93 protein-coding genes and 1 tRNA gene (2 of these 94 running past the window's edge) are annotated in these 115,343 nt (G+C 58.2%); 47 read left to right on the top strand and 47 right to left on the bottom strand.

The window, feature by feature from the left end; translation table 11 throughout:
* Nucleotides 1-286, top strand: partial view of an adenine deaminase gene (gene ade, locus Pan181_RS08820; RefSeq protein WP_145246475.1) — the end only. 1,349 nt of this gene lie to the left of the window's left edge; only the last 286 of its 1,635 coding nucleotides appear in the window; its start codon lies beyond the left edge, outside the window; the stop codon is at nucleotides 284-286.
* Nucleotides 287-314: 28 nt separating this feature from the next.
* Nucleotides 315-1,352 (top strand): serine/threonine protein kinase, encoded by a 1,038-nt coding sequence (locus Pan181_RS08815; protein WP_145246474.1) that lies wholly within the window; start codon nucleotides 315-317, stop codon nucleotides 1,350-1,352.
* Nucleotides 1,353-1,364: 12 nt separating this feature from the next.
* Here the strand turns inward: Pan181_RS08815 and Pan181_RS08810 are convergent, their stop codons facing one another.
* Complete coding sequence (locus Pan181_RS08810; protein WP_231943792.1) at nucleotides 1,365-2,444, bottom strand: 3-isopropylmalate dehydrogenase; 1,080 nt, start codon at nucleotides 2,442-2,444, stop codon at nucleotides 1,365-1,367.
* 247 nt (nucleotides 2,445-2,691) lie between these two features.
* Here Pan181_RS08810 and Pan181_RS08805 point away from each other — a divergent pair, with 247 nt between their 5' ends.
* Complete coding sequence (locus tag Pan181_RS08805) at nucleotides 2,692-3,399, top strand: hypothetical protein (RefSeq protein WP_145246472.1); 708 nt, start codon at nucleotides 2,692-2,694, stop codon at nucleotides 3,397-3,399.
* Nucleotides 3,400-3,425: 26 nt separating this feature from the next.
* Here Pan181_RS08805 and Pan181_RS08800 read toward each other — a convergent pair whose 3' ends face one another.
* Complete coding sequence (locus tag Pan181_RS08800) at nucleotides 3,426-5,150, bottom strand: alpha-L-fucosidase (protein ID WP_145246471.1); 1,725 nt, start codon at nucleotides 5,148-5,150, stop codon at nucleotides 3,426-3,428.
* 203 nt (nucleotides 5,151-5,353) lie between these two features.
* Here Pan181_RS08800 and Pan181_RS08795 point away from each other — a divergent pair, with 203 nt between their 5' ends.
* Nucleotides 5,354-6,226: a nitrilase-related carbon-nitrogen hydrolase gene (locus Pan181_RS08795; RefSeq protein ID WP_145246470.1), complete on the top strand. Its 873-nt coding sequence runs from the start codon at nucleotides 5,354-5,356 to the stop codon at nucleotides 6,224-6,226.
* An 87-nt stretch (nucleotides 6,227-6,313) separates the two neighbouring features.
* On the opposite strand, the gene Pan181_RS08790 is transcribed toward Pan181_RS08795, so the two are convergent.
* Together Pan181_RS08790 and Pan181_RS08785 are read right to left on the bottom strand one after the other, a co-directional pair.
* Nucleotides 6,314-7,144 carry an ABC transporter permease gene (locus tag Pan181_RS08790; protein WP_145246469.1) on the bottom strand — a complete coding sequence of 277 codons (831 nt, stop codon included), beginning with the start codon at nucleotides 7,142-7,144 and terminating at the stop codon, nucleotides 6,314-6,316.
* 33 nt (nucleotides 7,145-7,177) lie between these two features.
* Nucleotides 7,178-8,194 (bottom strand): ABC transporter ATP-binding protein, encoded by a 1,017-nt coding sequence (locus tag Pan181_RS08785; RefSeq protein ID WP_145246468.1) that lies wholly within the window; start codon nucleotides 8,192-8,194, stop codon nucleotides 7,178-7,180.
* A 125-nt stretch (nucleotides 8,195-8,319) separates the two neighbouring features.
* Between Pan181_RS08785 and Pan181_RS08780 the strand changes: the two genes are divergently transcribed.
* Together Pan181_RS08780 and Pan181_RS08775 are read left to right on the top strand one after the other, a co-directional pair.
* Complete coding sequence (locus tag Pan181_RS08780; protein ID WP_145246467.1) at nucleotides 8,320-9,129, top strand: rhomboid family intramembrane serine protease; 810 nt, start codon at nucleotides 8,320-8,322, stop codon at nucleotides 9,127-9,129.
* Nucleotides 9,130-9,459: 330 nt separating this feature from the next.
* The gene (locus tag Pan181_RS08775; protein WP_145244898.1) at nucleotides 9,460-10,401 is read left to right on the top strand and encodes an IS5 family transposase; all 942 of its coding nucleotides are present in this window, start codon (nucleotides 9,460-9,462) and stop codon (nucleotides 10,399-10,401) included.
* Nucleotides 10,402-12,067: 1,666 nt separating this feature from the next.
* On the opposite strand, the gene Pan181_RS08770 is transcribed toward Pan181_RS08775, so the two are convergent.
* Together Pan181_RS08770 and secA are read right to left on the bottom strand one after the other, a co-directional pair.
* Nucleotides 12,068-13,393: a 3-deoxy-D-manno-octulosonic acid transferase gene (locus Pan181_RS08770; RefSeq protein ID WP_145246466.1), complete on the bottom strand. Its 1,326-nt coding sequence runs from the start codon at nucleotides 13,391-13,393 to the stop codon at nucleotides 12,068-12,070.
* 125 nt (nucleotides 13,394-13,518) lie between these two features.
* Nucleotides 13,519-17,199: a preprotein translocase subunit SecA gene (gene secA / locus Pan181_RS08765; protein ID WP_145246465.1), complete on the bottom strand. Its 3,681-nt coding sequence runs from the start codon at nucleotides 17,197-17,199 to the stop codon at nucleotides 13,519-13,521.
* 265 nt (nucleotides 17,200-17,464) lie between these two features.
* Between secA and Pan181_RS08760 the strand changes: the two genes are divergently transcribed.
* Nucleotides 17,465-18,262 carry an MBL fold metallo-hydrolase gene (locus Pan181_RS08760; RefSeq protein WP_231943791.1) on the top strand — a complete coding sequence of 266 codons (798 nt, stop codon included), beginning with the start codon at nucleotides 17,465-17,467 and terminating at the stop codon, nucleotides 18,260-18,262.
* 71 nt (nucleotides 18,263-18,333) lie between these two features.
* Here the strand turns inward: Pan181_RS08760 and Pan181_RS08755 are convergent, their stop codons facing one another.
* On the bottom strand, nucleotides 18,334-20,397 hold the full coding sequence (locus tag Pan181_RS08755) for a carboxy terminal-processing peptidase (RefSeq protein WP_145246464.1): 2,064 nt from the start codon (nucleotides 20,395-20,397) through the stop codon (nucleotides 18,334-18,336).
* 516 nt (nucleotides 20,398-20,913) lie between these two features.
* Between Pan181_RS08755 and Pan181_RS08750 the strand changes: the two genes are divergently transcribed.
* The 3 genes from Pan181_RS08750 to Pan181_RS08740 all read left to right on the top strand — a co-directional run bounded on the left by Pan181_RS08750 (nucleotide 20,914) and on the right by Pan181_RS08740 (nucleotide 23,613).
* Nucleotides 20,914-21,411 (top strand): hypothetical protein, encoded by a 498-nt coding sequence (locus tag Pan181_RS08750; protein ID WP_145246463.1) that lies wholly within the window; start codon nucleotides 20,914-20,916, stop codon nucleotides 21,409-21,411.
* Nucleotides 21,412-21,476: 65 nt separating this feature from the next.
* Entirely contained in the window at nucleotides 21,477-21,968 is a 492-nt protein-coding gene (locus tag Pan181_RS08745) for a hypothetical protein (RefSeq protein ID WP_145246462.1), read from the top strand.
* A 91-nt stretch (nucleotides 21,969-22,059) separates the two neighbouring features.
* On the top strand, nucleotides 22,060-23,613 hold the full coding sequence (locus tag Pan181_RS08740; RefSeq protein WP_145246461.1) for a sulfatase family protein: 1,554 nt from the start codon (nucleotides 22,060-22,062) through the stop codon (nucleotides 23,611-23,613).
* A 48-nt stretch (nucleotides 23,614-23,661) separates the two neighbouring features.
* On the opposite strand, the gene Pan181_RS08735 is transcribed toward Pan181_RS08740, so the two are convergent.
* On the bottom strand, nucleotides 23,662-25,332 hold the full coding sequence (locus Pan181_RS08735) for a SpoIIE family protein phosphatase (protein ID WP_145246460.1): 1,671 nt from the start codon (nucleotides 25,330-25,332) through the stop codon (nucleotides 23,662-23,664).
* A gap of 166 nt (nucleotides 25,333-25,498) precedes the next feature.
* On the bottom strand, nucleotides 25,499-26,500 hold the full coding sequence (locus Pan181_RS08730; protein WP_145246459.1) for an alpha/beta hydrolase family protein: 1,002 nt from the start codon (nucleotides 26,498-26,500) through the stop codon (nucleotides 25,499-25,501).
* A gap of 191 nt (nucleotides 26,501-26,691) precedes the next feature.
* On the opposite strand from Pan181_RS08730, the gene Pan181_RS08725 reads away from it, so the two are divergent.
* The 5 genes from Pan181_RS08725 to Pan181_RS08705 all read left to right on the top strand — a co-directional run bounded on the left by Pan181_RS08725 (nucleotide 26,692) and on the right by Pan181_RS08705 (nucleotide 31,065).
* Nucleotides 26,692-26,763 (top strand) — tRNA-Gln (locus Pan181_RS08725).
* 327 nt (nucleotides 26,764-27,090) lie between these two features.
* On the top strand, nucleotides 27,091-28,470 hold the full coding sequence (locus tag Pan181_RS08720; protein ID WP_145246458.1) for a hypothetical protein: 1,380 nt from the start codon (nucleotides 27,091-27,093) through the stop codon (nucleotides 28,468-28,470).
* A 168-nt stretch (nucleotides 28,471-28,638) separates the two neighbouring features.
* Nucleotides 28,639-29,022, top strand: coding sequence for a hypothetical protein (locus Pan181_RS08715; RefSeq protein WP_145246457.1), 384 nt, complete (start codon nucleotides 28,639-28,641; stop codon nucleotides 29,020-29,022).
* A gap of 75 nt (nucleotides 29,023-29,097) precedes the next feature.
* Entirely contained in the window at nucleotides 29,098-29,733 is a 636-nt protein-coding gene (locus Pan181_RS08710; RefSeq protein ID WP_197529062.1) for a recombinase family protein, read from the top strand.
* A gap of 390 nt (nucleotides 29,734-30,123) precedes the next feature.
* On the top strand, nucleotides 30,124-31,065 hold the full coding sequence (locus Pan181_RS08705) for an IS5 family transposase (RefSeq protein WP_145244898.1): 942 nt from the start codon (nucleotides 30,124-30,126) through the stop codon (nucleotides 31,063-31,065).
* On the opposite strand, the gene Pan181_RS08700 is transcribed toward Pan181_RS08705, so the two are convergent.
* The 7 genes from Pan181_RS08700 to hisD form a co-directional block, all read right to left on the bottom strand.
* Nucleotides 31,066-31,668, bottom strand: a complete 603-nt coding sequence (locus tag Pan181_RS08700; RefSeq protein ID WP_197529061.1) for an Hpt domain-containing protein — start codon at nucleotides 31,666-31,668, stop codon at nucleotides 31,066-31,068.
* 12 nt (nucleotides 31,669-31,680) lie between these two features.
* Complete coding sequence (locus Pan181_RS08695) at nucleotides 31,681-32,046, bottom strand: response regulator (protein WP_145246454.1); 366 nt, start codon at nucleotides 32,044-32,046, stop codon at nucleotides 31,681-31,683.
* A 46-nt stretch (nucleotides 32,047-32,092) separates the two neighbouring features.
* Nucleotides 32,093-32,335 (bottom strand): hypothetical protein, encoded by a 243-nt coding sequence (locus Pan181_RS08690; RefSeq protein ID WP_197529060.1) that lies wholly within the window; start codon nucleotides 32,333-32,335, stop codon nucleotides 32,093-32,095.
* Nucleotides 32,336-32,966: 631 nt separating this feature from the next.
* Nucleotides 32,967-33,332 (bottom strand): response regulator, encoded by a 366-nt coding sequence (locus Pan181_RS08685; RefSeq protein WP_231943790.1) that lies wholly within the window; start codon nucleotides 33,330-33,332, stop codon nucleotides 32,967-32,969.
* Nucleotides 33,333-33,334: 2 nt separating this feature from the next.
* Complete coding sequence (locus Pan181_RS08680; RefSeq protein WP_145246451.1) at nucleotides 33,335-33,859, bottom strand: chemotaxis protein CheX; 525 nt, start codon at nucleotides 33,857-33,859, stop codon at nucleotides 33,335-33,337.
* Between the two features lie 212 nt (nucleotides 33,860-34,071).
* Nucleotides 34,072-34,878 (bottom strand): hypothetical protein, encoded by an 807-nt coding sequence (locus tag Pan181_RS08675; protein ID WP_145246450.1) that lies wholly within the window; start codon nucleotides 34,876-34,878, stop codon nucleotides 34,072-34,074.
* A 113-nt stretch (nucleotides 34,879-34,991) separates the two neighbouring features.
* Nucleotides 34,992-36,353 (bottom strand): histidinol dehydrogenase, encoded by a 1,362-nt coding sequence (gene hisD / locus Pan181_RS08670; protein WP_145246449.1) that lies wholly within the window; start codon nucleotides 36,351-36,353, stop codon nucleotides 34,992-34,994.
* A gap of 166 nt (nucleotides 36,354-36,519) precedes the next feature.
* On the opposite strand from hisD, the gene Pan181_RS08665 reads away from it, so the two are divergent.
* The 10 genes from Pan181_RS08665 (at nucleotide 36,520) to Pan181_RS08620 (ending at nucleotide 51,636) form a co-directional block, all read left to right on the top strand.
* A complete protein-coding gene (locus Pan181_RS08665) occupies nucleotides 36,520-37,566 on the top strand; it encodes a threonine aldolase family protein (protein WP_145246448.1) in 1,047 nt (348 codons plus the stop codon).
* Between the two features lie 3 nt (nucleotides 37,567-37,569).
* Complete coding sequence (locus tag Pan181_RS08660; RefSeq protein ID WP_197529059.1) at nucleotides 37,570-38,895, top strand: hypothetical protein; 1,326 nt, start codon at nucleotides 37,570-37,572, stop codon at nucleotides 38,893-38,895.
* Nucleotides 38,896-39,135: 240 nt separating this feature from the next.
* Nucleotides 39,136-40,062, top strand: a complete 927-nt coding sequence (locus Pan181_RS08655) for a sugar phosphate isomerase/epimerase family protein (RefSeq protein WP_145246446.1) — start codon at nucleotides 39,136-39,138, stop codon at nucleotides 40,060-40,062.
* Between the two features lie 51 nt (nucleotides 40,063-40,113).
* On the top strand, nucleotides 40,114-41,439 hold the full coding sequence (locus tag Pan181_RS08650) for a Gfo/Idh/MocA family protein (RefSeq protein ID WP_145246445.1): 1,326 nt from the start codon (nucleotides 40,114-40,116) through the stop codon (nucleotides 41,437-41,439).
* Between the two features lie 9 nt (nucleotides 41,440-41,448).
* On the top strand, nucleotides 41,449-42,597 hold the full coding sequence (locus Pan181_RS08645; protein ID WP_145246444.1) for a formylglycine-generating enzyme family protein: 1,149 nt from the start codon (nucleotides 41,449-41,451) through the stop codon (nucleotides 42,595-42,597).
* Between the two features lie 4 nt (nucleotides 42,598-42,601).
* Entirely contained in the window at nucleotides 42,602-44,596 is a 1,995-nt protein-coding gene (gene nagB, locus Pan181_RS08640; protein WP_231943789.1) for a glucosamine-6-phosphate deaminase, read from the top strand.
* 1,322 nt (nucleotides 44,597-45,918) lie between these two features.
* The gene (locus Pan181_RS08635) at nucleotides 45,919-47,133 is read left to right on the top strand and encodes a GIY-YIG nuclease family protein (protein WP_197529058.1); all 1,215 of its coding nucleotides are present in this window, start codon (nucleotides 45,919-45,921) and stop codon (nucleotides 47,131-47,133) included.
* Nucleotides 47,134-47,276: 143 nt separating this feature from the next.
* The gene (locus Pan181_RS08630; protein WP_197529057.1) at nucleotides 47,277-49,145 is read left to right on the top strand and encodes a glycerophosphodiester phosphodiesterase; all 1,869 of its coding nucleotides are present in this window, start codon (nucleotides 47,277-47,279) and stop codon (nucleotides 49,143-49,145) included.
* A 133-nt stretch (nucleotides 49,146-49,278) separates the two neighbouring features.
* Nucleotides 49,279-50,631, top strand: a complete 1,353-nt coding sequence (locus Pan181_RS08625) for an alpha-L-fucosidase (protein ID WP_197529056.1) — start codon at nucleotides 49,279-49,281, stop codon at nucleotides 50,629-50,631.
* Between the two features lie 63 nt (nucleotides 50,632-50,694).
* Complete coding sequence (locus tag Pan181_RS08620) at nucleotides 50,695-51,636, top strand: IS5 family transposase (protein WP_145244898.1); 942 nt, start codon at nucleotides 50,695-50,697, stop codon at nucleotides 51,634-51,636.
* Between the two features lie 124 nt (nucleotides 51,637-51,760).
* Here the strand turns inward: Pan181_RS08620 and Pan181_RS08615 are convergent, their stop codons facing one another.
* Nucleotides 51,761-53,878: a PEP-CTERM sorting domain-containing protein gene (locus Pan181_RS08615; protein WP_145246440.1), complete on the bottom strand. Its 2,118-nt coding sequence runs from the start codon at nucleotides 53,876-53,878 to the stop codon at nucleotides 51,761-51,763.
* Nucleotides 53,879-54,052: 174 nt separating this feature from the next.
* Between Pan181_RS08615 and Pan181_RS08610 the strand changes: the two genes are divergently transcribed.
* A complete protein-coding gene (locus Pan181_RS08610) occupies nucleotides 54,053-55,204 on the top strand; it encodes a hypothetical protein (RefSeq protein ID WP_145246439.1) in 1,152 nt (383 codons plus the stop codon).
* Between the two features lie 26 nt (nucleotides 55,205-55,230).
* On the opposite strand, the gene Pan181_RS08605 is transcribed toward Pan181_RS08610, so the two are convergent.
* Both Pan181_RS08605 and Pan181_RS08600 read right to left on the bottom strand, forming a co-directional pair.
* Nucleotides 55,231-55,743, bottom strand: coding sequence for a hypothetical protein (locus tag Pan181_RS08605; RefSeq protein ID WP_145246438.1), 513 nt, complete (start codon nucleotides 55,741-55,743; stop codon nucleotides 55,231-55,233).
* A 22-nt stretch (nucleotides 55,744-55,765) separates the two neighbouring features.
* A complete protein-coding gene (locus tag Pan181_RS08600) occupies nucleotides 55,766-56,041 on the bottom strand; it encodes a hypothetical protein (RefSeq protein ID WP_197529055.1) in 276 nt (91 codons plus the stop codon).
* Nucleotides 56,042-56,347: 306 nt separating this feature from the next.
* Here Pan181_RS08600 and Pan181_RS08595 point away from each other — a divergent pair, with 306 nt between their 5' ends.
* On the top strand, nucleotides 56,348-56,869 hold the full coding sequence (locus tag Pan181_RS08595) for a hypothetical protein (RefSeq protein ID WP_145246437.1): 522 nt from the start codon (nucleotides 56,348-56,350) through the stop codon (nucleotides 56,867-56,869).
* 100 nt (nucleotides 56,870-56,969) lie between these two features.
* The gene (tsaE, locus tag Pan181_RS08590) at nucleotides 56,970-57,419 is read left to right on the top strand and encodes a tRNA (adenosine(37)-N6)-threonylcarbamoyltransferase complex ATPase subunit type 1 TsaE (RefSeq protein WP_145246436.1); all 450 of its coding nucleotides are present in this window, start codon (nucleotides 56,970-56,972) and stop codon (nucleotides 57,417-57,419) included.
* Nucleotides 57,420-57,424: 5 nt separating this feature from the next.
* On the opposite strand, the gene hslU is transcribed toward tsaE, so the two are convergent.
* The 3 genes from hslU to Pan181_RS08575 all read right to left on the bottom strand — a co-directional run bounded on the left by hslU (nucleotide 57,425) and on the right by Pan181_RS08575 (nucleotide 59,573).
* A complete protein-coding gene (hslU, locus tag Pan181_RS08585) occupies nucleotides 57,425-58,768 on the bottom strand; it encodes an ATP-dependent protease ATPase subunit HslU (protein WP_145246435.1) in 1,344 nt (447 codons plus the stop codon).
* Entirely contained in the window at nucleotides 58,765-59,298 is a 534-nt protein-coding gene (hslV, locus tag Pan181_RS08580) for an ATP-dependent protease subunit HslV (RefSeq protein ID WP_145246434.1), read from the bottom strand. The genes hslU and hslV overlap by 4 nt, the downstream gene beginning before the upstream one ends.
* A gap of 83 nt (nucleotides 59,299-59,381) precedes the next feature.
* Complete coding sequence (locus Pan181_RS08575; RefSeq protein WP_145246433.1) at nucleotides 59,382-59,573, bottom strand: hypothetical protein; 192 nt, start codon at nucleotides 59,571-59,573, stop codon at nucleotides 59,382-59,384.
* 77 nt (nucleotides 59,574-59,650) lie between these two features.
* On the opposite strand from Pan181_RS08575, the gene Pan181_RS08570 reads away from it, so the two are divergent.
* Nucleotides 59,651-60,277, top strand: coding sequence for an isochorismatase family protein (locus tag Pan181_RS08570; protein WP_197529053.1), 627 nt, complete (start codon nucleotides 59,651-59,653; stop codon nucleotides 60,275-60,277).
* A 216-nt stretch (nucleotides 60,278-60,493) separates the two neighbouring features.
* On the top strand, nucleotides 60,494-60,712 hold the full coding sequence (locus Pan181_RS08565) for a carbon storage regulator (RefSeq protein ID WP_197529052.1): 219 nt from the start codon (nucleotides 60,494-60,496) through the stop codon (nucleotides 60,710-60,712).
* Between the two features lie 54 nt (nucleotides 60,713-60,766).
* Here the strand turns inward: Pan181_RS08565 and Pan181_RS08560 are convergent, their stop codons facing one another.
* The 3 genes from Pan181_RS08560 to Pan181_RS08550 all read right to left on the bottom strand — a co-directional run bounded on the left by Pan181_RS08560 (nucleotide 60,767) and on the right by Pan181_RS08550 (nucleotide 63,263).
* Nucleotides 60,767-61,678, bottom strand: coding sequence for a cell division protein FtsQ/DivIB (locus Pan181_RS08560; protein ID WP_145246431.1), 912 nt, complete (start codon nucleotides 61,676-61,678; stop codon nucleotides 60,767-60,769).
* 78 nt (nucleotides 61,679-61,756) lie between these two features.
* Nucleotides 61,757-62,635, bottom strand: coding sequence for a UDP-N-acetylmuramate dehydrogenase (murB, locus tag Pan181_RS08555; protein ID WP_145246430.1), 879 nt, complete (start codon nucleotides 62,633-62,635; stop codon nucleotides 61,757-61,759).
* A gap of 109 nt (nucleotides 62,636-62,744) precedes the next feature.
* Nucleotides 62,745-63,263, bottom strand: a complete 519-nt coding sequence (locus tag Pan181_RS08550; RefSeq protein ID WP_145246429.1) for a tRNA (cytidine(34)-2'-O)-methyltransferase — start codon at nucleotides 63,261-63,263, stop codon at nucleotides 62,745-62,747.
* A gap of 163 nt (nucleotides 63,264-63,426) precedes the next feature.
* Between Pan181_RS08550 and Pan181_RS08545 the strand changes: the two genes are divergently transcribed.
* The 4 genes from Pan181_RS08545 (at nucleotide 63,427) to Pan181_RS08530 (ending at nucleotide 67,863) form a co-directional block, all read left to right on the top strand.
* The gene (locus Pan181_RS08545) at nucleotides 63,427-64,500 is read left to right on the top strand and encodes a Gfo/Idh/MocA family protein (RefSeq protein WP_145246428.1); all 1,074 of its coding nucleotides are present in this window, start codon (nucleotides 63,427-63,429) and stop codon (nucleotides 64,498-64,500) included.
* A 1,082-nt stretch (nucleotides 64,501-65,582) separates the two neighbouring features.
* A complete protein-coding gene (locus Pan181_RS08540) occupies nucleotides 65,583-66,521 on the top strand; it encodes a lysophospholipid acyltransferase family protein (RefSeq protein ID WP_145246427.1) in 939 nt (312 codons plus the stop codon).
* 18 nt (nucleotides 66,522-66,539) lie between these two features.
* Nucleotides 66,540-66,857 (top strand): Rieske (2Fe-2S) protein, encoded by a 318-nt coding sequence (locus Pan181_RS08535; protein ID WP_145246426.1) that lies wholly within the window; start codon nucleotides 66,540-66,542, stop codon nucleotides 66,855-66,857.
* 40 nt (nucleotides 66,858-66,897) lie between these two features.
* A complete protein-coding gene (locus Pan181_RS08530; protein ID WP_145246425.1) occupies nucleotides 66,898-67,863 on the top strand; it encodes a GNAT family N-acetyltransferase in 966 nt (321 codons plus the stop codon).
* A 55-nt stretch (nucleotides 67,864-67,918) separates the two neighbouring features.
* On the opposite strand, the gene Pan181_RS08525 is transcribed toward Pan181_RS08530, so the two are convergent.
* Entirely contained in the window at nucleotides 67,919-68,191 is a 273-nt protein-coding gene (locus Pan181_RS08525; protein ID WP_231943788.1) for a DNA-directed RNA polymerase subunit alpha C-terminal domain-containing protein, read from the bottom strand.
* A gap of 320 nt (nucleotides 68,192-68,511) precedes the next feature.
* Between Pan181_RS08525 and Pan181_RS08520 the strand changes: the two genes are divergently transcribed.
* Both Pan181_RS08520 and Pan181_RS08515 read left to right on the top strand, forming a co-directional pair.
* Entirely contained in the window at nucleotides 68,512-70,815 is a 2,304-nt protein-coding gene (locus Pan181_RS08520) for an ATP-dependent helicase (RefSeq protein ID WP_145246423.1), read from the top strand.
* A 90-nt stretch (nucleotides 70,816-70,905) separates the two neighbouring features.
* Entirely contained in the window at nucleotides 70,906-72,042 is a 1,137-nt protein-coding gene (locus Pan181_RS08515; RefSeq protein ID WP_145246422.1) for a DNA adenine methylase, read from the top strand.
* A 27-nt stretch (nucleotides 72,043-72,069) separates the two neighbouring features.
* Here the strand turns inward: Pan181_RS08515 and msrB are convergent, their stop codons facing one another.
* The gene (msrB, locus tag Pan181_RS08510; protein WP_145246421.1) at nucleotides 72,070-72,486 is read right to left on the bottom strand and encodes a peptide-methionine (R)-S-oxide reductase MsrB; all 417 of its coding nucleotides are present in this window, start codon (nucleotides 72,484-72,486) and stop codon (nucleotides 72,070-72,072) included.
* Nucleotides 72,487-72,590: 104 nt separating this feature from the next.
* Here msrB and Pan181_RS08505 point away from each other — a divergent pair, with 104 nt between their 5' ends.
* From Pan181_RS08505 to Pan181_RS08485, 5 genes are all read left to right on the top strand, one after another.
* On the top strand, nucleotides 72,591-73,811 hold the full coding sequence (locus tag Pan181_RS08505; protein WP_145246420.1) for an SAM-dependent methyltransferase: 1,221 nt from the start codon (nucleotides 72,591-72,593) through the stop codon (nucleotides 73,809-73,811).
* 33 nt (nucleotides 73,812-73,844) lie between these two features.
* Nucleotides 73,845-75,218 carry a hypothetical protein gene (locus Pan181_RS08500; protein ID WP_145246419.1) on the top strand — a complete coding sequence of 458 codons (1,374 nt, stop codon included), beginning with the start codon at nucleotides 73,845-73,847 and terminating at the stop codon, nucleotides 75,216-75,218.
* On the top strand, nucleotides 75,215-75,658 hold the full coding sequence (locus Pan181_RS08495) for a hypothetical protein (protein ID WP_145246418.1): 444 nt from the start codon (nucleotides 75,215-75,217) through the stop codon (nucleotides 75,656-75,658). Before Pan181_RS08500 ends, Pan181_RS08495 begins: the two co-directional genes overlap by 4 nt.
* A 4-nt stretch (nucleotides 75,659-75,662) precedes the next feature.
* Nucleotides 75,663-76,337: a P-loop NTPase family protein gene (locus tag Pan181_RS08490; RefSeq protein ID WP_197529051.1), complete on the top strand. Its 675-nt coding sequence runs from the start codon at nucleotides 75,663-75,665 to the stop codon at nucleotides 76,335-76,337.
* A gap of 338 nt (nucleotides 76,338-76,675) precedes the next feature.
* Entirely contained in the window at nucleotides 76,676-77,452 is a 777-nt protein-coding gene (locus Pan181_RS08485; RefSeq protein WP_145246416.1) for a hypothetical protein, read from the top strand.
* A 73-nt stretch (nucleotides 77,453-77,525) separates the two neighbouring features.
* Here the strand turns inward: Pan181_RS08485 and ispG are convergent, their stop codons facing one another.
* Genes ispG through Pan181_RS08470 form a run of 3 tightly spaced genes read right to left on the bottom strand, consistent with a single transcriptional unit; the run spans nucleotide 77,526 to nucleotide 81,343 of the window.
* Nucleotides 77,526-78,671, bottom strand: coding sequence for a (E)-4-hydroxy-3-methylbut-2-enyl-diphosphate synthase (ispG, locus tag Pan181_RS08480; protein ID WP_145246415.1), 1,146 nt, complete (start codon nucleotides 78,669-78,671; stop codon nucleotides 77,526-77,528).
* Between the two features lie 44 nt (nucleotides 78,672-78,715).
* A complete protein-coding gene (locus tag Pan181_RS08475; protein WP_145246414.1) occupies nucleotides 78,716-79,429 on the bottom strand; it encodes a YggS family pyridoxal phosphate-dependent enzyme in 714 nt (237 codons plus the stop codon).
* A gap of 9 nt (nucleotides 79,430-79,438) precedes the next feature.
* Nucleotides 79,439-81,343, bottom strand: a complete 1,905-nt coding sequence (locus tag Pan181_RS08470) for a hypothetical protein (RefSeq protein WP_145246413.1) — start codon at nucleotides 81,341-81,343, stop codon at nucleotides 79,439-79,441.
* A 132-nt stretch (nucleotides 81,344-81,475) separates the two neighbouring features.
* Between Pan181_RS08470 and Pan181_RS08465 the strand changes: the two genes are divergently transcribed.
* Both Pan181_RS08465 and Pan181_RS08460 read left to right on the top strand, forming a co-directional pair.
* On the top strand, nucleotides 81,476-82,564 hold the full coding sequence (locus Pan181_RS08465; protein ID WP_145246412.1) for a YdjY domain-containing protein: 1,089 nt from the start codon (nucleotides 81,476-81,478) through the stop codon (nucleotides 82,562-82,564).
* Nucleotides 82,565-82,591: 27 nt separating this feature from the next.
* Complete coding sequence (locus Pan181_RS08460) at nucleotides 82,592-83,935, top strand: PQQ-binding-like beta-propeller repeat protein (RefSeq protein WP_197529050.1); 1,344 nt, start codon at nucleotides 82,592-82,594, stop codon at nucleotides 83,933-83,935.
* A 6-nt stretch (nucleotides 83,936-83,941) separates the two neighbouring features.
* Here the strand turns inward: Pan181_RS08460 and Pan181_RS08455 are convergent, their stop codons facing one another.
* Both Pan181_RS08455 and Pan181_RS08450 read right to left on the bottom strand, forming a co-directional pair.
* Nucleotides 83,942-84,973: a DUF6268 family outer membrane beta-barrel protein gene (locus tag Pan181_RS08455; RefSeq protein ID WP_197529049.1), complete on the bottom strand. Its 1,032-nt coding sequence runs from the start codon at nucleotides 84,971-84,973 to the stop codon at nucleotides 83,942-83,944.
* A 69-nt stretch (nucleotides 84,974-85,042) separates the two neighbouring features.
* Nucleotides 85,043-86,323 (bottom strand): hypothetical protein, encoded by a 1,281-nt coding sequence (locus Pan181_RS08450; protein WP_231943787.1) that lies wholly within the window; start codon nucleotides 86,321-86,323, stop codon nucleotides 85,043-85,045.
* A 174-nt stretch (nucleotides 86,324-86,497) separates the two neighbouring features.
* On the opposite strand from Pan181_RS08450, the gene Pan181_RS08445 reads away from it, so the two are divergent.
* Both Pan181_RS08445 and Pan181_RS08440 read left to right on the top strand, forming a co-directional pair.
* Entirely contained in the window at nucleotides 86,498-87,367 is an 870-nt protein-coding gene (locus Pan181_RS08445; protein WP_145246409.1) for a hypothetical protein, read from the top strand.
* 129 nt (nucleotides 87,368-87,496) lie between these two features.
* Complete coding sequence (locus Pan181_RS08440) at nucleotides 87,497-89,152, top strand: GxGYxYP domain-containing protein (protein ID WP_231943786.1); 1,656 nt, start codon at nucleotides 87,497-87,499, stop codon at nucleotides 89,150-89,152.
* Nucleotides 89,153-89,161: 9 nt separating this feature from the next.
* On the opposite strand, the gene Pan181_RS08435 is transcribed toward Pan181_RS08440, so the two are convergent.
* The 11 genes from Pan181_RS08435 to Pan181_RS08385 all read right to left on the bottom strand — a co-directional run bounded on the left by Pan181_RS08435 (nucleotide 89,162) and on the right by Pan181_RS08385 (nucleotide 105,547).
* Entirely contained in the window at nucleotides 89,162-90,337 is a 1,176-nt protein-coding gene (locus Pan181_RS08435; RefSeq protein ID WP_145246407.1) for a PEP-CTERM sorting domain-containing protein, read from the bottom strand.
* A 39-nt stretch (nucleotides 90,338-90,376) separates the two neighbouring features.
* Entirely contained in the window at nucleotides 90,377-91,744 is a 1,368-nt protein-coding gene (locus Pan181_RS08430; protein ID WP_197529048.1) for a hypothetical protein, read from the bottom strand.
* 455 nt (nucleotides 91,745-92,199) lie between these two features.
* Nucleotides 92,200-93,081: a succinate--CoA ligase subunit alpha gene (sucD, locus tag Pan181_RS08425; protein ID WP_145246405.1), complete on the bottom strand. Its 882-nt coding sequence runs from the start codon at nucleotides 93,079-93,081 to the stop codon at nucleotides 92,200-92,202.
* Between the two features lie 138 nt (nucleotides 93,082-93,219).
* Nucleotides 93,220-94,410, bottom strand: a complete 1,191-nt coding sequence (gene sucC, locus Pan181_RS08420; protein ID WP_145246404.1) for an ADP-forming succinate--CoA ligase subunit beta — start codon at nucleotides 94,408-94,410, stop codon at nucleotides 93,220-93,222.
* 142 nt (nucleotides 94,411-94,552) lie between these two features.
* Nucleotides 94,553-98,488, bottom strand: a complete 3,936-nt coding sequence (locus Pan181_RS08415; RefSeq protein ID WP_197529047.1) for an FtsK/SpoIIIE domain-containing protein — start codon at nucleotides 98,486-98,488, stop codon at nucleotides 94,553-94,555.
* A 105-nt stretch (nucleotides 98,489-98,593) separates the two neighbouring features.
* The gene (locus Pan181_RS08410; RefSeq protein WP_145246402.1) at nucleotides 98,594-98,818 is read right to left on the bottom strand and encodes a hypothetical protein; all 225 of its coding nucleotides are present in this window, start codon (nucleotides 98,816-98,818) and stop codon (nucleotides 98,594-98,596) included.
* Between the two features lie 18 nt (nucleotides 98,819-98,836).
* Entirely contained in the window at nucleotides 98,837-99,445 is a 609-nt protein-coding gene (locus Pan181_RS08405) for a hypothetical protein (protein ID WP_145246401.1), read from the bottom strand.
* A 56-nt stretch (nucleotides 99,446-99,501) separates the two neighbouring features.
* Complete coding sequence (locus Pan181_RS08400) at nucleotides 99,502-99,987, bottom strand: YfcE family phosphodiesterase (protein WP_145246400.1); 486 nt, start codon at nucleotides 99,985-99,987, stop codon at nucleotides 99,502-99,504.
* 57 nt (nucleotides 99,988-100,044) lie between these two features.
* A complete protein-coding gene (locus Pan181_RS08395) occupies nucleotides 100,045-100,317 on the bottom strand; it encodes a WXG100 family type VII secretion target (protein WP_145246399.1) in 273 nt (90 codons plus the stop codon).
* Nucleotides 100,318-100,437: 120 nt separating this feature from the next.
* Nucleotides 100,438-103,848, bottom strand: coding sequence for an aminotransferase class I/II-fold pyridoxal phosphate-dependent enzyme (locus Pan181_RS08390; RefSeq protein ID WP_197529046.1), 3,411 nt, complete (start codon nucleotides 103,846-103,848; stop codon nucleotides 100,438-100,440).
* A 337-nt stretch (nucleotides 103,849-104,185) separates the two neighbouring features.
* Nucleotides 104,186-105,547 carry a BBP7 family outer membrane beta-barrel protein gene (locus tag Pan181_RS08385; RefSeq protein WP_197529045.1) on the bottom strand — a complete coding sequence of 454 codons (1,362 nt, stop codon included), beginning with the start codon at nucleotides 105,545-105,547 and terminating at the stop codon, nucleotides 104,186-104,188.
* Between the two features lie 397 nt (nucleotides 105,548-105,944).
* Here Pan181_RS08385 and Pan181_RS08380 point away from each other — a divergent pair, with 397 nt between their 5' ends.
* Nucleotides 105,945-106,904 (top strand): hypothetical protein, encoded by a 960-nt coding sequence (locus Pan181_RS08380; RefSeq protein ID WP_145246396.1) that lies wholly within the window; start codon nucleotides 105,945-105,947, stop codon nucleotides 106,902-106,904.
* Nucleotides 106,905-106,954: 50 nt separating this feature from the next.
* On the opposite strand, the gene Pan181_RS08375 is transcribed toward Pan181_RS08380, so the two are convergent.
* Entirely contained in the window at nucleotides 106,955-107,464 is a 510-nt protein-coding gene (locus tag Pan181_RS08375; protein WP_145246395.1) for a hypothetical protein, read from the bottom strand.
* Between the two features lie 108 nt (nucleotides 107,465-107,572).
* Complete coding sequence (gene eno / locus Pan181_RS08370; protein ID WP_145246394.1) at nucleotides 107,573-108,856, bottom strand: phosphopyruvate hydratase; 1,284 nt, start codon at nucleotides 108,854-108,856, stop codon at nucleotides 107,573-107,575.
* Between the two features lie 861 nt (nucleotides 108,857-109,717).
* Here eno and Pan181_RS08365 point away from each other — a divergent pair.
* Nucleotides 109,718-112,453 (top strand): redoxin domain-containing protein, encoded by a 2,736-nt coding sequence (locus Pan181_RS08365; protein WP_197529044.1) that lies wholly within the window; start codon nucleotides 109,718-109,720, stop codon nucleotides 112,451-112,453.
* Nucleotides 112,454-112,871: 418 nt separating this feature from the next.
* On the opposite strand, the gene Pan181_RS08360 is transcribed toward Pan181_RS08365, so the two are convergent.
* Nucleotides 112,872-113,243 carry a hypothetical protein gene (locus tag Pan181_RS08360; protein ID WP_145246392.1) on the bottom strand — a complete coding sequence of 124 codons (372 nt, stop codon included), beginning with the start codon at nucleotides 113,241-113,243 and terminating at the stop codon, nucleotides 112,872-112,874.
* 11 nt (nucleotides 113,244-113,254) lie between these two features.
* Nucleotides 113,255-115,343 carry the 3' portion of an elongation factor G gene (locus Pan181_RS08355; protein WP_145246391.1) on the bottom strand. It continues 2 nt past the right edge of the window, so 2,089 of the gene's 2,091 nt are visible here — the last part of the coding sequence; only part of the start codon is in view: it crosses the right edge, with 1 base visible at nucleotide 115,343; its stop codon occupies nucleotides 113,255-113,257.

Raw genomic sequence — 115,343 nt, 5'->3', positions numbered from 1 at the left:
TCTGGTGATGGAAAGCCATGGTGGCCTCAGCGCCGCGTCGGTGGAACAAGGCATCGCCGAAGTACTGCCGCTGCCAGTCGCAGGGTTAATGGCAACCGGCACTTGCGCCGAAGTAGGAGAAGCATACGCGACGCTCGACAAAACCGTGAAGCAGTGGGGCTCTCCGCTACGCGCACCTTACATGACGCTCAGCTTCATGGGACTGCTGGTGATCCCCGAGCTGAAACTGAGCGACTTGGGATTATTCGATGGAGGGCAATTCCAATTTGTCGATGCTTTCAAATGATTTAGGCTTCCTCCGTGGGTGATGAGACATGAGTACGTTTCAAGAGGTGATCGGAGAGTACAAAGTAGTAAAAGAGTTGGGCAGCGGAGCATCGGGCGCTGCCTACCAAGCAGAGCACCTGGAATCTGGCGAGCAAGTAGCCATCAAAGTGATGCACGACCGTCTGGCTTCGGATCCCAACATTCAGAATCGGTTTGTTCGCGAAGTTTCGGTGCTTCAGAAGCTCGACCATCCCAATATCGTTCGCCACATCGATTGCGGACTGGATGATGGTCGGCTCTACCTGGTCATGGAGTGGGTCGACTACGGCACACTCGATACGGTGCTACGTCGGCGACAACAGATTGGATGGCGCGAGACCGTGGAATGCGTCTTGCAGATTTGCGCTGGGCTGCAGCATGCTCATGAGCGAGGCATCATTCATCGCGATCTGAAGCCGGCCAACTTGTTCTTGTCGACCGCGGGGCATGTAAAAGTCGGCGACTTCGGCCTGGCTCGCGACGCCGAACTGCATCGGCTGACCATGGAAGGCAATACCGTGGGATCGTGCCGCTACATGGCTCCTGAGCAAATCCGCGGCGCGGACAAGTTGACCAGCGCCTGCGATCTGTATGCGGTTGGCTGCTTGATGTATCGCATGCTGGAGGGGCGCGTCCCGTTTGATGGGGAAACCATTATCCAGGTGTTTGAAAACCACCTATACAAAGAGATCCCCAAGCTCTCTCCCAACTCCGACCGCCCAGCGGCCTTGGATACACTGGTCGAGCGATTGTTGGCCAAGCATCCAGCCGACCGCCCTGGCAAAGCCGACGAAGTTGCCGAAGCCTTGCAGGCGATACTAGATGGCAATCCAGTGCGCACCGAGTTCACGGCCGTTACGCCTGAACCTCAGGCCGAAGGCGACCCACCAGCCACGGCTGACAATAGCGGACCACCCAACCTGACCGAACGACTGATGTCGGGCGAGCCAGGCGGTGAGGTTCGCCAGGCAAACTGGGGCCTGCTGTTGGCCATTGTCGGAGCCATCGGCCTGATTGCCCTCATCGCCTGGTTGGCGAATCGCTAAACCGCGGACGGCTTACAGCGCGTCGGCGACCATTTTGCCAATTTCGTCGGTTCCATAGCCCGAACGGTCGAGGCTCTTGCCAGCGAACTTGGGGGTCACCGCTTTGACAGCTGCGCCGATGCGTTCGCCGCAAGCGATGGCGGCCTTGTCGCCTTTGATCCGCCCCGTTTCGCGGAGCAAGAGCCCCAGCGAGTCGATCGTGGCAATTGGGTTCGCCAGATTTTGGCCAGCGATGTCGGGCGCGGAACCGTGAACCGGCTCGAACATGCTGGGCGCGGTTCCGTCGGGGTTCAGGTTGCCGCTTGAAGCGATGCCCATCCCGCCCGCGATAGCGGCACCCAGGTCGGTGATGATATCGCCAAACATGTTGGGTACCACGATCACATCGTACAACTCAGGCTTGGCAACCATGTACATGCAGCAAGCATCGACGTGGTGATAATCGGTGGTGACTTCCGGGTAGTCCTCGGCCACCGCTTTGAAGGTGCGGAACCAGGTATCGCCAGCAAAGGTAAGCACGTTGGTCTTGTGCACCAAAGTCAGCTGCTTGCGCTCGCGGGTCTTCGCCAACTCGAACGCGTAGCGAATGCAACGTTCGGCACCGAATCGCGTAGCGACCATCGTTTGATTGCTGACTTCTTGCGCGGTGCCTTTGCGAACGAAACCGCCGACACCGCAGTACAGGTCCTCGGTGTTTTCGCGGACACAGACAAAGTTGATGTGCTCCGAGGTCTTATCCTTGAGCGGAGTATCGATGCCAGGATAAAGCGTTACCGGGCGGAGGTTGATGTATTGGTCGAGCTCAAACCGCAGCTTGAGCAGAATGCCCTTCTCGATCACCCCGCCAGCCAGACGCGGATCGTTCGGCAAACCGCCGACAGCACCGAGAAAAATAGCGTCGTACTTCTTCAGTTCGGCGATGTCGTCGTCGTCGAGCACATGGCCTGTTTCCAGGAAGTGAGCCGCAGAGAAAGGAAAATCGGTCACTTCATACTGGAATCCATCCCCAGGAGCCGCCGTGTTCAGCACTTGCATGGCTGCGGAAATCACTTCGGGACCGATACCATCGCCAGCGATCGTGGCAATTCGCATGGGAGTACTCATGATAGGGGCAATTCCTCGGATTCAATGCGTTAAAGGGTGACTTCGTAGTGTAACAATCCAACACCGCGATTGGCAGGCCCGCGGGGCCGACGCGACTGCGAAAAGCCGGCAAACATACTGTTAAGCCGTATCGAGCCGCGTTACACTGCTGGGCAGCAGAAGCCCCGGGCGGATTGCCCGAAGCCTGCCTCGCGGATCTTTAGCCGTTCACTCGTCTTAGTAGGTGTGTATTGCCATGAAAATTGGACCTTCGCTAATCGGATCCATCGTCGGAGCTGTGGTGGGGGTCGCTGCACAAATTGGAGTGGAAAGCACAACCGGCCACGAAGCCATGTGGTTTGCGATCGTCATCGGAGTGCTCACGGGACTAGGTGCACGAGCACTGGCGGGCGACGGACTCCAAAGGGCTAGTTACCTGCGGGCCGGCGTGGTGGCCATCGTGGCCTTCGTCGCCATCCTGGGTGGCAGCTACGCGGCCACGGAAATCTCGCGCCGCAAGAGCCTCGACGACTACGCTTCGGCTTCCTCCCAAGTCAGCAAGCCTGCAGCAACGGCAAGCACCGAGCCCGAAGGGCCTGCGGAGCCCTCCGACGAGCCGACGGCGGAAGAGCCCACGGAAGAGAGCAGCGAGCCCGAAGTAGTGGAACCTGCCGACTCGGAACCTGCAAGCGACACTCCAGCCACCTCGGAGTCGACTGATAACTCTCCCGAACCGGTTACCGAGGAGCCGCAGCAGCCCTCTGAAGAAACCGCCGAGACTCCAGAACCAACTAGCAGCGAGCGATCGCACACAGGTTCGCCGCTTTCGATTGAGGACATCGACGGTGTCGACGTGGTGAACTTTCCGCAGCAGGTGTCGACCTGGCGGGTGCTGTTTGTCGGCCTGGGTGTGTTCCTGGCCTACGAACTCGCCCGCGGTGGCAGCAATCGGCAACATGGCTAACTGCTGCCACCTTCGGCGATTGAAACCTACTCGGCGAGAGTCAGCGTGACGCCCCGCAAGTTGATCGGCCGCCAGCCTGCTTTCACTGGCTGCAGCTCGAATACACACTCGCCTGCCTTGGCTACTTCAATCGTCCCCCAGTCTTGGGACTCGAACTCCTGGTAGCTGCCGGTCGACTGGACCGCGACGCTCGCCTTGGCCGCACCGATGCTGGCAGTCAACTTGCTGGTCGAAGGAGCCGCAACAGTCGCTTGCAACTGGTAACGTCCCGCTGGCAGATCAAGGTACCAAGCCACTTTGTCCTGCGACTCGGTCCAGAACCCCAGGCTGGTCTTCCCATCGATTTGCTCCTGCTGCACGCTGCCCTCGCCATGAGCATCGGCGGCCGTGAGCTGCACTTTGCCATCGGCACCAGGGACGATCCGCTCGATGATTTCGGTAGGAGTTCCCTCGATGTCGAGTTGCAAGACAGTATCGATCTTATCCAAGGCACTTCCGGTGAGTTGCACGACGACGCCGGCTTCGCTGGCGGATACCTGGTAGGTTTTGCTCGGGTCGGCCAACGCGCGGCACGCCCCTACGTGAGCGACTTCCACCGGGACAACCAGCTTGCCATCGGCAGGCCAGTCGAACACGTGCAAGTACAACCGATTCGGTTTGCTAGTGATGCGTCCCCAGACCGGAATCCGGCAAGGGCTAGCGGTGGTTCCATAAATCGAGTCGCCATTCACGTCCATCCACTTGCCGATTTCGTGCAGCCGATCGATCGACGCTTGCGGAATCTCTCCCTCGGAGGTCGGGCCGACGTTCAACAGATAGTTGCCACCTTTCGAAACGATATCGACCAGATTGTGCAGCAGCGTTTCGGTGCTCTTCCAATTGTGGTCGTAGCTCTTGAAACCCCAGGTGCCGTTCATGGTCATGCAGGTTTCCCAATCGCGATCCTTGTACCCGGTGGCTGGAATGTGCTGTTCGGGAGTCTCGGTATCGCCACGGAATCCGCCGCCGAGCCGATTGTTGGTGATGATCTGCGGATGGTCAGCGAGCAAGGCATTGAGCGGAGCGGCCCGCTCGGCCGACATCCACACCGGCGTATCCCACCAGAGAATATCGGGTTGGAACTTCGTAAGGATCTCCTCGGTCTGGGGAACCGCAACCGTCTTCAGGTATTCGTCGAAGTCCCCCTTCGAGGCATCGTCCCACGAGTCTCCTTCGCCATACCCAGCCTTGGCACCGCCGGGATGGGTCCAATCCTGCGCCTGCGAGTAATAGAGCCCGAACTTGAGTCCTTCGCCACGCACGGCTTGGGCCAGCGGCTTTAAAAGGTCCTTGCCATATGGCGACGCATCGGCGATGTCCCAGTCGGTCACGGCCGAATCATACAACGCAAAACCATCGTGATGCTTCGAAGTGATCACCACGTACCGCATGCCAGCGTCCTTGGCCAGCTTGGCCCACGCTTCGGGCTCGTACTTCACCGGATTGAAATCCTGAGCGTACCCACGATACTCGGCCACGGGGATTTCGGCTTGTCGCATGATCCATTCGCCGATGCCGCCGATTTGCTTTTCGTGATAGGTTCCTGCTGGAACCGAGTAAACACCCCAGTGGATGAACATGCCGAACTTCGCTTCGCGCCACCACTCCATACGAGCATCGCGCTCGGCTGGTGTTTCGGCCATCGCGGCCAGCGGGCTGAAGCAAATCGTGAGCCCAGCGAAGTAAGTGAGAAACAGACACCTGAGAGACATAACGTAGTCCTTTGAAATAGAGAACAACGAACAAGCTAACCGGATTCTACTGCTGGGGATTTCCGAATGCCACCATACGCGGGTGCTGGAGCGTGCGTGTACCCCCCCATGAGTCTGGGGCCTGCGGATAGGAAGCGAGCCCCGATTGCGGTAGGATATAGTGCTTACAAACCCCTTTCAGGCGACAGCAGAGGATCCTCCCCATGGCCCGTCCCGTCCGTGGTGCCTTGATTCAGGCCACGCTTTGCGAACCCACCACCTCGCCGATCGAGAAGATCAAGCAGGCGATGGTCGACAAGCATGTTGAACTCATCCGCCAGGCTGCCGAACAAGGGGTGCAGATCACCTGCCTGCAGGAGCTTTTCTACGGTCCGTACTTTGCTGCTGAACAGGAGATTCGCTGGTACGACCTCACCGAGCGCATGCCCGATGGGCCGACCACCAAACTCATGCAAGAGCTGGCCAAGAAGCACGAAATGGTGCTCGTGGTCCCCATGTACGAGGAAGACCTCACTGGTCTGTACTACAACACTACCGCGGTGATCGACGCAACCGGCGAGTTCCTTGGCAAGTTCCGCAAGGTCCATCTGCCGCACCTGCACCCTGGGTTCTGGGAGAAGTTCTACTTCAAACCAGGCAACCTGGGTTACCCGGTGTTCGACACGCGGGTCGGCAAGGTCGGCGTCTATACGTGCTACGATCGCCACTTCCCCGAAGGGGCCCGCTGCCTGGGACTCGCAGGAGCCGAGATCGTGTTCAACCCCTCGGCAACCGTCGCTGGGCTGAGCGAGTACCTTTGGAAGCTCGAGCAACCAGCTCATGCAGTCGCGAACCAGTACTTCGTCGGCGCGGTCAACCGGCCAGGCTGGGAAGAGCCATGGCGCATCGGCGAGTTCTTCGGCGAGAGTTACTTCTGCGATCCACGCGGCCAGTTTGTTGCGAAGAGCGAGAAGCGAACCGAAGACGACATCGTGATCGCCGACATGGACTTCGACATGATTCGCGAAGTGCGAAACACCTGGCAGTTCTTCCGCGATCGCCGACCCGAGACCTACGGGGCGATTACCGAACTGTAAAGCGGAAGTTCGTTTCGTTGCTAGCCATGTCCTCCTTTTTAGAGAGGGTCTTGGTAGTTAGTTTTCGTACAACGAATCGTCGGCACGCTAACCGCCGAAACCGCTGTAGCGTTTGAAGCCTCGCAGCATCGCGACTCGACACACCACGATGAAGAATACCACCCAGGCGGCTTGCGCCATCAGGCCGTACGTGAGGTCGGTCCCTTCGATCTTTCCGAGGAACACTGCTGCGGGGAAGTAGGCCAGGTACTGCAGCGGCTGGTAATGCGCCACTGGTTGCAACCACCCTGGCAGGAACGCGTTCAGGAAGTCGAGCGGGAACATGTGTCCCGAAAAGAAGAAGTTAAACAGCATGTAGACAAACAACAGCGAGCTAACTTCGAGGAACCAGAAGCCAATCATGCCGATCGCTGCTTCGAGAAAGAAGCCCAGCATAAACGCCATGACCAGCGACAGCACAAACGCAGCAATCACGCCCGGATCCGGCCAGCCAGCGACGAAGTAGTCGCGACACAAGAAGAACACCAGCGCGAACGGGCCAACGGCCACCGCGTAGTACACCACCTTGTGAGCGATGCGGGCCAGCAGCAAGAAACCTATCAGGTCGATCGGCTGGATCAGGTACTTCTTGATCTCGCCTTCGCGAATCTGCCGCGCGATCCCCGAAGCCAGCCCGGGCATGCTCGAGAACGCCCGGCCAATCATCGTCAGCAGGTAATACGCGATCATGTCGTTGCGTGAGAACCCGCGTATGCCTTCCTCGTCGATCGAGGCAAACACCGCGGTCCACAGGAACACCTGCGTCACGATCGGCAGAAATCGCATGAGCGTACCGAGGGCGAAGTCGCCTCGATACACGAGTCGCTCCTCCACGCAAATGCGAAGTATCGTCCACCAGGTTGCAACGCGGGAATACATAGGGCAAGCAGTGCCAGGTTACAAAATGCGAAATCAGGAACCGCTCGCGACGGCTTCCTCTTGCTCGGCGCGTTGACTCGACTGCGTAAACAAGTCGGCAATCACTTCCTCGAGCGGTGGATCTTCCACGCTTACGTCTTCCAGCGAGTAGTCCGCAAGCACGCTCGAGAGCACTCGCGAAATGTTGCTTCGCTCCACCCGCAGCTTCACCTTGGGGGGAACCATCTCGATCACGTCGCCAAAGCGGTCGAGATCGCCTGGCACCTGATCGTCGATAAATTGCAGCGTCACGATCTTGTGCGAGCTGAAGCTATCGATCACGCCGGCCAGCGAACCGTCGTACATGATCTGGCCCTTGGCGATAATCACCACCCGCTTGCAGAGCGCGGCCACGTCCTTCATGTAGTGACTGGTCAGCAAGATCGTGATCTTCCGAACTTCCTGATAGTGCTTGAGGAACTTCTGAATGTTGTGCTGGGCGATCACGTCGAGGCCGATGGTCGGCTCGTCGAGGAACAGCACCTCGGGCGAGTGCAGCAGCGCGGCGATCAGTTCCATCTTCATCCGCTCGCCGAGCGACAGTTCGCGGACAGGCTGGTGCAGCAACTGCTCCACCGACAACAGATCGGTCAGCTCGGCCAGCGTGCGGTCGAACTCCGTCGGCTCGATGCGGTAAATCTGCTGGTGCAACCGGAACGACTCCGCGGCCGGCAGGTCCCACCAGAGCTGATTTTTCTGCCCCATCACCAAGGCAAACCGCCGGCGATACTCGTTTGTCCGCTCCCAAGGCACGAAGCCCATCACCTTGGCCTCGCCCGCGGTGGGGCTGATGACCCCCGAAAGCAGCTTGAGCGTGGTGGTCTTCCCAGCCCCATTGGGACCTAAAAAAGCGACAAATTCGCCTTCTTCGACCTTGAGATCGATGCCTTTAACCGCGTGCACGTCGCGATATTCACGGTGAAAAAGGCCAGTGAGCGAGGCCCACAGACCTTCCCGCTTCTGGTAGATTCGGTAGGACTTCTTCAGCCCGCGTATTTCAATGACGGCCATGGCGTACGATTATAGTCTCGGTCTGTGGAAGCGGGTAGAGCGACGGGCGTCCGTCTTTCGAACCCGCGGGTTTCCGGTTAGGCTGAATGAACTCGCCGCCCTCGCAGGATAGTTGTAATTGCCTCATGAAGTTGCTCGACTGGCTAGAAAAACGGTTTTCGCGGTTCGCGATCCCTAACCTCACCCTGCTGCTCATCATCGGGCAAGCAGTCGTCTTCCTGGCATCTTTGTCAGCGGGCGAAGATTCGGCGCTGCTCAAAAACACCGCGCTGATCCCCAGCAAAGTGCTGGCCGGCGAGTACTGGCGGATCTTTACGTTCCTCCTCCATCCGTTCGACCGCAATCCGATTTTTGTGCTGTTTTCCTGGTACATCTTCTACCTGATGGGCACCGCCCTCGAGTCGATCTGGGGGGCCTTTCGGTTCAATCTGTTCATTCTCGTCGGTTTCGTTGCCTCGGTAGCGGCCTCGTTCCTCACGCCCGACGCGCCTGCGACGAACTCCTACCTTTACGGAACGGTATTTCTGGCGTTTGCTCGCTTTTTCCCCGATTTTGTCATCCACCTGTTTTTTCTGATTCCGATTAAAATCCGCTGGTTGGCTTTCTTTGCCTGGATCGGGTACGCGCTCCAATTTGCGTTCGGAAGTCCAGCCGAGCAATGGATGGTCCTGGCGTCGATTGCTAATTACATTCTGTTCTTCTGGCGCGACCACCTGAACAAAGCCCGCGATCACCGACGACGCATCAGCTTCGCCACGAAGGTGGCCAAGACCAAAAGTCTGGTCCACACCTGCGCAGTCTGCGGACGATCGAGCGACAAAGAGCCCCGCACGCAGTTTCGCTACTGCTCGAAGTGCGCCGGGCAAAAGTGCTACTGCCCCGACCACATTCGCGACCATGAACACATCGTCGACGAAACCTCCACGTCGGAGTAGCGAGTCGCGATAGATTCCCAATTTACCCACCGATGGGAAAATTGAATCTCCGCCCACGCTACAAAACCAGTGGTTTTCGCGCCCGAATAGATTCCCATTCCCAAAAACGCATCGAGTGGGAATCTATTATCAAGCTGCGCACTTATCGCAAGTCGTTTATCTGTATAGATTTACATCAACACCTCCGCGATAGTTACCCAAAATAGATTCCCACCCATGGGAAAGTATTTCGGATGGGAGTTAGGAAAGGCCTTGTTGAACAATTAGTCACAAACCTCCGTAAAAACTAACGTGGAATGGAACCACGTACCTTTTTTACGGAGATCGAACATGGCTACGAAAGAAAAACGAACCTACAAAGTCACGAACTGGAAGGAGTATAACAAGTCGCTCATCGAGCGTGGAAACATCACTATTTGGTTTAGCGACGAGGCGTTGGAGAACTGGGAACATCCTAACGACCAGACAAAAGTCGGTCGCCCTTTTGTCTTCAGCGATACGGCGATCGAGTGCTTGCTGACGATTCGCGAACTGCTGAAACTTCCCTATCGGCAGACTGAGGGATTCGGCCGCTCGCTGGTGGCGATGTTGGGCGTCGAGGCAGCGATTCCCAATTATTCTTCGCTCGCCAAGCGAGCCAGCAAGCTGAATGTTTCGCTCGATATCGCTAACAAGAGGGGCGACATCGATATCGTGGTGGATAGCACCGGCATGAAAGTGTTTGGCGAGGGCGAATGGAAGATGCGGACGCATGGCAAGTCGAAGCGGCGGACATGGCGGAAGCTGCATTTGTCGGTGAATCCTGACACCCGCGAGATTGTGGCGGAGATTTTGACCGAGAACAGTTGCCACGATGCCGATGCGGTTCCCGAAATGCTGGAGCAGGTGGAGCAGCCCGTAAAAAAGTTTCACGGCGACGGTAGTTACGACAAGTGGAAGGTTTATGAAGGGCTGGAATCCGAAGGCATTGAGCCGGTGATTCCGCCGCAGCACAACGCCAAGATCAAACAACATGGCAACTCTGCGGAGGAGCCTTTGCCCCGGGACGAGGCAATTCGTCAGATTCGACGCAAGGGGCGTAGGAGTTGGAAAGAGGAAGTGGGCTATCATCGTAGAAGCTTGGCGGAAACGACCATGTACCGAGTGAAACAAAGCTTTGGGAGCCATCTCAAAAACCGAGTATTCGAAAACCAACAAACGGAAGCCCGCTTGCGCTGTAAAATCATCAATCAATTCACCCAACTCGGGCTTCCACAGTTCGAGTGGAGTTAGTCAACAAGGCCGTTAGGAAACAGGATTCGGGAGTCAGGGGAGTTTTGGGATTTATGATTTCTGAATGATGATTTCTGATTTGCGAATGTCATCTTGAAGGAGCTTCCAGCGACTGAAAGATCCAGCCTACCGCTTACAGCTTAAAGCCTACAGCTTTAGTACACGCGCAGCAGAAAACGCCCACGCAACCGAAATCGGGCTCGGAGAGCCCTCCTGCAGCACGCTTGCGTGGTAGATGGTTTCAGTGGATTTCATGTTCACTCGGTTACATCTCTCCATCCTCCAACAACGGACTACTGACCACAAACAAAGGACCACGACTACCTGTCCATTAGATCACCACCGGTGGCCAATTCCCAGCGAAAACTGGAAAGAATCTAAGTACCAAATTCACCCTCCGCTGGCGGAGGGTCGGGCTATCAGGCCCGGGGAGGTGGGAAGCGGAGGACGCTTTCCGACGAGTGGCCACTCCGCAAAAACGCCCCCCAAGAACAACATCCAACGCTCGGCATCTTACCCAGAGCTTGTACAACACAGCGGCCCCCCTCGCCCCGAAGGGGCAACCACAGGCCAGCCCGGGGCATCGCCGGGAAGTGGAACACCAACCACCACCAGAGCCCAGGCCCTCCCCGGACCTGATAGTCCGCCCCTCCCGGAGGGAGGGTGAAAACAAGAGCGACCGTAAACATTCTCACGCAGAGGCGCAGAGCAAGCGGAGCAACTGGGTAGCACCGACAGCTGGGCGCACTACGCATTGCCACTTCGCAAAAACGCACCACGCCCAGTTGTCGGTGGGCGAAGCCCAGGAGGTCGAGAGCCTACCCCATCCGTGAAAGTCCGTGTTCAGCCGTGGCGAACAATCCACTGGACACCCTCACACGGAGAAGCGGTCCTATTCAAAGACTGCGGGTGCTTGATCCCTAACGACGATCCCCTGCCCTTCCCGCCTCTCCGAATTGGGCACTTTACGGATCGGTGTGGCTTTGCGAGCCACATGCTGCTTAGGCCTGACAGTTATATCGTTCAGCGATTCTTCGCTCCTGGGGAGTCTACGGCTCAGAGTACTGCTACTCTTTTGCAGCGGTTTCTAGCTCGGATTTTTTTGCCCCTTACGGGCTTGGCAACATCGTGTTGCCTACCAGCTACGATCCTGACCCCGGCAGTCATCAAGAACGCGATTGCGAGACAAGCTAACAAATCGACAGCTACGATTTTCCATTCTATAACTATTGGTGAAGCTAACGTAGCTTCCTTGCTACCTATACCGTGAATGCGTTCCATGGCCGACAGCTCCCTTGGCCCATCGAGCCAAGAAGAGCATTGGCGGGTGTGGAATAATGGCCAACCTCGTTCGACGCTCCATTGCCCGTAACCAGTGTGGTGAGGAACTGAGTTGAGCCACAGCAAGACGCTGAAGACCAAAGTGAAAACCATGCAGCTTGTTAGTGAAAAGCGAAACATGCGTCTATTTCTTCACAGGCCTACAGAGGCATCCACATGGGAGAGTATATGCGCCATGTTCAGCTTCTCTAGGATCAGAAATTAGATTACCACCAAAATCCGAATCCGTTGCGCAGTTCTTTCCTGGCTTATGGCTCCACCATCCGTGAAAATCCGTGTTTATCTGTGGCTAGAAAGAAATCCCAGCACGCCAACTCGAAGTTCGTTAAGCGGCCGCGTGGGTTGTTTGCGGAGCAGCAGGCAGTAGCGTGAGCAGCAGCTCGACCGTGCGGGCGGTGGCTCCTAGTTGGGTAGCGATAAACTGTCGGGCGCGGTCGCCGAGTTCGGTGCGGTACGCCGGGTCGGCCAGGCAGCGTTCGACAAACGCTTGCAGCGCGGCTTCGTCGGCCACGACCTCCGCCCCGTCGGCGTGAAGCAGCGCGGCAACGATGTCGCGGAAGTTCCAGGTGTTTGGGCCGAACGAGGTCGCGACTCCGTAGGCGGCTGGCTCGATCATGTTCTGCCCGCCGCGGTCGCCAAACGAACCACCCACGAAACCGATATCGGCCCGGCCCCACCAGCCGCCGAGTTCGCCGATGGTATCGACGAGCAAGATCGAGTTATCGCCATCGGCCAGCGTTCCCTCTTCGAGCGTGCTGCGTCGCTGCCAGGCGTAGGGCGACTCGGCAAGCAGCTCGGCGACTTCGTCGAAGCGTTCCGGATGCCGTGGAACGAGGACCACCCGCAGTTGAGGGTACTGCGAGTGAAGTTTGCCGAACAGGCGGATCGCCATCGCTTCCTCCGGCGCTTGCGTGCTGCCGGCGAGGAACACCAGATGCTCGTCGGTGAAGCCCGCCAGCTGGCTGAGGGACTTCGTCCGCGGGTTGTCGCGGTTCGTAGCGGCTCCGTCGTACTTGAGCGATCCGGTGCTGAGAATGGTTTGCGGATTGGTGGCCAGCTGCGTGAATCGGTCGGCGGTTGTCTGGTCCTGCGCGGCAATCACATCGATCTGCGAAAGCACTCGCCCCACGAGCCAGCGGAGTCGCCGATAGCCGCGGTAGCTATTGTCGCTAAGGCGGCCATTGATGATGGCTACGCCCGCGCCATGGCGTTTGGCCGCGGCAATCAAGTTGGGCCAGAGCTCGAGTTCGGCCAGCACCAGCAGGTCGGGCCGCACTCGCTCCACCGCCCGGCGAACTGCCCAGGTGAAATCGAGCGGGCAGTAAAACACCGTATGCTCGTTGCCATACTTGCGAAGGGCCAGATCGTATCCGGTTTTGGTAGTGGTGCTGATCACCACCAGCAAATCAGGCCGCCGACTGGCAAGTTCCCGCAGGGTAGTCGCGAGCAGATTCACCTCGCCGACACTCACCGCATGCACCCACACGCAGGGGCCCTCGCCGGTTCGCCGAGGGACCTGGCCGAGGAGTTTTGCTCCCCACCCTTCGCGGTACTTCCCTTTGCGAACCGCTACCCATGCTATCATTGGCGCGCAGAGCAGCAGCACCAGCAGATAAGCGAAGTTCAGCGTCCAAGCGATCAGCCGATTCATCGTGGGAATCCTTTCCCGCAGCCCTACAAATAGATTCAGTACTGCTGCTTATACAGAAGCGAGTCCGAACTGGCTACCCAATTCACTATCGCCGCATGCAGTTGGGGCAGGAATTGCCGCGCACGTTAGTCTTTCCTCATGCAGCACTGCTTATACTTTTTGCCACTGCCGCAGGGACACGGAGCGTTGCGGCCAACGCGTTCGGTGCGATTGCGAATCGGGGTGAGCTTCTGCTCCGCACCACCAGAGGCTTCGATGGCTGCTTGCTGCTGCTCGCCGATGTTGGTTTTGGGAGCTTCTTCGTGGATGGCGTTGGTCTCTTTCCAAGTGCTTTGCACGAACCGCTCGTCGAGCTGTTCCATCTTGAACACCAGGTCGGTGACGTAGGCTCCTACGGAGTCCCACATCTGCTCGAACATCCGCATGCCTTCCCGCTTGTACTCCACCTTGGGATCGACCTGAGCGTATCCCCGCAAGCCGACGCTGGAACGCAAATGGTCCATCGCCAGCAGGTGTTCTTTCCAGGCGGTGTCGAGAATCTGCAGCAACAGTTCCCGCTCCATCCGACGCATCTCGGGGCGGAACTTATCTTCCACCACGCGTGAGACACGACGCAGTGCTTCGTCGCGATTGAGTTGCGCAAGCTCTTCGGCCGTGATATCCGAACCACACGAAGTCTGCAGCCAAGTGGTGAAGTCATCGAGCTTGCCATTGCCGCCGGTCACCAACCCAAGGTGCAGGTTCGCACCGTCGTTGCCAGCGAACAAGGTTTCGACTCGCTCGCGAGCTTCGTCGGCAAGCTGGTTCGCCTTGGCGGCTGAGTCTTTGCTGCAGGCGAACAGCACTTGCTTGATTTCGTCGCGTTGCTTGTTCTTGAGATCTTCGACCGACAACGAGGCGCTAAACCGCTTCTGCGCCCAGGCCACGAGGTCTTCGCGTCCCAAACCAGCAGCCCCGGCCGCTGGCCCGGTGAACCGGTAAAGACCGGCCATTACCGGGTACTCCGACTCGCGTTGATCGTACGCTTCCTGAGCCTGTTCGTGGGCGGTTTGGATCAGCTGCTCGTTCGACATCTTGGCCGCTTCTTCCAGCGTGATATCGATGCTGAACTTATCGGTCAACCAACTGCAGGCGGTCTTCACCGAGTAATCGGGATCGAGGTAGCGTTCGCAGGACGAAAGGTCGATCTTGTCGATCGCCTCGTGCGCCCGCTTGATTAGGTGCTCGGCCACGTCGTCGCGGCCGACTTTTTTCAGCTCGCGCTCGTTGTAGTTGAAGCCCCACCGGGCGTTGGCCCACTTGGCCAGCGCGTTCCAGTTCCATTCGTCGGGCACTTCTTCCGGCAGGTTCTCTTCGATGGCGTCGAACACCTGCGACTCGGCCATGCGTTGGGCTTCGTCGCGGGCGACTCGCTGAGCTTCTTCGTACGACAGCTTGCGATAGTCGCGTGCATCGAGCTGCACGCCGAGCAGATTCGAAGCCGCGGCAGCAAACGAATCGACCCCGTAATGCGGATCGAGAAAGACCGACAAATAGTGATCGATCTGGTCGCGAATCATGTCGGTGATCAGGTCGCGACAGTTTACCCCATCGAGAATCTGCTGGCGGAAACTGTAGACGCGTTTCCGCTGCTCGTCCATCACTTCGTCGTATTCGAGCAGGTTCTTACGAATCTCGAAGTTCGACTCTTCGCGTTTCTTCTGAGCCCCTTCGATTCGGCGGCTCACCATCTTGCTTTCGATGGCTTCGCCTTCTTGCATGCCGAGTCGGGTGAGCATGTTCTTCACCCACTCGCCAGCGAAGATTCGCATCAGGTCGTCTTCGAGCGACAAGTAGAAGCGGCTCGAACCGGGATCGCCCTGGCGACCGCAACGACCGCGTAACTGCAAGTCGATACGGCGGGCTTCGTGGCGTTCGGTACCGACGATGTGCAAACCGCCGATCTGGCGAACGATCTTGCCTTGCTCGGACATGCCGAACTTCTCGTCGTATTGCTTGGTCAGGCTGTCCCACTCTTCCTGCGGCACGTCCAACCGGCTGTCGTATTTCTGCTGCAACTCGGCCCAGGCCATGTTCTCAGGATTACCGCCGAGGATGATGTCGGTACCACGACCGGCCATGTTGGTCGCGATGGTCACCGCTCCCATCCGCCCCGCTTGAGAAACAATCTCGGCCTCGCGTTTGTGCTGCTTCGCGTTGAGCACTTCGTGCTTGATACCGCGGCCATTGAGCAGGTTGCTGAGCTTCTCGCTCTTCTCGATCGACACGGTACCAACCAGAATTGGGCGGCCCTTCTTTTGCACCTCGGCTATCTTGTCGCGAGGGATTTTCTCTTTCTTCTTGGTATCGTCGGCCATGAACAATACGTGCCCGTCGTGCTCTTCGAGCACCTCGCCGCGGATGATCTCGCCGCTCTTGAGCTGAACCTGATCGTACTTGATCAGCCCTTCGATCTCTTCGGCGATCGCTTCGTACTTTTCGCGCTCAGTACGATAAATGACGTCGGGATGGCTGATCCGCTGCAGCGGCTTGTTGGTGGGGACGCCGATGACGTCGAGTTGGTAGATCTTCCAGAACTCGCCCGCTTCGGTCAAAGCGGTACCGGTCATGCCGGAGAGCTTGTCGTACAGTTTAAAGAAGTTTTGCAGGGTGATGGTCGCGAGGGTTTGGTTCTCTTCCTTGATCTGCACCCCTTCCTTTGCCTCGACCGCTTGGTGCAAACCATCGCTCCACTGACGACCTTCCATCAGACGACCAGTGAACTCGTCGACAATCACGATCTTGCCGTCTTGGATCACGTAGTTGACGTCTCTTTTGTACAGATAGTGAGCCTTCAGCGAGTTGTCGATCAAGTGCGGCCACTGCATGTTGCCAGCGGTGTAGAAGCTTTCGACGCCGGCCAGCTTCTCAGCCTCGCGAACACCTTCGTCGGTCAGGCTGACCGTGTGCTCTTTTTCTTTGACCTCGAAGTGCTTGTCCTTCTTCAGCCCGCGAGCAACCTTGTCGGCCCGCAGATACTTGGTGATGTCGTCTTCGGCGGGGCCGGAGATAATCAGCGGCGTACGGGCTTCGTCAATCAGGATGTTGTCGACTTCGTCGATGATCGCGTAGGTCAAATGGCCTTGCGCCTGCTGATCGCGCTTGGCGAAGCGATCGTCGTCGCGGGCGGCCCGACGCATGTTATCGCGAAGATAATCGAAGCCGAACTCGTTGTTCGTACCGTAGGTGATGTCGCAGGAATAGGCTTCCTGACGCGCGCTGGCATCCATCCCGGAGTAGATGGCCCCCACTTTGAGGCCCAGGTTGGTGAAGACGGGTCCCATCCACTCCATATCGCGGCGGGCCAGGTAGTCGTTCACGGTAATCACGTGCACGTTGCCACCCAAGGCGTTCAGGTAAGCCGACAACGTTGCGACCAGCGTTTTACCTTCACCAGTGACCATTTCGGCAATGTTGCCGCCGTGCAGAATCATGCCGCCGAGCAGCTGCACGTCGTAATGGCGCATACCGAGGAAGCGCTTACCCGACTCGCGACACACCGCGAACGCTTCGACCAACAGATCGTCGAGCGTCTCGCCGGCGACCAAGCGTTCGCGAAACTTCACCGTTTGGGCGGCTAGCTCCTCGTCGCTCATCGCTTCGTAGCGAGGTTCCAGCGCATTGATCGCATCGACCTTTGGCTGGAGCTTCCGCAGGAAGCGGGCGTTGGCCGAGCCAAACAGCGAGGTGATCGTGCGCTCAAAGTTGCCGAGCACCGCATTCATGATGCCCGACAAGAATTCCCAGATGCGTTCCAGCGTTTCCATGGCCGAGAGCTAAACCAATCTTGGTAGGGTGTCAAAATGGCAGGTTGCCTTATCGCCTGCCTACTAGGGAGACAGTGTGGCAACATCGGTGCCGTAGACGGTTGTCAAGCCAATATTGAGGCTTGGCAAGCCGGTGTTTGTCGTCGTAAGATAGTGCAGCATAAAAGTTTACAACCGATAGAAAAGTCGGTCAACAGCAGCGCACCACGCCCCGTTGTTGAGTGCTATCACCTGCCAAAAGCCTGTTGCTGCGGAAGCCCTGAACGTGCCTGACTGCTTAGTTACGACTGATTTCACGGGGGAAATGATTCTTCTCGGCACCGGTACCAGTGTCGGGGTCCCCTCGGTAGGGTGCGGGTGCGAGGTTTGCCGGTCGCCTGATCCCCGCAACAAACGCTTGCGTGCGAGTGCCATTCTCGGCCTTCCGGAAGGCAACTTGCTGATAGACACCTCGCCCGACCTGCGCATGCAGCTACTCCGCGAGGACATCGGTTTAGTGCATGCGGTGCTCTACACGCACGAGCACGCCGACCACGTGTTTGGACTCGACGACCTGCGACTCATGCAGTTCTACCTGGATGGGCCGGTGCCGCTGTACTGCGAGCAGCAGGTGGAGCAGCGGATTCGGCAATCGTTCGACTACGCGTTCACGAGCGAGAGCCAGAGCCTGGTACCGCAGCTGCAGCTGAACCCAATTGGGCTGGAGCCGTTCGAAGTGCTCGGAACCCAAATCACACCGATGCGGCTTAACCATGGCACCGCGTTCGAAGTGCTCGGCTTTCGCTTCGGCAATATTGCCTATTGTACCGACGTGAACCACATTCCCACCGAGAGCATGGCGAAGCTGCAGGGACTCGACGTACTGATCCTCGACGCACTGCGGGTGACGCCGAGCAAGACCCACTTTACGCTCGATCAGGCGATTGAAGTGGCCCAGGAGCTAGGGGCCAAGCAAACGTACTTCACGCACGTCGCCCATGAGCTCGAGTACCACGCGACCAACGCCCGCTTGCCCGAAGGGATGGCCCTGGCGTACGACGGGTTGCGGATCCCCTTAAGCTAAAAAAACACCTTCACGCCCAGCGAAGGACGTGAAGGTGTTTTGCGGTTTACTTCTATTGCTCGACGAATCGCTTAGTGGGCAATGGCCACGCGATTGTTCTTGAGCAGCTTCAAGTAGTCGACCACGATCGACAGGGCTTCCTGGTTGTAGTGGTCTTCGTCATCGAACACCGGGCGGTCGTTGTTTACCGCGTCTTCAAAGGCATCTTCCTGCTCTTTGTCGGCGTTGAGTTCAGCTCGCTCGGCCATGAACTTCTCTTTGTTCAGGGTGACCGACTTGCGATCCTTTTGCTCTTCGTACTTGTTGATTCGCTTGATGTCGTCCGAGAAATCCTCGGACTTCTCAATGCGAGCCGTCGAGTTCTGCTGCAGTTGCTGCACCAGATTGGCATCGACCATCTGATACTCATCATGCCCCAACGGGGTGATGCGATTGAAGGCCAACGCGTAGTCGAGGTCGGCCTCGCCGATGTCGAGGTGCGAAGTGAGCGAAGGCAGCACGATGTCGGCAGCCACCCCACGATTTTGAGTACTATCGCCATCGGGACGGTAGAACTGCTGAATGGTCAGCTTCATCGCTCCGAGGTTCATGTCGTTACGAATGCGGAACAACAACTGAGCGACATCGTACAACTGCTGCACGGTGCCTTTACCGTGGGTGGTTTCGTCGCCGACGATCAACCCACGATTGTAGTCCTGCATGGCCCCAGCAAAAATCTCGCTAGCCGAAGCACTGAACTTGTTGGTGAGTACCACCAACGGCCCCGACCAAACCATACCGGCTTCGGGGTCGACAAACGGTTGAGCACGGCCAGTGGGGCCTTTTACCTGCACCACGGGGCCTTTGTCGATAAACAAACCAGTCATGTTGACCGCTTCGGTAAGCGAGCCGCCGCCATTGAAGCGAAGGTCGATCACCACGGCATCAACACCCTTAGCATTGAAATCGTTGAGCAGCCGGCGAACGTCGCGGGTGGTGCTCTTGTAGTTGGGGTCGCCCGCTCGGGCGGCGTCCATGTCCATGTAGAAGCTCGGCAGCGAGAGCACACCGACCTTGTACGACTCGCCATTGGGTTTTTGTCCCCAGTCGATGATCACGCTGCGGGCTTCGCTTTCGGTCAGCTTGATTTCCTGACGTACGATGTCGTAAATGCGGTGATCCGTGGGATTCGCCGCCGGGCGAACTTCCAGGCGAACAATCGAGCCCTTTTTGCCGCGGATCTTGTCGACCACGTCATTGAGCTTCATGTCGACGACGTCTTCGATCTCGCCATCGGAACCCTGGCCAACGCCAACGATCTCGTCGCCACCCTTCAGGCGACCATCCTGATCGGCAGCACCGCCAGCGATGATCTGGTGCACCTTGGTGTAACCATCTTCGCTACGAAGCGAAGCACCAATGCCATCGAGCTTGAGTCGCATATGAATCTCGAAGTTGTCGAGCGTCGTCGGCGACATGTAAGTGGAGTGAGGATCGAAACCCGTGGTCATCGCAGTCAGGTACATTTCCATCAACTCGTCGTTGCTGGTTTGCTCCCAACGCTTGCCAATGCTGGTGTAACGACGACGCAGCTTCTCGCGAATCGCGTCGATGTCCATGTCGTCGGCGATCAGGTTCAGCACTTCGTACTTCACCCGGCGACGCCATTTGTCTTGGGCTTCTTCGGGGGTCTTGGCGTAGGTCGCTGCGTCAGCATCGCGAACCATCTCTTCATCGAGCGTGAAGTCGTGATCGACGTCTACTTCCTTCAGCGCCATGGTAATCCGCTCGTCGACACGCTGCAGGAAGCGGTCGAAAATGCGGTAGGCCATTTTGATATCGCCGCGACGCACCATGTCGTCGAGTTCATGTTCGCTACCGGCGAACTCATCGACGTCCGACTGATAGAAGTACAACTTCAGCGGATCCAGCGTCTTGAGCATCGATTGCAGGCAACGTTCCGAGGCCTGATCGTCGATTTTGCGTTGAGTCAGGTGTTGCTGCTCCATCAAAATCGACACGGCGAGGGCAATTTGCCGGTCGGTGGCCGATGGCTCGGTGGGACGAGCTAGCGCGGGCCCTACCAGCACGACGACAGAGAGACTGGCAACAGCCAAACGTAAAAGGCCAGAACGACCAGCGAGAACTTGCTGCATGGTGATTTGTTCCTAAGCAGAAAAAAAGACTTGAAGGCGGGTTTTAGAGGGAAGGTAGCGTCTCCATGCGATTATCGGTCGCAACCACTTGGTGGCGACAGCGGCATTTCACCCCGCCCCGCACGCCGGCACCTTGTCGCAAGTTGCTTGTGGGACACTACTTAACCGAATAATACATGTATCCTCCGTAGGAAGCAACATCGAAGCATTTTGCCTAGATTCACATGCTTTCTAACGAGGGCTATTGGAATGGTACGCAACATTGTTCCACTCGGTTCAATCCTTCGCGTCGCTGGGAGCGGAAAACAGGATGCAAATCTCTGCAGTATTACTGCGTAAAACAGCGTGGTCACCGCTCGCAGTTTGGTTAACCGCCCTAAGCCGCACTCAGCAAGCAGGAAAGCTGGCAATCTGGCCGATCGCCGAGAATCGCCAGTTGCTTCGCGCCGATGACAATAGCAACTGCTGGCAGTTCGAGTTCCCCCCTTTCTGTTCCCCGCAAACTTGGCCCTGTTCATGCTACGCATCACGACCGCTGCTGTTGTACTGTTGGCTGCCGGAGCTTATTGCGGTTCGGCCCACGCGGCCGGCTACTGGAACGTCCCCTCGACTCCCTATCAATTCGTGGGCACCGGATTCGGGCCGGGGCACCACGCGCCGATGATGATCGGTCCGCGGTGGAAGAACTCGGTCGCCAGCCCCGGGGTCCGGCGATTGCCGAGCACTCCGTCGAATCCCCCCATCGTGTGGGGGATGTCGTGCTTAGGCTGCCAGCAAGAGGGCCCCGTTCAGGCCTGGCCAGGGGAACCTATCCCGCCAATGGCTCCCCCCATCGCGACGATGGGGGCTCCAATCGCCGCCCCCATGGCAGCTCCTACCGTGGCTCCCGAACCGCAGTTATTCGAGCCTCCCTCTCCGTCGCACGACCGCACACAGGGCCAGTTGCCGGTGCCGCCGACGAATCCCCCCGCTGGGCAGAAGTCGGCCCCTCCGAGCGGGCCGGCCAATTGGTAGACGGGGCATCTCGTGCTAGGTTAAGTGACTCGATTGAGCCCCATCGCTAACTGCGAGTTGCCCCGGTGTTTCTGCGTTTTTTGTTTTGGTTTTGCCTGGCCCTGGCCATCGTTGGCTGGCTGCTGCGCGGGGTGGTGGGCCGCTGGCTATGGAGTCGCCGGCTGCAACTAGCCAGCGAAGCCCTGATAAACGACTGGCAGCAGGTGGAATCCAACTTTCTCACCGCCGCTGCAGCAACGGGGAAACCCCGGGGACTGGCCTGGAAATCGAGTCAATTTCACGACTCCGCCTTGCTTTGCCGCGACCGGGCGACCGGCGATATCTACGCGCTGGTCGGCATCACCGTGTCGTTCGAAGCCGTGCTCGGCGGCGGCATGGAGGACGTAGCGGCCGTCAGTAACTTGCGGTGCGCGACCGCGCTGCTGGAATGGCGAAGCGACCAATGGACCACCGCCGGACGGGTGCTGTTCAACATGGAGCCCCGCGAAGCGGTAGAGCACTACCCGCAGCATCTCGAAGCGATAACCGAACTCTCGCTCCCTTCCGCGGCGAACTAAGCTTTTCGCAACGTGCATCGCGCACGCCCCCACGGTACACTTAGGGCATCGTAGCTCTACGATTTCGATTCACCAGGGAGCCCGAAATACCATGCGTACCAAGCAACTGTTGCTCGCAGCGTTCACACTATTGTTGATGATTGGCTCGCCTGTGTTCGCCGACGAGGCGAAGCAGCCGAACATTTTGTTTATCTTCTCCGACGATCACGCCTGGCAAGCGATTAGTGCTTATGGCTCCAATCGCAATCAAACGCCAAACATTGATCGCCTGGCGAACGAAGGCATGCGATTCGATCGCTGCGTGGTCACCAACTCGATTTGCGGTCCTAGTCGGGCGTGCATTCTTACGGGCAAGTACAGCCATAAGAATGGTTTCTACGACAACCACAGCACCTTCGATGGCTCGCAGCAAACCTTTCCTAAGCTACTGAAAAAGGTGGGCTACCAAACCGCCATCGTCGGCAAATGGCACCTGCGAACCGAGCCGACCGGGTTCGACTTCTGGAAAGTGCTACCCGGCCAAGGGCGATACTACAGCCCGGTGTTTCGCACGCCTGATGGCAACAAAACCATGCCTGGTTACGCGACCGACGTGGTAACCGACGAAGCGCTAGGTTGGCTCGACAGCGGTCGCGATAAGTCGAAGCCGTTCCTGTTGATGCTGCAGCATAAAGCTCCGCATCGCGAATGGATGCCAAGCAAAGAGCACGTAGCCGACTTCGATGGCGTGACGATCCCCGAGCCGGCGACTCTGTTCGACGACTACGAAGGCCGAGCCGACGCGGCGCGAAACGCCTTGATGCGCATCGCCGACCACATGCGTCCCGTGGAAGACATGAAGGTTTGGCCCGCGGACAATCAGTACGCGAAGCGTCAACTCAATTTGATGACTCCCGAGGCAAAAGAAGCCTGGCAGGCGGCTTACCAGGCGGAGAACGAAGCCTACATGAAGAACCCGCCTGAAGGCGACGCCCTGACTCACTGGAACTACCAGCGGTACATCAAAGACTACCTGCGTTGCATCGCCTCGGTCGACGACAATGTGGGGCGTGTACTCGATTACCTCGACGAGAACGGACTGGCTGAGAACACCGTGGTCGTGTACTCCAGCGACCAAGGCTTCTACCTTGGCGAGCATGGTTGGTACGACAAGCGATTCATGTACGAAGAGTCGTTCCGTACTCCGCTGCTGGTTCGCTGGCCTGGCAAGGTGAAACCTGGTTCGGTCGAAAAGCGGATGGTCTCGAACCTGGACTTCGCCGAAACGTTCCTCGATATCGCCGGCGTGGAGACTCCCGACGACATGCAAGGAGCGAGCTTCAAGCCGATGCTCGAAGGCAAGCCCGTCGAGAACTGGCGCGATGCATTCTACTACCACTACTACGAAGGGCCGCCTGCATCGCACTCGGTGTCACCGCACTATGGGGTCGCGACCGATCGTTACAAGCTGATCCATTACTTCGATCTCGATCAGTGGGAGATGTTCGATCTGCAAGAAGATCCCCAAGAAATGACGAGCGTCTACGACAATCCCGACTACGCCGAAGTGCGGGCGGAGTTGGAAACCAAGCTCGTTGCGCTTCGCAAGGATCTGGAAGTAACCGAAGATCACTACGACGACCAGCGGCAACGTCCGCAGAAGTAGCAAACGGTGCTAAGGTGCGTTGGGCCGTCGCGCGGAAGCGTGAGCGGCCTAACCGCACCGGCCGAAGCAGGCCAAGCACATGTCGTCGCTCTGGGCAAAATCGCCGACAAAGCTGCGAACGTCGCTGAGCACATGGTGCCCAAGCTTCTCGACATCGGCATCGCCGACTTTGATCTGCTCGGCCAGCCGTTCTAGTCCATAAAGATCGCGGGCGGAGTTCATCGCTTCGCTGAAGCCATCGGTAAACATGGTTAGCGAGTCGCCGGGAGCGAGTTCGAGGTCGAGCGACTCGTATTCAAAGTCATCGATCACGCCGATCGGCAGGCCGGCGATCTCATCGCCCACTTCCACCACTTCGCCACTGGCTCGCCGCAACAGTGGCGGCATATGCCCAGCGTTGACGAGTGTCATGCGATGCGCCGCCGGATCGACCACGGCGACAATCATGGTCACAAAACGATCGGCCCAGTCGTGTTGAGCGAACGTAAAGTTCGCCCGCGATACCGCAGCTGCAGGGCACTTTTCGCTGGCCAGACTGAATCGCACATCGCTGGAGAGTCGCGCCATGAGAATCGCAGCGCTGACCCCTTTGCCGGCCACGTCGCCGAGCACCACCGCAAAGCGGCCATCGGCCAGCGTTACGTAATCGTAGTAGTCGCCGCCGACCTGGCGGGCGGATTCGTAGTAGTCGAAGAACCGGTAGCCCGACACTTCAGGAGCCTTCGAAGGAAGCAACGCCCGCTGCATTCGCGCGGCCAAGTCGAGGTCGCGCTGCAAGGCGCGCTGTTCGACGGCCACTTCGTGCATGCGCGCGTTGTCGATGGCAACGGCCGCCTGACTGGCCACGGCAGCCAGCACTTCGAGGTCCTCGTTCGAGAACTTACTCTTCTGGTTGTTGGTATCGATCTGGATGACGCCGAGCGGATGCCCTTCCGAATCGAGCATCGGGGCACACATCATCGAGCGAATCTGGAAGTCGGAAATACTCTCGGCCAGTCCAAAGCGTTCGTCGGTTGCCGCGTCGGCGGACAGAATCGCCGACTTATTGTCCATCGCCTGCTGGACGATGGTCTTACTGATCCGTGTGCGTTCGTCCTGCCCGGCTTTGCGATACTTGTCGGCCACCGGCACCAGCGGCGCGTCGTCGCCGGGGCGCATGATCACGAAACCGCGATCCGCTTGCAGGAAGATCTTGAACAGGCTGTCGAGAATCTTGGGCAGAATCTGCTCCACCTGCAGGGTCTTGCTCAGGCTATTGGAAATCTCCAACAGCGCGGCGAGTTTCACTTCAGGACGGGCCGACAGCCCGATACTGGCCGCGCGGGCGGAGACGTCGAGCGTCGCCATCACGCTGGCGGTGCCGTGGTCGTCCATCAAATACGCCAGCGAGGTATCGTCCTTCGGCTCATGCCCCCCCAGGGGGACCCCCTGCATGACGTGGACACCGAGCACCTGATCGCAAATTAGGATGCGGTCGCCATGCTTCAGCTGGCGTCGTCCCTCGACCCGCTGTTCGTTGACAAAGGTACCGTTGCGGCTATTGAGATCCTCGACGAAGACCCCGTCGGACTCCTTGATGATCGCCGCATGTTGCCGGCTCACAGCCGCGACGTCGAGCGGAATATCGCACTCGCTGCTGCGTCCCATGACCGAGCGGCCGGGCGGAATTTCGATCCGCTTACCAGGTTCTACACCTTGAAGGATTTCGAGAAACGCCATCGCTAACTACCTGCAACAAGCCACCACCGTGTGTGCCCGCCGACTCATGGCGAACCCTCCCCATAACTCCTTTATCTTACGAGACTGGCGGCATCGGCGAAAGTAGTTGGCAAATTGCTTTTCTCAAGGAATCACCAGGTGCAAGCAGGTCGACTGGGGCGGCCGACTACTTGATATCCCACTTGTCGTCAGATTCGAGCACCTGGCGAACTTGTTCGGATTCGATCCAGGCTTTCGCCTGCTGGTTCTCCAGGAGATACGTATCCCAAAACGCGGTGGTGGTCGCCAGAATGGCTTTGTGATGATTCGGATTGCGTGGCTCACGATCGCCAGGCAGTTCTCGATCGCCAAACGCAGAGTGCTCGGCCCCGTTCAAAACCAGTTGAAACTTGCCGCCGGTCGGCAGCGCCGGATAGACCTGCTGACGGCTTTCGGGCGTCTGATCGCCAATGCGGCCAGCGTCGTGCGTACCGGTCAGCAGCAGCCAGGGCATCGAGACCTCGCCAAACGCCTGGCTGGCACTCCCCCGTCGTGGGGTACTGGGACTCATCAGCACAGCCGCATCGATGCGCGACTCGGCAAACAGGCTGCGTCCGCCAAAAGCCTGCCCCGCAACGGCCTGGGTAGTGACCGCGCCGAACGAATGCCCCGACATTCCTACATGATCCAGGTCCAATCGCCCCGCTAGCTTGGCGGCAGTAGGGTCGCTGGCCGCGGCTTCGTTCCACCTGGTCAATTGATCAAGCACCACCGAGACGTCGCGAACACGATCCATGATGTTCTTGCCGCTGGCCGCCGAACTCATCGCCGACATGATTTTCCAACGTGGAACGTCCTGCCATACCGTCTCGTCGCTCCCCGCATGTTGCATGAACACGATCACGTACCCGCGGGCCGACCAGTGCTGGCCGAGGTAAGGATTATTCTTGCACGATCCCCCCAACCCATGGCTAAACAGCACCACCGGGACCGGTTTCTCACTCACTGGGAGGTAGATCCGCACGGGAATTTCCCGATCGCGTGCGGTGTCATTTATCGTTAGGTCAATCGGCTCCGGCAGTTTCAAGTCGTCCACCTGCAGCGGATCGTAGCCTTCAGCCTGGGCGAGTGCTGCCGAGAACCCCAAGGCCAGTACAAGTGAAACCTGCTTTAGTTTTGGCAACAACATAGTAGCTCCCGTAGAATGGACGAATCTAGACTACTAATCTATTGCGCGCGGATTCGATGCCAGAGGACAAGAATACCTCCAAAAACAACAGAAAGCCCGCCCGCCCCCCCTCTCTCCGTAGCGGGGTACCAATCCACCTTGATTTCCCGAACCCTAAACCCTAGATTTGAGTCCTTCGAGAGCCAAACTCTTGGGGAGTGGTGTAATCGGTAGCACGACGGATTCTGATTCCGTTAGTCGGGGTTCAAGTCCCTGCTCCCCAGCTTCTTAAAAAAACGCAAGTCCTTTCTAAATAAGCACTTACGGTAACCGGGTGGTTTTCGAGCCAACCCGGTTTTTTCGTGCAATGTTCCCAAAGTGTTCCCAAAGTGTTCCCAAAGTGTTCCCAAAGTGTTCCCTAAGTGTTCCCCAAAGGTCAAGAAAAGGTCAAAGATGCGGTATCAAAACCGTTCGGGTTTTGGGTCTGCTAAATGGCCAAACTCCAATCGGTGATTGGAACCGTGGAATCGTTTGCATGAAGCTAACCGAGTTGCTTATCTTGCTCCCCCCGACCTTAGCCCCTTTGGTCACATTTCGGAGCAACTGCAGCAATGGCCTACGCCTACAAACTAACCTGGATGCCTCACGCGAAGCGATGGCGAAAGAGATATCTGGGCAAGACGTATTACATGAGAAGCCAAGCCAACGGCAAACGAGACCGCACGGGGTATGAGAATGCCTTAAGAGAATGGGAGCGACTCAAGGCTTACATAGACGGGCTCGGCCCGAGTCCCTACACCACAACGGGGGCCTTAGTACCCGAAGAACAAGTTTTTAACGCAGCACCTACTTACATTCCCCCCGCCCCGGTGAGAGCAACCACGGCAGCAGTACGAACACCAGCAGCGGCCCGCAACACTTCCAAAGGGGCTTCGCCTGCTGCCTCACGCTCTGCCGACGATCCGGCTTGGATCGTCAGCACCGGTATCGGCCCTTTCTTGAATCCCGAGCTAGTGGTGAGCGATGAGAACAACCCTTATGCAGGGGAGTTACGAATTGAAGCACTCGCCAACTTCTGGCATGAACAACGAAAACTCCAAACCGAGCAAGAGGAGCTATCACTTAAACAGTGGTCAGAGGATACCGCTAAGCTGAAGACTTTCAGAGACTTCCTCAGGGTGAATTACCCGCAGACCATCTATGTGGATGAGATCACGGCGGCCATGCTGAACTTATACCGTGATAAGCAATGGAGTTTCTTAGATTCGGGTGATGAGCATCAAATCGGCAAGGCCACGCTTAAGAAGCGGTTAGACACTGTACGCAAGTGGCTTAAGTGGCTAGTAGACCAGAACATACTTGATGACTTGCCAAAAGACCTTTCAAGTTACTCCCGTGTTAAACGAGACAAGCCGAAACCCCTCTTTTGGACCACCGAGGAAATCAAACTCCTGTTGTCCAAGGCCAGTCAGCGGACACGATTGTATATCATGCTAGGCCTTAATCTGGGGTACACCCAAAGAGACATTGCCACTCTAGAAGCCAACATGATTGCTTGGCAAACCGGGATTGTCACCCGTGACCGCCAAAAAAGTGGTGTACCTAGTAAAGCCAAGCTTTGGCCCTCTACTCTAGAACTAATGCAGAAGCATCGGAGCCATAAGAGCAGTGGGCCGCTGTTGCTCGACCGAAACGGAATGTCTCTGTACCGCGAGAATATCAACGACAACGGAAAGCTAGTAACCAACGACTGCGTTAGCTTTGCCTTTAACAGATTGAAGGCAACGAAAAAGGCAGGACTGAAAAACGACAAGCGGGGTTTCAAACACTTCCGCAAGTCGGCGGCAAACGAGATAGAAAGAGTCAGACCAGATCTTACAGAACTTTTCTTAGCTCATGCTGAAAAAGGCATGAAGCGGCATTATGTGCAAGCTGCATATGCTGCCCTTTTCCAGGCAACCGACGAGTTAGAAAAGCTGTACGTTATCTAGCTGTTTATAACTACTCTCACTTCTCCCTTAAGCCCGGCCATATGACTGGGCTTTTTGCTGGACGGTGGATCGTGTGAATCTACCAGAAAAGCGCTAGGATTTCTATACAGACACGATACAATGACAAGGTTGCACCCGTACAGTTCTCGCCAACAAGGAATACCACAAATGGCAACCGTACCCCAGCACCCTGCTGGTGCTGCTCGACAGTCAAAAGCAGATAAGTACTACCAGAGCATCATGCCAAGACTCTATGAACTCAATAGCCTTGGATTGACCCAACGTGAGATCGCAAAGTGGTTGAATGACGAAGGCCACTTAATGATGGATGGTAGGCCCTTTCATCAAGTTGCAGTGAGTCGGTTGCTCAAGAAGTACCCCCAGCTTGGCCCTCCTGCTGCTCAACCCGGTGCCAAACTCGCAAAAGTAGCCGCCGCGGAAGCCAAAACGAGGCCCAAGACACTAGATGAGCGTCTAGACGACGCCCTGCAGCGTATTCAGGCCGAAAGCGAAGAGGCCGACCGGAAACTCTGGAACCTTTTCAAAAACTAACAGTGTCAAAAAAAGTGCCCTCCACGGTCGGCCAACCTTGGAGGGCGGTTAACGATCTTAACTAGGATGATCGTCATGCATTTAAGTTTACCTAAATGCGACAACAATTCAAAGCCGTTTCCCTCCAACCTTCACGATGTTGAATCTTACACCGGGTGGCTCGACACCTCTGGAATCATCGGCTATCTACGTACTTCGCCGAACCAAGACGGCGAGAGCCGAAAGGGTGAGTACCAAAAGTATGCTGTTGAGTTGTTCGCCCGGGATAGACAGCTACCCGTTGCCGCCTTTTACTCCGGAATCGGTGAATCCGGGCAACGAATCGGTTCTAGGAGCACCCCTCAATTAATGGCAGCAATAGAACATGCCGAAAAAGAGGGATTCCCGATTGTTGCATTTGACTACCAGCGTTTTAGTCGGCACCCTCATAAGTTGAGTAGATTCCCCGGTGTGGACTTCATTTCCCTCAACCCGCTGACCACTCCCGCGAAGGACCTACCAGGCATTCGCAAGCGTGCTGCCAACACTCACAACCCAAGCCGCAAGGGGGGACGCCCTAGGAACATGGAAGCTCCCAAACAACTACCTTACATCTTGTCGCAGCTTGGTAAGCCATGGAGTAGTATCGCCCGAGAACTAGGCGATAATTGGAGCGATAAGAAAGTAAAGAGAATCCTAGAACGATATTTTGAGTGGCACCCCCTCGAATAAACGGCTCGACAAAACACCGTATACAGGTTGGGCCGCCTTCGAGGCCCGTGTGTTACCTTCCACAGTACTATTACCCCTACTTAACTTCATGCTTACTACTTACCAGTGTCGCCCGCCCCTGGAACTCCACTTGATTGGAGTTCTTAGCCCAGCATGCAGGGAATAAAGAGCTAATTATTCCGTGTAAGGAAGTATTAAAAATAGATTTGTGCGTCCACCCGAATGGGGGGCTTTGCAGGCTGGGCGACTAGTGTGAAAACGTGACACTCGGGAAACTCCAATCAATTGGAGTTTCTACACATTAAAACGGCCTTGTTGAACAATTAGTCACAAACCTCCGTAAAAACTAACGTGGAATGGAACCACGTACCTTTTTTACGGAGATCGAACATGGCTACGAAAGAAAAACGAACCTACAAAGTCACGAACTGGAAGGAGTATAACAAGTCGCTCATCGAGCGTGGAAACATCACTATTTGGTTTAGCGACGAGGCGTTGGAGAACTGGGAACATCCTAACGACCAGACAAAAGTCGGTCGCCCTTTTGTCTTCAGCGATACGGCGATCGAGTGCTTGCTGACGATTCGCGAACTGCTGAAACTTCCCTATCGGCAGACTGAGGGATTCGGCCGCTCGCTGGTGGCGATGTTGGGCGTCGAGGCAGCGATTCCCAATTATTCTTCGCTCGCCAAGCGAGCCAGCAAGCTGAATGTTTCGCTCGATATCGCTAACAAGAGGGGCGACATCGATATCGTGGTGGATAGCACCGGCATGAAAGTGTTTGGCGAGGGCGAATGGAAGATGCGGACGCATGGCAAGTCGAAGCGGCGGACATGGCGGAAGCTGCATTTGTCGGTGAATCCTGACACCCGCGAGATTGTGGCGGAGATTTTGACCGAGAACAGTTGCCACGATGCCGATGCGGTTCCCGAAATGCTGGAGCAGGTGGAGCAGCCCGTAAAAAAGTTTCACGGCGACGGTAGTTACGACAAGTGGAAGGTTTATGAAGGGCTGGAATCCGAAGGCATTGAGCCGGTGATTCCGCCGCAGCACAACGCCAAGATCAAACAACATGGCAACTCTGCGGAGGAGCCTTTGCCCCGGGACGAGGCAATTCGTCAGATTCGACGCAAGGGGCGTAGGAGTTGGAAAGAGGAAGTGGGCTATCATCGTAGAAGCTTGGCGGAAACGACCATGTACCGAGTGAAACAAAGCTTTGGGAGCCATCTCAAAAACCGAGTATTCGAAAACCAACAAACGGAAGCCCGCTTGCGCTGTAAAATCATCAATCAATTCACCCAACTCGGGCTTCCACAGTTCGAGTGGAGTTAGTCAACAAGGCCAGTTGGAATTGTCGAGTTCGACTTTCAAATCTCCCAACTGGCTAAGTTCGCGCCAAATGAGAGTTGGATCAAGACCGTTCTGAAAGGCGCCCGGCCCTGGCACGAAGGTGATACTCCAGTCCTGCTTTGTGTTTACCGGCACCTCAGCTGCGGCGACAACCACAGGAGCTTCAACAGGCACAATCGCTTCCTGAGCTGCTTCTTGCACAAAGCTGAGAATGTTCGTGATTTCTTCGATCTCGCGAGTGGTGTCGGCCTCTAACGATTCCTCGCTCTGCGCAGCCTCGACGAGCGCCCGCAAGCAGTCTACCGACCGAAACAGAGCATCTGCAGAGTTTGCATCGTTTTCGCACTCACCTGCTCGCAATCGATCGAGGTGGTTTTCCAACGAGTGAGAGAAGTTTGCGACCGCTTCAAGTCCAAATGTGGCCGCACCACCTTTGATGGAGTGCACTCCACGGAATACTTGATCCAGCAAACTACTATCGTTGGGATCTCCCTCGAGTCCAAGCAATCCGGCTTCGACATCGGCCAGATGCTCAATCGACTCTTCAAAGAAGATATTGCGGTAATTCTTGACATTCGTGGACACGGCGCGCACTCCTTAGGCAACAATCCGAGTGACTACATTGATCAATTGAGCGGGATTGAATGGCTTGACCATCCAGCCTGTCGCACCGGCCAGCCTGCCCCGATTTTTCATATTGCTTGTCGATTCCGTGGTGAGAATCAAAATCGGGATGTACTGCATTCCGGGAAGGCTGCGTAATCGCTTGACCAACGTCAAACCATCCATCAAAGGCATGTTGACGTCGGTGATCACGAAATCCACGCTCTTCTCAGCAACAGTGTCCAGCGCCTCTTGGCCATTGGCACACTGCAGTACGTTGTAGCCAGCTTCCTCAAGGGTATCGCTGACCATGGTCCGCAGCGATCGAGAGTCGTCGACAACTAGGGCGGTCTTACTCATAGCTTCTTCGCAGGTTCAGTCTATGGAATAAAAATGGAATGCTGATTTACGACGTGAGGGCACCTGTTGCATCACACACGCCTGAACGCTCAAGATGCTCTTGCAACTCTGGAGACACATTGATCAAGTCAAAACAGTCCGACCCACCAGGCCACGACTGATTTGCTACCAGCAACAGTTGGCACACAGCTCCGTCGAGGTGCGTCGCATGCTGGCAATCAATGCTCAGCTTCACCTCTTCATTGGCGAGTGTTTGAAGTGCTTCTTGCAAATCTTCAACCACGGGCACGCAGACGTCGCCCTTCAACAAAACACGACTGGGTCGCTTTCGATTTCGCCGAATGGTGAATGATGCAGACATGATCTTTCGCAACCTACAGGTAAAACAGCTACGCCAAACTTTGGCACAAGACGCTTTCGATTGACTGCAGGTCAACCTGGACCTTCAGCCTAGATCTGGAGGAACGCCAACACTTATCTGCCAGATCTTCGTTACTAGACACTAGGTCACAGGCAACAGTTTTCTGCACCTGTCTCATTTATTTCACCTAATTGCGGTAGACACGCGCAAAAGCGCAGCTATGGGATCTGCAATACCGAATCCACACGAGAGACATGTCTTTTCGCAAGGCGATTAACACACATGCAGCTTTTAAAAACAGGCTGTTATGATCACCCTGCGCGCCAGGACAGTCCTGCAATGGCCTTCGAGAACTGATTAGCTGACAGTGAAAAACACACCGCGGAGAAATGCAGAGAGATAGCACTCATCTATCAAAGACAGACGAGAAGCCCACCGAAACTGGGGCTCTACCATGATGCGAAAGAAAGTGTCGAGAACCCATTCGCTTCGACACGGGCATCTAGATTGTGCGAATGGGTCTTCGCGATCCTTCGCGCGACCCATTTGCGATTGCAACTTAAACCAGGCTGGGAAGCAGCTTCTCAACCTTCTCTTTGAGCGTAGCCGCCTCGAACGGTTTCAGAATATAATCCGATACACCAGCTTTCACGGCTTCGAGCACGTACTTCTGCTGGCCTTCGGTAGTGATCACGATCACCGGCACCTTGGAATCCGACTCGCGGATCGCCTTTAGTACTTCCAGACCGTTCTTGAAGGGCATGTTCCAGTCGGTAAGTACGATATCGAAGACATCGCTACGGAATGCATCAATGGCTTGGGTGCCGTCTTCCGCTTCCACGATACCATCGACTCCCATACCCTCTAGCGTCCGGCGAATCACCGTCCGCATCATTTTAGCATCGTCGGCAATTAGTGCTCTCATACTCACGCTCCCACGGTGGATAAACTGCCCTCTTTGGATACTTTATCCTTAGAGGAAGACTCAATCTCAGATGAACCCTTGATACTGGCATCCACACACAGTGGACCCCAATCGGTTTGGAACGGGATAGAAATAGTGGCTACTCCCGTTGGGTAGCTAATCACATGGTTCTTGCCGGTCACGACCGACGGCAAGCCAATACGCATTTCCAAGCTTTCCAATCGATTGTTCGCACCACCTGCGATCATATTGGTTATTTCGCAGACTACGTCGATCACGTCGGCATCGATGGCGCCGGTCGCGCTGCCCATGAAGTGCTCGGTAGCCTTTATCGCGACTTCGCGATCAAGACTTGCTACGACGAGTCCTCGGGCATTCCCTTCCATGGACATCAAACCACTTACTTCGTAACCTGGCTGACGATCTTTTTTCAAAAACGGCGTACCACGGGTAATGCCGCACTGCAGCATTGTTTCAAACGTCGAAACGGTGGCAACCACAAACGGGTTTATCCATTCGGCTTGCATGAGAGTCCTCACGAACCAACAGCAGATACAGTGGATCGAGGACTACATGAACCCCGACTTTCACAAAGATAGTTCACAAATCACGGGCAGCCGAGTCGCGAAAAACGGCTAGACAAGAACCCTTTAATTCACTTGCAAATGCAAGGAACGTAGCGGTAATACCGGCTGCACGGTGAAAGACTGTCGCCCGTTCGGCTGCAGTTTGCCGCGATTCAAGCGGCTTTCCGCGTCACGTTTTCGTCCGAGTTGCCACTGACTAGATCGGCGATTACCGCGTTGGCCTTCGACACGCGACCATGTAGCTGCCAGCCGACAAAGCCGCCAGCGACGAGCGAGGCTAAGAACAACCGAGGCTCGTAGGTAATCAAATATCCCAGTAGCTGATTCACCGCACTGCCGATCCAGCCGAGCACCCCGGGACCCTCCCCAAACAGGCGAACGGGCGGAATCGGTTGCGGCTGGCGGGCGAGGTCGGGCTTGGCGAACCAGCGAATCGCTCCCATCTGCTGCCATGACGATGGCTGCACGTCGGCCTGCAGAGCTGCGTCGCCGGCCAGGTCGAATGCCATCCCCTGCCCTTGATTCAACGATGGCAAACCAACCGGCTTTGCTGGCGACTGTTGCCGGGAGCTTGAATCCTCATCCGTCTTCACAGCGAGTACCGCGACGCTGCGGCTGGACTGTTCATGGCAAGCATTCCCCACCGCTGCGGCTCCAAGCACGATGGCGGCCACAGCCAGGTACGACTGAATGCCGTCCAGCGTTAGCCAGCGACTCCGCACGGCGAATACCACGCCGGCCGATGCCAAGGCGAGCGGCAACGTGCGCCATACGACTCCGGCCACCACCTGCTCATCGCCACCGCCGAGTAGGGCCGCGGCCATCGCGACCAGCATGCCCCAAACCACGGTGCAGGCCCCGCGAACGCCGTACAGCAGGACTAACACCACCAGCAACACGACCACGCTGGCAGGGAGGCGAACATGCTGGCGGAGGAACTTTGTAAACCGATGGAACATGCGATACTCCGCCCTCGAGTCGTGAACCGTATTACGAGGACGGCATGCTAGCGGATATCCACAATCCGGGTAATATCGAATCTCCTGTGATCAGCTCGATGCAGCAGATAGAGCTACTTCACGCGTCGTGAAACGCTAGCTGCGTGGGCGGTTAGGCCTTCTTTCTCGGCCATCAGTAACACGTCGGACGAAACTTGGTTCAGATTCTCCGCGGTAAACGAGATCACGCTGTTTGTCCGCAGAAAGTCGTTGCTCGACAGTCCGCTGGCGAACCGGGCGGTTGCTCCGGTGGGCAACACATGCGACGGGCCGGCCGCGTAGTCGCCGACCGCCACGGGCGAGTAAGGTCCTAGGAACACCGCTCCGGCGGCTCGAATCTGATCGAGCAACTGCTCGGGCTGCTGACACGTGATGTGCAAATGCTCGGTCGCTAGTTGATCGGCCAGCGCGGCCGCTTCTTCGCGATCGCTCACCAGGATCAACGCGCCGAACTCCTCGAGCGCCTGGCGCGTGAGATCGCTGCGGCTCAGCTCGGCCAGTTGTTGCTCGAGTTGTGCTTCCACCTGGTCGATCAGCGGAGCGTGCCAGGTAATCAGCACACTGCTGCCCGGCGAGTGCTCGGCCTGGGCGAGCAGGTCGGCCGCGGTGTATTCGGCGTTGGTCGTCTCGTCGGCGATCACGATCACTTCGCTCGGGCCAGCGATCGAATCGATATCGACGTCGCCGAACACGTACTTCTTCGCCAGCGCGACAAACAAGTTGCCAGGCCCAACGATCTTGTCGACTGGACGCATCAGCTCGGCGTTCGCGTCGGAACCTAGCCCGTAAGCCATGGCCGCTACGGCTTGGGCTCCACCGAGTCGATAGACTTCGCGGATGCCAAGCTCGTGACAGGTTGCGAGCAGGTCGTTGTTGTAACTTCCGAATGGTGTCGGGGGGGCGACCACCACCAGCTCTTTTACGCCGGCCGCTTGCGCTGGCACCGCAGTCATCAACACCGTAGAGGGATAGGCTGCTGCCCCGCCCGGCACGCACAGCCCCGCCCGCTCGATCGGCAAGTAGCGTTGCCGCAGCCAACCGCCGGCGTCGAGCGGTACCGTGGTGTCGCTATGCAGGATGGCCGACTGGAACCGCAGCACGTTCTCGCGAATCCGTCGGATGGTCGCCAGGAACTCGCTGTCGGCTGCCTGGTGTGCGGCGGCCAAGTCTTCCTGCGGTACCCGAATCGTCTCGGCGGTGAGTTCCGCACCGTCGAGCTTGGCTGTGTATTCCAATACCGCGTCGAGTCCCCGCTCGCGGACGTCCTGGCAAATTCGCTTCACCACCTCAACCGGCGTCAGCGGCTCGCCAAAGACCTCCATCGTTTTTCGGCGGCCCGCCTCGCTAACCACGTCGCCACTGGCGGGGGCCAGCTTCTGTCGTAGCGATTCAATTTGCCCAGCGGCTTCGGGCTTGGTAGTGTCGATGCGTAACATAGCGAAAGGTTCAGGGCTGGGGGCCGATGCGGCGGCAGTGGCACCGGTTTGGGTGCCGCCTTGCCTCGCAGGCCCATGGCAAATGACAATGATTGGAGCAAACACCATAATACACGTTTGCCTCCCTGAGCCCCCAGCCCCCCACTTTCGAGCCGGACGACCGTCGATGATTGATCTTCGCAGCGATACTGTAACGAAACCGACTCCCGCCATGCGCGAAGCCATGGCTCAGGCCGAGGTGGGCGACGACGTGATGGTGGAAGACCCCACGGTCAACGCCCTCGAGCAGCAAGTCGCCGAGTTGCTCGGCAAACCGGCCGCGCTGTTCGTCCCCTCCGGCACCATGGGCAACCAGTTGGGAGTGCGGGTGCACTGCCGGCCGGGGGACGAATTCCTCTGCGAAGCTCAATGTCATATCTATCACTACGAACAAGGAGCCTACGCCCAATTGTTTGGCGTCGCCACTCAACCGGTGGTGACCCCGAGCGGACTCCCTACCATCGAGCAGCTGGCACCGCGCGTGCGAGGTAGCGACCTGCACCATCCGCGAACCAAGTTGCTCTGCCTGGAGAATACGCATAATCGTCATGGTGGGGTGGTGCTCGACTATCAGGGAGTTGCCGAAGTTTGCCAGTGGGCGGCCGAGGCGGGACTCGCTCGACACCTCGACGGAGCCCGGCTCTGGAACGCGGTGGTCGCTTCCGGGCGGTCGGCGGCCGAGTGGGCGCGGCACTTCGATACCGTGAGCGTCTGCTTCTCGAAGGGACTCGGCGCCCCGGTCGGCTCGGCGCTGGTGGGCCCCACCGAACTCATTGCCGAAGCCCGTCGCACTCGCAAAGCCCTCGGCGGCGGCATGCGACAATGCGGCATCCTGGCCGCCGCAGCGATGCACGCCCTCGAACACCACCTTCCTCGTCTGGCTGAGGACCACGATAAAGCCGACGTGCTACGCACCGCGATCGACACCGCCCCGCACCTGGAAATCGAACGCCCCGGCCCGCAGCTAACCAACCTGCTGTTCTTCCAAGTGAAACCAAGTTGGGGCACCGCAGCCGAGTTCGTCGCCCGCGCCCGAGAGCAAGGCGTCGCGATGTTCGACCTCGATCCCCATCGCGTCCGCGCCGTGGTGCATCGCGACGTATCGATGGAACAAGTACAAGAAGCCGGCGCAATCTTGCAACAGATCGCCGAGCAAGGCCCCCTGAACGGTTGATCGATGCCCAGTTGGTGGATATTCCGACTACCAAAATTCTCGCTCGGCCAATTGCTTTGGATCACCGTGGCCGTGGCCGCTGGGCTCGCGGTTGGTCGCCCGCTCAATGCGAGTGACGAAGTATCGCTCCGCTGGTTTCCTGCTTGCGAGGCAACGGGAGCCTTGTTGATGGTCTTTGCGATGGTGGGGCACCTGCGCTCGCTCGTGCGAATAGAGCAACCCACTTCGCGCCCGCTTAACTTTGCTCGTTGGAATCGATTCGTTGCTTGTTTATGCATGACGTTCGGCATCTGTATTCTGCTAATTCTTAGCATCCTGTTTGAGCGAGCAATTTTGGAAAAACCAAGAGGCGAAGAGTCCCTTATGGTTTGGACTCCTCTTTGGCCGGATACCTTGTGGATCTTCTGCTCGCTCGCTTCGGTTCGGCTATTCCTTTGTCCTCCGAATCGCGACCGTCGCGCGGGACGACTCAGTAGGACCATCAATCTCTTAACCATTGGCACCGGCCTTATCTTTGGTGGCTTTGTGCTGGTGAATCGTTCGAATCTCACCATGCTGGTCCATGTGGCGATCAACCATATCGAGAGCTACGAACCCCTGTGGTTGCAACGCGAAGGGGCCTTCCCTCATCACCAACTCGAAGGCTATTTTTCGTTCTGGGCCGCCACCATCGCAGCAATGGTGGTCGTTGCGACTGCTTTGATCCTGGTGCGAGAGAGTCGCCGGATCGATCCATCGAAGCAATCGACAGCGCGGTGGCTGTTTGTCGCTGGACTCTTGGCACTGGCTGGCTTCGATCTGTGGTTTCATTATTGCGAGTTCCCTCGCATCAATCCCGACATGGCGTCGGTCGGCACGGCACGATTGGCCTCGGATACGCTCGCCGGCATCCTGATGCTGGTCGGCTTGGTTTGGTGGCTGGCGACTTCTAGTGCCGCACAAATCTCGTCGCCCGAGCAACTCGATGTTCCTAAAGACGCGAGAAGTCTGCTGCTTCTGCTGGGCTCCGGCTTTGTGGCAGTTGCCAGCTTGCGGGCGTTTGTAGATGTGGCACTCCGGTACGAACCCGCTTCCCTGGCCGAAGTGCTGGAGATGTATAGCGATATGCTTATGCTCTCCGAGTTTTCGACCGCGCTCTTGGTCACCATCTCCGCCCTCGCGCTGGGGTGGCAAATCTTGCGCCATCCCGAAAAGCCACTTCTCGTGCGGCCGATCGATCCGCGGAGGTTTACTTATTACTTCTGCGCTTGGGGGGCGCTGGTTATCGTCGGCATCCCGGTGCTCAAGGCGTTTTCGATGTGTTTCTGGCTGGGGCCGCTGGTGCTTTGAATGGCCGAAAAAACAGAAATTCAGTTCGTTTTTTCGTTTCTCGTGTAAGGGAATGCCCAAAGCGCTCAAATAACAATAAATGGCCGCAATGTTTGCTTTTTGCGCGACACCGAGAGAGAATAACGCCCTCTTGGGTATTCCCACCTGTTTTTGCTGACAACAATGAGCTTGGGCTGCACTTAGTAGGTAAACCTCGCTGCCAACTGAGATTACGTTTCGCGCCCCTGTGGAATTAGACCAATGACGACCCTCCCCCGCCCGTCCGGGCAACTGACCGAACATGGGCATGATCGACGCCAATTCATGCTTGCCGCTGGTACCCTTGCTGCAGGACTGGCGATTCCAGGCCTGGCAACCGCCCAATCGCCTGCTACGACGCCGGCGAATCGCGGGCGCATTTTTAAGTCGGTAAAATGGGGCATGATCGGTGCCGGCAGCACGGTGCTCGAGAAGTTTGAGATCTGCAAAGAACTCGGCTTCGACGGCATGGAACTCACCACGCCTGGTCTGCACGACGCCAAGGAAGTACGCTCGGCATCGGAAGCGACCGAGATGCCAGTCCATGGGACCGTTGGCCAAAAACACTGGCAAGTGCGGCTTTCCGATCCCGATCCGGCGGTTCGCGAACAGGCTCGCGAAGACTTGATCGTCGGCTTGAAGGAAACCCAATCGTATGGCGGCAACACCATCTTGCTGGTTCCCGGCGCGGTGCGTGGGGATCAAGAGACCCACGACGACGTTTGGAATCGCTCGATCGAGCAGATTCTCTTGGTACTTCCGACCGCCAGCAAGCTCGGCGTGCGGGTACTGATCGAAAACGTCTGGAATGGATTTTGTGAGACTCCCGAACAACTGCGGGATTATTTGGACGAGATTAATAGTCCCTGGGTGGGTGCTTATTTCGATATTGGCAATGTACGCAAGTTCAGCCCAAGTGAAAATTGGGTACGAGTTCTGGGAAATCGCATCGTAAAACTCGACGTGAAGGACTGGGGCAAGCAAAATGGATTCTGCAAGATTGGCGATGGCGATGTAAACTGGCCCGCTGTGTGTGAAGCTTTGGAAGAGATTGGCTACACCGGATGGTGCACAGCCGAAGTAGGCGGCGGCGGTCGGGAACGACTGGCCGAAATTGCGGAACGTATGAACAAAGTGCTGATGCTGTAAAGCAGCCCTCAACACTTTCCTCCACTTACGATCAAAGGAGTACGAAATACTATGTCGGACAGTTCCTCCAACCCATCGCCCAATAGCCGTCGAGACTTTCTGAAACACTCTGCCATCGCCGGTTCGGCCCTGGCAGCCATGACCGTACCACAGTACGCCCACGCAGCTGGCACCGACGAAACGTTGCGTGTCGGTTTGATCGGCTGCGGTGGTCGTGGTCGCGGTGCCGCGATCGATGCCTTGATGGCTGACAAGAACGCCCGCCTGGTCGCCCTTGGCGATGCATTCATGGATCGTGCTGAAGGCGCCCTGACGGACTTCACCGCGAACGCTGAAGTAAGCGATCGCGTCGACGTGACCAAAGAGACCATGTACGACGGTTTCGATAACTTCAAGAAGGTGATCGACTCGGTCGACGTGGTAGTGCTGGCCACGCCGCCTCACTTCCGCCCCGAGCATCTTCGCTACGCGGTCGAAGCTGGCAAGCATTGCTTTGTCGAAAAGCCAGTAGCGGTCGATGCCCCTGGCGTGAAGCACGTGCAGGAATCGTGCAAGATTGCTGCGGAAAAAGGCCTGTCGATTGTCTCGGGTCTCTGCTGGCGTTACGACCACGCGGTGCGTGCGACCATGCAGCAGATTCTCGAAGAGAAGGCCATCGGCGACATCGTGGCCATCGAATCGAAGTACAACGCTGGCACCCTGTGGCACCGGGGCGACAATCCCGAGTGGAGCCGCATGGAATACCAGGTTCGTAACTGGTTGTACTACACCTGGCTGTCTGGCGATCACATCGCCGAGCAAGCGATTCACAGCCTCGACAAGTGCGCCTGGATGCTTGGCGACGAAGCCCCGATCAGTGCCATGGGCATCGGTGGTCGTCAACAACGGACCGATCCGAAGTGGGGTCACATCTTCGACCACTTCACCGTGTTCTTTGAGTTCCCCAATGGCAAGCACGTGTACTTCACTTGCCGCCAGCAGGACAACACCGACACGTTCGTCGACGAGCGCGTGCTCGGCACCAACGGCCAGGCCGAAGTGCTGAAGAACGTGGTTTACGACAACAACGGCAAGCGCACCTGGCGTTACCGCGGCGATCGTCCCAGCATGTATCGCGTGGAGCACCAAGAGTTCTTCAAGAGCATCCGCGACGGCAAGCCAATCGCCAATGGCGATTACATGTGCAATAGCACGATGCTGGCCATCATGGGCCGCATGGCTTGCTATACTGGTAAGACCCTGACTTGGGAAGACTGCATCAACGACACGAACCGCCTGGGCCCCACGACCTACGATTGGGTCGATCTGCCTGAGCCTCCTGTGGCCATCCCCGGGCGGACTCAATTGGGTGATCTGGCAAGCGTTTATCAAGGATAGTACGAGAGCATGCTTCGAGTAATAACAACGTTTCCGATAGCGATCGCTCTGCTGGCAGCCGTGGGCATTTGCCCGCAGCTGCACGCCGAAACTCCTGGTCTTATGGCCGAGCCCCCTGCAGAGGGGCGCTCGGTCAAGACCGACCAGGGGTACATGGTCGAATATACCGATACCATCCCCGGCACCGATGTCACCTTTGCCATGGTGCCGGTGCCCGGTGGTGAGTACGAATTCAAGCAGGGCGACAAAACCCTTCATGTCCAGATCGAACCTTTCTGGATGAGTAAAACCGAGGTCACTTGGGCCGAGTACAAGAAGTTCATGAACCTGGCGATTGTGTTTGCCAAGTTCGACGACCAAAAGCTTCGCCAAGTGACGGATGAAAACAAATTGGATGCGGTTACCGCTCCTTCCAAGCTGTACGACCCTGGCTTCACCTACGACACCGGCGACGAACCGAATCAGCCGGCCGTGTCGATGACCCAGTTCGCTGCGAAGCAGTACACCAAATGGCTGAGCTTGCTTGGCCAGAACTTCTATCGCTTGCCGTCGGAAGCCGAATGGGAATACGCCTGCCGTGCTGGCAGCACCACCCTCTACAGCTTCGGCGACGATGAAGACGAACTGGAAGAGTACGCCTGGTACGACGACATGAACGACATGCAGACCGGGCCAGTCGGCAAGAAGAAGCCCAACGCCTGGGGCCTGCACGACATGCATGGCAACGCCGGCGAGTGGGTGCTCGACTCGGCGAATCCCCCCGCCGACGGACCAGCCGACGGCAGCAAAGCAACTGTTGATCAAGCGGTTTCGTGGCCCACCGAAGTATTCCCCCGCGTGGTAAAAGGTGGCTCGTGGGACAGCATGGCCGATGAATGCACGGTAACCAGCCGCGCCGAATCGAGCCAAGACTGGAAGTCGTTCGACCCGAACGTTCCTTCAAGCTCCTGGTGGTTTGCCTCGTACGAAGGCCAACTGGTAGGCTTTCGTCTTGTTCGTCCTCTGCAAGCCCCCGAAAGAAGCAACCGCGAAAAGTATTGGCAGGCGGATCTGCCGGTGATACTTGATCACGCCAATCGCCGCATCGACGAAGAAGGAAAGGGCGAACGCGGCATCGTCGACCCTGAATTACCCCAAGCCATTGAGAAAATCCAATAAAGCTATGAGTACTGTTTCTGAACGCCCTTCGAATCGACCTTCCGAATCTTCGATGCAACTCCGCTTCGACAATGTCCCTTTGGATGAAGTAGAAAAGATCCCTTGCCGCGTGTTCCGTCACGCCACGCAAGCCAGCCTGGCCGTCGCGCAGCAGATTGCCGCGCTCATTCGCACCCGCGAAGGCGAAGGTCGCCCTTGCGTGCTGGGTCTCGCCACCGGTAGCACCCCGGTCGGCGTGTACAACGCGCTGGTTCGCATGCACCAGGAAGAAGGCCTGTCGTTCCGCAACGTCATTACCTTCAACCTCGACGAGTACTACCCCATGCAACCTCACGAGCTGCAAAGCTACGTGCGGTTCATGCATGAGCACTTGTTCGACCATGTCGATATCGATCCGGCCAACATCCACATTCCCGATGGTACGCTGGTCGACACCGACGTCGACGATTACTGCCGTCGTTACGAGCAGGCCATTCAGCAGTGCGGCGGCATCGATCTGCAGCTGCTCGGCATTGGTCGCACCGGCCACATCGGCTTCAACGAGCCAGGCTCCGGCCGCAACAGCCGCACCCGTTTGATCACGCTCGACCGCATTACGCGCCGTGATGCAGCGAGCGACTTCTTCGGCGACGACAACGTGCCTCGCCGGGCGATCACCATGGGTGTCGGCACCATTCTCGACGCCCACCAAGTGGTGATCATGGCCTTCGGCGAAGGCAAAGCACGCATCACGGCCGAAGCCATCGAAGGCGAAATCACCAGCTCGGTCGCTGCGAGCTTCCTGCAAAAACATCCCAACTCGCAGTTCTTCATCGACGAAGCCGCGGCCGAGCACCTGACTCGCCGCCGCTGCCCGTGGACGCTCGGCAAGGTGAAGTGGGACGAAACCCTCATCCGCAAAGCGGTCATCTGGCTGGCTCAGCAAGTCGACAAGCCAGTGCTCAAGCTGACCGAGGAAGACTACAACGAGGAAGGTCTGCAGGACCTGGTCGCCACGCGCGGCTCGGCCTACGAGATCAACCTGCAAGTCTTCCGCTCGCTGCAGAGCACCATCACCGGCTGGCCCGGCGGTAAGCCCGACCACGAAAAGAAGCCGGGCGATCGTTCGCAGGCCCACGAACACATCTATCCCAAGCGGGTGCTGATCTTCTCGCCGCATCCGGATGACGATGTGATCTCGATGGGCGGTACGCTCATTCGCCTGGTCGACCAAGGTCACGAAGTGCATGTCGCCTACCAGACGTCGGGCAACATTGCCGTGTTCGACGACGACGCGATTCGCTTCGCCGAGTTTGCAGCCGAATTCAATCGACACTTCGGCATCGATCCCCAACGCACCGGGGAGCTCGAAGCCCACATCGAAGAGTTCGTCAAAAACAAGCAACCTGGTCAAGTCGATAGTCCTGAAGTTCAGTTTATCAAGGGTATTATTCGTCGTGCCGAAGCCCGGGCAGCCACCCGCTTCTGCGGCGTGCCGGCCGAGCAACTCCACTTCCAGGACCTGCCGTTCTACGAAACAGGTCGGGTGCGGAAGAAGCCGCTCGGCGACGAAGATATTCAGATGACGATGGATCTGTTGAACAAGGTTCAGCCGCATCAGATTTACTGTGCTGGTGACCTTTCCGATCCGCACGGCACGCACCGCACCTGCTTGGCTGCCGTGCTGAATGCTTGCCTGCGATTGAAGGAAGAATCGTGGTATCAGGATAGTGCAGTCTGGCTGTACCGTGGTGCCTGGCAGGAATGGGGTCCCCACCAGCTCGAAATGTCGGTGCCGATCAGCCCGCAAGAGCTGATGCGCAAGCGGGCGGCGATCTTCAAGCACGAATCACAAAAGGACAAAGCCCTGTTCCCAGGATCCGACCCACGCGAGTTCTGGCAACGTGCCGAAGACCGCAACCGCTCGACCGCCCAACTGTTCGACGCCCTCGGCCTGGCCGAGTACGAAGCGATCGAAGGGTTCGTCCGCTGGAAGGGCGACCTCGACACGGTGCTGTAACAGCCCACGATCTCACAACGAAACCCGCCAGGCTCGCACCGCCTGGCAAGATTCTCGACCGGAACAATCACCCGATTGTTCCGGTCTTTTTTATGCGTGATTAGCAACGATTCCCCGAAGCGAGAAATAGATTCCCAATGTTCCCACCGATGGGAAAATTGAATCCGAGCCCACCCTATAAAACAAGCGGTTTTCGCGCTCGAATAGATTCCCATTTCCCAAAACGCATCCGATGGGAATCTATTTTTGCGATGAGAAACAATCGCAAGTCGTTTGTATGCAGTGAGTTACACCAACACCTCCGATCAATGTGCCCAAAATAGATTCCCACCCATGGGAAACTATTTTTGGGAGGAGTCAGGGAGCAGGATTCGGGGGCCAGGGGAGTTTGGATTTATGATTTCTGAATGGTGATTTCTGAATGGTGATTTCTGACTTGCGGATGTCATCTTGAGGGAGCTTCCAGCGACCGAAAGATCTCAGCCAGCCATTTCGAACGCGCTATCAACGAGCGCCCCGTAGCGTGGGTCCAGGAGCTTTCAGCGACGCAGCCCCACGGCCGCTTAACCAACCGCGCAGCAGCGAACGCCCACGTCGGCAAACCATCGCCAGCGCGTCGTTAAGCGTTCGAGTTCCTCGGAAACATCACATCTCACTCCCCTCCTTTCATCAATAAGCCAACAGCCTCAGCCACCTGTTCATTAGACCACCACAGGTGGCCATTTTCCAGTGAAAAGTGTTGAGCGACGAAGAAAAGGTTCTCCTTAAGCTGCCCGACAGTGCAGAGTGACGATATTGCACGCATAACACCGCAGCTAGTCTTAGGTAGCGTGAAAAAGGCTACGTCGAACAGTACCAACCCCCACCAGGGAAAACAGCTATTAGGCACCGTCAGATGGCACAAGCATACTATTAGCCAAGATGAAATAAGTCGAACCGTAGTTTTTTGTCTACAAATACCGCTTTAGGTGTTTACTTGGGGCGTGAATATCTTCGCTAGGTCATGACACGGCACAAGGCCGGAATAATAATGGAAACAAATGGAGCCACTCCCTATCGTCTGGGATAGCTTGACGATGTTCTAATCTTATCGGGGGGAAACGATGTCAGAACACAATACCTCAAGGTATTGCCCAGAGTGTGGGGCCAAGGTCAAGGCTCCTATTGAAGCCTTTAGTACTCCCAGAAAGTGCCCAAAGTGTGGCACGATTGTCTCGTTTATCGATTCACCCAGGGCACCTATACATGTCCCACAGGAGATACCACCGCAGCAGTCAAAAGACTGGTTCGACTACTGCACCTATGCATGCTTAGTCCTTGTAGTGCTTATCTTATTGTTCAGTGTGTTCTCTTTGCTAATGGGCAATTCTCAGTTCATACTACTATTGGGGGTGCTTGCCCTAGCTTCTTCAGGGTTTTTGGCTATCTATTTCTCTCAGTTGCACATCAGCATCCGCAAGTCGTCTGAGGCCCTCGAGGCAATGACTGAAAACTATGCATTGCGTTCCCGAGCTCTTGAGGAAGCGGTCAACATAAACAAGGGTTTTAAACTCAACTTTGATGAGTTGGTGAATGACGAATATCGCCGCCTGGCCGAAGAGGTCAAGCAAGAACGCGACGAGTCCATGGAACGGATTGCTTGGGCTGAAAACAAGGCTTCAACTGTCGACGCACTAGGAAAACGTTTCCTTAAGGACAGTGTCAAGTGGATATCATCAAGGCTAACTCCTAACAATTACACTGCATCACGAGACAAGCTTCAAAAGGTCATCGATTTTTGCCGAAAAAGTGACTTCGTAGTTACCGGAAACGAAGAGAGTGAGTTGTTTGCGGCACTAAAATCTGAATACGAGAAAGTACTTCTCGCAGACCATGCCCGCCAAGAGCAAGCTCGCATCAAGGCGCAGATCCGAGAAGAAAAGAAAGCAGAGAAGGAATTAGAGCGTGAGATGCAACGCGTCGAATCCGAGCGCAAGGCTATCGAACTAGCTCTTGAGAAAGCTCTAAGCGAATCGGCTGATCAGCACAGCACTGAAATCGAGGCACTGCGAGCGAAACTACTGGAAGCTGAAGAAAGGGCAAAACGCACCCAGTCCATGGCGGAGCTTACTAAGGCTGGTTACATCTATGTTATTTCCAACCTTGGTTCCTTTGGTGTGAGTGTATTCAAAATTGGGATGACAAGAAGACTGGAACCGATGGATCGAGTCAAAGAACTGGGAGACGCATCGGTACCCTTCCCCTTTGACGTTCACATGATGATTTCTTGCGACAATGCTCCGGCATTGGAGCATGCATTACATAAAGCATTTCATCACCGCAGGGTTAACAAGGTTAACCTTCGCAAAGAGTATTTCAGTGTATCAATCGAAGAAATCGCACAACAAGTGGAAGCATTGCATGGCGAGGTTGAGTTCGTTGCGGACGCTGAAGCATTAGAATTCTATGAGTCCCGCGATATGTCCCCTGAAGACTACGCTTATGTCACAGGGCAACTGGAGGCCATCGGTGCTCTAGACGACGAGGGAGATATGTGATGGTTCAGATCTCTAAATAAATCCCCACCCTCCGCCGTTTCGATGTTGGTTCTCTTGCCAACAATGGTAGTATGGTTCGCAGCCATTGGCCGGCAGGTGAGGCCGAGCGGCTGAGGCCCCTTTTGCAACTTGGGAGAACTGCAATGGCACCGTCGAACGCCCCCCCTACCCTCGCCCACGATGTGGTGCAGCACATTCGCTCGTCGTGGAAATCGTTGGTGTTCACCGACATTGCGTTCAAGGTGCTCGCGTTCGTGGTGCTCACTCCGCTGGTGAGTATATTCTTTCATGGCATGCTTGCCTTGGGAGGAAGCTCGGTGGTCTCCGACATGGACATCCTGTTCTTCTTCCTTGGCCCGGTGGGATGGATTTCGCTGATCGTGATCGGGGGGCTGTGGCTGGCAATTGTTGCGCTCGAGCAAGCAGCCCTGCTGGGGATTCTCGCCTGCGATACGCGACCGAATCATTTGCTCACAACGGTTGGACTCCGTTTTGCCGCAAGTAAGGCCTGGCCTTTGTTACGAGTGACCATGCGGATCGTGGTTTGGACTCTGCTGGCGGTGTTACCGTTTCTGGTGGTGATTGGTGCGATCTACATGAGCCTGCTTACCGAGTACGACATCAACTTTTATCTAAAAGAGAAGCCGCCAGTGTTTCTGTGGGCGGTGGCGCTGGCAGCCATCTGCCTGACCGGCATGACTGTGCTACTGCTGCGCTTGGCTTGCAACTGGTTTCTGGCGTTGCCGCTGGTGCTGTTCGAGAACATCGCCCCGCAGCAGGCGTTGCAGGTGAGTCGCGAGCGAGTAGCCGGGCATCGACGCAAACTACTGTTCTGGATCGTCGCCTGGTTGATCGCGACATTCGCACTCGGTGGCATTGCCTCGGGTCTGGTTGGACTACTCGGCAGGGCCATCACGCCCGACTCGTCGGCCTCGCTGCGATTGCTGGCATTCACGGTTGGCATCACCTTGTTGCTGTGGACCGTGGTGAATCTGGCGGTCAATTTGCTCAGCACGATTTCGTTCAGCTCGCTGCTCTACAGTTTCTATCACGAGTTTGGCACCAACTGCACCGATCGCGAGTTGCAGGCGACGCTTGAAGCAGCGGTCGACGACAAGAAACCTTCGGCCATCAATCACCGACGCATCGTCGTTGGTGCAGTGCTGGGATTTGCGATAGCCCTCGGCGTGGGTATCGTGGCGATTCGCAATATTTCGCTGGAAGACAACGTAAAGATCATGGCCCACCGCGGGGCCTCGGTCTCCGCGCCCGAAAACACGATGGCTGCGTTTCGTCAGGCGATCGAAGACGGGGCCGACTTCATTGAACTCGACGTGCAGGAGACTGCCGATGGCGAAGTAGTGGTGGTACACGATAGCGACTTCATGAAGCTGGCGGGCAATCGCCTGAAGATTTGGGATGCGAACCTGGCCGATCTTGAGTCGATCGATATCGGAAGCTGGTACGATGCAAAGTTCAACGCCGAGCGTGTGCCGACCCTTGGCGAGGTGCTCGATCTCTGCAAGGACCGCATCCATGTGAATATCGAGCTGAAATACTACGGGCACGATCAGCAACTTGAGGAGCGTGTGGCCGAACTTGTCGAAGCGCGAGGGATGACCGACCAGGTGATGGCGATGTCGCTAAAACGTGACAAAGTCGAGAAGATGAAATCGATTCGCCCGGAGTGGAAGGTTGGTCTACTGATGTCGGTTTCGGCTGGCAGCATGAGCAAAATGAAGGCCGATTTCCTGGCAGTGAATGCGAGGTTTGCGAACCGCCGGCTGATCCGCAGCGCCCACCAGAATGACAAAGAGGTTTATGTGTGGACCGTGAACGACGCGGTGAGTATGTCGACCATGATCAGCCGCGGCGCCGATGGGCTACTGACCGACAACCCGGCCCTCGCCCGCTCGGTGCTCGAACAACGAGCCGAGATGGGAGCGGCCGAACGCCTGCTGCTCGAGCTTTCGAGCATTCTCGGCGTGCAACCCGAGATCGGCGAGCAGTAGCCGCGCCGGCGTGGAACACTGCGGCTGAGCATTGCACCTGACAAGTCGCGTTTTCCGCGGAAAACGGCTGCAACCGGTTCGGGCAAGCGCTATACTCTACAGCGTTCTCCTCCTCCAACGAATGGATAGCCCGATGCCATCAGTCTCTCGGCGACGCTTTCTGCAATCGGCAACGGCCCTCGGCGTCACGCAAGGCCTGCTGCAGTCGCCCGCTTCGCTGCTCGCTCAACCGCCAGTCACAGCCAATAGCAACACAGGTGGTACGATCGAACTTGCTCGGCCCACTGCGGCTCAACAACGTTGGCAAGACTGCGAGCTTGGCTTGATCTATCACTTCGACATGCCGGTGGCCGCCGGCGATACCGCACCGAATAACACCACTCGCAAGCGTTTTGATCCCGCGTTGTACAATCCTACGAAGCTCGACACCGATCAGTGGATCGAAGCGGCCAAAGCCCTGGGGGCGAAGTACGCGGTGTTTACCGCGACCCACTTCAATGGCTTCATGCAATGGCAAAGCGATCTTTATCCCTACGGGGTGAAGCAGGCGAAGTGGCGCGATGGCAAAGGGGACGTGGTGGCCGACTTCGTGGAGTCGTGTCGCAAGGCCGACATTTTGCCGGGCATTTACTTCAGCACGCATCGAAATGTGTACTGGGAAGTGTGGGGCCACTATGTCGACTGGGGACGCGGCCGCGGCACTGAGAAGCAGCAGCAGTTCAATCGCGTGGCGGAGAAAATGACCGAAGAGCTTTGCTCGCGGTATGGCCCGCTGGTGCAGATTTGGTTCGACGCCGGCGTGATGACTCCCCAGCAAGGTGGCCCCGACGTGCTGCCGATCTTCGAGCAACACCAGCCCGATAGCGTGTTCTACCATAGCGGGCAGCGTTCGGATCATCGCTGGATCGGCAACGAAGCGGGGCACGCCGGCTCACCATGCTGGGCGACGATGCCAGCCGCTAGCGATGGCGAGTTCGTGTCGCACAACTCCTCGCTATGGAAACCTCACCTCCACTCCGGCGTCGCGGGGGCCGCCCGCTGGTCGCCAGGCATGGTGGATGTTCCGCTGCGAGGGGCGAACGGAACACACAACTGGTTCTGGTCGCCGAATCAAGACGACGACGCGCTGTCCCTGTCGACATTGGAGACCATGTACGACCAGTCGGTGGGGCGTAATTGCAACTTCATCCTCGGCGAGGTAGTGAACTCCGAGGGTCTGGTGCCGGAGAGCGATATTGAGCGACTGCAAGCGTTCGGCGATCGGCTCCGCGAGCGTTTTGCGACTCCGGTTGGCGAGACCAGCGGCTTTGGAGAACTCGTGGAACTTACCTTCGCTGCTCCCCAGCGGGTTGACCAAGTCGTGTTAATGGAAGACATCGAACAGGGGGAACGGGTCCGCAGCTACGTGGTCGAGGGCCGCACGGAGGATGGAGCCTGGCACCCGCTAGCGAAAGGACAATCCATTGGGGCCTTGTTGAACAATTAGTCACAAACCTCCGTAAAAACTAACGTGGAATGGAACCACGTACCTTTTTTACGGAGATCGAACATGGCTACGAAAGAAAAACGAACCTACAAAGTCACGAACTGGAAGGAGTATAACAAGTCGCTCATCGAGCGTGGAAACATCACTATTTGGTTTAGCGACGAGGCGTTGGAGAACTGGGAACATCCTAACGACCAGACAAAAGTCGGTCGCCCTTTTGTCTTCAGCGATACGGCGATCGAGTGCTTGCTGACGATTCGCGAACTGCTGAAACTTCCCTATCGGCAGACTGAGGGATTCGGCCGCTCGCTGGTGGCGATGTTGGGCGTCGAGGCAGCGATTCCCAATTATTCTTCGCTCGCCAAGCGAGCCAGCAAGCTGAATGTTTCGCTCGATATCGCTAACAAGAGGGGCGACATCGATATCGTGGTGGATAGCACCGGCATGAAAGTGTTTGGCGAGGGCGAATGGAAGATGCGGACGCATGGCAAGTCGAAGCGGCGGACATGGCGGAAGCTGCATTTGTCGGTGAATCCTGACACCCGCGAGATTGTGGCGGAGATTTTGACCGAGAACAGTTGCCACGATGCCGATGCGGTTCCCGAAATGCTGGAGCAGGTGGAGCAGCCCGTAAAAAAGTTTCACGGCGACGGTAGTTACGACAAGTGGAAGGTTTATGAAGGGCTGGAATCCGAAGGCATTGAGCCGGTGATTCCGCCGCAGCACAACGCCAAGATCAAACAACATGGCAACTCTGCGGAGGAGCCTTTGCCCCGGGACGAGGCAATTCGTCAGATTCGACGCAAGGGGCGTAGGAGTTGGAAAGAGGAAGTGGGCTATCATCGTAGAAGCTTGGCGGAAACGACCATGTACCGAGTGAAACAAAGCTTTGGGAGCCATCTCAAAAACCGAGTATTCGAAAACCAACAAACGGAAGCCCGCTTGCGCTGTAAAATCATCAATCAATTCACCCAACTCGGGCTTCCACAGTTCGAGTGGAGTTAGTCAACAAGGCCATCCATTGGTCATAAGTGGATTCACCGGTTCGACGCGACGCAACTGAGCGCCCTCCGGCTGCGCGCCACCGCGGTGGCCACTCCCAGCATCCGCAAGTTGGCCGCCTATTAACTCATTCGGTCGCAGTGGAATCACGGTGGCGCCGACGAGCAACCACGCACAAAGCCAGACCGAACAACGTGAGGACCGAAGTCGCAGGCTCGGGCACCGCGCCACTGGTGAGTTGGGCGAGGTTGCCATCGAGCACGGTGCCAAAGTTCTGCTGCCAGACATCGTAGTCGTGCTTGGTGACGTAGCCATCGCCGCTGGCGTCGGCGATGCCGGTGTTCAGGCCGAGATGGTCTCGCCAGACCGTGTAATCGGCGAGATTCACGATGCCATCGGCATTGAAATCGCCGACCGCGCGACCGTCGTAGTTGGCGAGCAGCAGCAAGTGATCCGCCTCGTCGATCACGCCATTGTTGTCGAAGTCGCCATCCATCCAGTAGAGGTCCTGCTGGGTGGAAGATTTGCCCATATTGGCTGCCAATGCGGCAACGTCGAGTTGATCGACATCGCCATCAAAGTCGGTGTCGCCGGCCCGAGTGGTTCGATACATCACCGCCCGCCAGGCTTCCTCGACACCATCGGGGTTCACGCCGACACCGACGATCGTGGTGCCATCGTCCGAAATGGCGGTCGCCTGGTTAAGTCGCCAGCCCTCGAAGTCGAGGCCGTAGTCGCCGGCCAGCACGCGAGCCAGCGGGCGCATGCCGTGTGTTTCGTCCCAAATAAATGGCACTTGAGTCCGCCCAAGTTCGTCCAGGTCGCCTTCGAGCCATGCCGACGAACTGGTGGCATCGACCGAGGTGAGATACGCCTGCCCGATAATCGCGCCGGTCTCGGCCGACACGTCGACCGCTTCGGAGCCAACAAACTCAGGCCCTGGTGCCATGCGGAACGGTCGCAGGTCTCGCCAGCCGCTCTCTTCGGTCCACATCACGGCTTGATCAAACGGAGCTGGCACCGCTGGCCATGGTGGCAGTGTCAAATCTTCCCAGTACAGGCGGTCGACTCCTACTACGATTTTGCCATCGGCCGACACCGCATTGGCGATCGTCTGTTGGTTCGGAGTGGGATAAATGGCAATCACTGCCCGGCCTGGGTTCCCCAACCCCTGCATGCCCGTTTCTTCGGTCCATAGGAACGGCTGAGCTTGATCGAAATGAATCGCGTCGGTTGCTGAATAAGGACTGCGAAACGCGTTGCCCACAATCACGTTTCCATCGGCACTTACGTCGACCGCTTCACTGGCCGAGTCCGTGGTGTACGCCGGCAAGGTGCCGAGGTCTTGCATGCCAGAAGCGTCGGTGTAGCGAAACGCGCGTTGAAAGTACCCAATGGGAATCGGCGCGAAACTTGGAGGATAGAAGTCGTCGACGCCGACCACTACTTCACCGTTTCGTGAGGTCGCTCGGGCTTCGCTCGTTGCATATCCTTCATGCAGGTGCCCTAGCCCTTCCACGCCGGAACCAAGCGACCAGCGAAACGCCTCCTGGCCGTGAAGGCCAAAATCGTCGCGCGAGGCCGAATCGCCCACGATATAATTGCCATCGGCCGAAACACCTCGGCCAGTGCTGCTGCCAGGCGCGCCGTTGGGCAGCAGGCCCAGCGATATCATGCCGGTTGCCTCGGACCAAGCGAACGCGGTGGTGGTGATCGCCCCGGCGCTATCTGCCATGGCGGCCTGCCCGGTAACGACGTTGCCATTGGCCGACACGTCGTACGCTGCGCTCATCAGCCCTGCCTGCCCTAAACTTCCTAGCCCACGAAACTCTCCACGTGGCTGGGGATAAATCCAGCCGAGAATATTAGGTCCCGAAACCCATTGGCGATTGCCGCGATTAGCGGGATCGACCGAGAAGATCGACCCGTTGATTTCGTTGACCAGCGGATCGAGGGGGCCAAACTCCTCGGTGAGAGTCCACGGAGTGAGTGCGTCGCCGGTGTTCACGTTCAAGTCGGGCGCGGCAACCGTGAGATGCAACTTGCCATCGATCACCGAGTGCGAAATAGCATCGGGCGCACCGGTATCGATCCAGGTGCCTTCGAGAGTAATCGCGCCGATTCCCCCCACGCCTGGCGGGGAGACATGCACCGAATCAACCCACCAAGGCAGATCGGTTTGCGACCATGCCGGAGTGGCTAACAACAACAACCCGACCGCTAGCAAGCTGTTTACGCGTAACATCGGTCATCCCCCAAGAATAGGATGAGTGCCCCTCATCGACGTCGATTCTAGCGGATCTCTGCAAGTGGTCAAGATTGTTGAGGTTCGTCGGTATGACTGCCAGCAGAGCGACGAACTGGTGGTTTGTGGTAAAATAGCGATCCTACGATTCTAAACTTTGATGGAGCGATAGTCATGATTGGTAGTTTTAACCCTCGATGCTGTTGGTTGCTTATTGCTACGCTCACTCTGGCTATTGGCTGCCGAGAAAAGCAAGCGGACGAACCGGTGAGCAACTCGCCCGAGGTACCAAGGACTGGCGAGTCGAACGGCACCCAGGTCGTGCCAACGCTCAATACTCCACTCACCGACTGGAGCAACGTGCTGTGGTGCGCTACGTTCCAGGTGGCCTGGAACCGCGCGGGCGACGATGCTCTTGGCGAGCCGCTGCAGGTCGAGCATGCCGAAGAGATCGCCAGCCGGCTGAATCAGTCGGAAGTCAGCGCAGCCGACCTCCCGCCTGGCAGTTTCTATGCGGCCGCTGGACTGACCGATCAGAGCATCGTGCAGACCATTCACGCGGAGATGAAAAAGCAATTTCCCAGCGTCAGTCCGCCGACGTTCGAGCAGGCCGACGGATTGGTAGCCTACTGCTACATGGATGCACAAGTGAAGTTCACCACTCCGTTCGAGGAGTGCACGCTGGAGTTCACCGATGGCGATGGTGAGAAGAACCGCGTGGAAGCATTCGAACTGCACCATGGCCACGATTGGGAGCTTAGCTCAAAGCAGTCCAAGCAACTGAAACTGCTGTTCCAGGTTCCCGAAGATGTTACGTCGTCGACTTTGGCGGAGTTTGCCATCGATCTGACCGCGGACCAGGAGGAAAATCAGTTGCTGGTGGCCGTGGTGCCCCGATCCGAGACGCTGCAAGAGACCATCGAACATGTCTACGAGCAGATCGCAGCGAATCAAGATCAGGCATTTGCCTTCGAAGGCGACGAAGTGCTACGGGTGCCCAACGTGGTGCAATCGGTGGTGCATGAGTTTAGCGAACTCGAAGGTTCCGACAAGCTGATTCTGGACAAGGTTCATCCACCAGGCCATTTCATTTCGAAAGCGGTGCAATCGATCAAGTTCCGACTCGACAAAGGGGGTGCCGCAATCGTTTCGGAAGCGGAACTCGAAGCGACACCGGCCGAAGCCGCCCCAGGTGGGATTGAATACGAATACGTGGTCGACCGCCCGTTTCTGTTGATCATGAAACGCCGCGCAGCGAAGCACCCCTACTTTGTCGCATGGATTGATAATTCAGAAGTGCTCGAGTTGCAGAAACTTAACGAGTAGCGGTCCCAGGGGATCTACTCGTTCGCTCACGAATTACTGTCGGCCAGAGCCTCTCCCTGTGCTGGCTCGCTTATCATGTGCAAGTGCTGATGATCGATGACCAACACAAAACGAATTTCCTGGTCGGGCCCCGCATACAACGAGCAGCGATAGTGCGCGTGGTGGAGCCGCGCTTTCCCGATCATGTAGTACTCTTTGGTTGCGTCCATGTAATCGGCGATCTTCTCACGTATCAGCACGCAATCTTTTAATTTACTTGCCGAGCGGACTCCCCCCAGCCCCGGCTGCTGGGCGAGGGCTTCATCGAATGCGGCGAGTGTTTCGTCGTCGGTAGGATAGTCGAGCGCGACCTTCTCTCCCGAGGTCACGGGACCAAGTACCGTGATGATCTGGGGCAGGTCCTTGGGTGGTTTGATCTGCCATAACCCCACGACCACGGCGATGCACGTGAAGGTGGTCGCTAGCAGTAAGGTGCCAAGGCTGAAGCGAACCCACTGGCGAAGTGCATGGCTGCGTTTACCCTCAGCTTGCTCCGTCATCACAGGCCTCCTTGGTTTGACGTTACTGAGAGAGCTTGCCAACAAAACCAAGCTCAGCAAAGTTCTCGGCCTTTAACGGATCGATATACCGCATTGAGTTGATCACCTCATACTCAAGCACGACGAATCGAGCGCCGAGTGAGTCGGGATTCTGTCGCTCCAGTAGCAACAAAGAGTCGGTCGTCATGAATCCCTTGAACGGGATATGCTCGTTGAGCACCGTGGTCAGGATGCCCCGGCGTTGGATCGACGCGGGCCACTTGAGAAAGGTCTGCTGCCATTGGGCACTATTGGCCATCGGTAATCCTTTGTGCTACGGCCGGGAGGTACGGGGTGCGGCATTTTGCCGCCGGCAATGTACGCGGGAGTCGTCCAACCTGCAAGAGAAACTCCCCCCTCGGACTGACAGCGGAGAGCAAGTTGCGGTATATTTAGAGGCATCAGGATCGCCGAAAATGGATGCTTGCATCCAGTATCGAGTGCCCGAACGGTCACTCCCCTGCCCTTGGGCACAGAACGTGGGCCCCAACTGGGCGTAACCGGCGTGCCTTGGCAACCACAACTCGCTGGGAAGAGCAAACCTGCCGTGAAAGAAACCACGATAATGAACGCCTGGCCGTCGATTGCGGCCACGAACCTGGGTCGGCAACTGGGCCGGTTGTTTCGGATGGGCCCGCGAATCTCGGTACTCACGGTGCCAACTCGCCCCGGCTGGTTCATCGCCTTGGCCACGACTCCGATCACTGCGTTCCTGTATTTTAATAAAATCGTGCCGCGGACGCCGCTGGTATTGTTTGGTGCCCAGAACCCGTGGTGCCGACGCTATCGGTTGACGAACAAGCAGGTGATTATCGAACACCCGTTCGATGCACTTTCGACCAAACGAGCCGACCAGGCGACGTTTGCCAAGATTGGACTTACCGAGTTCGATACCGCTGAACTCGAAGAGCAGTCGGGCTACGAATGGTATCGGGCGAGCGACATCGTGTTTCGCCGCGAAGGCAAAGAGGTACTGCGACTCCCCGCGGTACCACACGCCGAGGCGTTCCGGCAGACTTGCCTCAAGGCTCGCCAGGCGGTGATCGGTGTGGCCGAAGCCAACAAGCCTGCCGCTGCTGCTAGCTAAGCCACGTTCTACCTGAGGCTGTCGCGACTCTCGCCAGAGTTGCGCAAAGAGAGACCTTCGCCATTGTCGCTTTACACTCCCCTAGCGCACCTATCCCCGCATGACGACCTACACCTATACGAGCCGCAGTCTCGACGAGACCGATGAACTAGGTCGGCAGATCGCCGCTGCTGCTGAGCCAGGCGACGTGCTTGCCTTGGTCGGTACGCTCGGGGCGGGCAAGACTCGCCTGGTGCAGGCCATTGCAGTCGCACTCGGCAACGCGGTCGAATCGATCACCAGCCCCACTTTTGTGCTGGTGAACGAGTACACCCGGGGCAAGTTGCCGCTCTATCACTTCGACGTCTATCGTTTGAAGGACGACGACGAGTTCCTGGAACTCGGTGCCGAAGAGTACTTCGACCGCGACGGAGTTACCCTGATCGAGTGGGGCGATCGCGTGGAGCACTTGCTCCCCGAACGGGCGACCGTGATCACGCTCGAAATCGACCCGAACGATCATCGCGTGGTCACCATCACTGGTTCACTCGCCGCGCGGCTGCCAGCGTAGCCCACTTACAAGATGAACTTGCTCAGATCTTCGTTCGAGGTAACCTCTTCCAGGCGTTCGCGAACATAAGCGGCGTTGATCTGCACCTTACCCATTTTCATATCGGGAGCCTCGAAGCTGAGTTCCTCGAGCAACCGCTCCATGATGGTGTAGAGCCGGCGAGCACCGATGTTCTGGGTCGACTGATTGACCTGAAAGGCGTAGCTGGCCAGGGTCTCGAGGGCGTCGGGCAGGAACTCTACCTGCACCCCTTCGGTCTCCATCAACGCGGAGTACTGCTTGGTGAGCGCACTGCGCGGTTCGGTAAGGATGCGGACGAAGTCATCCTTCGTCAGGTCGTTCAGCTCGACACGAATCGGGAATCGGCCTTGCAACTCTGGCATCAGATCGCTCGGCTTCGCACGGTGGAACGCCCCGGCGGCCACAAACAGAATGTGATCGGTGCGGACGTAGCCATATCGCGTCTGCACGGTCGTGCCTTCGACGATCGGCAACAAGTCGCGCTGCACCCCTTGTCGCGAAACATCGGCCCCGCGACCACCGTCGGAGGCAACCACCTTGTCGATTTCGTCGAGAAAGATGATGCCCATGTTCTCGGCCAGTTCCACCGCCTTGGCGTTGACGGTCTCCTGGTTGATGAGGGCTTCGCATTCCTGTTCGAACAGCACCCGGCGAGCCTCGGCCACGGTCATCTCGCGTCGCGACACGTTCTTCGGCAATATTTTGTCGATCATGCCTTGGAAGTCGAAGTCCATTTGATCGTTGCCCGGTCCCATGCCGGGAATCATCATCGCTTGGGCTTTCTGCTCCACCTGCACCTCGACGGTGCGCTGCTCCATTTCGCCGGCGAGCAGCATGGCTTTGATTTTTTCGCGGGTTCGTTGGTAACGTTCCGGCGAATCGGGCGAGTCGACTCCCACGTCGAACGTGTTCGGCTGCGGGGCGAGCATATCGAGCAACCGCTCATCGACGCGACGCTTGGCTTCCTCTTCCACGTTGGCTTGCTCTGCTTCGCGAACGATGCCAATCGCGTTTTCCACCAGCTCGCGAACCATACTTTCGACGTCGCGGCCGTAGTAACCGACTTCGGTATACTTGGTGGCCTCGACCTTGATGAACGGCGCTCCTGTGAGCTTGGCCAGCCGACGAGCGATCTCGGTCTTACCGACACCGGTTGGACCCATCATCAAGATGTTCTTGGGAGCGACTTCCTTGCGCAGTTCTTCGTCGAGTTGCTGGCGACGCCAACGATTACGAATGGCGATGGCCACCGCCCGTTTGGCATCGGCCTGGCCGACGATATGACGGTCGAGCTGTTCGACAATTTGGCGGGGGGTCAGATCGTTCACGCTATTTCCTCAATCACCACGTTGCCATTCGTATACACGCAAATCTCGCCCGCAATCTTGAGCGACTTCTCTACGATCTCGCGAGCCGATAGATCGGAGTGTTCCACCAGAGCGCGGGCGGCCGACAAGGCGTAATTGCCGCCGGAGCCGATGCCGAGCACGCCGTCGGTTGGTTGAATCACGTCGCCGGTGCCCGAAACAAGCAGTGTGTTTTCGGCGTCGGCCACCGCGATCAGCGCTTCGAGTCGGCGGAGCGCGCGATCGGTTCGCCATTCCTTCGCTAACTCGGTCGCTGCGCGTGGCATGTTCGAGGGATGGTCGCGCAGCTTCTCTTCAAACCGTTCAAGCAAAGCAAACGCGTCGGCTGCCGCTCCGGCGAAACCTGCCAGCACGTTGCCGTCGGCTAAACGCCGCACCTTGCGGGCGTCGGCCTTCATCACGGTTTGGCCCAGGCTCACCTGTCCGTCGCCGCCCATGGCAACGCATCCATCTTTACGCACGGTAAGTATGGTGGTCGATCGAAATTTCATCCGCTGTGTTCCTTTGAGTTAAATCTGCACCTCATTGTCGCAGATCAGGCATCGATGCCCAGGGGCCGCTTCCACAACCTTACCTAGCTCTGTTCGTGCTTGCGAGCGGTCACCCGCGGCAACTTCTTCGCCTTGCAAAGCACCTGCTTGTCGTTGGCCACCCGCCCACACTTGGTGCAGTAATGGTTCGCCTCGGCGACCAGCAACGCCAGCTCGCGAGCATTCTCTTTCAGCTCCGACTTCGACCAATCGCAAAGACTCTTGGAGTTCGACAATTCGTCCCCTTTATTGGAATTCCGGCTACATTAGGCTGGCTGGGATTAATAGGCTTCAATTGGTATTCTAGTTCGTTATGGACGAGAAAGAACTGCAAAACCCAGCATCCGACCGACTCTTGCCGCGCAGCCCCGACCTGATGAACGCTGGCGACACCTTGCTGTGCCTGGTCGATTTCCAGCAGCGACTCATGCCGGCCATCGCTGGCCAAGAGCGGATTGTGTGGAACGCGGGCCGACTGGTCGACGGGGCAACCGCACTAGGCGTCGAGATGGTGGTTACCGAACAGTACCCCGAGAAACTTGGCCCAACGGTCGAGTCGCTGGCCACTCGTTTGAATACCCCTGCGTCGGCGAAGCTTATGTTCAGCTCGGCTTGCTGCACGCCGGTGTTCGCGGAGCAAATGGAGCAACTCGGCGAGTCGGGCCGACATCGCGTACTGCTCGCGGGTGTCGAAACCCACGTTTGCGTGCAACAGACCGCCTACGATTTAATGGCCGCTGGCTTCACGGTTTACCTGGCGACCGACGCAACGGGTTCGCGATTCGATAACGACTATCAAATCGCCCTCCGGCGGATGGAATCGGCCGGCGTGGTGCTCACCACCACCGAGGCGGCGCTGTTCGAATGGTGCGAGCGGGCAGGCACGCCCGAGTTCAAACAAATTAGCGCTTTGGCCAAGGACGCCGGCCCCGAAGCCTGATGGACACCCCATTCGGGCCCCCTCAGCACCAAGACAGGGCAAATAGGCAGCTAAGGCAAGACCAACTCTTGTAAAGAATCCGCGCGATCGCTTGCGTGAGCGGAGTTGCAGCGGTACGCTGCTAGAAACCTGGTATTACTGGGTAATTCAGGTTGGGAATTGTTGTTTCCCACGACCTGTCCCTATACTCCCTCACGCAACCGAAGGAACAACAGCGTGCTCGTGCTTTCTCGCAAAGCGGGCCAGACTATTCAGATTGGCCCCGACGTGTCGGTCACCGTGGTCAAGCTGAGTTCCGGGGCCGTACGGTTGGGTATCGTGGCACCCCCCGAAATGGCAGTCGTCCGTGGCGAACTCGCCGCGGAGATCGAAGCCGAACTCGAGGTGCCCACCGAACCGCTTAGAATCTTTAACGGCGACAAAGCCGATCAGTAAGCAACCGCACTAGACTCAGTGCGGTCGGCTCGCCGTAGCAATAACACGGGCGAGCTACTTTATCACTTCCGGCTCTTGCGCCACGCGGGCTTCCACCTGCAAGGCATCGCGCACGTCGATCAACTGCGGCGAGTTGATCGTATCAAGCCGCCCATGCTGTTGAATGTATCCAGAGAGTCGCGTGAGCTTTTGCTCGAACGTACTCTCCCCCGGCGGAGCGAATCCCGGCGCAGCTCCCCAGCGGATGATCGTTCCACCGCTGGTTCGCAGGTCGTACACGTAGAAACGATGCGTGCGGGCGACTTCCGGGTACTCCGACGGAATGATGTCGAGCAAGCTGTAAGCATCCCACAGCTGTCGTAAGTTGGCAGCAATCCGCACCGCTCCTAGCATGCGGCTGTCGGTCCACGCGGCTCCTACCAGAGGACGATCGGGCACCGAGTTGATGCGCGGTAGATACGTCTTCTCGACTTCGCTCAGGTCCCCGTCGGGCAAGCGGACCCCTTCGGCATCCACCGGCAACAGCTCTCGGGTGTCGTTGGCCACGAACTCGGCGACCGCGATCGGTTCGCGATACTCGAGCGTCACCTCCACACGCCCTGGCCCTACCAGGTCAACGCGTTCTACCTTGCGGATCCAGGGATGCAGCTCAAAAGCATCGACCAGCTGCTGCTGCACTTCGGCAGGATTGTCGAGCAGGGTGAGCGAATCGGTAAGTCCCGAATCGCGGAACACTTGCGACTTCACGTCGGTACGAATCCAAGGGGGAAGCGACTCGGGAACGAGTTGCACGGTATCCATCGTCAGCCGATACTCCGGCGACGACGTTAGCTGCAGGTTCACGCTGTTCCAACCTTGGCGGGCGATTACCCCCACCACGATCAACACCGCGACCCAGGCAAGCCGGCGAGGTTGCAGCCATTGGGTCACAAACGATAGAGGCTGGGATTGCTCTTCGTCAGCCATACGTAGCTCGATAGGAAATAACAGAGACCGAAATCGCGGAAGCAAACCTACGGCGTGCTCCTGCGGCCAGCCTTGCAATTACCAGATTTCGAGCTGCGTTTCCAGCTCAACCCCAAGACGCTCGGCGACCCGACTGCGAATCTGGTCGATGAGCTTCAGCACATGCGCCGGAGTCGCTTCGTCGCTGACTACCACAAAGTTCGAGTGGCGGCTGCTCAGCTCGGCACCTTCGACTTTCAGCCCTGCCAGGCCTGCTTGCTCGATGAGCATGCTAGCACTCATGCCGCGGGGATTCTTAAACAGGCAAGCGGTTCGTTGATGGGTCATCGGTTGGCCCGACTTCTTCACGATCCACTGCTTTTGCATCCGCTTCGTGAGCTGCTCGGCGTCTTCGCTCTCGAGATCGAACGTCACGTCGAGGATGGCCAGTTCGTCGAGACTGCTCTCGCGATAGGCGAACACCAGCTCGTCGCGCTTGCGCTCGGCCACTTCGCCCGAACGGGTGAGCACGGTCGCTTCGACGGCCCACTGGCCGACGTCGCCCCCTCGACTGCCAGCATTGCCATGCATGGCACCACCCACGGTGCCGGGAATGCCAACCAAGGGTTCCAGCCCAGCGAGCCCAGCCCGCACGGCTTCGTTAATCACGTGGGCGAGCGAAGCGCCACCGCCGACCTTCAGACGCGAACCATCGACCGTGGTCGCAGCGAACGCCGAGTGGGCGAGGCTGATCACCATGCCGGCGACCCCTTGCTCGCGGACCAGCAGGTTCGAGCCTCCCCCCATCAGCCGTGTGGCAATTCCCTCGGCATGACAGCGGGCGACAAGCGAAACAAGCTCGTCTATCGATGTTGGCTCGGCGAAATACTCGGCCGGTCCCCCAAGCCCGAGCCATGTGCGCGGAGCGAGTGGGACATTGGTTTGGACGATACTTTCGAATTCAGTGTCAATCGGCATAGTTTGGGGCTCTCCTGGTCCCCCGCATCGTGATGGTTTGCTCGCTTGGCGTCAATCCGGAGTTCGGCCGGGGCAGCGAACAAATTCTTAAAACCGCCGGAAGTCCTTGCTATTCCGGTAATTCCAGCCCCAAACCGCCGGCCCGCCGCCATTGCCCCAGGGCTTCGTAGCAAGCGACCGCGACGCTGTTCGATAGGTTCAAACTCCGCACTTCGGGGCGGCAGCCGATCCGCAGCCCCCGCTCGGGAGCGAGATTGCGGATATCCTCCGGCAGCCCCTGCGACTCTCGCCCAAACACCAGCACGTCGCCCGGCTCGAACTCCGCAGTACCCAAGCGGTGCTGCGCGAACTTGGTGAAGTACCAGAACCGCTCGACCGGCAAGTGCGAGATCAGTTGCTGCCAATCGTCGACGACCTGCCAGTTCAGGTGCTGCCAGTAATCGAGCCCCGCCCGCCGAAGATGGTAGTTATCGACCTGGAACCCCAGCGGCCGCACGAGCCAGAGCTTGGCCCCCACCGCGACGCAGGTCCGCCCCACGCTGCCGGTGTTGTGGGGGATCTCAGGCTGATACAGCACGATGTGCAGCAGTGGTTTGTAAGGCTCGGATTCCATTGCGAGATTCGGCATACTCATTGCGTTTGGGGGAGGAACACCGAGCCTCGGCTCCGTGTTTTACGAACGGTTATACGTGTTTTTGGAGTCGTCTGTCGGTAGTGAAGCACCCTCTAGCATCTTATAATACGGCTACTTTTCATAGCACCGACACTCCCCTGCCCCCCAAAGAGTAACCATGGCGATTGGATTTGGAATGATTGGTTGCGGCATGATCAGCCGCTTTCACTACCGCGCACTCGAAGATGTTCGGGGTGCCGAGATGGTGGGCTGCTACGACCGCAATCCCGATAGCGCCAAGAAGTTCGCCGACGAAGTGGGGATTGTTGCTTACGAAACGCTCGAAGAGATGCTAGCCGCCAGCGACGTGGATGCGGTATCGATCGGCACCCCTAGCGGTGCTCACATGGAACCCGCAGTGCAGGCAGCCAAGGCCGGCAAGCATGTGATCGTCGAGAAACCGCTGGAGATTACCCTGAAGCGGTGCGACAAGATCATTGCCGCCTGCGAAAAGCACGATGTGAAGCTCGGCACCATCTTTCCCTCCCGATTCCACCCCGCTTCGAAAACACTGAAAAAGGCAATGGACTCAGGACGCTTCGGCCGCCTGACCCTCGGCGATGCGTACATCAAGTGGTTTCGCACGCAGGAATACTACGACTCCGGCGCCTGGCGCGGCACTTGGAAGCTCGACGGTGGCGGCGCGCTGATGAATCAGGCGATTCACACGGTCGACTTGCTGCAATGGCTTATGGGCGATGTGCTCGAGATCTCGGCGCTCACCGATACGCTGGCTCATGAGCGAATCGAGGTGGAAGACGTTGCAGTAGCAACCCTACGCTTTGCCAGCGGAGCGTTGGGAGTGATCGAAGCCACCACGGCAGCCTATCCTGGGTATCTTAAGCGGGTCGAGGTGCATGGCTTAGCCGGTTCGGCTTCGATTGAAGAGGAAGACATCAAGACCTGGGATTTCGCCAAGGCACGCAAGTCGGACGAAAAGATCCACGCCGAAATGGCGGAGCGCAAGAGCGGCGGGGGCGGTGCCAGCGACCCCTCGGCCATCGGCCATCATGGGCATGCCATGCAGTTTGCTGACTTCTGCAAGGCGATCAAAGGCGGTGGCACCCCGGCCGTCGATGGTCCCGAAGGTCGCAAGGCCGTGGAAATCATTCTGGCCATCTACAAATCGGCCCAAACCGGCAAACCAGTGAAACTGCCGCTGAAGAGCGATCCGGTGCTGGGCAAGAAATAGCCACGCACACGCAGCCCAGTTAGCTAGTCCATTCGATCGCTAGCGTATTCGGTAACCGGCAGCATCGATTGCTTACCTGCTTGGATGCTATTACTCCGCATGCTTGCACCCAAGCAGGCATTGCGAGCGTCGCTGCTGCCGATTCGTCGTTCGATTTTTTGGCTGCGTTACCATCTGGCCAGAATGGGAGAATCTCCCACTCTTCCCCCTGCGATAGCGGGCAAAACGCTTTCTAAAAGAGCCCAGTTTCCGCTGGAAATTGGCCACCAATAGTGTTCCAATGGACAGGTACTTAAGGCTGTCGGCTTTCAGCTATCGGCTGTTGGCTTCTTATGAAAGGTGGTGAATTAGATGTGATGTTTATCTAAATGTTGGATTACTGGCGACACGCAGGCGAAGGGTTGCCCGCGTGAGCGTTCGCTGCTGCGCTCGTTGGAAAAGCGTTGGTGGGGCTGCGTCGCTGGAAGGTTTATTGGCTCTAGGCTTAAGGCTTTAAGCTGTAGGCTAGATCTTTCAGTCGCTGGAAGCTCCCTCAAGATGACATTCGCAACTCAGAAATCATCATTCAGAAATCATATATCCCAAACTCCCCTGTCCCCCGAATCCTGTTTCCTGACTCCTCCCCAAAAATACTTTCCCACCTATGGGAATCTATTTTGGGCACTTTCCGTGGAGGTGTTAATGCAACTTGTTACCCACCAACGACTTGCGATTGATTCCCACGGCGAAAATAGATTCCCACTCGATGCGTTTTGGGAAATGGGAATCTATTCGAGGCCGAAAAGCACTGGTTTTGTAGCGTGGGCGGAGATTCAATTTTCCCATCGATGAGAAAATTGGGAATCTATTTGCTCAGCGATGGGAATCTATTTCGTACAGGGCGGGAAACTGGCGAACCTGAAAAAAATGGAGAGGCCCGAAAAGGAGAGGAAAAATGGGACACGTAGGGCCAACTTGCACGCTGCTTACTTTCGCGATGCCAGCACTCGCCCTGGGCAAACTGCCCTCCCACCAGGCTGCTGGTTCTGGCAGAATGGCGGGCCGTGTTCTGCTCACCCGCTGCGACAAAGGATTGCCGCGCGATGCTTCAACAACTGATCGACTACGCCGTGTACTTGGTGGTTCGTGTGGCGATTGCCTTCGTGCAGGCGCTGCCGATCGGGGTGTGCGAACGCATCGCGGGTGGAATGGCGACGCTGTTTACCACCGTGTTGCCGGTTCGACGAAAAGTGCTCCGCGAGAATCTGAAGATCGCCCTGCCGACGCTCACCGAAGCGGAGCAGCAGCGACTCGCTTGGGGCATGTGGCGGCACCTGTTTCTGATGATCATGGAGATCGCCCACACGCCACGGCGGGTGCATCGCACCAACTGGCGCGAACTGGTCGACGTGCCTCAGAACGAGGCCATCATTCGCACGATGTGCACCACGCGCCCAAGCGTGGTGATTTCGGGTCATTACGGCAACTTCGAACTCGGCGGTTACTTGCTCGGGATGTTCGGTTTTCCTACGCATACCGTGGCCCGAACGCTCGACAACCGGCACATCGACCGGTTTGTCAACGACTTTCGCGGCCGCACCGGGCAGTACATCCTTCCCAAGCAAGGCAGCAGCGAACAGATCGAGCAGCTGCTCTCGAGCGGCGGGGCCCTCACGCTGCTGGGCGACCAGGCTGGCGGCAATCGTGGCTGCTGGGTTCCGTTTTTCGGCAGGCCAGCTTCCACACACAAAGCAGTCGCCCTGTTTTCGCTGTCGTTCGAGGCTCCCACGATCGTGGTCGGGGTTCGCCGAAAACAGCGGATGCTGCAATACGAGATCGAAGTGGCCGACGTGGTCGATCCGGCGGATCGCGACTTCGCCCACGCAGGTGTGCAACCGATGACCGAGTGGTACACTGGTTGCCTTGAACGAATCATCCTGAGCGATCCTGAGCAATATTGGTGGATCCATCGCCGCTGGAAGGGCGAAATCCCGGAAAAAATCCGCCGTCGGCTCGAACGACGCGGAAAGTTGGCGGCCTAGCACGACGAGAAGGCGACTATGGGAGAATGGGTCGAAGTAGCAACCGTTGGCGAATGCCCGCCTGGCACCCTGCTGGAAGCCGTGGTCGGCGAGTCGATCGTGGTCGTGGCCAACGTCGACGGCGAGTTCTATGCTTTGGATGGTATCTGTGCCCACCAGGGGGGTCCCCTGGCCTCGGGCGACCTCGCTGGCTGCACGTTAACGTGCCCCTGGCACGGCTGGCAGTACGATATTCGTACCGGCCGGCAGCTGCTGAGCGAGTCGATTTGCCAGACCGTCTACCGGGCTCGCGAATCGGGCGGTACCATACAGATTGAGATACCTGCCCCGTCGTAATGGACTAAACCCCCTTTAGAAAGCGTTCGATAGCCTTCGCGTGTACCGTTTTCGCCCGTTTTGCAACACCGACCCACCACGGATCGCCAAGCTGTGGTCGTGCCAGCCTCCGCAGCGCGGTTTGGCCCAGCCTGTATCTACTGGCGTGCTGGAAATGTGCTTGTTTTCCAAGCATTATTTCGATCCGAAGGGCTTTATTGTCGCAGTCAACGACGATGACGAGATGGTGGGCTTCGCCCACGCCGGTTTTGGCCCGAACGATCCTCACAATCAGGTAGAAACCGACACCGGCACGACCTACATGATCATGGTTCGCGACGACCTGTGGAACTCGAACCTGCCTGATCAGCTGCTCGCCCAGAGCGAAGCGTACCTCCGCGGCCGGGGAGCCAAGGTGCTGTACGGCGGCGGCATTAACCCACTCAACGGTTTTTATCTCGGCCTGTACGGCGGCAGCGAACTGCCGGGCATCTTGCTGTCGGACGAACCACGCCGCAGGGTGTTTTCGCGCAACCAGTACCGCGAACGCGGACGTGTGGTAATCCTGCAGCGCGACTTGGTGCGGTTCCGTCCGATGGTCAATCGCGAACAGCGACGAGTCGCCCGCGAGGTGAATTTCGAGACGCTCTACGCCCCGATCACGCTGAACTGGTGGAACACTTCGGTCTATGGCAGCCTGGAGCGGATCCGGTTCTTCCTCCGCCGGCGTCGTCAGGACAAGGTGCTGGCCTACGTAACGTTCTGGGACATCGAACCGCTCGCGAGCAGTTGGGGATTGCGAGCCGCGGGAATGTTCGACCTGTGGGTCGACGACGAATACCGCCGCCACGGCTACGGTACCTACCTGCTAGGCGAATCGTTCAAGGAACTGCACAAGCGCGGCATCACGACCGTCGAAACGCAAACGATGCTCACCAACGCACCCGCGATTGAGTTCTATAAAAACCTGGGCTTCGCACCGATCGACCATGGATTGGTCTACCGCCGCGAAGCCCGGAATTCTTAATCACTGGTAAGCTGCGAACTTTGGTTGCTCGGCTCGCTGCGTTGGCCCTGTTGGCTTAGCGTGGCAACGGTGCCTGGCGACCTGGGCGATAGAAGCCATGCTTCTCGAGCGCCGTGTAGACTTCTTCCAAAGTCTTCTCGCCGAAGTTGGAGATCGAAAGCAAATCGTCCCGGGTGCAGTTCAACAAATCGTGAACCGTGAACACACCCTTTTCTTCAAGGCAGTTGGTGGTACGCACAGCCAAACCAATTTCGGCAGTGCTCATTTCGAGGCGGGATTGCAGTTCTTGGCTGTCAGCTTCAGCACGATTGAGAGGAATACGTGTCATGATTCGAGACTCCCTCCATGGTTGATTGAATTGCGAACATCAACGGTAGTTGTTCGCCTGGCAATGGACCAGTGGTGCATGCTGGACACAATGAAAACTCGAGTTGCCCAACAGCCGGCACTTCCCTGGCCGAGTGCAATCTCAACTGGCGAAAGTATAGCAGGTTGTGTTCGATCTGCACCTGGGTCTGCCGCATTTTTTTGATTACCACAAGTAAACGCTAGCGACGACGCATGGAGAAAACCGAGCGAGCCGCGTATATTTTTAGCAGTCACTCCTTAGTTAAACACCAGCAACCCACTAACCGTTTCGCTGACAGCATGTCGTCTTATTCATCTCACGTTGCATCACTCAATGAAGCCCAGCGGGAAGCCGTGATGCATGTGGATGGCCCGCTGCTCATTCTCGCAGGCCCTGGTAGTGGTAAGACGCGCGTCGTCACGCATCGCATCGCGCATCTATTAGAATGCGGAGTCGCTGCGCGTCAGATTCTTGCGCTCACCTTTACCAACAAAGCGGCGAGCGAAATGCAAAACCGCGTGCAGGCGTTGGTGCCTGGACAACCTGTTTGGGTTAGCACGTTCCACCGATTCGGCGCGAGAATCCTCCGCGAGTTCGGCGAACTAGTTGGGCTGCGGCCGAACTTCACGATCTACGATACCTCCGACAGCAAGCAGGTGCTGAAGCGAGTAATCGAAGCCCAGCAAGTGTCGACGATGAACTATTCCGTCGACCGCATTGCCACGGCCATCAGCGGCGCGAAGAACAATTTGATCCGCCCCGAAGCGTACCAGCCGCACCGCCAGTCGGTGCTCTCGAGCGTGGTCGCCCAGGTGTACCCTGCGTACCAGGAGCGGATGCTGCAATCGGCCGCGGTCGACTTCGACGATCTGCTGATGCACGTCGCTACGCTGTTGTACGACAATCCTGAGATTCGCCAGCAGCTCGACAGTCGCTTTCGCTACGTACTGGTCGACGAATACCAAGATACCAACCAGGCGCAGTACGTCATTCTCAAGGCCCTGTCGCACGACTATCCGAATCTCGCGGCCACCGGCGATCCCGATCAATCGATCTATGGCTGGCGGGGGGCCGACATTTCGAACATCCTGAACTTCGAGAACGATTTCCCCGAGGTGAAAATCGTTCGCCTGGAACAGAACTACCGCAGCACCAAGCGCATCCTGCGTGTCGCCGACGAGTTGATTGCCTACAACACGCGCCGCAAGAAGAAGTCGCTCTTCACCGAAAACGACGAAGGCAATCCCGTGCGTCTGGTCGCGTACGCGGATCAAGATCTCGAAGCAAGCGACATCGCCGATCAGATTCGCGGTACTATCGAACGTGGCGAACGCTCCGCTAGCGACTTTGCCATCTTCTACCGCGTGAACGCGTTGTCGCGATCGCTCGAGCGGGCGCTCCGCAAAGCGGGAGTGCCTTACCAGATGGTTCGCGGGCAGGAGTTCTATGGGCGCAAGGAAATCAAAGACTTGCTGGCTTATTGCCAACTCGCAAACAATCCGCAGGACGATGTCGCGTTCGATCGGGCAGTCAGTGCTCCCACCCGCGGCGTTGGCAAGAAGTCGATCGAGCGATTGAACATGCACGCGTATCGCTACGGCACCTCGCTGCTCGACGCCGCCCGCGAGTGCAAATTGATCGAAGGGCTTACCAAGCGGGCGAGCAATTCGCTCACTGGTTTTGTCACGCTCATCGACAAGCTCTCCGCGGTAGCAGGCGAATCGGTCGAGGAAGTCATCGGCACCGCTTTGGAAGAAAGTGGTTACAAAGAGAGTCTCCGCAAGAGCGAGGATGTCGAAGACCAATCGCGATTGGAGAACGTCGAAGAACTGCTGACCGACGCCCGCCAGTTCGACGAGCAAAGCGAATCGACCGGCGATGGTGGACTCGAGACCTACCTCGAACGCACCTGGCTGGTGAACGAGACCGACAACTGGGAGAACGACGCCGACAAAGTGACGCTGATGACGCTTCACGCGACCAAAGGCCTGGAGTTCCCGGTGGTCTATCTCATCGCGACCGAAGATGGCATTTTGCCCCACGAGCGATCGCTAGATAGCGTCGATCAACTGGAAGAAGAGCGACGCCTGGCGTTTGTCGGCATCACCCGCGCCGAGCAAGAACTGCAACTGAGCTACGCCCGCATTCGCGAGTTCCGCGGCCAGCGCCGTGTGGCGATACCAAGTAAGTTCCTGATGGAGATGCCGCGGCACGAACTTCAGATGGGCGAAGCCGACAACATCGACCTGAGCTTCGATGTCGACGAGTACGACGGCTACGATGAGGAGCCCGATTACGACGAACAAGTCTTCGAACTCGATCATGGCCCCGAACACGACAAACCGAAGCCGCCGGTGTCGCTACCGGCCATGCAAACCGCCGCTCAACTCGATGCCGGCGGGACGAATCCCAAGCCCCACAAGCGAGTGTCACCCGACGTCTTCGTGCAAGGCATGACCGTCGTGCATCCCGAGTTCGGCCCCGGCAAAATCATCGCCCTTGGTGGCTCAGGGGCAGGACGCAAAGCAACCGTGCAATTCGCCATGGCAGGCGAACGCAAATTCGTGCTGGCACACAGTCCGCTACGCCCGGCCAATTCGTGATATACGTGGTCAGAATCGCTGTAGGTCGCTAACCGGCTTCCGTGGTATAAGGAGGAAACCTAGCCAGTTTCCCCTTTCCATCGATATCCGATGAGCGTTACCACCTGCCAGCCCGTCGCGCGCTTGAGTCGCCAGGAGAACCCGGCGTATCTCACGGAGCAGTTGATTACGTACCTAGGCAACAAGCGGTCGCTGCTTTCGCAGATCGAAACCGCGGTAGAACAAATCAAACGTCGACTGCATCGTTCGCACCTCCGCTGCTTCGATGTGTTCAGCGGATCGGGCGTGGTCTCTCGCGCACTGAAGCGTCATGCTTCGTTGTTGGTATCCAACGACTTGGAGCTGTACGCGGCCATCGCCGGCAGGTGCTATCTGGCCAACCGCTCGGAGGTCGACCTGGCGGCCATCGACGAATGGGTCGAGCGACTTAACGCCCGCCTGGAGGTCGATCCCCCGCAGCCAGGCTTCGTGAGCGAGATGTACGCTCCGCGCGACGAATCACAAATCACCCGCGACGACCGCGTGTTCTACACGCGCAACAACGCGCTGCGACTCGATCATTACCGTCGCTATCTGAACGAAGTGCCGGCCGAGCACCGCGACTTCCTGCTCGCCCCGTTACTGAGCGCGGCATCGGTGCACGCGAATACCGCTGGCGTGTTCAAAGGTTTTTACAAAGATCGAGCCACCAAGATCGGCCAATTCGGCGGCAGCGGGCGCGACGCTCTGAGTCGCATTCGTGGCAACATCGTGCTTCGCCCTCCGGTGCTAAGCCACTTTGAGTGCGACTGGCAGGTGCTGCAACTCGACGCAAACGTCGCCGCACGATCGGCCGGCGAGTTCGACCTGGCCTATCTCGATCCCCCGTACAACCAGCATCCGTACGGGTCGAACTACTTCATGCTCAACCTGCTCGCACGTTACGAGCGCCCGGAGCGGGTGAGTCGCGTCTCGGGCATACCGGTCGACTGGAATCGCTCGGGCTACAACGTACGAATTGAGTCGCTACGGCTAATGACCGACTTAGTCCAACAGATCGATACCCGGTTCCTGCTCATCTCGTTCAACGACGAAGGCTTCATCGCTCCGGCCGACATGCAGGCGATGCTCGAGAAGGTCGGGCGGGTCGAGGTGATCAAGCAGCGATACAATGCCTTCCGTGGCAGTCGCAGTTTCAAGAACCGCTCGCTCCATGTGACCGAACATCTGTTTCTTGTCGAGAAGTAACCAGAGTCCCCTGCCCTCTCGCAGGTATTACTCGTCGCTGTCTTTCTTCTTTTCGTCGAACTTAAGCGATAGCGAGTTTACGCAGTACCGCATGCCAGTTTGCGGAGGACCGTCGGGAAACAAGTGTCCCAGGTGGGCACCGCAATGGCTGCAGAGGATCTCCTCGCGGACCATACCGTGGCTGGTGTCGACTTGCTTGTCGATGTTGCCTTCGCCAGCTTCGGCGAAGAAACTAGGCCAGCCACATCCGGAGTGGTATTTCTGATCCGACGTAAACAGCTCGGCCCCGCAGCACACGCACTTGTAGCTGCCTTGCCGCTCGTTATCGGTCAACTCGCCCGAGAAGGCGGGCTCGGTCCCTTTTTCGCGAGTCACGTGGTACTGCTCGGGGGTGAGCTTTTCGCGCCACTGTTCGTCGGTAATTTGCTTGTTTTCGTCTGCCACGATGCGTTCCCTATAGAAAAGCCCTATCCCGCGGGCCCACGCCCACAAGAGCCGATTTATGGTAGAATACGCTATTACCACCACGCTTAGTTTAGGCCCCCTGTATGTCGTCGCCAACCGCCAGTCAATTTGTGTTTTTCACGTGCCAACCGGGTGCCGAGCAGCCGCTCAAGGCCGAGCTGGCAGCTTCGCAACCCGAGTGGCGGCTCGCCTTCTCGCGGCCTGGCTTCGTGAGCTTCAAATGCGGCGACAACGTGGGAGCCATCCTCGCCAGCCGACAGCCAACGTTCGCCCGCACGCTTTCCATCTCGCTCGGTCGCGTGAGCAACTCGTCGCTCACAGCGGCTGCCCACGAGGTTTGGCAGATCGAGGGAGTCGCTGCCTTGGTCGCTTCGCAGGAATCCATCGTGCTGCAGGTCTGGCAGCGAGACAGCTTGCTGCCGGGTGAGAATGGTTTCGAGCCAACCCTCACACCGCTGGCCGAAGAAGTCCGTCAGGCGTTGCTCGCGGCCGCCCGCGAGTCGGACGCTTTGACCGATGGTCATTTGATCGACGCTAAAGTGGCCCCCACCGACAGCGTGGTGCTCGACGTTGTGATGGTGGAACCCAACGAGTGGTATATCGGCTGGCACCGCGCACTCGCCCGCCATCAACGCTGGCCCGGTGGCATGCTGCCCATTGCCGCGCCCGACGACATGGTTTCGCGGGCGTACCTGAAGATGGAGGAAGCCCTCAAGTGGTCGGGCTTGCCGGCGGTTCGTGGCGACGTGTGGGTGGAGCTTGGTTGTGCTCCCGGCGGAGCAAGCCAAGCGCTATTGAACCGTGGGTTCCAGGTAATCGGTGTCGATCCGGCGGAAGTCGACGAGCTGGTGGCCGGCAATCCGCGATTTGTACACATGCGCAAGCGATCGAACGAAGTTCGCCGAGTGGAGTACGCGCCGGCCAAGTGGCTGGCCGCTGACTTGAACGTCGCCCCGCAATACACGTTGGACGCAGTCGAAGACGTAGTCGCGCACCCATCGACTTCGATTCGCGGTTTGGTGCTCACGCTCAAACTGGCCGACTGGAGTGTGGCCAGCCCCGAGTTGCTCACGCAATACATCGAGCGAGTCCGCTCCTGGGGGTTCCGTGATATACGCTTGCGACAACTAGTCCATAATCGCCAGGAACTTTGCCTGGTGGCGCTGCATAGCCGAGGCCAACGACGGATGAAGCGTTCGCGCCGCCGACCCACGAAGGGCGCGCCAGACGATTCGCCCAGTGGCCCTCCCGAGGTACGCTTCGACGCTCCCACAAAGATGGTCCCCCCCCATCACCTTCGCTAACCCCCAGTTCCTCGCAGCACGTTTGGCACAGCCATGGCATGGCGCAATCCATTACTCCAGAAGAAACGCGGTGGCCGCTCGACCGGCATGCGCAATCTGGGCTATTGGAGCGAGGTCTTCCTGAGCGTCTCGCTGCTCGTCGTCGGCAGCATTACCCTGGCGCTGCATGTGTTCCAGGTGTTGATCCCCGACTGGTCCGACTCGCGACGCCCTACAGGCTACGAACCGGGTGTCTGCAAAGTCACCACCCTGAAGCTGTACGAGCACGACACGCCGATCCGGCTCGACGAAAACTCGATCGAGGTCGGCGAGTTCTCTATCGAAGTCGAAGCGGCCCGTCTGACCGACGATGGCTCGCTTCCGCCGGTGTGGCTCGAGCGCGAACTCGGTCACTTCTCGCCGACACGCATCGACGCGCTGCAAATGGCCGAACTCTACAAGCCTGGCACGACTCACGCTTGCTGGTACCACCCGAATGATCCGAGCCGGCTGGTGCTACGTAGGTACGTTCGCTGGTGGGTTTGGCCAGTTACGCTCATTCCGCTGTCGCTGCTCGGGGTCGGCATTTGGGGCATCGTGGCTTCGCTCATGCAGGTGGCCACTTCCGCTGAGCGGCGCAGCCTGGTGGCGGTGAAAGCGATGCGACTCGATCCGCTACGAGAATCACCCGCCGAGTCGTCGACGCTGCCTGCGGTGGAACTCGAAGACGAAAGCCCCGGCACCCGCTATCCCTACCGCTTACCGGTGGTCGGCACCCAGAAATGGCGAATGGCCGGCTTAATGATCGTCTGCGCGCTCTGGAACACGCTGGTCGCGTTCCTGGTGTACGTCGCTACCCGCGAGGTGCTGAACAACGAAACGCCCTGGCTGGCGCTCGGAGTCGTACTGCTGCTCGGCCTGGTCGGCGTCTGGCTGGCGTTCAACCTGATCCGCGAGTTCTGGGAACGTCGCGGCATCGGCATGACACTACTCGAAATATCATCGCACCCACTCGCTCTTGGGGGAACCTATCGCGTGTACTTGCTACAAGGTGGTTGGATGCACCTGCGATGGCTCACCGTGGAGCTCGTGTGCGAAGAGTCGGCTAGCTTTCGTCAGGGGACTGATCTGCGGACTTCGGTCGAGCAGGTCTTTCGCGAAGAGCTGCGTAAATGGCAGCAGTTGCACATCGAGCCAACATTGCCTTTCGAGGCGGATCTCACGGTCACTATTCCCGAGTGGGCGATGCACTCCTTCCGCTCGTCGCACAACGAAGTTCGCTGGATGCTGCTCGTGAAGGGCGAGACCATGCGGCGGCAAGAGGTTTATCGCCAGTTTGCATTGAATGTCCGCCCAGCGATTCAGGTAAAATCCGACGAAGACCTGGCCGGCACCGCGCCCGGCACCTCGGGGGAGGCCTTGGTATGAGAGTGCTTGCCGCGAATCAATCGCCGTTGGCCGACATCCGCATCACCGATGCTGAGACCCCGTTTGCCCCAGGAGACGTACTGCGCGGCAGCATTTGCGTGAACAGCGACAATGCACAGGACGTACGCTCGGCAGAGCTATCGGTGCTTTGGTACACCGCTGGCAAAGGGGAAGAAGATTTCGGCGTGCATTACTTCCAGCGGTACTCGACCGATGGCCCTGACGGTGTCGAACTCACGCGTCGCCGGGAGTTTCGCACGCTGCTGCCAGAGAACCCGCTGAGCTACGACGGCATCGTCGTGAAAGTCTGCTGGTGCGCCAGGCTGCGATTATTCCTGCCGAAGGGTCGTCAGCAGGTGCTCGAAGCATCGTTTCAACTCGGCAACGTAGCCCCCGCTCGCCTGCCGACGTTACTATCGCCCGATGGCGATGAGGAGTAGCACTTTGGTGGTTCCTCCCGATCGCAATTCGAATCCCTTCTCGACCTGCTGGAACGGTCCCCGGGAAGTCACCTACATTCCGTTGCCGGAGGCCTCGCCTCGCAGTTTGTTTACAGCGCTTTCGGCCAACGCTTGGCGAGGACAGATTCTTGGACGACATGGCGCCGGCAAGTCGACCTTGCTCTGCGCGCTCGAACCGCTGGCGGCAGAATTCGGCAAAAAGTGGAAACGCATCGATCTCTACTCCCACGAGTGTCGCAAAGACCTGCAACTGCTCCGCACTCCGCTCGACGAAGACACCTTGCTGGTGATCGACGGTTACGAACAACTCGATGTGATGATGCGCCGCCTTGTTCGCTGGCGAAGTCGCTGGAATCGGAGTGGGCTGCTCGTGACAGCGCATACCGACGTCGGTTTACCGATGCTGCTTAAGCTACAGCCTGACGAGGGAACTATTCGCCAGGTGTTTCGCAATCTGGTCCGTGAGTCTCCTACGCCGGTGGACGATAGCGACTTCCATAACGCCTTCAATGCTTGCAACGGCGACATTCGGAAGTTGTTCTCTGACCTCTACGACCTGCACGAACGTCGCGTTCGCCAAGCTCGCCAGGCACATCGACCGAACCGTCGCTGGGAGCGACGCGTAGTATCAGTTGACGACTCGCAGCCACTGGACTGAGGGTACCAAGTTGTCCAGTGCTGGCATGGGGCGTCGCTACTTATCAGCGAGCGAATGCAACTATCGACAGGCGAATACTTTACGCATCAGCCCACAAAGTGTGTGGTTTCTTTGCAACATGGCCAACTTGGGTCTATCGCTTAAAGTAGAATGCAATGTCGGGCATTGGGCGCAAAGGACGCTCCCACCACGACCGCAAGGGTTTGCCAACCGGCAAGGTCTGCCTAAGTGAAAGTTGCTTCCATTTGACAAAGAAGCTGTCGAAACTGGTTGCATTATGCGACCGCGACGAGTCAGATGGGGGGTGGGTAAATCGTCTCTTCCCAAACGAGTTATAAATGATGAAAGCTTTTTCCATGAAATATGTGATTGCTTGCCTCGCATTGCTGGGCATGAGTGCTATCGCCCAGTCGGCTAGCGCCCAGTGCAACACGTGTGCGGTGCCACAAGTCACCTACTCGCCAGTGGTATACAACTCGTATGCTTACGACGGTTGGTACCTCGGCAAGTACATTGGACGCTTGGGCCAACGCATGTTCGGCCCCGCTCCCGCGCCGGCCTACACCGTGGGTTATGGCTACGCTGCTCCGACCACCTACGCAGCGTCGTACGCTCCCGCTTACAACTACGCAACCAATTACGCTTCGTACTACTCACCGAGCTGCAGCACCTGCGGGCAGTCGTCGTGCGGATGCCAAACCTCCTATCGCCCGGTCATCATGCAATCAGGCAGTGGTTGCTCCACCTGCAATTCCGGTGTGGTGCAAGCTGGCTACGACTCGACCGTTTCGAGCTGCCCCACTTGCACTGCTGGTAGTGCTTACAACAGCTCGACCAGTTCGCCTGCTCCTTCGTTGCAGAGCTCGCCTCCACCGACCTTCCGCGAATCGGAACGTCTGGAGCCGACTCCAGCCCCCGAGAACGCCAACGAGAGCTCGGCCAACGACTTCAGTGCTCCGCTGCTGCTGAATCCGAACGATCAAATCACCAAGCGTCCGACCGCTCCGGTTTGGACCGCGGTTTACAAGCAGCCGGCTACGATTACTTCGGTCAAGGCGGTAGAGAAGCCTAGCACTCCTCCCACGATCACTGTTGGTTGGTCGTCTGGTCGCTAAGCACTCGAAGCTTTGAGACGAAAACAAATTGCTGGCCCGCGAAGTTCCTTTCGCGGGCCAGCTTTTTTTGTGCTTAGACGTTCTGCTTTTGGGCGATTAGCTGATCGAGCTCTTCCTTCAGCCGTGGCAAGATGGCATCGTACGGGTACTGCCCGAGCGATTCCTCTCCGCGCTTGAGATTCACGAAGTTGGGCCCGCACCATAGCCCCAGATCGGCGTCGTCGGTCTCGCCGGGTCCGTTGACTCGGCACCCCATCACCGCGATGGTAATCGCGTGCTCGGCCGCGTAACGAGTCATCTGCTTCACGTCCTGGGCGAGTTCCACAAACGCTTCGTTTTCCACGCGGCTGCAACTGGGGCAACTGATGATGTTCAGCGTCTCCAGACCGTAGTCGACCACCGACCGCACTCGGCCCGCGCGAATGTCGGCCAGAATGTCCCGCCCGGCGGCAATTTCCTCGGGCTTGCGATCGTTCGGAACCGTGAGCGACACGCGAATCGTGTCGCCGATGCCGCGGCTGATGAGCTGCTCGAACGCGATCCGCGTTTTGATCACCCCATCGGGCGGCAAGCCCGCTTCGGTCACCCCCAGATGCAACGGAACGTCGGGCCGCGCTTCGGCAAAGCGGGTATTCACTTCGATCACTTTGCGAGGGTCGGAATCTTTGAGCGACACGCAGTACCGCGTGAATCCCAACGAGTCGAGATGCTCGCAATGCTCGACCGCGCTCTCGATCATCGGCGAGATCGAATCGTCGGCCGAGTACTTATCGGCCTTGGCCGGATCGACGCTGCCGCAGTTTACTCCGATGCGGATCGCACAATCGTTGTCCGCCGCCACCCCGACGATGTAAGCCACTTTCTCCTGCCAGGGCTTGGTGCGTTCGTGGTGATAGAGATGGCCTGGGTTGTAGCGAATCTTCTCCACGTGGGGAGCCACCAATTCGGCCAGGCGGTAATTCTCTTGCAGGTCGATCGAGAGATTCGCCTTGGTTTGTTTGCGGATCTCGGCAATCGCGTCGGCGTCTTTCGTACTATCCACCGCAATGCGAACCACATCGGCTCCCGCTTCGTGCAACGCTTGCACCTGGGCCACCGTGGCGTCGATATCCTGGGTCTGGGTGGCCGTCATGCTTTGCACGGCGATGGGATGCTCGGCGCCGATCGTCACGGTACCAATACGAACGCTGCGGGTGGGATTACGTTGAATCTGGAGCATGGAGTGGTCGGCAGAGAGAGACGGGGGGACGGAATTACGCCATTCTACCCCATCGGCGGCAAATCGACACCTTGCCATAACGCAGATCCGACTCGAACAAGGGTCGCCCCTTCGGCAATGGCGATTTCGAAGTCGCCCGACATGCCCATCGAAAGTTCCCACAGCTCGACACCCTGGGGAGCGACCTGCTGCAACTCGTCGCGGAGCGTACGAAGCTCGCGAAAATTGTCGGCCGCGGTCGACAATTGGCGGTCTCCCGAGGCGATGGTCATCAGCCCCAGCACGTCGACCGTGGGGAATTCGTCGAGCTTCGGCACGAATTCCTTGAGTGCGTCGGCTGTGAAGCCATGCTTCGACGAATCGCCGGAGCAATTCACCTCGAGCAGCACTGGTTGCCGCTTGCCAAGCTCTGCGGCCGCTTTGTCGATGGCCGCCAGCAATCGCTCGCTATCGACACTGTGGATCAGGCTCGACAGGGCCACCGTGCGTGGCACTTTGTTGCGTTGCAGATGGCCGATCATGTGCCAATCGACGTCGAGCGAAGCGAACGCCGGATCATCTGCCTTGTCCCAAAGTTGCTGCGGGCGATTCTCGCCCAGGTACCGGCAGCCTGCTTTGGCGAGTTCGGCCGCGGGAGCCGCGCCGACGTACTTGGTGACACCCACCAGCGTCACCTCGCTGGGGTCGCGTCCCGCTGCCGAGGCGGCGTCGGCGATTCGCTCGAGCACTTCTGCCAGGTTTTTAGCAACCTGATCCATGACGATTCTCTACGCGGGGTCGACAGCCAGGATTTCGGCAAACTCACCAGTGCGATAGAAACGCCCCAGCAGCATTTCGGCAGCTGTGTTTTGGCCCAACACGGTGCGGTTTGCCTTGGGGGCCAACGAGCGGTACGACAACCACTGGGCGTCGCCGACCTGCACGCGGTACCCTGCTGCCACTTCGGCGGGCACGACCTTTAGCGACTCGGCCACGGTGAGCTGTCGCCAGGTCCGCGGGCGCGAGGCGCGTCGTGATCGCAGGTCGAACCACAGCGGGCAGCTAAGGCGAGTCGATCGGGCCGACTGCGTGAGCTGCAGCGAATGCTTCTCCATGGAGAGTTCGCCAAACCGCTTTTCGATCCGCCATTCCGACAGGGCCAGCGGCATGACCGTCGCCCGCGCGTTGCCTTTCACATCCAGCAAACGACCATCGCGAGTTTCCTCCTCGCCGGCAAAGGTGACTCCCCCAAACAGCGGCATATTGCTGCAGTATTGCCATTCGCCAGCAGGTTGCGCCGGGCCATGTAGCACGTCGTGTACCAGCAGGAAGCCATCTTCCTTGCCGAGCAGCAGTTGACGCTCCAGGCGTACGCCGCTGGTGTATTCGAGCACCAGGTCGAGGAAGTCGCATTCGTCGTCCGAATGCCAACATTGCTGTTCCCACTGTTCGACTGGCTCCAACTTCTTACCAGCGAAGCTCAGCTTGGTCTCCCAGGCTCCCGACATTAACACTCGACCGGCCGTCTCAATCTCGATACCAAGTTGCGGGCGGGAGTAATCAACCGTCACCCGGCACGACGAGTTTTCCCACCCGGTCGCAAGTACCGCCAGGGTCGACCATTCCGATTCCACGCAGGGCTCCGGCAGGTCTTCTTCGTCGTAGTCGCCGTCGATGGATGGCAGCACCTTGGCCAACCGAGCCGCGGCTGCAGTGTCGTCTTCGTCGTCGCCGGCCAGTTCCAAGGCGGTATCGAGCACGCCAGCGGGCCAGGCGACCAGTGGTTCGGCCGTGAACACCGGCATGCCGCTGGAACGCGACAACCGAATGATCTGCCGCACCATCCACTCGTACTGGGTTTCGGCCTCGCTCGACCAGCAGTTCTTCTTGAGTTCTTCGCCGATGGCTCGCGAACGAGTCCAACTGGCCACCAACATCGGCATGGCCGGCAGCAACGTGGCGTCGATCAGGCCTTCGCCATCGGTGGTGGCGATCAGCACCTCGCTCAGCGACTTGCGGGCAGCATCGCGAAGCGACCGCAGCGGCTGCAATTCGGACAGCACCACGCTCAGCACCAGCGGCAGCTCGCCAGCCAGCAGCGATGCGACCAGCACCGGCTCGGGCTCCAGCGCTTCGGACGATACGTTGGCCGATTCGGCCACGAGATTCAGCAGTACCGCGGTGCACGCCCACCACATGGCCGGCTCCAAGTACGAAGCCAGGGCCGGCAGACGGTAAGCCAGTACCACGGCTTTTAGCGCGTGGGGGCTCGCCGAGGGGCCTTCCTGAAGGTCGTGCAGGGTTTCGGCTAACAGCGACTCCAGCTTGGCATTCGGCTTGCCATTGGTCGCCTTCTTGAGCATGGCATCAAGACTTGATCGCCAGGCAATTACTTCGGCCAAGGGCGACTCGCCACCGGGCAGACCCCAGTCGAGCGGATCGGACTTGCCATGTTGATATTCGTCGAGCGGACCATCCGAGCGGGCCGACAAGTACTTTGCCCAGCGTTTCCAAGCCTGCTGCTCTTCCAAATTGGCCCAACCTTTGGTCAGGCTACGGGGAGCGTCCTTATGCCAGAGCTTGCCCGATTTCCATTGTTCAAGAAATTGGACAAGCCGGGGATCACTACCATCGGCAGAAAAAACAGCACTCGCGGGCTGCGAATCACACGGAACTGGAATCGTCGTCGACATCACTTCCCTGATACAATGCCTGATGAAACAATGGTTAGCAAACGGTTTGCCAACTCTTGTATACGACGGAGTCATCCGCCAGCCGGACAGGGCGAACAAGTACGGAACTTAACCCCGCGAAGGAGTCTTCCCATGTCACCAAGTTTATCATACCGCTCGCTTGGGCGTTCTGCTACCCAGTGGACACTGGTCGCCGCGCTGGCGTTGATCGCATTTGGAGTTTGGGGAACGCTTTCGGCCCACGAAACTAAGCCGGCCGCGCAAGAGTCGGGCGATGCCCTCGACCAGGCGCTGAACAAGCCGGAAGCAGAAACCACCGATCCCCCGGCCGAGGACGACTGGGAAGAAGAGGAAGAAAAACTGCGTCCGTTCATGGCCCCACCCAAAAATGGCAAGCCGCTTACCAAGGAAGGTCGGGCGTGGATCGATCGCGAGAAAAATCTGGTGATCGTCGATGGCCGCATTGCGTTGCGAAAAGGGCTGCTTGAGATGTTCGCCTGCACGCCGCGGACGAAGGAACACGAATCGATCGTGGTAGTTAGCTGCAAAGCGTTCGTGATTCACGCGGGATTGCTGGCCGTGGGAGCCGAACCGGGAACGCCGGTGAAGTTCGCCCCGGAGTTCAAGCCACCTACGGGAACGCAAATTGATATCTACGTGGAATGGAAGGACGAAAAAGGGAAAGATCACCGCGTAAAAGCGCAAAAGTGGATTCGCGACGACCGCTCGAAGAAACAAATGGACCTGCCGTGGGTGTTTGCCGGCAGCGGTTTCGTTCACAACGAAGTTACCGGTGCCAGCCGCTACCTGGCCGAAGATGGCGATCTGGTTTGCGTGGCCAACTTCAGTTCGGCCCTGCTCGATGTGCCGGCTGAGGTGAGCAGCGACAACGCCAGTTTGCTGTTCGAGGCCTACACCGACCGGATTCCTCCACTGAATTGGCCGGTTCGGTTGGTGTTCGACCCGCTACTCGAAGACGAAAAGAAGGCGGCGGAAAAGGAAGCGGCGGAAAAAGCAGCCGCCGAGAAGAAGCCGGCTGAAACGACCGAAAAAGCCGAGGAAACCGAAGAAGCGGAAAAAGAGTCGAGTGATAGCGACAAGACCGCCGAAACGCCCAAACCCGCAACCAACGAGCCGACCGAGCCGACCGAGCCGTCGAGCGACGAGGGCGAGAGCGAGAGCGAGAGCGAGAGCGAGAGCGAGAGCGAGGGCGAGAAATAGGAGACCGGCGCTGCGTTTTTTGGTATCATGGCGACCGGCTTACCCGCCTTGGCCAATCATCCTACCGGCCGACACATCATTAGCACTCGACACGAAGAGGGTCTGCGCATGGCAATCGCTCGCTACGCATTAGGTTTGTGCACTGCTTTGGTTTTCACCTTCACGCTGGTTCACGCCGGTGAATACGACTGGCCTCAGTGGATGGGTCCGAATCGCGACGCGGTTTCCCAGGAAACAGGCTTGCTCAAGGAGTGGCCAGCCGAAGGCCCACCGTTGGTGTGGATGAGCCGCGAAGTCGGTTTCGGCTACGCAGGGCCAGCGATTGCCGATGGCAAGGTGTTCGTGCTCGGTTCGCTCGACGAAGTCACTCACCTGATTGCCCTCGACGAAGCCACCGGCGACAAACTGTGGGCCACCCCCATCGTATCTGACTACAAGAACGGCTGGGGTGACGGTCCACGCAGCACCCCCACCGTGGATGGCGACCGGGTGTACGCCATGACCGGCGGCGGCACCATGATCTGCTGTCAGGTGACCGATGGCAAAGAACTATGGCGAGTCTCGATGCTCGACCTCGGCGGCGGCGTGCCCACCTGGGGCTACGCGGAGTCGCCACTGGTGGATGGCGATCAAGTGATCTGCACACCCGGCGGTGGCGAAGGTGCCATGGCTGCCTTCGATAAGCTTTCCGGCAAGCTCTTATGGCAATCGGCCGATGTTACCGAAGGGGCTCAGTACTCGTCGGTAATCAAAGCTAAAGTCAATGACTCTCCGCAGTACATTCAGCTGCTGCAAAAGACAGCCTTTGGAGTCGATCCTGCGACTGGCGAAGTCATCTGGCAACACGACTGGCCCGGCCAGGTTGCCGTGATTCCGACTCCGCTTTATCGCGATAACAAGGTGTATCTATCCAGCGGCTACGGCGTCGGCTGCGAGCTGATCGAACTCGGTAGTGATGGCAAACCAGCCGACTCGCCCTATAGCGATCGTGCGAAGAAAACGATGAAGAGCAAGCACGATGGCTTGGTGTTAGTCGGCGACTACGTCTACGGCTACTCCGACGGCGGTGGCTGGACCTGCCAGGAGTTCGCCACTGGCAAGCGAGTGTGGAGCGAAAAGGGCAAGCTCGGCAAAGGCTCGATCGGCTACGCCGATGGCATGCTCTACCTGCTCGACGAGCGCTCGGGCGAAGTCGTGCTGATCGATGCCACGCCGGATGGCTGGCAAGAGCACGGGCGGTTCACGCTGTCGCCGCAAACCGAGTTCCGCAATCCCAAGGGGGGCATCTGGTGCCACCCGGTGATCGCCAATGGCAAGCTTTACTTGCGCGATCAGGAACTGCAGTTCTGCTTCGATGTGAAAGCCAAATAATCCGGCTTAGTAGCGCAGTGCGCCGCGGACGAAGATCGAATCGTCGACGGCAAGCTCGCTGCTCATCGAGTCGTATTCCAACTCACGAGCAAATACGTACCCGAACTCAAGTCGGGTGCTGAGGTGGCCAATGCGAATGCGTTCGGTACCTACCAGTACGCGGATATCGCTGTAGCTGAGCGTGTCGTCGGCACCACTGTCGCGTTGCACCGCCCAGATGCCGCCGCCGAAGTCGCCCGAGATGTACCACCACCGCTCGTTGTACCCAGCACACCCCTCGGCCCAGGTTCGCCAGGCGATCTTGGGTCGGGGGAACGTGACATCCACCTGCAGGTCTTCGGTCTTGTACATGTAACCGGCGACGGGAAACACCGACATACCGGCTCGGTTAAAGTACGCGACTCCCACGATCCATTTGTGGGGACTATTCGGCGTTTTCTGATGGATGCCCATCGCATAGCCCGACGCCCGAAACGCATCGCTGGCATCCAGGCTGTAGTCGTCGCCATACAAACCGAGCGACACCCTGCCGTTGAATACCCACTTGTCGTTGAGCGGACGAATGTGGTTGAAACCGACCGAGAGGTCATGCAACCGGCTTGGCACGTCGATGAAGTCGGGGCCATCGAGCAGTCGCAGCGTGTACTCCGGTGTGATCGTCAGCGGAGTGTAGCGGTGCGGAAATGGCACCGCGGTAACAATATTGGTTTGAATCGCGGTCACGCCCAGGCTATCTCCCTCGAGCCGCGGCATCCAGGTGACCGATGCATTTGCTTTCTGGAAGAATCCCTGACGCGCGCCCGGCGGAATCAGGTTCCCCATTTTCTCGGCCGCTGGCGACGTAGGTGGGCAAATCGGATACGAGCCCTGCATCGTGTCGGTGCCGTACAGCACCATGTCGTCCGGTTCGGCGGTGGTCCAAGTCGCAGGATCCTGCAACGGCTCCACGTAAACCGGCGCTACCGTAGTCGGAGTCTGGCCCCCAGCCGAGGCAGACATCAGGCAGCCAATCGCAACGAGTAAAAAGCGACGAGACATAATTACGACAAGTGCTTGAGTAAGTGAAAAGGTGACAAGTGCCTCGCCCTGGATTCGCTCCGTTTGCAATTAGAAGTCAAACCCAGCTCGCAACATCACGGAATCGTTAGGGGTGAACTTCGCTGGATCGCCACTGGCAAACAGAATCTCGCGGTCGAACACGTAACCGACTTCCATATGCCCGCGGGCCATCTTGGGAGTTTCCCACTCAAGCCCCAGGCTGAAGCGAATGTCGTTGTAGTCGATGCGATCGGGCAAGCCGACGCGGTCGACGGTCCAAGAACCACCGCCGTACTCGCCGGCCACGTACCACCACCAGTCGGTGTTGCCGGTCGATTGCAATCGGCGACGCAGCTTGGGATTGGGGAAAACCAGGTAGAGATCCCAGTCCTGATTCGGCCGCCAGTGCACACCACCAGCAGGCAGGATCTTTACGCTCATGCGGTCGAGGTAAACCACGCCGATCAAGATGTCCATCTGCGGAGTGACCGAGATCACCCCCAAGCCACGGCCCAGGATGCGCACCGAGTCGCTATTCATGGTATCGAAGTCGGTCCACACGCCGGTGCGTACGCCGAGTTCGGCCGCGAACCACTCCGACGGGCGGGGATACCACGACAGGTCGACGTAGGCGTCGTACATCTGCCCCGGCAGGTCCGGCCCGCGAGGCACTCCCAGCGGGTCGCCAATCGGTCCTTCGAGCATGTTGATGGCAAACCCGGGAGTCAGCAGCAGCGGGGTTTCGATGTTATGCATCACGGGAATGCCAAACGTCGCCGCAATTTCGGTTCGATTTAATTCGAAATCTTGATCGCCACCGTTGCCAGCGATCCAAGTATGCTCCAGCCCGATCCGCTGCAGAAACTTCTGGAACTTCACCAGGCTTCCGTCGGAGGCTTCGTAACCATAGGTGCCTTGCTGCCATTGATACGGCAACCCATCGGGATAGATCCCCTGCTGGGGGCTCGCTTGATAGCCGCTAGCCGCATAAGGGTAGTTCTGCATGTTTCCGGTAACCGGAGCGGTTTGCTGAGGAAACGTGTAGGTTCCCGAAGCGGGAGGCGCCGAATAACCGTACGGCATGCTCACCGACGGAGCTCCGGTGGTACCGCTAACCGTGGGAGTCGCGTACGAATCGAATGTTGGTGGTGCGATCGGCGCGCTGCCATAGGTGGTGCCGCCGTAGTTCGGCGTCGCGAAAGTACTGGTACTGGGTGCAGCATACGTGGGAGTTTGCTGCGGAAACGCCCCGTAGTTGGTGGAGGGAATCTGAGCCGTTTGCGCGCATAGCGACCCAGCTCCTGCTGTTACCAGACACATTCCAATCCACTTTAGGGCCCGCGTTTGCACAGTTACTCTCCTCTTTCGGGGCAAAACCAGGATCGGTGAATACCAACTGCCCTCGGGCAGGGTCAAGGTCGAACGCACGTTTGCTAGCTCTGCCGTGCGTGCTGCTGTTGTCCGCAAATGGCAATCTTCCTATCCTCTCGCTTCGCATCAAAACTACCTGAAGTCGCTAAAACCATGAGACCACGTTTGCTAAAACGCTGCTTGGTGATGAGCTGTTTAGTGATGGTCGCGCTGCATGCGATGCTCATGTTGCCAACAGCAATCGCTGGCGAGCTCGGGCAGCTCCGCTCCAGTGCTGCCGACTCCGGCAGTTCGAGTTCCTCATCTGCTAGCTCGGGCAGCTCGTCTTCGCGTGGCGATAGTGGGTATTCCGATCCCTTCGACGATAGCGACTCGTTTATCTTTCAGGCCATCCTCTACACGCTCGCGGTTCCCTACTATCCTCCTTACTCTTTGTTCGACGATCCCGATGCGGAGCGATTCACTGGGTACCAACCGACTTTCGAACCAGGCACCTTTAAAGACACCGATTGGTTCTGCCGCTCCACGAACTTTATTTGCTCAGCTCGGGCGCAGGTGGAGTACGGCACCAACTTCAACGACATGCAGACCATCGGCAACCGCCTGCAAATCGACCTGGCGAGAATTCGCAGCACGATCGACCTGTCGTACGACAACTACTTCGAGAAACTTCCCAACGGCGATACCGATCACCTGGCGGTGGGCAACGCGAACTGGGTGCTCCGCTTTGCCCAGAATCCGCGAACGGTCTGGCGGAGCGGCATCGGCGTGAATTGGATGAACGGCGACCAAAACGACGTTGGCTTCAATTTCACCTATGGTTTCGATTTGCTCCCGGTCGAACCGTGGGTCTGGTCGAACGACTTAGATCTCGGGCGCTTAGGCGATGCGGGGCTGTTCCGTTTCCGCACAACCGTGGGTCAGCAGTTTCGCCTCGGCGAGATTTACACCGGCTTCGAATACCTCGACGCTGGCGATGCCCAGATTCCCACCATGCTGTTTGGTGCCCGATACTGGTGGTAAGTGTCCCTCGAGGGGCAGATTCTCCAGTGCGCCTGGCCGCCAGGCAACTCTGCACCATGTTGGCATCCAGGGCATCCGGTGGTTCTAATGGAGGTCCCTCCCGAGTTCCCTCCTGCCCCCCCGCCTGCTATGACTGCTTGCCGATTTTTGGTTCTGATACTTCTGGCCTGCGTTATTACGCTTCCTGAGATTGCTGCCGCCGAGGCTCCGGAGTCTTGGCACTGGCCCGATGGTCAGGTGCTTCCTCATTTGCCAGCCCCCGCCGACTCGCTCGATGCGATGCCCATCCAATCGCTCACCCGCGACGAGCAGCTTGCGTTCGTCGCCCTGCAGGGTCACGTCAACAAGACCCGCCCTCGCATTTGGCTCATCAACCGCCGCAGCGAAGAGGGAGCCGACACCTGGCAGAAGACGCTCGGGCTACAAATCGGCACTACCTACGACTACCACAACAAGTACGACCTGATCGCCAAGTACGCTGGTGAAATCAAAGGGGTGGTGCTGTACGACCCGAGCGCGAACGAACATCTCTGCAACCTGGCGGCCACGGTCGCTGGACTCCGCGGTGCGTTGCCGGTGACGCCGACGATACGCGAGCACCTGCTCGCCCAGCAAATCGACCTACCAGTGCTCGAGGACCTTACTTCGCTTGAGCTGCCAACCGCCACCGATGTGTACGAGCACTTATACGCGAACTACTGGAGTGAGTGCGAAAAGCGTTTTCTGATAAGCGCCCGGCCCGGCCGCGGCGGCGACTACCACCACACCCGCGACATGGCCACCGCGTGCGGCGCGGCCATGGTGTGGCTCGATTGCCGCGAACCAGCCGAGCGCGAACTGTTCGGCAAGTTTCTGGCCGACATGCCCGCGGGCAACGCGGTGGTGCTCGGTTGGTACACGACCGAGCGTTCCGGCGTAACCACCGCGACGCACTATGGCATTGGTACGATGCCGGCCGATCACTTCATGAACTCCACCGTGTTCTCGGGCGGCGATCACACGATTCATCATCCGGAAGTTCCGCCCACGCCTGAGTTGCAGAACAAACTCTACGTGGCCATGCTGCTGAGCGATGGCGATAACATTCAGTACACACAGCACGCCTTGCGCCGCATCTGGGATCGCTCGGCCGACGCCCGCGGCGACATGCCGATCAGCTGGACCATCTCGCCCGGGCTTGTCGACATCGCCCCGAGCATCATGAACTACTACTACCAGTCGGCAACGCCGAACGATTGCTTCATCAGCGGACCGTCGGGCATGGGTTACACGATGCCGGTCAACACGCTCGAAGAGCCTGGCGCCGCGCTCGGCAGTACCATCGACGATCCGCAGCGGTGGGCCGCTTACACGGGGTTGACTTCACGCTACCTGCAGCGGGCGGGGCTTCGCGTGGTGACCATCTGGGACAATCTCACTCCGATGCAGCGCCAGGTTTACGAGCAGCAGTGCCCTACCCTGCTCGGCGTGACCGTGCAGAACTTCAAAGACGATCCCACGGTCGCTTCGAGCCTCGAAGGCGATCGACTTTGTTTCGAGCGTTTACAGATTCCGTACGCGGGCTCAAGAGACCAACTCCGCCGCTCCCTCGAGCGACAACTTGCGACTGGCATCGACACTCAACCCCGCTTCGCTGCCTACCAGGCCGATATCTGGAGCGAACTACAGCCCGAGCGACTGCTGGAGATCATGCGCGAGATCGAAGAAGAGCACCCCGAGATCGAGTTCGTCCGCGCCGACCATTATTTTCGACTGCGAAACCAAGACCTCAAGCAGAACTACTAGCCTGTGCCCTTACCTACAGCCGATCGCTGGGACTCCTCTTTGCCTGAACTGCAGTAACGCATAGCCACCAATCACAAGTAGCCCCATAAGCCCCCCGCGCGGTTCGGGAACAAAGATGGGTTGATCGAGACGAACAAGCCAAGCTTCTCTATTTCCGTCAGTGTTTATGCCACGTCCAACAATGAACCTCCCATCAGCGGAAATATCAAGTGCCGATATGAGTTCCCACCCACTGAGTTCATTGCTTAAAGAAAAACGTGTTTCTAGTACGTGTTGAAGCGGCTCTATACCATGTGCAGGCGTCCACAAGAACGCCTCGCCAGTATTGCCAACGCTATTCTGCCCCACGATGGCTTCACCAGATTCAGTTGTCGCCGCTGCGAAGCTAGACGTAGAATCGGTGGACAGAAAACCAAGTCCCACCATTCCGGTTTCATTGCTCCATCGAAATGCTTCGCTCCCGTTACTTGAATCGAAGGAACCCACCACTATAGCACCATCTGCGGACATTCCAGAGGCCTCCGAACTGTCACTCCCGCCCGGAAGGTCCCCGAGGTAAGCCATACCATCGGTGGCTGTCCAACGGAACGCTCGATTCCCAAGCTGCCCCGCAATTACGCTGCCGTCTCTTGAGATAGATGTTGCGGTACTTGTCTCAGTAGTGAGCGGTTCGAGGTCGACGAAGCCTGCTCCCACTGTCCAAGAAAAAGCTTTTTGCACTCCGTTAAAGACGGTGAAACCAACTACCACTTCCCCATTGCCGGAGACATCTAAGGCTGCTGCGGGAGAAGGCGAAGCAGGCCCGGGAAAGCCAAGAAGAGACAGGCCATTTGCAGAGTCCCACATAAAGGGTTCTTGAATCCCGGTTCCTGCATTCGTCGCCATTCCGACTACCACCACGCCATCTTCTGAAATCGCCAATGCAGAGCCTGATGGAGCTATGCTCTGAATTCCAGATACTTCGGTCCATAAAAAGGCATTGTCAGAGGTATCGGTGGCAGATGAGCCTACGACCTTTTGTCCCAGGCCATCAACGCTAATCGCCGTACTGCCAAACCCGCCTCCCGGAAGGTCTCCGAGCGGAATGAACTCGGTTGCTTGGGCATGGCTACACAAATAGCTCAGGCAGCACCCCAGGATAATACACGCAGCAGAATCAGAATTCACGTTGCGAAAGAAAATCATTGGATCGCCTAACTCCCTGCTGTAGCTGATCGCTGGTATTTATTGTCGCCGAAACTGTAGTAACGCATAGCTTCCAATCACAAATAGCCCCATGAGCCCCCCGCGCGGCTCGGGGACAAAGATGGGTTGATCGAGTCGAACAAGCCACCCTTCCGTGTTGCCGTTGGGATTGATGCCGATGCCTACGATAGACATGCCATCCGAAGAGATGTCAGTTGCTGAGGTGAGATTCCATCCGTTCAGTTCAGAGGCGAGCCCAAAGCGGTTCCCTAGGACGACCTGCAAGTCTTCTAGTCCAAATGCGTGAGTCCACAAAAAAGCCGATACGTCCGGAACTGCATCGAAGCTGTCATTTCGACCCACGATTGCCTCTCCGGAACCAGTAACCCCCAATGGTACCGTTTGGGAAAAACTATCCGACAAAAACCCTAATCCTACCATGCCGGTTTCTTCCGTCCAGCGAAAGGCCTCAATAGGCGAATCTTCGGAGTTAGAAGTGCCAACCACTACGGTGCCATCTGCGGATACAGCGGTTGCAGAAGAATCCAACTGCCCTCCTGGCAAGTCGCCCAAGACGATACCGCCATCATTGCTAGTCCAGCGAAAGGCTGTTTTGTAAGAGCCAGTTGTGCCACCAACAATCACTTTACCATCGGCAGAGATCCCGTTTGCCGAACTACCCGAAGGCGAACCTGGGAGTTGCTGCGTTAGGCTCTGAAAGCCGCCCCCCTCCGTCCAGCGAAACGCCTCGCTATTGCCTCCGAAAGACGTTGCACCGACGACGATGCTGCCATCGGCAGAAACGTCTTCCGCTACCGCCAGGCCCGAGGGAGAGATTCCGGAGGGAAAACCAAGCATCGTTATCCCGCTGTTATTATTCCAAACAAAGGGTTCCGTTGCCCCCGTCGATTGATTAAACACTCCGCCAACTACAGTCGAACCGTCGCCCGAGATGGCTTGTGCGAAACCTCTTGCTGCGATCGGGGTAAGCCCATCCACTTCTGTCCAGAGTACCGCACCGTCAATAGCAGCCGATGACATACCAGCAGCCCGAGAACCATTTGCACTTACCCCACGCAGTTCGCTGTAAATCGCCCCGCCTAGTAGGTCACCTGCAGGCAGGAACTCGGTTGCTGGCAAGCTAGCGGTAACAGAACACACCATGAAAGCTGCCAGAAGACGCCGATGGAGTTGTTTCGCAAGATCAGTATTTTCCATTAGTCGACGCTCCAAATTGAAGGCCAGAATCGCTGCGACGGTCCCCCAGCAGGAAGCGGTAGCCTCCCTACTCAAAGGCAGAAGATGCGAGGCAGCGTACGCGACCATCACCACCACGGCCGCTATGCCGAATGGTATCAAGGCAACTCGCGCTCGCCAACGGCGTTCTTCAAGGTCGATGGTATCCATGGCTGACTCGTACGATGTGTTGCTTGCCAGCATCGATACAGTAGAGTCTGTCTCAAGCGATGCTTGCAAGCACCCAAAACCCTACCTCGCCCTCTGAGCCCCGAGGCCTCCCTACCTACCCATATTCCGCCGAGTTTTTAGTCGCAATTGGCCGCGCGGTCTGCTCTAATGACACCTGTACAGATGCATCGCATCGAGCGATATAAGAGGAGTTTTGCCCCCACCTGCCGTGGGGTGGGGCGAAATGGCTGACGAGTGTTGGAGACCGCGTGATGCAAAGCCAAGGCACAACACGACTTACAACCACCGCGCAGCAACCCACGGCGATTATTTTGCCCCCACAAATCGATTTCCGGGGTTTGGGGGCTTTATTCGCGCGAACTTGCGGGTCGGTCTGGCGGAGCAGCGATGGTAGATTTCGTAGCGAGATCGGCCGTATGCGACCGATTCGGCGACTACTTCTTTTCCATGGCTCGCTTGAGGGCCGTGCCCATGTCGGCGGGGCTTTCGGCCACTTCGATGCCGGCGTCCTGCAAGGCGGCGATTTTGTCTTCAGCGGTTCCCTTACCGCCCGAGATGATCGCGCCCGCGTGGCCCATCCGCTTGCCGGGAGGGGCGGTACGACCGGCGATGAACGCAGCAACCGGCTTGGTCACGTGCTCTTTGATGTACGCGGCCGCTTCCTCTTCGGCGGTGCCGCCGATTTCGCCCATCATCATAATGGCTTCGGTCTTGCCATCGGCCTGGTACATCTTGAGCAGGTCGATGAAGCTGGTGCCGACGATCGGGTCGCCGCCGAGACCAACGCAGGTGCTCTGGCCGAGCCCGAGGTTGGTGAGCTGCCAGACCGCTTCGTAGGTCAGGGTGCCGCTACGGCTCATCACACCCACGGGGCCAGGCGTGTGGATGTAGCCGGGCATGATGCCCATTTTGCACTCGCCGGGGGTGATGATGCCCGGGCAGTTGGGGCCAACAAGTACCGAGTTGGGGTAGTTGTTTTCGAGCGAGCTGTAGACGCGTGCCATGTCGATCACTGGCACCCCTTCGGTGATGGCGATGATCACTTCGATGCCAGCATCGGCTGCTTCGAGAATGGCGTCGGCCGTGAACGGCGGCGGCACAAAAATCATTGTCGCGTTGGCTTCGTGCTTCTCCACCGCTTCGGCCACGGTGTCGTAGACCGGGCGATCGAGCACCGTGGCTCCCCCTTTGCCAGGGGTAACGCCGGCGACGAGGTTCGAGCCGTACTCGATGCAGTTCTTGGAGTGAAACTCGCCGGCCCGTCCGGTAATACCCTGACAGATCACACGCGTCGACTTATCAATAAGAATGGACATTGTAGTGCTTTCGCCATGTCAACCACGAAGTCTCAAGGGTCGCGAAGTGATGAGCGGAATCAAAACTGCGGCGATTGGCTCGGTGGTTATTTGTTCCAGTGGATGCTGATGATTTGGAGTGTGTTGGTAGCGTTAGGCTCAGGCAGCGCCGGCAGCGGCAACCACCTTCTTCGCCGCGTCGGTAAGGCCTTCGGCCGAGATGATGTCGACGTCGGATTCGGCCAGCATCTTGCGACCTTCTTCCACTTCGGTCCCTTCCAAACGCACGACCAACGGCACGTTGAAGCCGACCGTTTTGTAGGCTTCGAGCACGGCGCTGGCGATCGTGGTGCACTGCATGATGCCACCAAAGATGTTGACCAACACGGCTTTCACGTTGGAGTCGCTAAGCAGAATGCGGAACGCCTCGGTGACTTGCTCGGTTTTGGCACCGCCGCCGACGTCGAGGAAGTTCGAGGGTTGGCCGCCATGCAACTTGATGATGTCCATGGTGCTCATGGCCAGGCCGGCACCATTCACCAGGCAGCCGATGTTGCCTTCGAGCTGCACGTAGCTCAGCCCGGCTTTGCCGGCCCGCAATTCGTTGGGGTTCTCTTCGGAAGTGTCGCGAAGCTCCATCAACTCGGGATGACGGAACAACGCGTTGTCGTCGAAAGTCACCTTGGCATCCAAGGCGATCAGCTCGCCCGCGCCGGTGACGACCAGCGGATTGATTTCGGCCAGCGAACAATCGAGGTCGACAAACAACTTGCAGACGCCGCGGAACAGCTTGTCGGCCGAGCGAACGCTGGCCCCGGTGAGGCCCAGCTTCTGTGCCAGCTTTCGCGATTGATACGGTTGCAACCCGGCGTCGGGGCAGAAGGCTTCCTTGAAGATCAGCTCGGGGGTCTTCTCGGCGACCTCTTCGATATCCATGCCCCCTTCGGTGCTGACCATCAACACCGGCGAGGCACTCGCCCGATCGACCACGATGCCGAGGTACAGCTCGCGAGCAATGTCGCAGCCTTCTTCCACAAACACCCGGCGAACCGTTTGGCCTTCGGGGCCGGTTTGAATGGTAACGAGCGGCTCGCCGAGCATGGCGGCCGCGGCCTTTTCGGCAGCTTCGGCCGACTTGACGAGTTCGACACCGTGCTGGTCGGCATTGGTCTTGATGGTGCCTTTACCACGGCCGCCCGCGTGAATTTGTGCTTTTACTACCGCCAGGCTGCCGCCCAGTTCCTTGTAGGCAGCGGCCGCTTCGGCTGGGGTCTCCACGACGATACCCCGAGGGACCGCGATGCCAGCTTCACGAAACAACTGCTTGGCCTGGAATTCATGAATCTTCATAGCTATCTCGCTTGTCCTGCAAGAGTATTTTGCAATCACCCAAAACAGGAGTATAGCGCTAGCGCCGAACGACTTCAACTAGCCGATGGCCTTCGGCAGGCTCGCTGCAACGCTGGCCAGCAGCGTTGCAACCAACCGACAGTTACGAGCTTGCACTTTCGGAAGAGTCGACCGCCGCGCGCGATGCGAGTCGCTGGGCCGCGGCCTGCAACCAATTGGCTTCGGGCATGCCGTAGGGACGGAACTTCTCGGACATGCCGGTTTCGTCGTTGTAGAGCAACGCCCGGTGGGGCGAGAGCCGGCTGGCGGCCGGGTTGTCGATCAGGTTGCTGCTATCAGCGGCCGACATTTGGAAGACGACCCGCATCTCGAACTCGCGCATCGCCAGGCGGTCGAACAGTCGGCTAACCGCGTTATAGCCATCGCACCAGATGATGGTGTGGATGTTCCATTGGGGGCCGTTCTTCAGGATTTCGGCCAATTGTTTATCGGGAGCGACCGGCTTATCGCGATCCATCGAGAAACTGAAATCGTCTTCACTCTTCCGCAGATCACGGAATCGCGTGGCATTATGAATCACCAAAAAGATAGGCGGCGCCTGCTCATCCGACACTTCGTCGCGGCGAGCCAGTTCGTCGGCCACACGCGTGATGGCCCCTGGAAGGTCGCGCTGCGTGACCATCTCGGCCTGCGGGCCGATGGAATCGACCACCTGCTGCCAGATGCCGTAGCCGACATCCTCGGGTCGTGCCCCGTCGAGCACCAGGAACTGGGCGGCCGGGTTTGCCGCGGCCAGCGAGATGACAGCAGTGGTCATCACGCCGAGCGCGGCGACCGGTTGCTGCCCGACGACCATCAAGTTGCTCCCGCCGTGCGGCAGGAACGCTACCGACGTCGGAGGCTTGATCGCCACAGCGGCCCCCAGCCAGGCAGTACTAACCGAGGCATTATCGCCCTCTTGGCTGCCCTGCTCGAGCAACTGCATCAGCTCGAGATTTTTGAGCGGATCGGCCGGGGCGTTGCCTTCGAACACGATCGGCTCGTTGGCCGGCAGCTTGTGCTCCTCGCGCAGGTGGTCGATTTCCTCCAACTCGTGAGCACGCTGGCGATCGGGCAACCAGACCACCTGGAAAGGCTGGTTGGCCGACACCAAACCATTTTGATCGTTGTAAATCGCCTCGCCTGGCCGGCTCAGGAAGCGGGCCGCCTGGTTGCGTTCGTCGCTGAGAATCAGATGCGAGTCGGCCTCGCTGCACTGCAAAGCAACACGAACCGCCATTTGTCCCAACGTACTTCGAGCCAACGAGTAGGCACCCGACAATGTTTGCGAACCGAGCAGCACATGCATCCCAAACGCACGACCTTGCCGCACCAGTCGGTCGAGCAACAGCCCGGCCTCTTGGGCCAGCTTGTCGTCCTCGACAAAGAGTTCCTGGAACTCGTCGACCACCAACAACACTCGCGGCACCGCCTCGTCGGGATGGGCGTCGCGATAGTCGGCAAGATTTTGCACGCCGGCCGAGCGGAACTTCTCGCCGCGGCGACGGAGTTCTTCGTCCAAACGCTCGAGCACGCTCAGGCCGAACTCCCGCTCGCTCTCGATCGCAATCACCTGGGCGTGAGGCAACCGGTGCGTCGCGTACGACTTGAACTCGACACCCTTTTTGAAGTCCACCAAATAAAACTGCAGCTCTTCGGGGCTGTAGTGCAACGCCCCACTGGTGACCAACGCATGCAAGAACGTCGATTTACCCGAACCAGTTTTACCCGCGACCAGCAAGTGCTGCGCGGTTCCTTTGCCGAGTCGCACGTACTGCAAGCGATTCGCGCCGGCTCGCCCGATGGGGATCGCCAACTCCGAGCCGCAATGCTGAGTCCAACGTTTATCGAGCTCGGGCATCACCGCTTCGAACGGCACCTCCACGCGAATCGACTCTTTGGCCTGCTTGCCGGCCTGCTTGATCAACTGCACGAGCGGCGCATCTTCGATCGGCTGCGGCAGCGCCAGCGGCAACCGCTCGAACGCCGGATAACGCCAGACGAACTTGCCCGAGTCGTTCACCCAATCGAGATGCACCGAAGGCATCAGCAGATCCTCGATGGCAAAATCGTTAGGCAACCGTTGCCGGCGGTCGTGCGACAGAATCACATAGATACCGCACCGCGGGCCGCCGGTGGCCAGGCTCAGCAGCCGCTTGGCCGACGAGTCGCTGAAGCCGTGCGGGAAGTTGGCTATCGCCAGCACCTGGAACGGCTCGGCCACTTCGCCCGCCTGCTCGTTATACTCGTGGATGGTCGCGTACTCATTACGCAGATACTTCTGCAGAATGGTTTCCATGTGGGCGGTCAGCCGGGCGAGCTGCTCGTCCATGTCGCGCGACTCCGACCAGATGCGGCCGTGGATCAGTCCCTCGTCGTGATCGGCCAGGTGCATGAAGGCCGAGAAGCTCTCGCCAAGGCTCACGGGGTCGAAAATCGTGAACCGCACCTTGCCTGGTGGCATCGCGGTGAGGTAACGCACCATGATGGTTTCGAGCAAATCGACCGCCGCCCGCTTGCCCTCGCCTTCGACGGTTGCGACCAGCGAGGGTTGCTCGCGGAGCGTGATCATCGTGGGGAGCTTGAGTTCACTGAACTCAGGGCGAAGTTCGGTATGCGACGACAACGCGTGTTTGACCTTCGCCAGCTCCAGCGTGGCGGAGCCGAACTGGATGGCCTCAGTCGCTTCGTCGGGCTTGGGCCAGGTGGTGTAGTCGGTGTGATTCCAATCGGGGAACAGTCGCTCGCACCGGCGGTTCATCGCGTCGACTTGCATCCGCAGCTTCGACACCGCTTCGAACCAGCGATCGCGCATGGCCGACCAATCGGCGTCGCGACGCTGCTGGGCAGCGGCCAGGGCTTCGTCGCGGGTGGCTTCGGCCGCGCGCTTGGTGCTTTCGAGCTTGGCAGCCAGCGACGCCATGGTTTCGCGATGCTTCTCCTTGTGGGTCGCGGTCGCGGTTTGATACTCATCTTTCAGTTTCGCCAGCCGCGTGGGATACGTGTCGTGGGCTTGGGCCAGTTGGTTATCTTTCCACTCTTCGATATCGGCGAGCGTCTTCCGCGCGTGGGTCTCGGCGTCGGCCAGTTCATGATCGCGACTCGTGAGCAGCTTCTCGGCGTCACGGCGGCTCTTTTCCCTAGCGGCTATCGCGGCCAGGTCGATCGCCCCGCGGGCGGCGGCCGAGCTACGCAGGAACTCGCGATAGGTCGACTCGGCCCACTGGTTGAGTCGCTTACGGAGCACAAACCAACCGACTCCGGCAACCACGCCAGCGGCCACCAGACTGCCAAGCAGCCAAATCGGGCAGTTCGCCCAGCCGACGATAAAGCCCATGGCGATCAGCAGCACTACCCAGATACCGAAGGCCATACCGGCTGGCATGGCTCCCTCCATGAGTTGCGACAGTCGGTCGTCCTGCAAAGCGGTGACGTGCTGGCGGAGCCGTTCGATGTGCTCGTCCACCTTCTCGGGCGAGGCCTCGTTCACGTCGGCCGATGCGTCGTCGCTGCTCGCTCCGGTGGTCGCATAGTCGCTCCCCAGCCCGTCTCGCCAGAGCCGCCGCATCTGCAGCAACTCGGCCGTGTCGGCGTGCAGCTGATCGATCTGCTGCTGCCGTGTCACGAGATCCTTCTGCACCGCTTCGAGCGTTTCGCGAGGGGTGTTCTTCGAAGCGTCGAACACGGCCAATGCTTGCCAGGCAGCTTGCTTGCGATCCTCTTTGGTCTGGCGAACCGTCGTCGCGTGCTTGGCTTCCACCTGCTGACGGACCTGACGGTACTCGGCCTGGGTTTCGTCGCGGGTCGATTCGTAATCGCTGGTCAAGGTTTCCAGGTACTGCCCGTGCGACTCCTCGCGCTCGACCTTGGTGGTCAGGTAGTCTTTGTCGCCCGCTTCGATCTGCCGATCGTACTCGTCGCGGGCCGACTGCGTGGCGGTTTCGAACTCCAGCAGAATGCGTTCCTCGGCCAATTGCCGCTCGTTAGCATCCTTCTGCAGTTCACGCATCAATTCGAGTTGGCGACGAGTAGAAAGCAAACCGATGGCCCGGGGGTTAGAGCATTTTGTCGTAAACTCAAGCGGGCCGAACCAGTGAGCCGTGGTCGGCCGGCTACTCTCACTAAACACCGCCTGCGCGGCAAACTACCTCTCCAAATCTCGCTGCGCTTCGCGAAGCATCAAGTCCATGCGGCCGACGGCATCGAGTGCGGTTTTTACCACGGGAAGCATCGGCTCCAGGTGCTGCTCGGCAAACGCCCGGCTCACTTCGTCGTTCCACTCGGAGGATACCTCGGCCCAGGTGAGCTCGAGATGCTCCAGCGCCCGGCGAATCCGCCCTGCACCCGATTGGAGATCACATGATTTCATCGTTGATTCCCTGTTGGATTATTCAGACTCGGTTTTGGTGTCGGTTTCGGCCTTGGTGTCGCTATCGGCCGGTTCCTGGTCGCCGTCGGTCTGTACTTCCTCTTCTAATAGACTGGAAACATCGAGTTTTGGCACGGCCGACGGGGATCCCAGCGACTGATATTCCTGAATTCGATCGAGAATCCGGCTCAAAACGGCCATCGACTGCACCACGTCGATCTCCGCGTAGCTCTTTAGTTGCGAAATGCGACCTTCGTACTCGTACAGCTCGTGACGCACCTCACGACACCACCCTTTCAGCCGCTCGGCTTTCTCCTGACAGTAAATCAGATGGGCCTGGGCCTTTTTCAGGGCCGCTCGCTGCTCGGTGCAGCTGGGTCGCTCGTCGGCGATGGGGAACATCAAACAGCGGTGCAATTCCTTCTTGGCGACCTCCACCTGGTCCCAGGCGAGCTGCACCTGACGTTTCCAATACCGGGGGCGGTCGTGCTCGAGCCAGTCGAGCAACCGGCGACACTCGGCCCCGACCTCGGTCAGCCCCTCGTCGGCCTGATGGGCGAACGCAGCCAACGCCTGGCGGACTCGCTCGATGGCTTCGATATTGTGAACGTAAGCAGGACCAGACATGGGACTCAGAGTTTCAGTTGATGCTAGGAGTGGGGAGCATAAGGAGGAACGCTAGTTCAATTCAGCTGATGGAACCGTACTTCGTCCCTCGTCAGGTCGATCGTCGCCAGGGTGAACGGATCGGCGCGATGCAATGCGCCCGGGCATACCCGCCGGATATCGCCTTGCATCCAGTCGGCGTGTTCGTGGAAGTGCCCCGTCAGCAGGTAGTCGGGTTGCGATTCGATTATCGGCCGCAGGTCGCTCCGCAGGTGACCGTGGGCTACTCCTATTTCGCGACCGGCCGCCTGAATCATTCCCCCCCAGGCCAGCGAGCAAGCAGAATAGTCGTCGGCAGCCTGCACCAGTTCGGGCACATTGTCGCTGTCGTGGTTACCAAACACAAAGTACAGCGGCAACTCGGCGCAGATTTCCACGATGGCTCGCGAAGTAATATCTCCGCAATGCACGAGCAGTTCGGCTTCCAGACCAATCAACAGATCGATCGCCTGCCGAGTCCGCTCCAGCTGGTCGTGAGTATCCGAGACGACTCCGATGAGCATGGTAATTCCTTTGGCTTGCCCTCGGTGTCCTTGGTGTGGGATCTCGTCCCCGCGTGGTTAACGCTGCGACAGGTAGTCCTCAATTCGCTCGGCTTTGCGAATCAGGAAAGGAGCATGCTCGTTGGTCGCCTCCATGGTACGGGCGATCGCCTTGATGTGCTGCTCGAAGTCTTCAACAAACTTCTTATGCTCCTGGTCGCGCCAGGTGGCACTCAGACCATGCAACTGGCCCGACAACGCGGTGAGCCCTGCTTCGAGCTCGGCGTTGAACTTTTTGAGATTCGCCGCAAATCGGCGGAGTTCATTAGGATCGACAATCGCTTGCGACATGGCAACGCTCGCTGTGGGGCGATGAAGGGTGTTCCGGTACCCCCAATTATAGGCGCTCGGCGGCAATCAATCGAGCAAACGGGCCAACCTGCACGAACCGCCGAGCGTCGGCTTGCCGCGTTAGGCCGCCGAATTCCCACACCCGAGTTCCTGCGAATGCTTCGCCGTGAGCGATACCGCCTCGCGGATTTGCTCCGGAGTATGGTCGCTAGTGATGAAGAATCGCAGCCGGGCAGCGTGGTCTTCCACCGCCGGATACAGGATGGGCTGCACGTTAATGCCGGAGCGGAACAACCGATCGCTCAGTCGCAACGCCGATTCGGAACTACCGGTAATCACCGGCACGACCGGCGTGCCACGACTGGCTCCGGTATCGAGTCCCGCTTCGTTGGCCAGCGACAAAAACAAGGCCGAGTTCTCCTGCAGGCGAACCACCCGTTCGGGTTGCAGCTCGATCTGCCGCAGCGACGCCAGGGCGGCCGCGGTGTTCGCCGGTGGCAAACCAACGCTATACACAAACCCGGGAGCCGTGTACTTCAGGTACTCGACGATCTCGCGTCGCGCTGCGATGTAACCGCCACAGCTACCGAGCGACTTGCTCATGGTACCCATCAAGATGTCGATGCGTTTCGCGTCGATATCGTAGTGCGAGGCAATGCCATGCCCGCCAGGACCAATGGTGCCCAGCGAGTGGGCTTCGTCGACCATCAAGTAGGCTTTGAACTCTTCCTTCAGCTCGACGAACTCAGGCAGCGGAGCAATGTCGCCGTCCATGCTGTAGACACCCTCGATGACGATCAGCACCCGACGATACTCGTGCCGATAACGGGCGAGCAAATCGCGACAGGCCAACGGATCGCTATGAGGGAACGCCCGCCGATGGGCGCCCGACAGTTTGCAACCTTGCACAATGCTGTTGTGCGACAACGCGTCGTGCAGAATCAGGTCGCCAGGGCCAAACAGGTGGCCAATGGTGGTTTCGTTGGTCGCGTGTCCGCCGACCATCGTGATGGCGGCTTCGGCGCCGAGGAAGTTGGCAATCGCCGACTCCAACTGTCCGTGCAGCGGCTTCTCGCCCGACACCAACCGGCTCGCCGACACACTGGTACCGTAGCGAGCGGTCGCGTTCTGTGCGGCAGCCACCACCAGGGGATCGCCCGACATACCAAGGTAGTTGTAGCTACAGAAGTTCACCATTTGGCGGCCATTGATCATAGTACGATCGTTGGTCACCCCCTGATGAATTGTGAAATAAGGGTTCTGGAGACCCACGTTGTCGGCCAAAGCGAGCGTGCGTTGCAACTGGCGATACTCTGGAGACTCGGCAAAGTCGTAGTCGCCCAATTCCACCTCACGGCGCTCGCCTTGTTGCGTTTTGCCAGCCATCTGCACACCGATCGCCCGCACGATGTCGCTCGGCGTGTGCATGTCGAGCAAGGTCTCTTCCGGGAAGCGGGTGCCGAACTGATCTTCAAGGGCAGCCACGATCTCCATCCGCTCGAGCGAATCGAGTCCCAATTCAATCAGGTTGGTCGAAGGTGTCAGCCGCTTCGCACGATCCTTCGCCACGTCGACGATTACCGAGAGCACCGACTTCATCACCTGATCCGAAGTCGATTGCTCGCACGAATCGCAGCAACCGCACTGCGACTCGCAGGCTTCTTGATCGTCCGCGATACCAAGCGACTGCTTGGTGGATATCATTACCTTGAGGTTGCCATTGAGGTACGCATCGCGACAAGCAAAGCGTTGCAACTTGCCGCTGGAGGTCTTCGGCAGCGAGTTGGCTTGCACCATTACCACGTCGGTCGGGGCAATGTCGTGCAACTCGAGCACCTGTCGACTAATGGCCGCGGCAATCTCGTCGGCGCGATCCTTCAATCGGCGGGGCAGTTCTTGCAGCACAATCAGCTGCTCCCCTGCTCCGCTCTCCACCGCAAACGCGGCCGTGGGCGAAGTGGACAATTCGCTGTCGACCGCACGAGCGGCTTCTTCGATATCCTGCGGGTAGTAGTTCACACCGCGGATGATGATCAGGTCTTTTCGACGACCAATCACCAGCAGCCCTGCCCCGTCGGTCACACCAAGGTCGCCGGTACGCAGGAAAGGTCGCTCGGCGCCGGGCAACTGGTTGCCAAAAATTTCTTGATTCAGTTCCGGGCGTTGCCAGTAACCGCTGCTCACGCTGCGGCCGGCCACCCAGATTTCGCCAATCTTGCCGCGTGGGCACTCGACGCCCGACTCGGGGTCGACGATTCGCACTTCTTGATCCAGCAAGCTGCGCCCACAGTCGACCATGGTTTGCATCTGCGATGCATCACAGCAAGGATCAGGCTCGGTGAGCATGCCGGCCTGCAGCGCGACGGTGTCGACGGTCCGCGTTCGCGGTGGAGTCGAACGATCGGCCCCGGCAACCAGCAACGTCGCCTCGGCCAAACCGTAGCAGGGATAGAACGCTTCGCTGCGGAATCCGGCGATGGAAAATTTCTCTGCAAATCGTTGCAGGGTTTCGGCTCGTACCAACTCGGCTCCGTTAAACGCCAGGTTCCAACGGCTCAAATCGAGTTGCGCTGCCTGCTCGTCGCTCACGCGATCAACACACAAGTCGTAGGCAAAGTTAGGTCCACCGCTGACGGTTGCTCCGGTCGCCGAAATCATCTTCAGCCACCGCAGTGGTTGCTGCAGAAAATGGGCGGGCGACATCAGCGTGCAAGGCGAGCCACCATACACTGGCTTGATGACACCGCCGATCAGGCCCATGTCGTGATACAGCGGCAACCAGAACACAGCTACGTCATTCTCGGTTGTGCCAAAGCCTTGGCTAATCACGGCCGCGTTACCCAGCAGGTTGTCGTGGGTGAGCATGACCCCCTTAGGATCGCCGGTCGAGCCGGAAGTGTATTGCAGGAAAGCGAGGTCGCTCTTGTCGGGCGAGATCTCTCGCCACCCGTTCGCCTCGGCGGCGGGAATGTTGTCGGTCGACCACCATGGGAGCCGGCGGAGCTCCGCCGAGGTGTCGATGGTGTGTTCCATGCGGGCCAGCGCGTCGGTCGTCGACAGCACTATGCAAGCTTTTGCATCCCTGACGACCCGCTCGATGCGATCTGCGTTGCGATTCCGCCGCGGCGGATAAGCCGGTACTGCGGTGACACCTGCGTACAAGCAGCCGAAGAAAGCCGCAATAAAGTCGAGTCCCGAGGGGTAAAGCATCAATGCGCGGCCGCCGCTAAGCCCGGCTCGTTGCAGCCGCGAGGCAATAGCGCGGGCTCGTTGGTCGAGCTCGGCATAAGTGATCCGAAGGAAGTTCTGCTCGCCATCGACAGAGTAGCTGAATGCGATTCGATCGTTATACGTCGCTGCACGAGACCGCAGCAAATCAACGAGATTCGTAGCCGAAAAGTCCAGGGCGGTGTCTTCCAGCGAACGACGCTGCTTGGCGACCGTGCAGTCCACGAGGGGACGGCCGCTGCCCCAACTGGGGAGGGTGAAATGAGGCTTGGTGGCCGCATTCGGAACAGTGGGTAGGCTCATGATGACAACAAGACCGCGGGGCTGAAGGGGGAGTAAGTTCGGCACCAGCCCGCAGTTCGAGACAGTGCCGCCTCCCCACTCATCGACCATTCCGCATAGTGGTGGCCCTTATTTAAGGTGAACCACCGGGTTGAATCGGCTCTGAGGGTAAGGGACATCACGGAAACTTGACCCTCGGTAAGGGTCGCACCTCCGCAAGGGCTGCTTATCCATCCTAAATATGGCGGTTTCGTGCAATACGAGACCGAACGCAGCGACCGCTAGCAACACTTAGGTTGCTAGCGGCGGCTGGGTAAACTATTCATATCAGGCAATGCTTGCAGTGTCGAGTATCAAATTACTGACGAACTTCGATACCGATGTTGATTGCATTGGCCATGATTTCTTCGCTTCCATCATCCTTGAAGCCCATGTACTTGCCATTGTCGTCGCCGAGCACATAGTCGACGTGAGTGCTGGCTCGCTTGATGTTATCGACAAAGGTGCCGGTCCAACCAAGGTTAAAGGACACATTGTCGGTCAACCGGTACTTCAAGTTCATCCGCAACTCACCCACCGGGGCGAAGTCATCGTCGTTCTGACCGTAGGAGAACGACTTAGCACGAGACAGCAGGAACGAGTTCACGTCGCCCTGAGTCTTACCCGCACCAGCGAAGCCGGTTTGCTCCCAATCGCGGACGTTGTAACCGAACATGAACTTACCGTCCGATTCCAAAGCCCAGCGACCACGGTTACGCTTCCATTTGAAGCCAAGCTGCGGGCCTACGATGTTATTCACGATTGTAGTATCCCAGCGAGCATCGCCCAGGGCAAAGCCGCCCGTGCCGTTGAAGATGAAGTTGTCGTCCAACTGCAGGAACCGCACACCGTAGCCCCACTCGAAGCTGTTGTTCTGCTTACCAACCAGGAAGTGATCGTTATCCAAGCGGTGAGCGTGCATCATCTCGAAGCCGTTGATCTTCAGCGTATTCTTCAGGTCGACTTGCGAGAAACCGGTAGTCAAGGTGACCAGGTCACCATAGTCGGGGAACACGTTGACGTGGGTGTCAGGAATGTTGTCGCCGTCGGTGTCGAACCACTGTCCACCGTGCTGGCCATCTTCGTCGATGTCGTCGGCAAAGCCGTCGCCATCCCCAATGCCGTTCAAACCACCTTCGTCCACGTCCAAGAATCCAGCGAAGGCTCCTACCGAAGAGCGGAAGGACACAAAGACTGTCTCTTCTGCCAAGGCGTCGTACTCGGCAATCAGATCAGCGATGATTTCCTCGTCGGTCAGATCGTCATCGTCGTTGTCGTCGATAGCTTGATCAATCTGATCCTGTGGAATCGGGAAGTCTTCGAGCCCCATCGAGAACGACTGAACGTTGTCGGGCCCGTTGAGCACGCTGAACAACCAGCCGCTACCTTCGGGCGACCAGTAGCCGAACTCGTAGCGGTCACCAAGATCCCATACAGCTCGTGGCACTGCGTTCTGGATGCTGTTGGTGATTACCATCCGATTGATGGGTTGTCCCGTTTCGGGATCCAGCGGGGTACCACCGTACACGGGGAACGCCAGCTGATCGGTACCGCGATCGCCGACGACAACCCGTTCGCCGGTGGTCACCATACCCATTTTGTCAAAGCGGAAGAAAAATCCGCATTGACAGTCGCTTCCGCGACAATCCAAGTCGAGATCGACCGGATCGAAGAACTGCATGTCCGTACTGCATCCGTAAAATGGACTGCAGCTGTCGTCTAACTGTGCTTTGACGGTTGACGAGAGCCCGAGAGCCAACAAGGCGGTCAGGCAACTAATTTTAATGGAGGAGGCAGACATTTTTTGTTTACTACCCTTTTGCTGAGGCGCGGCCGGTAGGCGCTTATCCACTGCGCCACCCCGATGTTGGAGTTTGTCTGTGTGGGTAGTATCGGAACAGACGGTCGTAGGAGTTGAACAACTTTGGTAAGGAGTAACGAAAATACCGGATGCTCTGGTAATGCTGCCCGGACGAATTGCCCCCCAGCACCATCAGGGCCTATACTTTCAGGTACATCTGCCCGCAAAAAGGCGACTGAAACAACGCCCATTCCCCGCGTTTCGAGGTTAAAACCCCATGAATCACCGATTCCGCTTCCATCCCACGTTTCCGGTGCTATCGCTTTGCTGGGCCCTCGTGCTATCGCTGCTGGCACTGGCCAGCGGAAATCGCGTCTTTGCTCAAGCAACTGCTACCGAGGAAGCGGCCGAAGAGAAAACCGCCGAGCAGGCGCCCGGCGCCGAGTGGGTTCGCATCCAAAAGGACGACAAAGGCCGCCCTACGGCCATGCAGGTGGCCATTGTTCGCTACAAGGCCACCGATAAGTCTCCTTACAAGGGTGCTGTCGTCGACCTCGTAGGGGCCGTGCACGTGGGCGACAACGCTTACTATTCGAAGCTGAACGACAAGTTCGAATCGTACGACGCCCTGCTTTACGAGCTGGTAGCCCCGCAAGGCACCGTGATCGAACGCGGCACCAAGGCGTCGAATCGCCATGCGCTCGGCGCCATGCAAAACGGCATGAAGGACATGCTCAAGCTGGAACACCAGCTCGAGAAGGTCGACTACACGAAAAAGAACTTCGTACACGCGGACATGTCGCCTGATCAGTTCTTTCAAAGCATGGAAGACCGCGGCGAGAGCATCTTCACGATGTACTTTCGCCTGATTGGGCAGTCGATCGCTCAACAGAGCCGCATGACCGCCGAGGGAGCCACGCCCGACATCGACATGATGAAGGCCATGTTCGCCAAGGACCGCTCGCGGCAGCTCAAAATCGCCATGGCGAAGCAAATGGCCGAAATGGAGTCGCTGCTCACCGCCTTCGGCGGCGAGGAAGGCTCGACGCTCATCTCCGAGCGGAACAAAGCCGCCCTCAAGGTGCTCTCCGAGCAGCTCGATGCTGGCAAGCGGAACATCGGCATCTTCTACGGTGCTGGGCACATGTCCGACATGGGCGAGCGGCTCGAGAAGGAGTTCCACATGGAGCCTGTCCAGGAGGAATGGCTCGACGCCTGGGACCTCACCGCCGAGTAGCCTGCACTGCATGCACCTAGCGGCATGCAATGCCCTCCAACGCTCTTGGTTTAGTCCTCCAATACGTTCGAGTTGCTAGCAGCCGTAGTCTGTTTAGCCGATAGCATTTGCGAAAGGCTAAGGAACATTCCTCCCGCGGTGCCGACGATGGCCATGATGTAGCCGATGCCCAGGCTGGCGTTGCCGCCGAGCGCGGCGAAGATGCCGGTCGCCAGGTACAGGGTCACCACGCCCAATATCAGAACCGGAGTAACCGACGGGATGTTCGTCACGCTGGCAATGTTGAGCCCTACGAGGCCGATCGCTGAGATGGCGGCCGTCACGAGCAGCCAAATCGGCAACTGCACTCCCAGCGTGATATGACCGTTCAGCCCGGTCACTTTCATCGATACTGGCAGCATGTTGGACATGGGAAAGTTCATTGCAGTGTCGCCGAACGGGGATCCGTTGAAGCTAACGGTCGGATTTTGAATGGTCATCCAGGTCAAAGGTAGCGAAAAGACGAGCAATACGCCGGCGATGACGCAGAGGACGATTTGGTTGTTATTCGCTTGATTCATAGGTTTTCCCTCCCATAACTAGAAAATGCGTATGACCAGCCATGCGGCTAGCCATACGCATTTCGCTATGGGAGTCACGATCTTGGTGTAAAACACCGACGATCGTGCTTACTTCAACTTCGCGGCGAACTTGGGTCCCCCGTACAGGGCAGTCGTGCCGAGCATCTCTTCGATGCGGAGCAACTGGTTGTACTTGGCCATCCGGTCGCTACGACTGGCCGAGCCGGTCTTGATCTGGCCGGTTGCCAAGGCCACGGCCAGGTCGGCGATGGTGCTGTCTTCGGTCTCACCGCTACGGTGCGACGAAATGCTGGTGTAGCTGTTGTCGTGAGCCAGGTTGATCGCGTCGATCGTCTCGGTCAGGGTGCCGATCTGATTCACCTTGATCAGGATCGAGTTGCCGATGCCTTCGTCGATACCGCGTTGCAAGCGTTCGACGTTGGTCACGAACAGGTCGTCGCCCACCAGCTGGCACTTGTCACCGATCTTGTCGGTCAGTTGCTTCCAACCGGCCCAGTCGTCTTCGCTGCAGCCGTCTTCGATGCTGCAGATCGGGAACTTATCGACCCAGCTAGCCAGCAGGTCGACCATGCCGGTCGGATCAAGCTCTTTGCCGTCGATCTTGTAGATGTTCTTGTCGCTATCAAAGAACTCCGTGGCAGCACAGTCCATGGCGAACCAAACCTGCTCGCCCGGCTTGTAGCCAGCCTTTTCGATCGCGGTCAAAATCACGTCGAACGCTTCGGCGTTGGCCTTCAGGTCGGGAGCAAAACCACCTTCGTCACCAACCGAGGTGTTCAGGCCCTTTTCGCTGAGCACCTTCTTCAGGTTGTGGAAGATCTCGCAACCCGCACGCAGTGCTTCGCTGAAGCTATCGAAGCCCAGCGGCATCACCATGAACTCTTGGATGTCGACCGAGTTATCCGCGTGCTCACCGCCGTTGAGGATGTTCATCATCGGGGCCGGCAGCAACCGGGCGTTCGAACCACCCAGGTAGCGGTACAAAGGCAGCCCGCAGAACTTGGCAGCAGCGTGGGCGGCAGCCAGCGAAACGCCAAGAATGGCGTTGGCACCGAGGTTTTTCTTGTTGGGGGTACCGTCCATTTCGATCATGGTCTGATCGAGCGCGGCCTGATCCAAGCCGTCCATGCCTTCGAGTTCGTCGGCAATCTTCTCGTTCACGTTGGTGACCGCAGTCTGGACACCCTTGCCGAGGAAGTAGTCTTTGTCGCCGTCGCGAAGCTCCCAGGCTTCGTGAGCACCGGTGCTGGCACCGCTCGGCACCGCGGCGGTACCCACCGAGCCGTCGGCCAGGGTCACGTCGACCTCAACGGTCGGATTGCCCCGGCTGTCGAGGATTTGGCGTGCATGAATGTCGATGATTGTGGACATCTAAAACCTCTTTGATGTATGTGGAGTGCGGGGTGGATAAGACCGTACCGCGGGCTTCAAAAAGCGATGCATTTCCCGCTATTGTATGGCAGTCCCGCAGGGTGTCGAGGGTCGGCGAGTAGTCCGGCGGGGGGACATTCGCGGCGGTTTTTCCGCAGTGCGTGCCTATCTGGCCCACCTTGCTCGCGGAGGCGAATCGCGGCCTTGCTTCGCCCGCAAATTTGCCGCTTTAGGCTGTGCGGAACCATACCCAGCGGGTTCCATATCCGCACATCGGAATCGCGCAGGTGAAAGCCTTTCCAACGATTCATCCCTCGACGATTGTGCCCCCACTGCATTTGCCCCCAAATGGCCAAAACGCGATCGTGGGGGCAATTCTTACGACGATGCCTCAAGTTGCAATGCGTTGAGCGACAGTCACTTACAAGTTTCATGATCGACGTAAGTCCAAACAAAAGCCCCCACACCGGGGGCACAACACGATAATAAAGGGGCCAATCGCCCCCTCCAAACCAACAACACATATAACCATTTGTACACTGCACCCATTAGAGCAAATCGCCGCCCGATTGCAAGCATTATTCTTGGCCATTTGGGTGCGAGTCGAGCGGCTGAAGTCGCTTGATTTTGTTGCCTCGCTCCTTGGAACACCTTAGAATCACGCGAGACGCAGAGGCAGTTGCTGCAAGCATCCGCCGCGCCGCATGGATGACTTCACACACCGATCGGGGGATAGCGATGCGATTGACTAGAGTTCTTTGTGCCGGGATGGCTTGTCTCATGGTTCAGGCAGTCGCCTTCGGAGACGAACCCGCCTCCCCGACAAATTCCCTGGTCAAAGTGATCCGCGAGGCGCAAGCCATGAATGGCGTGAGTATGGAAATCCATCGCGTCGAGATCGCCGGCTTGGTGGTCAACGACCAGGGAGCACCGGTCGCCGATGCGACCGTGATGGCCGTCGGCACGCCCGACCAGTATGGCTTCGGCTACGAACGCTCGCCGGTCGAAGCGACCACCAACGCGTCGGGCGAGTTTGCCATGGTGCTCGAAGTGCTAGTGCTTCGCGACTCGTCGCAGCAAGTCGGCAAGCAAGCGGTCGGAGAGTTCTGCGTGTTCGCCATCGCCGATGGCTATGGCTTTACCTGGGCGGAGGAGTGCACGTTTCGCCCCGAGCCGATGCCTGCCAGCTTGCGCGAAGCGGCCACCAAATCGCTTACTGGTTTCTATCAAGACTTCAGCCCCGCGGTAAAACTCACGCTGGAACCGCCAGCAGTGTTCGAGGGGGTGATCTCCGACGATCAAGGCAATCCGCTTCCCAACGCCCGCATTCAGGCAGGGGTGGTGAATGGTCCGCCCGAGGGGCAAGGTCGGGAAATTCGCGGTTGTCGCCTGGAGAATGAATCAGGCACCACTTCCACTTTTGTGGCTATTGATGTGCTTCCCGCCAACCTCCGCGACACTCGCACCGACGAATTGGGCCACTTCTCACTGCCGCAACTGCGAACCGACACCACCTACATGGCCTTGATCGATCCCGGCCCGGAGTACGACGCCAAGCAGCTCACACTCCTCACAGGTGATCCTCCAGCCAACGCGGATATTCGCCGCACTATTTCTACCAGCGACGGCATCTACTCCGGCCAGTTCGCCTGCCCGCGCGATGTACGCATTCACCTGGTCACCGCCGAGGGAGAGCCCATCGCGGGAGGATGCGTGCTGGCCCACGCCAAGCGGCAAGCGAGGTACGCGGGCACAAACAGTCGGACCAACGAACGTGGTATCGCCGAACTAAGGATTCTTCCAGGCGAGTACACGCTGCTGCTCGATCCCCCGCTCGACGCGCCGCTGCTGCCGAGAAAAGCGATGCTAACCGTGGGGGACGAAGCCTCGCGAGAATTGCAGTACTGCTTGCCCGCAGCCGCGACGCTACGCATTCATGCGGTGCACGAGGACGATGACTCCGCCATTGCTGATATTCGCTTCCGTTACCAAACCGACTCGATGGACGAACCACAGCTGCTCAGCACGCAGCAAGTCGCCAGCGATTATCGAGGGACCGATAGCGAGGGAGTGCTGGAGGTGCAATTGCCGCCGGGCGAGGTGACGTTGCTCACCGAAACCAACCCGCGGGGGCTGACGCCGGTGCAGTCGAAGTCGGACCCAATCGTACTCGTCGCGGGCGAAGCGCATGACTACGAGTTTCGCTTCGACCGTTCCCGACGAAATCCAGCAGCTACGAACCAAGTGCTGGTCGCCGACTCGACATCTCCAGCTGAGATGGCAGCAGAGATCTCCAGACAGCGAATCCTTCTGGCTAGCTCCAAAGGCACCTTTACGGCCAACTTATTTCGAGGTACCTGCGAGGCATCGCTGGAGGAAGTGAAAACGACTCTCGATGCAGTTCCGGCAGCAGCCGTGCCCGACATCCGCGAGTTGTACAAGCAGTGGACCGGCCAGCCGCTTCGCATGGCCACTCAACGCACCACGTTCGATGGCCTCCGCTGCAAAAATGAAACGGTCACGACTTCTCCCGAGTCTACCCCACCTTTAGCAGCGGATTACGTTCTGTTTAATGGAAGCGAAGGAGTAAACTACGACGATACCAATCAACAGGTCGATCTGTTTCCCCAACGCTCCTTCCATTTTGCCATGAATCGACTGTCGAATTTGACGGAGTTGATGCCGCCCCTTTTGAAGGATGGCGAAGTGATCGGCGACCAATATGTCTTTTTATTGAAGGAAGAGACTGAAACTTTTGAGCTCGTTGCCAACGCGAAGACCGGCCATCTGCATCGCAAATCGACTGTTTTTTCGACGGGCTATGGGAAGTTCATCTGGCAGTTCGGCTCGCAAGAGTACGACAATGGTCTGCGACTCCCCAAACTGTTGGTCGAGATTCAGTCGCGAGAAGGCAAGATAGGTATCTTGCGAATCGTGGAACCGACGAGCGTGGAGCTTGTCGACGAGTTGCCCGCCGACGCGTTTGCATCCCCCGTGCCGGCCGATACGACGGTGGTCGACTACCACAAGATGTTGACCGACGATCCGAACCGACCCAATGTGTATCGCTTGAACGGTCCGGTGACCGACCTCAGCCGATACGCACTGCAGGAGCGCCCCGTTGTGGAGCCAACCACTCCCAAGCAGTCGCAACACCAAGCGGCCCCCTTCACCGTCGCGGGTTGGGTGGACCAGCAGGGCGCGATCGATGCGGTCGACACTTCAGGCAAACTGGTACTCGTGCAGTTTTGGGCAAACTGGTGCCCCCAGTGCGAAAAACAAATCGCCGACATGAACAAGGCTGTCGCCACGTTTGCCGACCAACCCGTGGTGGTGCTGGCGATCCATGCGTCAGAAATGCCCGAAGACAACTTGGTTGCCTACGCAAAGAAGTATCGCATCACCTACCCGCTTGCCATCGACGACCACCAGGCAGGCAACGGATTCGGCGACACCGCGGCCGCCTACGGGGTGCGCGGCGTTCCGACCACTGCGGTCATCGATCGCAAAGGGAACCTGGTCTATCTCGGCGAATTGAAGGAAGCGGTCGCCAAGGTACGCGAGTTGGTGAAAGAGCCTGTGGACGAATCGAAGTGAGACTGTCGACCAGGTCGAGCGATAGAACCGAGCCTCCTCGCCGGTCGCCGGTCGCGGCTTGTTGGCAGTGGACGCTTATTGGGTTGGTAGCAGGGGCGGCCCTACCCGCCTTGCTTGGCGCCAGGGGACTCTATCAGTTCCATGCGTACGTGACGTCGCAGCCACCCGGTACGGTTGGTTGCGGCAATGGAGTACTGGCCGCTTATTTCTTGCTGTTTATAGCTGCCCCAGTCATGGGACTACTTGGGCAATCGCAGCAGCGGGCCGTTGCGCACGCTGCAAACGATAGGTCGAGCAACCGCCGGCGTCCAAGCAGCGTGGAGTTTCCCGCCCGCGAGTGTTTCAGCGGTGGAGTTAGAGCTAGAACCGCTGGCTGTGTAGGCTGCTTGGCTCCGAGTGCGATAACGTGCGATGCGGATCATGAGAACATCAAGATCGATGCTACCGCGCAGAGCACCATGATCGCACCGACACCAGCAAAGCTGAACACCAGCGACCGTTTGCCATAGAAGCAAAGCACTCCGGCGACAGAGACCAGGCATCCGGCCATAAGCGCCCAAGCTCCCATCACGAAGATGAGGACGTAGTCGAAGGCCAAATCTCCTTCGGCACTGGGGAACGCAATGCACGATGCGATGATCGCAAACAATCCATAGAGCACCACCCCACCGCCAACGAGGAGCAGCAGAATGCCCGGCACAATCCGCCACCGGAAGCCCCGCGGTTGCGGGACTTCCGGCTTTGTGGTTGTTGCATCATAAGGATTGGCAAGATCTTCCGAGCGAGACATCCGAGGTCAATCTATTCTTCGTCCTCTTTCAACTTCGCGTTGGCGAGGATCTCGGCTTGCACGTTGCCGGGCACGGTTTCGTAGCCGGCGAACTCCATGCTGTAGCTGCCTTGGCCGCCGGTCATGCTACTGAGCGTGCGGGCGTAGGTAGTGACTTCGCCGAGCGGGGCCTTGGCCTCGACGGTGGTCATGCCGCCGCCGGCCGAGTCCATGCCGACCATCTGCCCACGCCGACCGGCGAGGTCGCTGGAAACGTCGCCCACGTTGTCGGCCGGCACGGTGATATGCAGGTTGACCATCGGTTCGAGCAACGAAGGCTTCGACTTCTGGAACACTTCGGCAAACGCCTTGGAAGCGGCCATCTTAAAGGCGGTTTCGTTCGAGTCGACCGGGTGGTCTTTGCCGAAGTGAACCTCGACGCAGACATCCTGCACCTTGCAACCCGCGATGACGCCGTTGGTAATCCGCTCGAGAAAGCCCTTTTCGATCGCCGGCATGAAGTTGCCAGGAATCGAGCCACCGACCACGGTGTCGACCCACAGGAAGTTCGACGCTTCGTGGTAGTGCACGTTCTTCAGCTGCGGGAAACGTTCCTTCGTCGCGAAGTCTTCCACCGCAACTCCCTCGGGGAAGGGATACATGCGAATGTGCACTTCGGCAAACTGCCCGGCGCCGCCGCTTTGCTTCTTGTGGCGGTACATGCCTTCGCCGTTTTGGGTGATCGTCTCCCGGTACGGGATCTTGGGATCGTGCGTTTCGATCTCCACGTGATCACGACGCTTGAGCCGCTCTTGGATGAGTTGCAGGTGCAGCTCGCTCATGCCGGTGAGAACGGTCTCGTGGGTTTCTTCGTCGTGCTCGACGTGAATGGTGGGATCTTCTTCGGCCAGCTTATGCAGCGAGCTGGAAAGCTTGGTTTCGTCGCCCCGCGACTTCGGCGACACCGCCAGGCCCACCATCGGCCGGGGGAACTTAATGGCCGGCAGTTGCACTTCGCCAAGCGAGGTGCCAGTGTGCAGCGTTTCGGCCTTGGCAATCGCCACGATCTCGCCGGGGCCAGCTTCGTCGACCGGCTCGGTCTTGTCGGCCTGCACCCGCAGGAGTTGGGCGACCTTCATTCCTTTGCGATCTTCCGGCGTAGCGACCGTGTCGTCCTTCTTGAGGGTGCCGGAGATCACGCGAATGAAGCTGAGCTTCTGCACGAACGGGTCGATGCGGGTGCGGAACACCTGCGCGGCCAGCGGGGCGTTGGGATCGGCTTTGAGCGTCACCGTATCGCCATCTTTAGTCGCAGTGCGCTCCACATCGGCTGGCGTGAGCGTCACGGCGGTGAGCAGATCGAGCAGTTCGGTAAGACCAACGTCCTTCTTCGCCGATACGCACACGACCGGCGTCAGCGACCCCTCGGCGATGCCGCGCTTAGCGAGTTCCATCAGTTGCTGTGGACCGGGGATCTCGCCTTCGAAGTACTTCTCCATCACTTCGTCGTCGACTTCAATGATGGTCTCAATCGCCTTTTCGCTGAGGTCGGCAACGTCGAGCACTGCATCGCTCACGTCGCTCGGCGGGGTCACCGTGCTGGCGACTCCCTTCACATCGTCGCCGGCGCCAAGCGGTACATTGAACAGCACACACTGCGGACCAAACACCTCTTGGATGGTCTCCATCAGGGCCGCCAGGTCGAGATTCTGATCGTCGCACTTGGTGATGCAAAGCACGCGGCCGAGCCCGCGCTCGCCGGATTCTTTCCACACGCGACGCGTGTTCACTTTGATGCCCGCATGGCCATCGATGCAGATCAAGGCATTGTCCACCCCGCGCAGCGCGCCGATGGTTTGGCCGATCAAGTCGGGATAGCCCGGGGTGTCGATAAGGGTAAGGAACTTTCCGCCATGCTCCAGATGCGTGATGGCCGCTTCGATGGAGTGCTTGTGATGCTTCTCTTCTTCGTCGAAATCGCAAATGCTGTTGCCATCGTCGACGTTTGGATTCCCAGAAACCGCTCCCGTTTTGACGAGCAAGTGATCCACCAGCGAGGTCTTGCCCGCCGAACCGTGGCCGCAGACAGCAATATTCCTTAAATCGTCGACGTTTCTAGAC

It is taken from the genome of Aeoliella mucimassa, assembly GCF_007748035.1.
Lineage (GTDB): Bacteria > Planctomycetota > Planctomycetia > Pirellulales > Lacipirellulaceae > Aeoliella > Aeoliella mucimassa.
This window is presented reverse-complemented; position numbering and strand designations above follow the sequence as displayed.

Excerpts from the sequence above, each read along its gene's own strand:
- Pan181_RS08545 (WP_145246428.1), top strand. The coding sequence starts at position 63,427 with ATGGCGATTGGATTTGGAATGATTGGTTGCGGCATGATCAGCCGCTTT.
- Pan181_RS08500 (WP_145246419.1), top strand. The coding sequence starts at position 73,845 with ATGGCATGGCGCAATCCATTACTCCAGAAGAAACGCGGTGGCCGCTCG.
- Pan181_RS08540 (WP_145246427.1), top strand. The coding sequence starts at position 65,583 with ATGCTTCAACAACTGATCGACTACGCCGTGTACTTGGTGGTTCGTGTG.
- Pan181_RS08620 (WP_145244898.1), top strand. The coding sequence starts at position 50,695 with ATGGCTACGAAAGAAAAACGAACCTACAAAGTCACGAACTGGAAGGAG.
- Pan181_RS08385 (WP_197529045.1), bottom strand. The coding sequence starts at position 105,547 with ATGCAGTTCTTCGATCCGGTCGATCTCGACTTGGATTGTCGCGGAAGC.
- Pan181_RS08485 (WP_145246416.1), top strand. The coding sequence starts at position 76,676 with ATGATGAAAGCTTTTTCCATGAAATATGTGATTGCTTGCCTCGCATTG.
- Pan181_RS08805 (WP_145246472.1), top strand. The coding sequence starts at position 2,692 with ATGAAAATTGGACCTTCGCTAATCGGATCCATCGTCGGAGCTGTGGTG.
- Pan181_RS08610 (WP_145246439.1), top strand. The coding sequence starts at position 54,053 with ATGATTGGTAGTTTTAACCCTCGATGCTGTTGGTTGCTTATTGCTACG.
- Pan181_RS08470 (WP_145246413.1), bottom strand. The coding sequence starts at position 81,343 with ATGTCGACGACGATTCCAGTTCCGTGTGATTCGCAGCCCGCGAGTGCT.
- Pan181_RS08435 (WP_145246407.1), bottom strand. The coding sequence starts at position 90,337 with ATGATTTTCTTTCGCAACGTGAATTCTGATTCTGCTGCGTGTATTATC.
- Pan181_RS08390 (WP_197529046.1), bottom strand. The coding sequence starts at position 103,848 with ATGAGCCTACCCACTGTTCCGAATGCGGCCACCAAGCCTCATTTCACC.
- Pan181_RS08440 (WP_231943786.1), top strand. The coding sequence starts at position 87,497 with ATGACTGCTTGCCGATTTTTGGTTCTGATACTTCTGGCCTGCGTTATT.
- hisD (WP_145246449.1), bottom strand. The coding sequence starts at position 36,353 with ATGTTACGCATCGACACTACCAAGCCCGAAGCCGCTGGGCAAATTGAA.
- Pan181_RS08730 (WP_145246459.1), bottom strand. The coding sequence starts at position 26,500 with ATGTTGTTGCCAAAACTAAAGCAGGTTTCACTTGTACTGGCCTTGGGG.
- Pan181_RS08465 (WP_145246412.1), top strand. The coding sequence starts at position 81,476 with ATGTCACCAAGTTTATCATACCGCTCGCTTGGGCGTTCTGCTACCCAG.
- Pan181_RS08505 (WP_145246420.1), top strand. The coding sequence starts at position 72,591 with ATGTCGTCGCCAACCGCCAGTCAATTTGTGTTTTTCACGTGCCAACCG.
- Pan181_RS08475 (WP_145246414.1), bottom strand. The coding sequence starts at position 79,429 with ATGGATCAGGTTGCTAAAAACCTGGCAGAAGTGCTCGAGCGAATCGCC.
- Pan181_RS08815 (WP_145246474.1), top strand. The coding sequence starts at position 315 with ATGAGTACGTTTCAAGAGGTGATCGGAGAGTACAAAGTAGTAAAAGAG.
- Pan181_RS08720 (WP_145246458.1), top strand. The coding sequence starts at position 27,091 with ATGGCCTACGCCTACAAACTAACCTGGATGCCTCACGCGAAGCGATGG.
- Pan181_RS08710 (WP_197529062.1), top strand. The coding sequence starts at position 29,098 with ATGCATTTAAGTTTACCTAAATGCGACAACAATTCAAAGCCGTTTCCC.
- Pan181_RS08810 (WP_231943792.1), bottom strand. The coding sequence starts at position 2,444 with ATGCGAATTGCCACGATCGCTGGCGATGGTATCGGTCCCGAAGTGATT.
- Pan181_RS08795 (WP_145246470.1), top strand. The coding sequence starts at position 5,354 with ATGGCCCGTCCCGTCCGTGGTGCCTTGATTCAGGCCACGCTTTGCGAA.
- eno (WP_145246394.1), bottom strand. The coding sequence starts at position 108,856 with ATGTCCACAATCATCGACATTCATGCACGCCAAATCCTCGACAGCCGG.
- Pan181_RS08525 (WP_231943788.1), bottom strand. The coding sequence starts at position 68,191 with ATGACACGTATTCCTCTCAATCGTGCTGAAGCTGACAGCCAAGAACTG.
- Pan181_RS08665 (WP_145246448.1), top strand. The coding sequence starts at position 36,520 with ATGATTGATCTTCGCAGCGATACTGTAACGAAACCGACTCCCGCCATG.
- Pan181_RS08570 (WP_197529053.1), top strand. The coding sequence starts at position 59,651 with ATGGACGAGAAAGAACTGCAAAACCCAGCATCCGACCGACTCTTGCCG.
- sucD (WP_145246405.1), bottom strand. The coding sequence starts at position 93,081 with ATGTCCATTCTTATTGATAAGTCGACGCGTGTGATCTGTCAGGGTATT.
- Pan181_RS08535 (WP_145246426.1), top strand. The coding sequence starts at position 66,540 with ATGGGAGAATGGGTCGAAGTAGCAACCGTTGGCGAATGCCCGCCTGGC.
- Pan181_RS08460 (WP_197529050.1), top strand. The coding sequence starts at position 82,592 with ATGGCGACCGGCTTACCCGCCTTGGCCAATCATCCTACCGGCCGACAC.
- Pan181_RS08430 (WP_197529048.1), bottom strand. The coding sequence starts at position 91,744 with ATGGATACCATCGACCTTGAAGAACGCCGTTGGCGAGCGCGAGTTGCC.
- Pan181_RS08755 (WP_145246464.1), bottom strand. The coding sequence starts at position 20,397 with ATGCAGCAAGTTCTCGCTGGTCGTTCTGGCCTTTTACGTTTGGCTGTT.
- Pan181_RS08560 (WP_145246431.1), bottom strand. The coding sequence starts at position 61,678 with ATGGCTGACGAAGAGCAATCCCAGCCTCTATCGTTTGTGACCCAATGG.
- Pan181_RS08780 (WP_145246467.1), top strand. The coding sequence starts at position 8,320 with ATGAAGTTGCTCGACTGGCTAGAAAAACGGTTTTCGCGGTTCGCGATC.
- Pan181_RS08625 (WP_197529056.1), top strand. The coding sequence starts at position 49,279 with ATGCCATCAGTCTCTCGGCGACGCTTTCTGCAATCGGCAACGGCCCTC.
- Pan181_RS08445 (WP_145246409.1), top strand. The coding sequence starts at position 86,498 with ATGAGACCACGTTTGCTAAAACGCTGCTTGGTGATGAGCTGTTTAGTG.
- Pan181_RS08455 (WP_197529049.1), bottom strand. The coding sequence starts at position 84,973 with ATGTCTCGTCGCTTTTTACTCGTTGCGATTGGCTGCCTGATGTCTGCC.
- Pan181_RS08630 (WP_197529057.1), top strand. The coding sequence starts at position 47,277 with ATGGCACCGTCGAACGCCCCCCCTACCCTCGCCCACGATGTGGTGCAG.
- Pan181_RS08495 (WP_145246418.1), top strand. The coding sequence starts at position 75,215 with ATGAGAGTGCTTGCCGCGAATCAATCGCCGTTGGCCGACATCCGCATC.
- Pan181_RS08740 (WP_145246461.1), top strand. The coding sequence starts at position 22,060 with ATGCGTACCAAGCAACTGTTGCTCGCAGCGTTCACACTATTGTTGATG.
- Pan181_RS08650 (WP_145246445.1), top strand. The coding sequence starts at position 40,114 with ATGTCGGACAGTTCCTCCAACCCATCGCCCAATAGCCGTCGAGACTTT.
- Pan181_RS08675 (WP_145246450.1), bottom strand. The coding sequence starts at position 34,878 with ATGTTCCATCGGTTTACAAAGTTCCTCCGCCAGCATGTTCGCCTCCCT.
- Pan181_RS08550 (WP_145246429.1), bottom strand. The coding sequence starts at position 63,263 with ATGCCGAATCTCGCAATGGAATCCGAGCCTTACAAACCACTGCTGCAC.
- Pan181_RS08705 (WP_145244898.1), top strand. The coding sequence starts at position 30,124 with ATGGCTACGAAAGAAAAACGAACCTACAAAGTCACGAACTGGAAGGAG.
- Pan181_RS08770 (WP_145246466.1), bottom strand. The coding sequence starts at position 13,393 with ATGAATCGGCTGATCGCTTGGACGCTGAACTTCGCTTATCTGCTGGTG.
- hslV (WP_145246434.1), bottom strand. The coding sequence starts at position 59,298 with ATGAAATTTCGATCGACCACCATACTTACCGTGCGTAAAGATGGATGC.
- Pan181_RS08380 (WP_145246396.1), top strand. The coding sequence starts at position 105,945 with ATGAATCACCGATTCCGCTTCCATCCCACGTTTCCGGTGCTATCGCTT.
- Pan181_RS08360 (WP_145246392.1), bottom strand. The coding sequence starts at position 113,243 with ATGTCTCGCTCGGAAGATCTTGCCAATCCTTATGATGCAACAACCACA.
- sucC (WP_145246404.1), bottom strand. The coding sequence starts at position 94,410 with ATGAAGATTCATGAATTCCAGGCCAAGCAGTTGTTTCGTGAAGCTGGC.
- Pan181_RS08400 (WP_145246400.1), bottom strand. The coding sequence starts at position 99,987 with ATGCTCATCGGAGTCGTCTCGGATACTCACGACCAGCTGGAGCGGACT.
- Pan181_RS08800 (WP_145246471.1), bottom strand. The coding sequence starts at position 5,150 with ATGTCTCTCAGGTGTCTGTTTCTCACTTACTTCGCTGGGCTCACGATT.
- Pan181_RS08595 (WP_145246437.1), top strand. The coding sequence starts at position 56,348 with ATGAACGCCTGGCCGTCGATTGCGGCCACGAACCTGGGTCGGCAACTG.
- Pan181_RS08395 (WP_145246399.1), bottom strand. The coding sequence starts at position 100,317 with ATGTCGCAAGCGATTGTCGATCCTAATGAACTCCGCCGATTTGCGGCG.
- secA (WP_145246465.1), bottom strand. The coding sequence starts at position 17,199 with ATGGAAACGCTGGAACGCATCTGGGAATTCTTGTCGGGCATCATGAAT.
- Pan181_RS08685 (WP_231943790.1), bottom strand. The coding sequence starts at position 33,332 with ATGAGAGCACTAATTGCCGACGATGCTAAAATGATGCGGACGGTGATT.
- tsaE (WP_145246436.1), top strand. The coding sequence starts at position 56,970 with ATGACGACCTACACCTATACGAGCCGCAGTCTCGACGAGACCGATGAA.
- Pan181_RS08515 (WP_145246422.1), top strand. The coding sequence starts at position 70,906 with ATGAGCGTTACCACCTGCCAGCCCGTCGCGCGCTTGAGTCGCCAGGAG.
- Pan181_RS08405 (WP_145246401.1), bottom strand. The coding sequence starts at position 99,445 with ATGTCTGGTCCTGCTTACGTTCACAATATCGAAGCCATCGAGCGAGTC.
- murB (WP_145246430.1), bottom strand. The coding sequence starts at position 62,635 with ATGCCGATTGACACTGAATTCGAAAGTATCGTCCAAACCAATGTCCCA.
- Pan181_RS08785 (WP_145246468.1), bottom strand. The coding sequence starts at position 8,194 with ATGGCCGTCATTGAAATACGCGGGCTGAAGAAGTCCTACCGAATCTAC.
- nagB (WP_231943789.1), top strand. The coding sequence starts at position 42,602 with ATGAGTACTGTTTCTGAACGCCCTTCGAATCGACCTTCCGAATCTTCG.
- Pan181_RS08520 (WP_145246423.1), top strand. The coding sequence starts at position 68,512 with ATGTCGTCTTATTCATCTCACGTTGCATCACTCAATGAAGCCCAGCGG.
- Pan181_RS08735 (WP_145246460.1), bottom strand. The coding sequence starts at position 25,332 with ATGGCGTTTCTCGAAATCCTTCAAGGTGTAGAACCTGGTAAGCGGATC.
- Pan181_RS08615 (WP_145246440.1), bottom strand. The coding sequence starts at position 53,878 with ATGTTACGCGTAAACAGCTTGCTAGCGGTCGGGTTGTTGTTGTTAGCC.
- Pan181_RS08715 (WP_145246457.1), top strand. The coding sequence starts at position 28,639 with ATGGCAACCGTACCCCAGCACCCTGCTGGTGCTGCTCGACAGTCAAAA.
- Pan181_RS08600 (WP_197529055.1), bottom strand. The coding sequence starts at position 56,041 with ATGGCCAATAGTGCCCAATGGCAGCAGACCTTTCTCAAGTGGCCCGCG.
- Pan181_RS08365 (WP_197529044.1), top strand. The coding sequence starts at position 109,718 with ATGAATGGCGTGAGTATGGAAATCCATCGCGTCGAGATCGCCGGCTTG.
- Pan181_RS08375 (WP_145246395.1), bottom strand. The coding sequence starts at position 107,464 with ATGAATCAAGCGAATAACAACCAAATCGTCCTCTGCGTCATCGCCGGC.
- Pan181_RS08790 (WP_145246469.1), bottom strand. The coding sequence starts at position 7,144 with ATGTATTCCCGCGTTGCAACCTGGTGGACGATACTTCGCATTTGCGTG.
- ispG (WP_145246415.1), bottom strand. The coding sequence starts at position 78,671 with ATGCTCCAGATTCAACGTAATCCCACCCGCAGCGTTCGTATTGGTACC.
- Pan181_RS08695 (WP_145246454.1), bottom strand. The coding sequence starts at position 32,046 with ATGAGTAAGACCGCCCTAGTTGTCGACGACTCTCGATCGCTGCGGACC.
- Pan181_RS08660 (WP_197529059.1), top strand. The coding sequence starts at position 37,570 with ATGCCCAGTTGGTGGATATTCCGACTACCAAAATTCTCGCTCGGCCAA.
- Pan181_RS08680 (WP_145246451.1), bottom strand. The coding sequence starts at position 33,859 with ATGCAAGCCGAATGGATAAACCCGTTTGTGGTTGCCACCGTTTCGACG.
- Pan181_RS08645 (WP_145246444.1), top strand. The coding sequence starts at position 41,449 with ATGCTTCGAGTAATAACAACGTTTCCGATAGCGATCGCTCTGCTGGCA.
- Pan181_RS08605 (WP_145246438.1), bottom strand. The coding sequence starts at position 55,743 with ATGACGGAGCAAGCTGAGGGTAAACGCAGCCATGCACTTCGCCAGTGG.
- Pan181_RS08750 (WP_145246463.1), top strand. The coding sequence starts at position 20,914 with ATGCTACGCATCACGACCGCTGCTGTTGTACTGTTGGCTGCCGGAGCT.
- Pan181_RS08775 (WP_145244898.1), top strand. The coding sequence starts at position 9,460 with ATGGCTACGAAAGAAAAACGAACCTACAAAGTCACGAACTGGAAGGAG.
- Pan181_RS08655 (WP_145246446.1), top strand. The coding sequence starts at position 39,136 with ATGACGACCCTCCCCCGCCCGTCCGGGCAACTGACCGAACATGGGCAT.
- Pan181_RS08410 (WP_145246402.1), bottom strand. The coding sequence starts at position 98,818 with ATGAAATCATGTGATCTCCAATCGGGTGCAGGGCGGATTCGCCGGGCG.